At 39.1% G+C, this 115,343-nt stretch carries 103 protein-coding genes, 6 tRNA genes, 1 pseudogene and 1 riboswitch (1 of these 111 cut by a window edge); of the genes and pseudogenes, 48 read left to right on the top strand and 62 right to left on the bottom strand.

Annotated features, from left to right (window positions below):
• Positions 1-45: 45 nt before the first annotated feature.
• A complete protein-coding gene (locus MJX77_RS09200) occupies positions 46-1,431 on the top strand; it encodes a WS/DGAT/MGAT family O-acyltransferase (protein ID WP_252061253.1) in 1,386 nt (461 codons plus the stop codon).
• Positions 1,432-1,458: 27 nt separating this feature from the next.
• Here the strand turns inward: MJX77_RS09200 and MJX77_RS09195 are convergent, their stop codons facing one another.
• The 6 genes from MJX77_RS09195 to MJX77_RS09170 form a co-directional block, all read right to left on the bottom strand.
• A complete protein-coding gene (locus MJX77_RS09195) occupies positions 1,459-1,632 on the bottom strand; it encodes a PA1571 family protein (protein ID WP_002116397.1) in 174 nt (57 codons plus the stop codon).
• Between the two features lie 139 nt (positions 1,633-1,771).
• On the bottom strand, positions 1,772-3,226 hold the full coding sequence (gene rng, locus MJX77_RS09190; RefSeq protein WP_004789319.1) for a ribonuclease G: 1,455 nt from the start codon (positions 3,224-3,226) through the stop codon (positions 1,772-1,774).
• Between the two features lie 107 nt (positions 3,227-3,333).
• Entirely contained in the window at positions 3,334-3,894 is a 561-nt protein-coding gene (locus MJX77_RS09185; RefSeq protein ID WP_252061252.1) for a Maf-like protein, read from the bottom strand.
• The gene (gene mreD / locus MJX77_RS09180) at positions 3,882-4,373 is read right to left on the bottom strand and encodes a rod shape-determining protein MreD (protein WP_004789317.1); all 492 of its coding nucleotides are present in this window, start codon (positions 4,371-4,373) and stop codon (positions 3,882-3,884) included. Before mreD ends, MJX77_RS09185 begins: the two co-directional genes overlap by 13 nt.
• Positions 4,360-5,217 carry a rod shape-determining protein MreC gene (gene mreC, locus MJX77_RS09175; protein WP_252061251.1) on the bottom strand — a complete coding sequence of 286 codons (858 nt, stop codon included), beginning with the start codon at positions 5,215-5,217 and terminating at the stop codon, positions 4,360-4,362. The genes mreD and mreC overlap by 14 nt, the downstream gene beginning before the upstream one ends.
• Positions 5,218-5,233: 16 nt before the next feature.
• A complete protein-coding gene (locus MJX77_RS09170; RefSeq protein WP_004789315.1) occupies positions 5,234-6,274 on the bottom strand; it encodes a rod shape-determining protein in 1,041 nt (346 codons plus the stop codon).
• 133 nt (positions 6,275-6,407) lie between these two features.
• On the opposite strand from MJX77_RS09170, the gene gatC reads away from it, so the two are divergent.
• The 4 genes from gatC (at position 6,408) to MJX77_RS09150 (ending at position 10,470) form a co-directional block, all read left to right on the top strand.
• On the top strand, positions 6,408-6,722 hold the full coding sequence (gene gatC / locus MJX77_RS09165; protein ID WP_000107699.1) for an Asp-tRNA(Asn)/Glu-tRNA(Gln) amidotransferase subunit GatC: 315 nt from the start codon (positions 6,408-6,410) through the stop codon (positions 6,720-6,722).
• 53 nt (positions 6,723-6,775) lie between these two features.
• Positions 6,776-8,254: an Asp-tRNA(Asn)/Glu-tRNA(Gln) amidotransferase subunit GatA gene (gene gatA / locus MJX77_RS09160; RefSeq protein WP_252061250.1), complete on the top strand. Its 1,479-nt coding sequence runs from the start codon at positions 6,776-6,778 to the stop codon at positions 8,252-8,254.
• On the top strand, positions 8,254-9,723 hold the full coding sequence (gatB, locus tag MJX77_RS09155) for an Asp-tRNA(Asn)/Glu-tRNA(Gln) amidotransferase subunit GatB (protein WP_252061249.1): 1,470 nt from the start codon (positions 8,254-8,256) through the stop codon (positions 9,721-9,723). Before gatA ends, gatB begins: the two co-directional genes overlap by 1 nt.
• Before the next feature lie 168 nt (positions 9,724-9,891).
• Positions 9,892-10,470 (top strand): DJ-1/PfpI family protein, encoded by a 579-nt coding sequence (locus MJX77_RS09150; RefSeq protein WP_252061248.1) that lies wholly within the window; start codon positions 9,892-9,894, stop codon positions 10,468-10,470.
• 80 nt (positions 10,471-10,550) lie between these two features.
• Here MJX77_RS09150 and MJX77_RS09145 read toward each other — a convergent pair whose 3' ends face one another.
• From MJX77_RS09145 to MJX77_RS09135, 3 genes are all read right to left on the bottom strand, one after another.
• Complete coding sequence (locus MJX77_RS09145) at positions 10,551-11,069, bottom strand: hypothetical protein (RefSeq protein WP_004789310.1); 519 nt, start codon at positions 11,067-11,069, stop codon at positions 10,551-10,553.
• 110 nt (positions 11,070-11,179) lie between these two features.
• Entirely contained in the window at positions 11,180-11,923 is a 744-nt protein-coding gene (locus tag MJX77_RS09140; RefSeq protein WP_252061321.1) for a hypothetical protein, read from the bottom strand.
• A 63-nt stretch (positions 11,924-11,986) separates the two neighbouring features.
• Positions 11,987-13,051, bottom strand: coding sequence for a DUF1176 domain-containing protein (locus MJX77_RS09135; protein WP_252061247.1), 1,065 nt, complete (start codon positions 13,049-13,051; stop codon positions 11,987-11,989).
• A gap of 123 nt (positions 13,052-13,174) precedes the next feature.
• On the opposite strand from MJX77_RS09135, the pseudogene MJX77_RS09130 reads away from it, so the two are divergent.
• Positions 13,175-13,923: pseudogene (locus MJX77_RS09130) on the top strand (DUF4850 domain-containing protein).
• 40 nt (positions 13,924-13,963) lie between these two features.
• On the opposite strand, the gene sbmA reads toward MJX77_RS09130, so the two are convergent.
• The 6 genes from sbmA to MJX77_RS09100 form a co-directional block, all read right to left on the bottom strand.
• Positions 13,964-15,160 (bottom strand): peptide antibiotic transporter SbmA, encoded by a 1,197-nt coding sequence (sbmA, locus tag MJX77_RS09125; protein ID WP_151767612.1) that lies wholly within the window; start codon positions 15,158-15,160, stop codon positions 13,964-13,966.
• A 237-nt stretch (positions 15,161-15,397) separates the two neighbouring features.
• Positions 15,398-16,633 carry a threonine ammonia-lyase gene (locus MJX77_RS09120; RefSeq protein ID WP_013196924.1) on the bottom strand — a complete coding sequence of 412 codons (1,236 nt, stop codon included), beginning with the start codon at positions 16,631-16,633 and terminating at the stop codon, positions 15,398-15,400.
• A gap of 204 nt (positions 16,634-16,837) precedes the next feature.
• Entirely contained in the window at positions 16,838-17,812 is a 975-nt protein-coding gene (locus MJX77_RS09115) for a patatin-like phospholipase family protein (RefSeq protein ID WP_216070996.1), read from the bottom strand.
• A 170-nt stretch (positions 17,813-17,982) separates the two neighbouring features.
• Positions 17,983-19,458, bottom strand: coding sequence for an alanine/glycine:cation symporter family protein (locus tag MJX77_RS09110; protein ID WP_005309848.1), 1,476 nt, complete (start codon positions 19,456-19,458; stop codon positions 17,983-17,985).
• A 99-nt stretch (positions 19,459-19,557) separates the two neighbouring features.
• Entirely contained in the window at positions 19,558-19,725 is a 168-nt protein-coding gene (locus tag MJX77_RS09105; RefSeq protein WP_116772752.1) for a hypothetical protein, read from the bottom strand.
• A gap of 157 nt (positions 19,726-19,882) precedes the next feature.
• On the bottom strand, positions 19,883-20,086 hold the full coding sequence (locus MJX77_RS09100) for a hypothetical protein (protein ID WP_111856210.1): 204 nt from the start codon (positions 20,084-20,086) through the stop codon (positions 19,883-19,885).
• A 507-nt stretch (positions 20,087-20,593) separates the two neighbouring features.
• Between MJX77_RS09100 and MJX77_RS09095 the strand changes: the two genes are divergently transcribed.
• Positions 20,594-21,301: a nitroreductase gene (locus MJX77_RS09095; protein WP_111856209.1), complete on the top strand. Its 708-nt coding sequence runs from the start codon at positions 20,594-20,596 to the stop codon at positions 21,299-21,301.
• Positions 21,302-21,326: 25 nt separating this feature from the next.
• Here MJX77_RS09095 and MJX77_RS09090 read toward each other — a convergent pair whose 3' ends face one another.
• Positions 21,327-22,541 carry a multidrug effflux MFS transporter gene (locus MJX77_RS09090; RefSeq protein WP_252061246.1) on the bottom strand — a complete coding sequence of 405 codons (1,215 nt, stop codon included), beginning with the start codon at positions 22,539-22,541 and terminating at the stop codon, positions 21,327-21,329.
• A gap of 127 nt (positions 22,542-22,668) precedes the next feature.
• Between MJX77_RS09090 and yccS the strand changes: the two genes are divergently transcribed.
• The 4 genes from yccS to MJX77_RS09070 all read left to right on the top strand — a co-directional run bounded on the left by yccS (position 22,669) and on the right by MJX77_RS09070 (position 29,157).
• Positions 22,669-24,843 (top strand): YccS family putative transporter, encoded by a 2,175-nt coding sequence (gene yccS / locus MJX77_RS09085; protein ID WP_034596023.1) that lies wholly within the window; start codon positions 22,669-22,671, stop codon positions 24,841-24,843.
• Positions 24,844-24,943: 100 nt separating this feature from the next.
• On the top strand, positions 24,944-25,519 hold the full coding sequence (locus tag MJX77_RS09080; protein ID WP_004789292.1) for an SdpI family protein: 576 nt from the start codon (positions 24,944-24,946) through the stop codon (positions 25,517-25,519).
• Positions 25,520-25,674: 155 nt separating this feature from the next.
• Positions 25,675-28,257, top strand: coding sequence for a PepSY domain-containing protein (locus MJX77_RS09075; RefSeq protein ID WP_252061245.1), 2,583 nt, complete (start codon positions 25,675-25,677; stop codon positions 28,255-28,257).
• Between the two features lie 114 nt (positions 28,258-28,371).
• Complete coding sequence (locus MJX77_RS09070; protein ID WP_252061244.1) at positions 28,372-29,157, top strand: YdcF family protein; 786 nt, start codon at positions 28,372-28,374, stop codon at positions 29,155-29,157.
• 366 nt (positions 29,158-29,523) lie between these two features.
• Here the strand turns inward: MJX77_RS09070 and MJX77_RS09065 are convergent.
• The 8 genes from MJX77_RS09065 to MJX77_RS09030 all read right to left on the bottom strand — a co-directional run bounded on the left by MJX77_RS09065 (position 29,524) and on the right by MJX77_RS09030 (position 31,471).
• Positions 29,524-29,599: transfer RNA gene (locus tag MJX77_RS09065), tRNA-Val, on the bottom strand.
• 66 nt (positions 29,600-29,665) lie between these two features.
• Positions 29,666-29,742, bottom strand: a tRNA-Asp gene (locus MJX77_RS09060).
• A gap of 36 nt (positions 29,743-29,778) precedes the next feature.
• Positions 29,779-29,854, bottom strand: a tRNA-Val gene (locus tag MJX77_RS09055).
• 86 nt (positions 29,855-29,940) lie between these two features.
• Positions 29,941-30,017, bottom strand: a tRNA-Asp gene (locus tag MJX77_RS09050).
• A gap of 47 nt (positions 30,018-30,064) precedes the next feature.
• Positions 30,065-30,141 (bottom strand) — tRNA-Asp (locus tag MJX77_RS09045).
• Between the two features lie 24 nt (positions 30,142-30,165).
• Positions 30,166-30,241, bottom strand: a tRNA-Val gene (locus MJX77_RS09040).
• A gap of 206 nt (positions 30,242-30,447) precedes the next feature.
• Positions 30,448-30,951 carry a cell wall-recycling L,D-carboxypeptidase ElsL gene (gene elsL / locus MJX77_RS09035; RefSeq protein ID WP_111856204.1) on the bottom strand — a complete coding sequence of 168 codons (504 nt, stop codon included), beginning with the start codon at positions 30,949-30,951 and terminating at the stop codon, positions 30,448-30,450.
• 151 nt (positions 30,952-31,102) lie between these two features.
• A complete protein-coding gene (locus tag MJX77_RS09030) occupies positions 31,103-31,471 on the bottom strand; it encodes a YbaN family protein (protein WP_013196914.1) in 369 nt (122 codons plus the stop codon).
• Between the two features lie 103 nt (positions 31,472-31,574).
• On the opposite strand from MJX77_RS09030, the gene MJX77_RS09025 reads away from it, so the two are divergent.
• The 3 genes from MJX77_RS09025 (at position 31,575) to dapE (ending at position 33,981) form a co-directional block, all read left to right on the top strand.
• A complete protein-coding gene (locus tag MJX77_RS09025) occupies positions 31,575-32,456 on the top strand; it encodes a DUF1853 family protein (protein ID WP_013196913.1) in 882 nt (293 codons plus the stop codon).
• A gap of 122 nt (positions 32,457-32,578) precedes the next feature.
• Positions 32,579-32,722 (top strand): entericidin A/B family lipoprotein, encoded by a 144-nt coding sequence (locus tag MJX77_RS09020; protein WP_003655297.1) that lies wholly within the window; start codon positions 32,579-32,581, stop codon positions 32,720-32,722.
• A 125-nt stretch (positions 32,723-32,847) separates the two neighbouring features.
• Positions 32,848-33,981 (top strand): succinyl-diaminopimelate desuccinylase, encoded by a 1,134-nt coding sequence (dapE, locus tag MJX77_RS09015; RefSeq protein ID WP_252061243.1) that lies wholly within the window; start codon positions 32,848-32,850, stop codon positions 33,979-33,981.
• A 107-nt stretch (positions 33,982-34,088) separates the two neighbouring features.
• On the opposite strand, the gene MJX77_RS09010 is transcribed toward dapE, so the two are convergent.
• The 7 genes from MJX77_RS09010 to pilG all read right to left on the bottom strand — a co-directional run bounded on the left by MJX77_RS09010 (position 34,089) and on the right by pilG (position 43,899).
• Positions 34,089-34,970, bottom strand: a complete 882-nt coding sequence (locus tag MJX77_RS09010; protein WP_252061242.1) for an alpha/beta fold hydrolase — start codon at positions 34,968-34,970, stop codon at positions 34,089-34,091.
• Between the two features lie 319 nt (positions 34,971-35,289).
• Positions 35,290-35,757, bottom strand: a complete 468-nt coding sequence (locus MJX77_RS09005) for a hypothetical protein (RefSeq protein ID WP_174743683.1) — start codon at positions 35,755-35,757, stop codon at positions 35,290-35,292.
• Positions 35,757-40,259: a hybrid sensor histidine kinase/response regulator gene (locus tag MJX77_RS09000; protein WP_252061241.1), complete on the bottom strand. Its 4,503-nt coding sequence runs from the start codon at positions 40,257-40,259 to the stop codon at positions 35,757-35,759. The genes MJX77_RS09005 and MJX77_RS09000 overlap by 1 nt, the downstream gene beginning before the upstream one ends.
• A 148-nt stretch (positions 40,260-40,407) precedes the next feature.
• The gene (locus tag MJX77_RS08995; RefSeq protein ID WP_252061240.1) at positions 40,408-42,489 is read right to left on the bottom strand and encodes a methyl-accepting chemotaxis protein; all 2,082 of its coding nucleotides are present in this window, start codon (positions 42,487-42,489) and stop codon (positions 40,408-40,410) included.
• A 44-nt stretch (positions 42,490-42,533) separates the two neighbouring features.
• Positions 42,534-43,070 carry a chemotaxis protein CheW gene (locus MJX77_RS08990; protein ID WP_005309806.1) on the bottom strand — a complete coding sequence of 179 codons (537 nt, stop codon included), beginning with the start codon at positions 43,068-43,070 and terminating at the stop codon, positions 42,534-42,536.
• Between the two features lie 59 nt (positions 43,071-43,129).
• Complete coding sequence (locus MJX77_RS08985; RefSeq protein ID WP_004789266.1) at positions 43,130-43,492, bottom strand: response regulator; 363 nt, start codon at positions 43,490-43,492, stop codon at positions 43,130-43,132.
• Positions 43,493-43,515: 23 nt separating this feature from the next.
• Positions 43,516-43,899, bottom strand: coding sequence for a twitching motility response regulator PilG (gene pilG, locus MJX77_RS08980; RefSeq protein WP_000389061.1), 384 nt, complete (start codon positions 43,897-43,899; stop codon positions 43,516-43,518).
• Positions 43,900-44,184: 285 nt separating this feature from the next.
• On the opposite strand from pilG, the gene MJX77_RS08975 reads away from it, so the two are divergent.
• The 4 genes from MJX77_RS08975 to MJX77_RS08960 all read left to right on the top strand — a co-directional run bounded on the left by MJX77_RS08975 (position 44,185) and on the right by MJX77_RS08960 (position 50,886).
• Positions 44,185-44,820, top strand: a complete 636-nt coding sequence (locus MJX77_RS08975) for a hypothetical protein (RefSeq protein ID WP_252061239.1) — start codon at positions 44,185-44,187, stop codon at positions 44,818-44,820.
• A gap of 68 nt (positions 44,821-44,888) precedes the next feature.
• A complete protein-coding gene (locus tag MJX77_RS08970) occupies positions 44,889-45,998 on the top strand; it encodes an efflux RND transporter periplasmic adaptor subunit (protein ID WP_252061320.1) in 1,110 nt (369 codons plus the stop codon).
• Between the two features lie 15 nt (positions 45,999-46,013).
• Positions 46,014-49,112, top strand: coding sequence for an efflux RND transporter permease subunit (locus tag MJX77_RS08965; protein WP_252061238.1), 3,099 nt, complete (start codon positions 46,014-46,016; stop codon positions 49,110-49,112).
• Positions 49,113-49,170: 58 nt separating this feature from the next.
• Positions 49,171-50,886, top strand: a complete 1,716-nt coding sequence (locus tag MJX77_RS08960; RefSeq protein ID WP_252061237.1) for a proline--tRNA ligase — start codon at positions 49,171-49,173, stop codon at positions 50,884-50,886.
• A 54-nt stretch (positions 50,887-50,940) separates the two neighbouring features.
• Here MJX77_RS08960 and MJX77_RS08955 read toward each other — a convergent pair whose 3' ends face one another.
• The 4 genes from MJX77_RS08955 to MJX77_RS08940 all read right to left on the bottom strand — a co-directional run bounded on the left by MJX77_RS08955 (position 50,941) and on the right by MJX77_RS08940 (position 52,846).
• Positions 50,941-51,282: a YegP family protein gene (locus tag MJX77_RS08955; protein ID WP_005309794.1), complete on the bottom strand. Its 342-nt coding sequence runs from the start codon at positions 51,280-51,282 to the stop codon at positions 50,941-50,943.
• 211 nt (positions 51,283-51,493) lie between these two features.
• Positions 51,494-51,838 (bottom strand): zinc ribbon domain-containing protein YjdM, encoded by a 345-nt coding sequence (locus MJX77_RS08950; protein ID WP_016137144.1) that lies wholly within the window; start codon positions 51,836-51,838, stop codon positions 51,494-51,496.
• 91 nt (positions 51,839-51,929) lie between these two features.
• Positions 51,930-52,286 (bottom strand): DUF488 domain-containing protein, encoded by a 357-nt coding sequence (locus tag MJX77_RS08945; RefSeq protein WP_031949228.1) that lies wholly within the window; start codon positions 52,284-52,286, stop codon positions 51,930-51,932.
• Between the two features lie 107 nt (positions 52,287-52,393).
• Positions 52,394-52,846 (bottom strand): SRPBCC family protein, encoded by a 453-nt coding sequence (locus MJX77_RS08940; RefSeq protein WP_192834420.1) that lies wholly within the window; start codon positions 52,844-52,846, stop codon positions 52,394-52,396.
• Between the two features lie 212 nt (positions 52,847-53,058).
• Between MJX77_RS08940 and ygfZ the strand changes: the two genes are divergently transcribed.
• The 3 genes from ygfZ to MJX77_RS08925 all read left to right on the top strand — a co-directional run bounded on the left by ygfZ (position 53,059) and on the right by MJX77_RS08925 (position 55,647).
• Complete coding sequence (gene ygfZ / locus MJX77_RS08935) at positions 53,059-53,781, top strand: CAF17-like 4Fe-4S cluster assembly/insertion protein YgfZ (RefSeq protein ID WP_252061236.1); 723 nt, start codon at positions 53,059-53,061, stop codon at positions 53,779-53,781.
• A gap of 146 nt (positions 53,782-53,927) precedes the next feature.
• Positions 53,928-54,638: a DsbC family protein gene (locus MJX77_RS08930; protein ID WP_252061235.1), complete on the top strand. Its 711-nt coding sequence runs from the start codon at positions 53,928-53,930 to the stop codon at positions 54,636-54,638.
• A 184-nt stretch (positions 54,639-54,822) separates the two neighbouring features.
• Entirely contained in the window at positions 54,823-55,647 is an 825-nt protein-coding gene (locus MJX77_RS08925) for a tetratricopeptide repeat protein (protein WP_252061234.1), read from the top strand.
• Positions 55,648-55,678: 31 nt separating this feature from the next.
• Here MJX77_RS08925 and MJX77_RS08920 read toward each other — a convergent pair whose 3' ends face one another.
• The 4 genes from MJX77_RS08920 to MJX77_RS08905 all read right to left on the bottom strand — a co-directional run bounded on the left by MJX77_RS08920 (position 55,679) and on the right by MJX77_RS08905 (position 60,653).
• Positions 55,679-56,602 carry an AEC family transporter gene (locus MJX77_RS08920; RefSeq protein WP_252061233.1) on the bottom strand — a complete coding sequence of 308 codons (924 nt, stop codon included), beginning with the start codon at positions 56,600-56,602 and terminating at the stop codon, positions 55,679-55,681.
• Between the two features lie 56 nt (positions 56,603-56,658).
• The gene (locus MJX77_RS08915; protein WP_252061232.1) at positions 56,659-57,768 is read right to left on the bottom strand and encodes an NADH:flavin oxidoreductase/NADH oxidase; all 1,110 of its coding nucleotides are present in this window, start codon (positions 57,766-57,768) and stop codon (positions 56,659-56,661) included.
• Between the two features lie 9 nt (positions 57,769-57,777).
• Entirely contained in the window at positions 57,778-59,952 is a 2,175-nt protein-coding gene (locus MJX77_RS08910) for a TonB-dependent receptor family protein (RefSeq protein WP_252061231.1), read from the bottom strand.
• A gap of 134 nt (positions 59,953-60,086) precedes the next feature.
• On the bottom strand, positions 60,087-60,653 hold the full coding sequence (locus MJX77_RS08905; RefSeq protein ID WP_252061230.1) for a DNA-3-methyladenine glycosylase: 567 nt from the start codon (positions 60,651-60,653) through the stop codon (positions 60,087-60,089).
• Positions 60,654-60,728: 75 nt separating this feature from the next.
• Between MJX77_RS08905 and mutM the strand changes: the two genes are divergently transcribed.
• Both mutM and MJX77_RS08895 read left to right on the top strand, forming a co-directional pair.
• Entirely contained in the window at positions 60,729-61,553 is an 825-nt protein-coding gene (gene mutM / locus MJX77_RS08900) for a bifunctional DNA-formamidopyrimidine glycosylase/DNA-(apurinic or apyrimidinic site) lyase (RefSeq protein WP_252061229.1), read from the top strand.
• A 19-nt stretch (positions 61,554-61,572) separates the two neighbouring features.
• On the top strand, positions 61,573-61,863 hold the full coding sequence (locus tag MJX77_RS08895) for a peptidylprolyl isomerase (protein ID WP_005309756.1): 291 nt from the start codon (positions 61,573-61,575) through the stop codon (positions 61,861-61,863).
• 10 nt (positions 61,864-61,873) lie between these two features.
• On the opposite strand, the gene MJX77_RS08890 is transcribed toward MJX77_RS08895, so the two are convergent.
• The 3 genes from MJX77_RS08890 to typA all read right to left on the bottom strand — a co-directional run bounded on the left by MJX77_RS08890 (position 61,874) and on the right by typA (position 64,888).
• A complete protein-coding gene (locus tag MJX77_RS08890; protein WP_252061228.1) occupies positions 61,874-62,227 on the bottom strand; it encodes a gamma-glutamylcyclotransferase family protein in 354 nt (117 codons plus the stop codon).
• Between the two features lie 141 nt (positions 62,228-62,368).
• Positions 62,369-62,800 (bottom strand): large conductance mechanosensitive channel protein MscL, encoded by a 432-nt coding sequence (gene mscL, locus MJX77_RS08885; RefSeq protein WP_107881246.1) that lies wholly within the window; start codon positions 62,798-62,800, stop codon positions 62,369-62,371.
• A 258-nt stretch (positions 62,801-63,058) separates the two neighbouring features.
• Positions 63,059-64,888, bottom strand: coding sequence for a translational GTPase TypA (typA, locus tag MJX77_RS08880; RefSeq protein WP_004789229.1), 1,830 nt, complete (start codon positions 64,886-64,888; stop codon positions 63,059-63,061).
• 177 nt (positions 64,889-65,065) lie between these two features.
• On the opposite strand from typA, the gene MJX77_RS08875 reads away from it, so the two are divergent.
• The 5 genes from MJX77_RS08875 (at position 65,066) to MJX77_RS08855 (ending at position 70,617) form a co-directional block, all read left to right on the top strand.
• Positions 65,066-66,424, top strand: a complete 1,359-nt coding sequence (locus MJX77_RS08875; protein WP_049838089.1) for a uracil-xanthine permease family protein — start codon at positions 65,066-65,068, stop codon at positions 66,422-66,424.
• Between the two features lie 63 nt (positions 66,425-66,487).
• Positions 66,488-67,501: a methyltransferase gene (locus tag MJX77_RS08870; protein ID WP_252061227.1), complete on the top strand. Its 1,014-nt coding sequence runs from the start codon at positions 66,488-66,490 to the stop codon at positions 67,499-67,501.
• 21 nt (positions 67,502-67,522) lie between these two features.
• Positions 67,523-68,983 carry an amino acid permease gene (locus MJX77_RS08865; RefSeq protein WP_151988990.1) on the top strand — a complete coding sequence of 487 codons (1,461 nt, stop codon included), beginning with the start codon at positions 67,523-67,525 and terminating at the stop codon, positions 68,981-68,983.
• 266 nt (positions 68,984-69,249) lie between these two features.
• Positions 69,250-70,455 carry an RtcB family protein gene (locus tag MJX77_RS08860; RefSeq protein ID WP_199943755.1) on the top strand — a complete coding sequence of 402 codons (1,206 nt, stop codon included), beginning with the start codon at positions 69,250-69,252 and terminating at the stop codon, positions 70,453-70,455.
• Positions 70,456-70,458: 3 nt separating this feature from the next.
• A complete protein-coding gene (locus MJX77_RS08855; protein WP_013196889.1) occupies positions 70,459-70,617 on the top strand; it encodes a hypothetical protein in 159 nt (52 codons plus the stop codon).
• A gap of 124 nt (positions 70,618-70,741) precedes the next feature.
• Here MJX77_RS08855 and omp38 read toward each other — a convergent pair whose 3' ends face one another.
• Positions 70,742-71,812 (bottom strand): outer membrane protein Omp38, encoded by a 1,071-nt coding sequence (gene omp38, locus MJX77_RS08850; protein ID WP_031949255.1) that lies wholly within the window; start codon positions 71,810-71,812, stop codon positions 70,742-70,744.
• 379 nt (positions 71,813-72,191) lie between these two features.
• Between omp38 and MJX77_RS08845 the strand changes: the two genes are divergently transcribed.
• The 3 genes from MJX77_RS08845 (at position 72,192) to MJX77_RS08835 (ending at position 74,565) form a co-directional block, all read left to right on the top strand.
• On the top strand, positions 72,192-72,707 hold the full coding sequence (locus MJX77_RS08845; RefSeq protein WP_252061226.1) for a GspH/FimT family pseudopilin: 516 nt from the start codon (positions 72,192-72,194) through the stop codon (positions 72,705-72,707).
• Between the two features lie 108 nt (positions 72,708-72,815).
• Positions 72,816-73,991 (top strand): thiolase family protein, encoded by a 1,176-nt coding sequence (locus MJX77_RS08840; protein WP_252061225.1) that lies wholly within the window; start codon positions 72,816-72,818, stop codon positions 73,989-73,991.
• 130 nt (positions 73,992-74,121) lie between these two features.
• Positions 74,122-74,565 (top strand): VOC family protein, encoded by a 444-nt coding sequence (locus tag MJX77_RS08835; protein WP_009389331.1) that lies wholly within the window; start codon positions 74,122-74,124, stop codon positions 74,563-74,565.
• A 50-nt stretch (positions 74,566-74,615) separates the two neighbouring features.
• Here MJX77_RS08835 and MJX77_RS08830 read toward each other — a convergent pair whose 3' ends face one another.
• The 5 genes from MJX77_RS08830 to MJX77_RS08810 all read right to left on the bottom strand — a co-directional run bounded on the left by MJX77_RS08830 (position 74,616) and on the right by MJX77_RS08810 (position 81,991).
• Positions 74,616-75,104 carry a DUF934 domain-containing protein gene (locus MJX77_RS08830; protein ID WP_107881250.1) on the bottom strand — a complete coding sequence of 163 codons (489 nt, stop codon included), beginning with the start codon at positions 75,102-75,104 and terminating at the stop codon, positions 74,616-74,618.
• Positions 75,097-76,740, bottom strand: coding sequence for a nitrite/sulfite reductase (locus MJX77_RS08825; protein WP_004705730.1), 1,644 nt, complete (start codon positions 76,738-76,740; stop codon positions 75,097-75,099). The genes MJX77_RS08830 and MJX77_RS08825 overlap by 8 nt, the downstream gene beginning before the upstream one ends.
• 165 nt (positions 76,741-76,905) lie before the next feature.
• Complete coding sequence (locus MJX77_RS08820; RefSeq protein ID WP_252061224.1) at positions 76,906-79,311, bottom strand: glucose/quinate/shikimate family membrane-bound PQQ-dependent dehydrogenase; 2,406 nt, start codon at positions 79,309-79,311, stop codon at positions 76,906-76,908.
• A 173-nt stretch (positions 79,312-79,484) separates the two neighbouring features.
• Positions 79,485-80,717 (bottom strand): carbohydrate porin, encoded by a 1,233-nt coding sequence (locus MJX77_RS08815; protein ID WP_252061319.1) that lies wholly within the window; start codon positions 80,715-80,717, stop codon positions 79,485-79,487.
• Positions 80,718-80,872: 155 nt separating this feature from the next.
• Entirely contained in the window at positions 80,873-81,991 is a 1,119-nt protein-coding gene (locus MJX77_RS08810; RefSeq protein WP_252061223.1) for a CaiB/BaiF CoA transferase family protein, read from the bottom strand.
• 210 nt (positions 81,992-82,201) lie between these two features.
• Between MJX77_RS08810 and MJX77_RS08805 the strand changes: the two genes are divergently transcribed.
• The 5 genes from MJX77_RS08805 to MJX77_RS08785 all read left to right on the top strand — a co-directional run bounded on the left by MJX77_RS08805 (position 82,202) and on the right by MJX77_RS08785 (position 88,038).
• Positions 82,202-83,212 (top strand): AraC family transcriptional regulator, encoded by a 1,011-nt coding sequence (locus tag MJX77_RS08805; RefSeq protein ID WP_004789200.1) that lies wholly within the window; start codon positions 82,202-82,204, stop codon positions 83,210-83,212.
• 171 nt (positions 83,213-83,383) lie between these two features.
• On the top strand, positions 83,384-84,589 hold the full coding sequence (locus MJX77_RS08800; RefSeq protein ID WP_252061222.1) for an acetyl-CoA C-acetyltransferase: 1,206 nt from the start codon (positions 83,384-83,386) through the stop codon (positions 84,587-84,589).
• A gap of 18 nt (positions 84,590-84,607) precedes the next feature.
• Positions 84,608-86,743, top strand: a complete 2,136-nt coding sequence (locus MJX77_RS08795; RefSeq protein ID WP_252061221.1) for a 3-hydroxyacyl-CoA dehydrogenase NAD-binding domain-containing protein — start codon at positions 84,608-84,610, stop codon at positions 86,741-86,743.
• Positions 86,744-86,907: 164 nt separating this feature from the next.
• Positions 86,908-87,162, top strand: coding sequence for a hypothetical protein (locus tag MJX77_RS08790; RefSeq protein WP_004789195.1), 255 nt, complete (start codon positions 86,908-86,910; stop codon positions 87,160-87,162).
• 15 nt (positions 87,163-87,177) lie between these two features.
• A complete protein-coding gene (locus MJX77_RS08785) occupies positions 87,178-88,038 on the top strand; it encodes a patatin-like phospholipase family protein (RefSeq protein WP_252061220.1) in 861 nt (286 codons plus the stop codon).
• A gap of 29 nt (positions 88,039-88,067) precedes the next feature.
• Here the strand turns inward: MJX77_RS08785 and MJX77_RS08780 are convergent, their stop codons facing one another.
• Together MJX77_RS08780 and MJX77_RS08775 are read right to left on the bottom strand one after the other, a co-directional pair.
• Entirely contained in the window at positions 88,068-88,487 is a 420-nt protein-coding gene (locus tag MJX77_RS08780; protein ID WP_252061219.1) for a GNAT family N-acetyltransferase, read from the bottom strand.
• A gap of 12 nt (positions 88,488-88,499) precedes the next feature.
• Positions 88,500-89,711 (bottom strand): class I SAM-dependent methyltransferase, encoded by a 1,212-nt coding sequence (locus tag MJX77_RS08775; RefSeq protein WP_252061218.1) that lies wholly within the window; start codon positions 89,709-89,711, stop codon positions 88,500-88,502.
• A 127-nt stretch (positions 89,712-89,838) separates the two neighbouring features.
• Between MJX77_RS08775 and trhA the strand changes: the two genes are divergently transcribed.
• Together trhA and MJX77_RS08765 are read left to right on the top strand one after the other, a co-directional pair.
• Complete coding sequence (gene trhA, locus MJX77_RS08770; protein ID WP_013196874.1) at positions 89,839-90,480, top strand: PAQR family membrane homeostasis protein TrhA; 642 nt, start codon at positions 89,839-89,841, stop codon at positions 90,478-90,480.
• 134 nt (positions 90,481-90,614) lie between these two features.
• Positions 90,615-91,925 carry an MFS transporter gene (locus tag MJX77_RS08765; RefSeq protein ID WP_013196873.1) on the top strand — a complete coding sequence of 437 codons (1,311 nt, stop codon included), beginning with the start codon at positions 90,615-90,617 and terminating at the stop codon, positions 91,923-91,925.
• Positions 91,926-91,992: 67 nt separating this feature from the next.
• Here MJX77_RS08765 and MJX77_RS08760 read toward each other — a convergent pair whose 3' ends face one another.
• Positions 91,993-92,436, bottom strand: a complete 444-nt coding sequence (locus MJX77_RS08760; RefSeq protein WP_004789183.1) for a hypothetical protein — start codon at positions 92,434-92,436, stop codon at positions 91,993-91,995.
• A 132-nt stretch (positions 92,437-92,568) separates the two neighbouring features.
• Positions 92,569-95,289, bottom strand: a complete 2,721-nt coding sequence (secA, locus tag MJX77_RS08755; protein ID WP_252061217.1) for a preprotein translocase subunit SecA — start codon at positions 95,287-95,289, stop codon at positions 92,569-92,571.
• Positions 95,290-95,694: 405 nt separating this feature from the next.
• Between secA and MJX77_RS08750 the strand changes: the two genes are divergently transcribed.
• From MJX77_RS08750 to MJX77_RS08740, 3 genes are all read left to right on the top strand, one after another.
• Positions 95,695-96,345 (top strand): peroxiredoxin, encoded by a 651-nt coding sequence (locus tag MJX77_RS08750; protein WP_005309671.1) that lies wholly within the window; start codon positions 95,695-95,697, stop codon positions 96,343-96,345.
• A gap of 263 nt (positions 96,346-96,608) precedes the next feature.
• Positions 96,609-97,421, top strand: a complete 813-nt coding sequence (locus MJX77_RS08745) for an MBL fold metallo-hydrolase (RefSeq protein WP_212771777.1) — start codon at positions 96,609-96,611, stop codon at positions 97,419-97,421.
• Complete coding sequence (locus tag MJX77_RS08740; protein ID WP_252061216.1) at positions 97,418-97,996, top strand: dual specificity protein phosphatase family protein; 579 nt, start codon at positions 97,418-97,420, stop codon at positions 97,994-97,996. The genes MJX77_RS08745 and MJX77_RS08740 overlap by 4 nt, the downstream gene beginning before the upstream one ends.
• A 28-nt stretch (positions 97,997-98,024) precedes the next feature.
• Here MJX77_RS08740 and MJX77_RS08735 read toward each other — a convergent pair whose 3' ends face one another.
• The 5 genes from MJX77_RS08735 to MJX77_RS08715 form a co-directional block, all read right to left on the bottom strand.
• The gene (locus MJX77_RS08735; protein WP_049838102.1) at positions 98,025-99,083 is read right to left on the bottom strand and encodes an SPOR domain-containing protein; all 1,059 of its coding nucleotides are present in this window, start codon (positions 99,081-99,083) and stop codon (positions 98,025-98,027) included.
• Entirely contained in the window at positions 99,074-100,360 is a 1,287-nt protein-coding gene (folC, locus tag MJX77_RS08730; protein WP_252061215.1) for a bifunctional tetrahydrofolate synthase/dihydrofolate synthase, read from the bottom strand. The genes MJX77_RS08735 and folC overlap by 10 nt, the downstream gene beginning before the upstream one ends.
• A complete protein-coding gene (accD, locus tag MJX77_RS08725; protein WP_005309656.1) occupies positions 100,357-101,253 on the bottom strand; it encodes an acetyl-CoA carboxylase, carboxyltransferase subunit beta in 897 nt (298 codons plus the stop codon). The genes folC and accD overlap by 4 nt, the downstream gene beginning before the upstream one ends.
• Complete coding sequence (trpA, locus tag MJX77_RS08720) at positions 101,250-102,053, bottom strand: tryptophan synthase subunit alpha (protein ID WP_049838105.1); 804 nt, start codon at positions 102,051-102,053, stop codon at positions 101,250-101,252. Before trpA ends, accD begins: the two co-directional genes overlap by 4 nt.
• A gap of 246 nt (positions 102,054-102,299) precedes the next feature.
• Positions 102,300-103,349: an AraC family transcriptional regulator gene (locus MJX77_RS08715; protein WP_252061214.1), complete on the bottom strand. Its 1,050-nt coding sequence runs from the start codon at positions 103,347-103,349 to the stop codon at positions 102,300-102,302.
• Positions 103,350-103,470: 121 nt separating this feature from the next.
• Here MJX77_RS08715 and MJX77_RS08710 point away from each other — a divergent pair, with 121 nt between their 5' ends.
• Positions 103,471-104,346 carry a metal-dependent hydrolase gene (locus MJX77_RS08710; RefSeq protein WP_199943770.1) on the top strand — a complete coding sequence of 292 codons (876 nt, stop codon included), beginning with the start codon at positions 103,471-103,473 and terminating at the stop codon, positions 104,344-104,346.
• Between the two features lie 8 nt (positions 104,347-104,354).
• On the opposite strand, the gene MJX77_RS08705 is transcribed toward MJX77_RS08710, so the two are convergent.
• The 4 genes from MJX77_RS08705 to MJX77_RS08690 are packed head-to-tail and all read right to left on the bottom strand — an operon-like array spanning position 104,355 to position 107,783.
• On the bottom strand, positions 104,355-105,350 hold the full coding sequence (locus MJX77_RS08705; RefSeq protein WP_075383744.1) for a DUF2804 domain-containing protein: 996 nt from the start codon (positions 105,348-105,350) through the stop codon (positions 104,355-104,357).
• Positions 105,351-105,387: 37 nt separating this feature from the next.
• The gene (locus MJX77_RS08700; protein ID WP_252061213.1) at positions 105,388-105,900 is read right to left on the bottom strand and encodes a DUF1543 domain-containing protein; all 513 of its coding nucleotides are present in this window, start codon (positions 105,898-105,900) and stop codon (positions 105,388-105,390) included.
• Between the two features lie 10 nt (positions 105,901-105,910).
• A complete protein-coding gene (gene trpB / locus MJX77_RS08695; RefSeq protein WP_002116129.1) occupies positions 105,911-107,140 on the bottom strand; it encodes a tryptophan synthase subunit beta in 1,230 nt (409 codons plus the stop codon).
• Positions 107,115-107,783 (bottom strand): phosphoribosylanthranilate isomerase, encoded by a 669-nt coding sequence (locus tag MJX77_RS08690; protein ID WP_252061212.1) that lies wholly within the window; start codon positions 107,781-107,783, stop codon positions 107,115-107,117. Before MJX77_RS08690 ends, trpB begins: the two co-directional genes overlap by 26 nt.
• A 126-nt stretch (positions 107,784-107,909) precedes the next feature.
• Positions 107,910-108,116: riboswitch (cobalamin riboswitch) on the top strand.
• 36 nt (positions 108,117-108,152) lie between these two features.
• Between MJX77_RS08690 and MJX77_RS08685 the strand changes: the two genes are divergently transcribed.
• From MJX77_RS08685 to MJX77_RS08675, 3 genes are all read left to right on the top strand, one after another.
• A complete protein-coding gene (locus tag MJX77_RS08685; RefSeq protein ID WP_252061211.1) occupies positions 108,153-110,042 on the top strand; it encodes a TonB-dependent receptor plug domain-containing protein in 1,890 nt (629 codons plus the stop codon).
• 96 nt (positions 110,043-110,138) lie between these two features.
• Entirely contained in the window at positions 110,139-110,717 is a 579-nt protein-coding gene (locus MJX77_RS08680) for a cob(I)yrinic acid a,c-diamide adenosyltransferase (RefSeq protein ID WP_049838110.1), read from the top strand.
• 74 nt (positions 110,718-110,791) lie between these two features.
• On the top strand, positions 110,792-111,505 hold the full coding sequence (locus tag MJX77_RS08675; protein WP_252061210.1) for a glycerophosphodiester phosphodiesterase: 714 nt from the start codon (positions 110,792-110,794) through the stop codon (positions 111,503-111,505).
• Between the two features lie 27 nt (positions 111,506-111,532).
• Here the strand turns inward: MJX77_RS08675 and MJX77_RS08670 are convergent, their stop codons facing one another.
• Positions 111,533-112,066, bottom strand: a complete 534-nt coding sequence (locus MJX77_RS08670) for an META domain-containing protein (RefSeq protein WP_004789146.1) — start codon at positions 112,064-112,066, stop codon at positions 111,533-111,535.
• Between the two features lie 208 nt (positions 112,067-112,274).
• Between MJX77_RS08670 and MJX77_RS08665 the strand changes: the two genes are divergently transcribed.
• From MJX77_RS08665 to MJX77_RS08655, 3 genes are all read left to right on the top strand, one after another.
• The gene (locus tag MJX77_RS08665; RefSeq protein WP_004789144.1) at positions 112,275-113,447 is read left to right on the top strand and encodes an acyl-CoA desaturase; all 1,173 of its coding nucleotides are present in this window, start codon (positions 112,275-112,277) and stop codon (positions 113,445-113,447) included.
• 99 nt (positions 113,448-113,546) lie between these two features.
• The gene (locus tag MJX77_RS08660; protein WP_252061209.1) at positions 113,547-114,989 is read left to right on the top strand and encodes a protein adenylyltransferase SelO; all 1,443 of its coding nucleotides are present in this window, start codon (positions 113,547-113,549) and stop codon (positions 114,987-114,989) included.
• Positions 114,990-115,065: 76 nt separating this feature from the next.
• Positions 115,066-115,343, top strand: partial view of a L,D-transpeptidase family protein gene (locus MJX77_RS08655; RefSeq protein ID WP_252061208.1) — the start only. Its footprint extends 304 nt past the window's final position; the window shows 278 of its 582 coding nt (coding positions 1-278); the start codon lies at positions 115,066-115,068; its stop codon lies off the right edge, out of view.

The following is a 115,343-nucleotide window of genomic DNA, read 5'->3' as shown; positions in this document are numbered from 1 at the left end:
CTCAGATAAGGGCTTCTTAGAAAAATGCATGAGGCACAATGATTTATGCGTCCATTACACCCAATTGATTTCATTTTTCTGTCACTTGAAAAAAGACAGCAACCCATGCATGTCGGTGGATTATTTTTATTTGAAATTCCTGAAAATGCACCTGAAACTTTTGTACATGATTTAGTTGAAGATATTAAACGCTCAAAAAGCATTCCTATCCCACCCTTCAATAACCGTTTAAATGGCTTATTTTGGGATGAAGATGAAGAGTTCGATATCGATCATCACTTTCGCCATATTGCTCTGCCTCATCCTGGCCGTATTCGTGAACTTCTGGTTTATATTTCACAGCAACATAGTTCGTTAATTGATCGTGCTAAGCCTCTTTGGACTTGTGACATTATTGAAGGAATCGAAGGCAATCGTTTTGCCATGTATTTTAAAATCCATCATGCAATGGTCGACGGCGTTGCAGGGATGCGTTTGATTGAAAAATCTCTATCAAAGACACCAGAAGAAAAACATGTAGTTCCTTTATGGTGTGTTGAGAGCAAAAGAACTAAACGACTAAAAGTACCGACACCAAGTACCAGTAAAATTAAGAGTATTTTAGAAGGCATTAAGTCTCAACTCGATATCGCTCCTAAAGTCATGCAAGAGCTATCTCAGACTATATTTAAAGAAATGGGCAAAAATCCTGATTATGTTTCTACTTTTCAGGCGCCAGTGTCGATTTTGAACCAAAGAGTAAGTGCTTCACGTCGCTTTGCGGCCCAATCCTTTGAATTGAGCCGCCTTAGAAAGATTTCAAAAGTATTAGGCGTGACAATTAACGATGTTGTACTCGCAGTATGCTCTGGTGCTTTACGTGAATATTTGATTAGTCAAAATAGCTTACCTAAGAAACCACTTATTGCCATGGTACCAGCTTCATTACGCACCGATGATTCTGACATGAGTAACCGAATTACCATGATTCTGGCAAATTTAGGAACTCATAAAGACCAACCGTTAGAACGCCTAGAAATCATTCGTCGCAGCATGCAGAATTCAAAGCAACGCTTTAGCCGTATGACTGCGAATGAAATTTTAAACTATAGTGCGGTTGTTTATGGTCCAGCAGGATTAAACATCATGTCAGGAATGCTTCCTAAGCGCCAGGCGTTCAATTTAGTCATTTCCAATGTACCAGGACCACGTGAGCCTCTTTATTGGAATGGCGCGAAATTAGATGCTCTCTACCCTGCTTCAATTGTTATGGATGGACAAGCACTAAACATTACCATGACAAGTTATTTAGATAAGCTTGAAGTTGGATTAACAGCGTGTCGAAATGCTTTGCCAAAAATGCAAAACCTTTTGACTCACTTAGAAGATGAGATTCAACGGTTTGAAGAAATTATTGCAGAGAAGCAGCTGAAACATCATTCAGCAAGTTAGAAAACTAAGGGGCTTTAAATTGGCCCCTTATTTTTTGATTGTGCGGCACTGGTTAAGCAACTGATGACATACTGAACGAATCATTGCAGTTGTGATCGGTACTTCTTTACCTTGGTCATTCAACATATAGCAGCTATTTACTGGCGTGCTTTCTAAAACATGTTTAAGACCGTTGCTAATTAAGTTTTCACTTACATTCATGGGTTATACCTCTTATTGTTTGCTAAGACGTTTAATAGGGAGAACGTCTAGGGCTACTGTATGTAAGTAGTATTTAAAATTCATGAATGAAAGTAAAATTTCAGTTGTAACAAGGATTAAGCGATATCTTGTTACAACTTTAACTTAAAATGATATCGTATTGCTCTTGCGTATATAAATTTTCGACCTGAAATTTAATAACACGGTTGATGAAATGCTCTAAATCAGCCACTGCTGGTGCTTCTGCTGTTAATAATCGGTCAATCACAGAAGGATGGGCAACAACAGTAAAGCCACTCGTTGACTCAAATGCACGGGTATATCGTAATATCTCACGAAATATTTCGTAACACACTGTCTCTGCTGTTTTGACAAAACCACGTCCTTGACAGGTTGGACATGACTCACACAGCAAATGTTCTAACGATTCACGTGTTCGTTTACGCGTCATTTCAACCAAACCAAGTTCTGACACTTGAGTAATTTTGGTCTTAGCGTGATCACGCTCAAGCATTTTTTCAAACTGACGCATCACCTCTTCACGGTGAATTGCCTCTTGCATGTCAATAAAATCAATAATGAGAATACCCCCCAAATTACGCAGTCTAAGTTGACGCGCGATAACTTGAGTCGCTTCCATATTGGTTTTAAAAACGGTGTCCTCAAGACTACGACCACCGACATATGAACCCGTATTAACATCAATCGTTGTCATGGCTTCAGTCTGATCGATCATCAGATAGCCGCCTGACTTCAAAGCTACGCGGGTTTGTAAGGCTTTTTGAATATCTTCTTCGACATTATAAAGATCAAATAGTGGTCGCTCGCCTGGATAATGAATGAGTCGACTCTGCATATTCGGGACAAATTCTTCAACAAACTCAAGAAGCTTGGCGTGAATCTCTCTCGAATCGACATAAATCTTTGCAGTTTCGTCGCTAGCCAAATCTCGAATAATACGTTGAGGTAATGGAAGCTCTTCAAAAATTAAGGAAGGGACAGCAACATCAATTTGTTTTCGTTGAATGTATTCCCATAATTTACTCAGATAGCACATATCCTGTGCAATTTCTGCCTCATCTACACCTTCAGCAGCTGTACGTACAATCACGCTACCCGGCAAATTATGTTCAGATTGAATACCTTCGATAATATTACGTAGTCGCTCTCGCTCTTCCTCAGACTCAATACGCTGAGACACACCAATATGATTTCCATATGGCATGAGAACCAGATAACGAGAAGGAATTGAAAGGTCAGTACTCAGACGCGCGCCTTTTGTTCCCAACATATCTTTCATTACTTGGACAGTAAGCGTTTGCCCAGGATGTAAGAGTTCAAAAACATTTGGGGTAGGCTGTGAACGAGGCCAAACCATATCATTGATATGTAAAAAGGCTGTTCGAGACAAACCAATATCAACGAAGGCAGCTTGCATGCCCGGAAGCACCCGCACGACTTTACCTTTGTAAATATTGCCGACTAGACCACGTTTGACTGTACGTTCGACATACAGCTCATTAACAGTTCCATTTTCGATTAATGCCACCCGACACTCCATAGGCGTGACATTAATAAGTAATTCTTCTGACATACATAAACTCAAAGCATTATAAAATTTTTATTAAAGAGTCAGAGAAGCTGTTAACTTTGCCTAGTGTTTATCGACAATGCTATTCAATTAAGAATGATAACAACCTCTTATGTCTTTACTCTTTTTAATAACTGTGCAAATTCGTATAAAGGAAGTCCTACCACATTACTATAACTTCCTTGAATTTGGGGAATATATTGAGAAGCAATCCCTTGAATTGCATATCCACCGGCCTTCCCCACAGGCTCACCTGTAGTCCAATAATCTTCCATATCTTGCGTAGTCAGAGGCTGAAACTCAACTTGAGTTTGCACCACCTGACTTAACATTTTTTGTTGCGTAGCAATACATAATCCAGAAAACACATCATGCCAACGTCCAGATAACTGTTTCCAAATTTCAAAGGCATGATTTTTAGATTCTGGCTTACCAATAATTTGGCCATCAAGCCCAAGACTTGTATCGGCAGCAATAACGATTGCGTTTGGAAAAAGCTTCAATACAGTTTGTGCTTTTTCTCTAGCTAACCGTTCAACATAATGGTGAACCAGCTCATTTTCATGAACGGACTCATCAATATCCGGACTATAGATTTCAAAATCCAAACCCAGTTGTTGCAATAGCTCCTTCCGACGAGGAGAGCTAGATGCTAAAACTATATGCGCCATTTTGCCAAACAATAATAGACGATTGGCCAAGTGATGATACTTGTCATCAATGGTTGCCAATGTCTAGCAATCGAAAAATGAATTCCACCCATGGTCTGTGTTACCCACATAAACGCTAAATGAGCAATAATGACCAGAGTTGCAATTGTCCATAAATTACCAAAGGTTAAAATACGGCGCTCGCGAATTAAAAAGCGGGTAAGAAAAGTCACAATTACAAAACTTAAAGCATTGAGGCCTAAAGGTGCATCAAGCAATAAATCCGTAAAAATTCCCATTCCAAATGCAAACCAGACCCCACACCATGTTGGCTGACATACCACCCAAAATAGCATAATCATTAACATGAATAATGGGCGCCAACCTGAAATATCATAGGATAGCGGGTAAACCATGAGCACGGAGCCGACAATTACAGAGAGGATAATTCCCCATAATGGATCGTTTCGTTTTTCTCGTTTCAATTTAGCGATCGGCATATGGTTGCTCCTTCGCTAAAGAATCAGAGAAAAGTACGACTACATGATGACCTGTTGCTAATTGTGCGGCTGGTGTAACATCAATTTCTGCAAACTCGCCCGAATTATGACGTCTTATTTTGGCAACTGTACCCACTGCGTACCCTGCTGGGAAATGTTCACCCAAACCTGAGCTAAACACTTTATCACCAACTTGAATATTCGCACTCGTTGGGACATATTCCATTTTCAAACGACCCAAATCACCAGTACCAGAAACAATCGCCCGCATTCCAGTGCGTTCAAGACGTACTGAAAGTGAATGTTCTTTATCTGATAACAACATTACACGTGAGCTATGAGGATATACATTAATGATCTGTCCCATAATTCCTTTATCATCCAGAACCGTTTGACCGACCTTAAGATGGTCCATAGAGCCACGGTTAACAATGATGATATGACGCAATGGGTCTGCATCTGTCCCAATTACTTCGGCGATCTCCATACGTCCATCAATAATTAATGGAGTATCGAGAAGACCTCGCAAACGGGTGTTTTCAGCTGACAGTTCAGAAAGCTTCTGTAAACGAACCTGAGCTTGTAAAAGCTCAGCCTGCATCGCAGTATTTTCACGACGCAGTTGTGCTTCAGATTTTGTTTGTTGATTCAGCCATTCTCTCGACAGTACTGGATAACTAGCCAATGCATAAATTGGGTTATATGCAGCGTACAAGACATCCCTTGCTGGCTGAATTACATACGGCATGCGCCAATCAAAAAACAGCACAACCAAGCATGTAATGACCGCAATAACGAACGAGCGGAAAGATGGCGGCTGTCTTGAAAAAATATTCGGTTGCACCGCCTAATCCTTAAACTTAACCAACAAAAAGCATGTCATGGTTCGGGTTGTCGAAGAATTCCAATACTTTACCACCACCACGGGTCACGCAAGTAAGAGGATCTTCAGCAACCACAACTGGTAAACCAGTTTCTTGAGCTAATAATTTATCGAGGTTACGAAGTAATGCACCACCACCTGTCAACACAATACCGCGCTCGGCAATATCAGAAGAAAGTTCTGGAGGAGTTTGCTCAAGTGCAGATTTTACTGCGCTTACAATATTTTGTAATGGATCAGAGATTGCTTGAGTAATTTCGTCAGAAGTTACAGTAATTGCGCGAGGCACACCTTCTGCAAGGTTACGACCACGTACTTCAATTTCTAATGTTGTGCCATCAGAAACAGCCATACCTACTTCTTTTTTAATAATTTCAGCAGTAGTTTCACCAATTACACAACCGTGAGCTTTACGAACATAATTGATGATTTGCTCATCAAAAACATCGCCACCGATGCGTAAAGAGTCAGCATAGACACAACCTTGCAATGAAATAATTGCAATTTCAGTTGTACCACCACCAACATCCACAACCATAGAACCACATGCTTGTTCAACTGGCATACCTGCGCCAATTGCAGCAGCCATAGGTTCTTCAATCAAACGAACATCACGGGCACCAGCATTAAATACTGCTTCACGAATCGCACGACGCTCGACCAAAGTTGATTTACATGGTACACATACAACTACACGAGGTGCAGGTGGGAACAAACGTTTTTCGTGAACTTTACCAATAAACTGATTCAACATGGTTTCAGTCACTTCAAAATCCGCAATTACACCGTCTTTCATTGGACGAATTGCAGAAATATTCGCAGGCGTACGGCCCAGCATTTGCTTAGCATCTAGACCTACAGCAGCAACAATTTTTTGTGAACCACTGTGACGAATTGCCACAACTGTTGGTTCATTTAATATAATGCCGCGGCCTGGTGCATAAATAAGTGTATTTGCTGTACCTAAATCAATGGCTAGATCCGGCGAAAACAAGCCAATTAGTCGTTTTAGAATCACGGTTCGTTCTCAGTTAAACTTTCATGTGGATGCAAGGTGGCAACTTTAAACTAAATGTGATGATTTGAACAAGTCAATCGCTTATTATAACGCACGATATTTTGAAAATTTTTAATACTGATTAGGTGATGTTATGTCTACATCGGATGCACAGCATTCAGCAGATTTAAATGCACAAACAGTTTCAGCAATCGCCAATCTTGCTCGATTGTCGCTCAATGATACGCAATCTGCTGAATATGCTCAAAGTCTAAATAAAATTTTAGGCATGATGGAAACCTTAAAAGGCATTGATACGGAAGGCGTAGAACCTTTAAAAAGTCCTTTTGACAATCCTCAACCTTTACGTGCTGATGTGGTAACGGAAAGCAATCATCGAGATGAATACCAAGCGGTTGCACCTGCAACTCAAGATGGTTTGTATCTTGTTCCTCGCGTGATTGAATAACTTTTACTCAATTAACCCATCTTCCCTATTTTGAATGTAAAGAAATTTTACTCATGACTGATTTACATCGCTTATCAATTCGTGAACTTGCTGAGGGCTTAAGCCAAGCGAAGTTTTCATCTCGCGAACTGACTGAACATTATTTGCAACGTATTGCTAAAATTGACCCACTGGTAAAAAGCTATGTGACGGTTACACCTGAGCAAGCGCTTGCCGAAGCTGACGCTGCCGATGCTGCTTTTAAAGCAGGTAATGCAACTGCTCTAACGGGTATTCCTCTGGCACACAAAGATATCTTTTGTACCAAAGGCATTAAAACAACTGCTGGTTCAAAAATTCTAGACAACTTCATCTCTCCTTACGATGCAACTGTTGTTGAAAAAACAAAAGCTGCTGGTCTTGTCACTTTAGGTAAAGTGAACATGGACGAGTTTGCGATGGGCTCAACTTCAGAAAGCTCATATGTTGGGGCAACTAGCAACCCATGGGCGCTTGACCACGTTCCTGGTGGTTCATCAGGTGGTTCTGCTGCTGCTGTAGCGGCTGATTTAGCGCCATTTGCAACAGGTACTGATACAGGTGGTTCAATTCGCCAACCTGCTTCTTTCTGTGGCTTAACAGGCTTAAAACCAACCTATGGTCGTGTATCTCGCTTCGGTATCATTGCTTACGCGTCATCTTTAGACCAAGCAGGTCCAATGGCACGCTCTGCTGAAGACTGTGCTTACCTGATGAATGTAATTGCAGGTCACGATGTAAAAGACTCGACTTCGGTTAAAAAAGAAGTTGATGACTACGTTGCGAACTTAAATGGCACATCTGTAAAAGGCTTACGTATTGGTATTCCTAAACAGTACTTTAACGTTTCAGGATTAGATGCAGACGTAAAAGCGCGTGTCGAAGAATCATTGAAAAAGCTTGAAGAAATGGGCGCAACGCTTGTTGAGATTGACCTCAACATGACTGAAGCCTATGTACCAACGTATTACCTGATTGCGCCAGCAGAAGCATCTTCTAACTTGTCTCGTTATGACGGTGTTCGCTATGGCTACCGCTGTGAAAACCCAGCTGACTTGATGGATCTCTACAAACGTTCTCGTTCAGAAGGCTTTGGTCCAGAAGTTCAACGTCGTATCTTAATTGGTACCTATGCACTCTCTGCGGGTTATTACGATGCTTACTATGTGAAAGCTCAAAAAGTACGTCGTTTAATTCAACAAGACTTCTTAAAAGCATTTGAAAATGTAGATGTGATTGCGGCTCCTTCTGCACCAACAACTGCTTATAAAATTGGTGCGAACTTAAGTCCAACTGAAATGTATTTAGGCGATATCTATACACTTGCAGTGAACTTAGCAGGCTTACCAGCGATTAATGCTCCTGTTGGTTTTGATAAAGACAGCTTACCTATAGGCTTACAATTAATTGGTAACTACTGGTCAGAATCACAATTGTTGTCGATTGTTCATCAATACCAACAAAACACCGATTTCCATACTCAACGTGCGGCAATTGCTGAGGAGAATGCATAATGGCTGAAGCTCAAAAGTTGAAATTGATTGACGGTTGGGAAGTCGTTATTGGTATCGAAATTCACACTCAGCTTGCAACCAATTCTAAAATTTTCTCAGGTTCATCGACTGAATTTGGTCAAGACCCAAATACACAAGCGAGCCTTGTAGACTTGGCAATGCCAGGTGTACTCCCTGTTTTGAATGAAAAAGTGGTTGATCTTGCCATCCGCTTTGGTTTGGGTATCGATGCATACATCGACCAAGCATCTGTGTTTGCACGTAAAAACTACTTCTACCCAGACTCTCCAAAAGGCTACCAAATTAGCCAAATGGATAACCCGATTGTGGGCTTGGGTCATATCGACATTCAACTTGAAGATGGCACAACAAAACGCATTGGTGTAACTCGTGCTCACCTTGAAGAAGATGCTGGTAAATCAATTCATGACCAATTTGAAGGCATGTCTGGCATTGACTTAAACCGTGCTGGCACACCTTTACTTGAAATCGTTTCTGAGCCAGACATGCGTTCAGTTGAAGAAGCTGTGGCCTATATCAAATCAATTCACACACTTGTGCGTTGGTTAGGTATTTCCGACGGTAACATGGCTGAAGGTTCATTCCGTGCAGACTGTAACGTGTCTTTACGTCGTCCGGGACAACCATTTGGTACGCGCTGTGAGCTGAAAAACCTCAACTCATTCCGTTTCATTGAACAAGCGATCAATGTTGAAATTGAACGCCAAATGGAAATTTTGGAATACGGTGGAAGCATCGACCAAGAAACTCGTTTGTTCGATCCAAACAAAATGGAAACGCGTTCAATGCGCTCTAAAGAAGAAGCGAACGATTATCGCTACTTCCCAGATCCAGACTTGTTACCAGTGATTATTGCAGATGAGCAAATTGAAGCTGCTCGCGCTGCACTTCCAGAGCTACCTGCTGCACGTCGTGCACGCTTTATCGCAGACTTTGCTGTAACTGAGTACGATGCTCACGTACTTACGCTTTCACGCGAAATGGCAGACTTCTTTGAAGCTGTTGTGTCTGCTGCTGGCGGTGCGAAGCAAGGTAAAGTATCTGCAAACTGGGTAATGGGCGAATTCTCAGGTGCGTTAAACAAAGCAGGCCTAGATTTGGCTGACTCACCTGTTTCTGCTGAACAGCTTGGCGGCATGATTGCACGTATTGTTGACAACACCATTAGCGGTAAGATTGCAAAACAAGTCTTTGGCTTTATGTGGGAATCGGAAGGTAAATCTGCCGATGACATTATTGCGGAAAAAGGCTTAAAGCAAGAAACTGACACTGGTGCAATTGAAGCAATCATTAAAGAAGTACTTGCAGCCAATGAGAAAATGGTTGAAGAATACAAGTCTGGTAAAGAAAAAGCCTTTAACGGTCTTGTTGGTCAAGTCATGAAGGCTTCTAAAGGTAAAGCTAACCCTGCTCAAGTTAATGAATTAATGAAGAAATTGATTGGTTAATTTGACTAGCCAACTCAAGAAAAAGCCTCGATTTATCGGGGCTTTTTTATATCCGTCTAAAGCATCCTTCGACTAAAGAATGCACTTTTTCCTAAAAAATTACTTAGTGACTGTGCTAATTTAAATTAAGAATTTAGATAACTTATATTTTAAAAAGAGAGATAAATCATGTCTAAAAAGATTTTAATGTTGGTCGGTGACTATGCAGAAGACTATGAAACCATGGTTCCTTTTCAGTTCTTAACTGGTTTAGGTTATATAGTGCATGCTGTTTGCCCAAATAAAAAGAACGGCGACCATATTGCGACGGCTATTCATGATTTTGAAGGTGAACAAACTTATAGCGAAAAACGTGGCCACAACTTTGCGATTAACTATGATTTTAATGCCATTAATACTGAAGATTATGTAGGTCTAGTTATTCCGGGTGGTCGTGCACCAGAATATTTACGCATGAATGACCGTGTTGTCGAAATTGTACGTGAGTTTGATCGAGTGAAAAAACCGATAGCAGCCGTATGCCATGGCGCTCAGTTACTCGCAGCGGCAGATGTATTACAAGGTCGCCTCTGCTCAGCTTATCCAGCATGTGCTGCCGAAGTAAAATTGGCAGGTGGACAATACGCAGATATTGCTGTGACTGAAGCAGTTACAGATGGTCATTTGGTGACTGCCCCAGCTTGGCCTGCACATCCAGCTTGGTTAGCACAATTTGTAAAAGTTTTAGGCGCTAAGATTACGATCTAAATAGACCTCTTCATCCTAATTAAAATAAAGCCTGCTGATTAAATAGCAGGCTTTATTACTAAAATAGAAAACTAGATTTTTTATCTTGTGATTCCCAACTTATTCCAAATCTCTGGTGTTAAAAACGTTGTCACCAATTTATTTAAATCGATATAGCGTAATGTGCCCTGCAGCTGCTGTTTAACTGCAGGATCTTTAACAATATCTTCGCCAGCACTTTGGCCTAACTGCTGGAAAGCTTCCCCAACTGCCTTCACACCTTCAGCCTGAATCACAGCTTTAGTTTGGGTAGAACATTGCTCCACAATCACACGTTGTAAAACCTGCGCCAGTTTCTGATCTAACTGATCCTTTTGCTCAGGTGTTACATTACTAAATGCTTTTAAATCAGGATGGGCAGCTAAAGCCGTAAATGTCCATTGAAGCACAGTGGTCTTGTCTGAAGCCGTTGTGGCCTTAACTAAACAGTCACTTAACTGATCAACCGTGGGACCCGCCATCGCAATTTGTGTTGTACCCAGTACAGCAACTGCCATACAGACTGAACGGCTCAAATGTGAAAACTTACGGCGGGCAATCGCATAAACTTGACGTGACATAGGTCTAGCTCCAATAAACAATCTGTTCTTTGTATCACAGAGCTAGTGGTGTTACCTGTTATGACTCTGTAAATCGTCTATTTCTTCAAATTTAACAATTACTTTAATAATTAGCCCATTCCCGCATAATTCCATGCTTCTGGAATATTTGGCTGTTCTGGTGCTTTATTTAAATCAATATTTAAATTTCTACTGCCCTGATAAGATTTCTCACCTGAATCTGAGGCAGGTGATACGCTTAGACTATAACGATAGCGAAATTGCCACAACATAGGTTTAATCGGACGAATATCTAGACTGAGACTATCTTCATCATGACAATTTCCTTTAGAACTTTCATAATCCTGCTCAGAAAAACATGCTCTAATCATCCGACTAAAACTAAATGGATAGTTCGCAATAAATTGATGTGCCGTTCCAGAATCTGTTAACTCATAAAAGCTAGCCCGTTCAATTCCAGCCCCACCACCCGAATACATTTCAGAAAGCTGATCAATTATTGCAATTGCATAACGCTGTTGAGTGAGTGGAAAAAGCTTAGGAAATATATATTGTTTATAAAAGCCATCTTCGCTTCCTGTTGTCACAATATTCCATTTGCTGACTAATTTAAAACCTGTAGATGTAGCTTTAAACTGTGCGATATCATTACGGCTCGATAATATCCATAAATTTTGGTCTGGAGTTTTTAGACTACGCCATTGCGCGCCTTGGTGGCATAAATCTTTTATTTGTTCACACAATTGACTTTGCTCTGTTGAACTCAGTTGCCCTTTCTTAAATTCCAAAATTTGTAATGGCGCAGCAAAAACGGATATGGCCGAACAACTTAATACAGCTGCTAAAGCAACCATTTTTAAATTAATTTTATAATTCAAAATCTTATTTCCTTAGACTATTCTTATATATTCAATGCATTATTTTACAATAGCTTCAATTCGATCAAGCTCCCACACCCCACCTGCTGCCAAGCCTTTGCACATCCCTGTCCACATATCTTTTGTGTGTACAAAACTCTTGCCATCCCATACCCATTCTTCACTTGCCCAGCAATCGCCTATGCCTCTTCCTTTTTGAGCACTACTAATAATACCACTATCGAAATCAGAAGCTGTTTCTGTCACAAACAGTGCCTTACCAGCCAAAGACTCATCGAGTACCCACGCCCCATACCCTTCATTATAAGCCCCTCTCCAACACAACGTAGTCACCAAAACTTTCTTATTGGTTAGTTTATATAGCTCAATTTTTTGTGGTTCAGCTCCATCACTATTACCACCATAAATTCCTTCACAAAAGTCTTCTTTAGGATTCGGATTAGCTGCCATCAAGCTACGGTGTATTGCTTGATACTGCTTGCTTTTCGGTTGTAGCGTTAAATAAGGTTTGGCTGTAGTTTTAATGCGTTTAACAAGTAGTTTTGGCTCAAGCATAAGTACTTTAGCTTCATTGGCACTTCCCTTTTTAACTAAAGCACCAACAGTCCCAATACGCTTCTGAAAGTCATCCATTTTTAATAGCACAGCGGTCATTCCTGCATCGGAAATTTTCCATTCATGCTGCGCATTTTTAAATACAATTTCAGTTTTCTGTTTAGACTGCTGTAGTACAACGTTGACTTGTGAATTATTCAATTTCCCCATCAATGGCAAATCGGTACCATCTATAGTTACAGTGCCTAAATCTTTGCCATTTACATAAAAATGAATATTTTTAAGCTGATTGGCTGGCAAGCTTTGCTCATAGTCTGATAAAGCAAATTCGGCTTGTACAGGTTGTTTTGGCCCTGCTTTACGTGTTAATAAAATTGAAGCTGGATTATCACCATTGTCTTCATTTTGATAGCCTGCGGCTTTACATGTACCCGTATTGCTACAAGAGATTTCCCATTCTTGGTGTGAAAATGAAATACCTTTTATGTCTTGAGCAAAACCATAAGAACTGATGACTGATAAACAGCACATTGAAAGGATTTTTTTCATTTTTTCATGTCTCTGCTGGTCTGTTTTATTATGAAGTTAAAACAGTTTTCAATTTTGAATTACCTTACAGTTTAAAAGAATATGTTAGATTTATATAAGATTTAAATTGATTACTTTCTAAAAATGAAAAAATTAAATTTTTTATTATGCACAGCATTGGTCAGTCTAACTTCAACTGCTTATGCAGAAGTAAAAAGCTTTATGCCTCATTTCCCAAAGTTTTATAGCTCTGCTGCAACCCGCAAAGCAGATAATAGTTCTACGCTCTAGGAGAGGCAAAGTTTTTAAACGGCGTTACAGTGCCGTTTTATGGTGTTACAGCACAAAGTCCAACAGAGAATGGTTTACTTAAAGATTTTGAAACGTGTACACCTAAAAGTTGCCTTTTTAATTTTAAACTCGATACTCAACATGCAAAACAACTCAAGCTTCTTGCATTACCTGAAACAGGCTTAGTGCTCGTTCCAAGAAATTGGCAAGATGTGCAAGCAAATGCAGGCGCTAATGGGACTGGTTTTGCTCTAATAATGAGTACAGATCAAAAACAAGCAATAGAACTCTATGATTCTTCATTTTGTGTTGGCTGTGGACTACCAAATGCAACGCTTTATTTTCCTGAGCTGTTAAAAGAAAGTCTTGAAAATGAGTTTGGCGGATTCAAAGACTCTAAAAAACTCATTAACATTGTTCACCCCTCTAAAAAAGTCGCTTTTTTTAGTTATCAAATTCCACAAGTGAACAATAAAACGCATGGTATTGCCAAATATCATGATGAGGACACTTTTAACTATAAAGAGATTCAAGTCACCTTAGATAAATCTCAGCAGTCTTTGGTTGGCCCTATCCTTAATTTTTATAATGCAACTCACTAATCCAATACTTATGAAAAAACCCGCTTTTGCGGGTTTTCATTTATTTATGTAGTATCGACTCAAAAGCTTTTAAACGCTTATAAATCGAAAGTAATTCAATAATTGTTTTCCATGAACTAATTAAGTATTGGAAGGATTCGCGTACACGCCCAAATACATTTGCAATTTGTTGAATCAAACCTAATGTGAGCTTACCAGCAGCAATCGATGGGAAAAGGACAACCAAGTTATATAAAACATCAAGTTGACCATACCAAATAGCTGTCATATTAAAATAGGCATAATGGAAGTAAAGTCTGAAATAATTTTTACGTACATTACTAAATAACTCACGCAAGGTAGCAGGTTGTGCGCGATCAGCATGGTCTTCACCATAGACAAGTTCTTTACGATAAGCCGCCTCTACTTTCTGATTGTTAAATTGCAAACCTGGCAACTTAATCCCTACTACCATTAATAGAACAGTACCGAAAATTGACCACACTATTGCGGCCCATACTAAAGAGTGATTTAACTCACCAACAATAGGTAAAACAGTAACGTGTTTAGACAGCTGAAATAAAATAGGTAAAAACGCAATCAATGTAATAACTGCTTTTACTAACTCTACCCCTAAATCTTCCAAAATTGTTGCAAAGCGCATGGTATCTTCTTGCACACGCTGCGAAGCACCTTCAACATGACGCAGTTGTTCCCAATGTTCTGTGTAGTATTCATTCATTGCTGTACGCCAACGGAATACATAGTGGCTTGTGAAAAAAGCATTAATTACAGCAAGAGTCACAGCAACCATAGCAATATAAAGAAAGACCATAGTCTCACTATAGAGTGCCGAAACATTTCCCCCGCCACTCGAAAGCATTTTTTGAATTAAATCCCAAAATGGTACATACCATGCATTAATCGCAACACTGACCTGAACACTAAACCAGATATTAAATAAGATAAATGCAGAGCCCCATATAGACCAACGCTGCCATGGATTATTAGAAAGAACTTTCCAAAAGCCAGCAAAAAGAGCAGTAGAGACTAAAAACCAGAGATAGAACCATAAAAATGCAGGTGACCAAAAACGGCTTACCCCAATAGGCAACTCAGCATCTGCATAACCATGAGGAAAGCCTAAATACTCTCCCCAGTGATCTCCCCCCGTATACCAGAGCACCATATTTAGCGCGAGCCAAATAACTACAGATATAAAAAAATACCGTGGTGATGGAAAGAATGATTTGAACATTGAGCGTGGATATCCTTATATTTCTTCAAATTTACAATGGAAGGAATACTAAAACCTAAACCTTAAAATTGTGAAGGGCAAAGTTTAGAGAATTGTCAATTTTTCCCGTTTCATTGAAGGATTTGATCGTTTTTTTGTAAATTCATCCCTTTTTGGCAATTTAATCCATTTAAATTACCTTGTATATGACTCTCGATAGAGCCATATACGGCTTTTATAACACAGCAATATCAGAGATTAAATCTCTTCTTTACGAACAATATAACCTTCCAACTGCATTGCCTGAATCAGCAAATCAAGGTCTGATGCGCTTTTAAGCTCAACATCAACACTCACAGCGCTTTCTTTGGCACGGCTTGTTGCTGCAAAGCGTTCATGACGTAATTCATAAATATTACCGCCTTGCTCAGCAATGATTGCAGTTAAACGAGCTAAAGCACCCGGATTATCTGGTAATTCAACACGAATACGGACCATACGCCCTGTACGCGTTAAATGACGTTGCAATACAGAGACCATAACGCGTGTATCAATATTGCCACCAGACAGCACCACACCCAACTTATGACCTAAAAATAGATCAGGACGAGACATGATTGCAGCAATACCTGTCGCACCAGCCCCTTCACACACTGTTTTCTCAATATTAAGTAACAGTGCAATTGCCTCTTCAATCATGTCTTCAGTAACAACAACAATGTCATCAACATATTGTTTAGCAACTTGAGTTGTAAGCTCGCCCGGAGTTTTTACCGCAATACCTTCTGCAACTGTAGAGCCCATTGAAACAGCATGCTGATAATTGCATAGAAGTTTCGCCATACTCGGATATACAACCGATTGCACCCCAATCACTTTAATTTTGGGATTTATGGCTTTGGCAGCAATCGCAATACCAGAAATAAGACCACCACCACCAATTGGCACAACTAAAATGTCTAGTTCAGGAACAGCTGCAAGCATTTCGAGCGCAATAGTTCCCTGACCTGCAATAATTTCTGCATCGTCAAATGGATGGATAATTGTTAAAGATTCTTCTTGTGCAACACGGTGCATTTCAGCAGCAGCTTCTGAAAAGTCTTGTCCATGTAAAATGACACGTGCCCCATATTCACGCACTCGTTGTACTTTTACATTAGGTGTAGATTTCGGCATTACAATAGTTGCTGTCACGCCTGTGCGCTGAGCATGATACGCTACGCCTTGCGCATGATTTCCTGCCGAAGCTGCAATAACACCGTGTTGTTTTTCTTGGTCAGATAAACACAACAGTTTATTCAGTGCACCCCGTTCTTTAAAAGAAGCGGTAAATTGTAAGTTTTCAAATTTCAGCCACATCTCAGCCCCTAAGGTTTTAGAAATGGTTTCTGAGAAAACAAAAGGAGTTTTTACGACTAAACCTTCTAAACGCTCTGCGGCAGCATGAACATCATCTAATGTTGGAAACCCATTTTTAACCTGTTGCTGTATCATTTATCTAGTCAGCCTCAATACATTACAAATCAATTATTTTTTAAAAATGACATCAATATTTTATATTGGTCATCAGAGTTTTCAGCATATCCAACATATACCTAATATACAAAAATTTTTATTCCAAAAATTAAGGATTTAAATTCACATAAAAAAAAGCCCTATTCAGGCTTTTTAATTAATTTTCAAACAATTAACATCAAATTATTGAGTTTGTGCACTTAACCCTTCAGTAGACATATTCTGTTCAGCTATTTTTTCATCAATAGCAAACTGAATATCAGAAAGTTTGGCATTGGCTGCATCGATGCCAGATTTCATGGTAGCTTCACGGCCTTTCACATCAAAAATATGGGCTTTTTCTCTTAAATCTGGCTGAATAACAACATCCGCATATTGTAATTCTTCTGCCGCCAAACGACCTTGCATAATATTAATATTCTGGTTAAACAGTCCCCAAACATTCGATGTTTCCGTGTAAATAGGCTGAGCTAAAATATCAACTGCAATAATCACATCAGCACCTAAGTCACGTGCAACCTCAACTGGTACAGGACTGACCAAGCCGCCATCTACATATTCAGATTTACCAATTTTAGTGGGTACAAACATACTTGGAATCGAAGCAGATGCTCTTACGGCTTGCCCAGTATTACCATAGTTAAATACGGTTTTAGTGCCATGCTTTAATTCAGTTGCAACCACATACATTGGGATTTTCATTTTTTCGAGTGGGATGTTGTTTACTTGCTGGTTAACGTAGTTTTCTACTTTTTTACCATCAAAAAAACCTTTTAGTCCGATACTAATATCACGCACATCGCCAGCTTTCATTTTTAAAGCAGTATTCCGTAATTCAGCAGGACTTTTACCACTGGCATAAAGTGCTCCAACAATACTACCCGCACTGGTACCTACAATAAAATCTGGTCGGATACCATGTTGCTCCAAAACCTCAATGACACCGATATGAGCATAACCTCGTGCTCCACCACTACCCAATACGAGTGCAACCACAGGACGTTTTTGCTGTTTTTTAATTCGTGCAAATGGCTGATCAACAGAGCGAGCATAAGCCTCTGCTGTTGGTGATTTGAGCGCAGCAGATAAGTGTGTAGTGGTCTGGCATCCTGCCAACACCATAGAGAGTCCGAGAACCCACAATTTAAGCTGTTTCATGGCCTATCTTCGCACTATGAGGTTTAAGTTCGGATTGCAATTTTAGTTGTTAGTCTCGTTAAAAGCTGTATTGAATTTATTTAATTTGTCATGTTTAAAATTTAGACTCAAGTATTTTATCTATCCCCCTTATGAAAAAGGCCCCTTATTTATAAGAGGCCTTTTGTAACTTACCAGATATCTGAATCAACTTTTTTCTTCAATTCCGGATATTTATCAATTTTAAACTCAGGCTCTTTAATGCCTTTTTTCAATTGTTCACGGTAATCTTTCAACAATGTGCGTGCCATCGGTGTTAACAGTAAAATTGCAATCAAGTTAATGGTTGCCATGATACCCATAAACAAGTCAGCCATAGACCAAACGAGTGGAACACTACCAATTGCACCGAAGTACACCATCACCAATACAAAAATACGGAAGATGAACATGACTTTCGGGTTGTTATTAATAAACTGTACATTACCTTCTGCATAGGCATAGTTACCTAGTACAGCTGAATAACAGAACAAGAATAATAGAACAGCAAGGAAGTCCGATCCCCAATGCCCAACTTGAGTTTCTAAAGCACGTTGAGTTAATTCAACACCAACAAAACCTGCATCTTGGTAAACACCAGAAACCAAAATAATGATTGCAGTACTTGTACATACAATGAACGTATCTACAAATACACCGAGCATTTGTACCAAACCTTGGTTTACAGGATGTTTTACATCAGACGCAGCTGCTGCGTTTGGTGCAGAACCCATACCAGCTTCGTTAGAGAACAAGCCACGCTTAATCCCTTGCATCATTGCCATTGAAACTGCCGCACCAAAGAAACCACCTGCTGCAGAATTAAAGTTGAAAGCTTCAGTCACAATCAGCTTTAAAATATCAGGCAAAATCGCATAGTTACTGATAGCAATATAGAGAGCAACAGATAGGTAAAGACCTGCTTTTAAAGGTACAAACATCTCAGCAAATTTAGCGATACGCTTAATACCACCAAAAATTGCCAATGCAACCATAACGACAAGTGCAATACCAACCCATGAAATTTCTAGATCAACACCACCTAGATGAGCAATAACATTTGCTTTATCCCAACCCCAAGCATGTGAAGATGCATTAGCAATCGCGTTGATTTGAACTGAGTTAAATACGAAACCGTAGGTAAAGATCAATGCAAGTGCGAAGACCACACCAAAGGTTTTACTGCGCAAACCTTGAGTAATATAGTAGGCTGGTCCACCACGGAACTGTTTACTCTTACTATCTCTAACTTTAAATAGCTGAGCAAGCGTAGATTCAATAAAAGCAGAGCTCATACCAAGAACAGCAGTTACCCACATCCAGAAAACTGCACCAGGACCGCCAATTGCGATAGCAATTGCTACACCAGCAATATTACCTACCCCAACACGGCTCGCAAGGCCAGTTACAAACGCTTGGAAAGGTGTAAGACCATGCTCATCTTCCCCTTCTGTACGACTACTTTTCATCACTCGGATACTTTGCAAGAACATGCGAATTTGCACAGCTCCTGTTAAGACCGTATAAAAAATACCTACAGCTAGCAAGAAAATAACCAAAAAGTCCCATAAAGGGTCATTAAAAAATTTTACCCACGACATCAGTGTGGCATTGAGTTGTTCATTCATACTCGGTCCGCTTACGTTCCTTGCTAATGTGCTAAAAGCACATGCCAAAATACTGCAATAAACAAAAAAGCCCCTAAAAACCGGGACTTTTCAGTAAATTCAAGAAAAAACTTTTAATGTCAATTGAATAGCAATTACCGTCACAAGTTTAAGCAACATCATGCCCAACACTAAGCCTTTGAAGGTTGCATGAGAGAAAGCGACCTTCAGATAAAATAATATCATTGCACTACTGAACTTTTCCGCTTTCGGAAAAACAGTATGCATCGACTCAGCTACAAACTTGGAAACTAACAAATGACCACCGCTAAATAAACTCGTCTAATGATTCCCATCAGTTAAGCGAGTTTTACAAAATCTGGATTTAAGCCAATAAGCATATTTACATATACTTTTGAACAAATGTCTAAACTGGATATAAATTTCAAAGACTGTAACGAGCCATCGCCATAACGCGACTATCTGCGCCCTTTTCTTCACGATCAAAGAAGAGTGCGTTTAGACCTGTACTAAGCTGTTGTATTTTTTGTGGCTCAGTAGCTGCTTGAGTTACGTTCATTTTCATGGTTGCAATGGTAATCGCCAATCCTTGTTTCATGAACTGCTTGTTGATGAGTGGTAAACTCATGTAAAGCTCCTATACCTCGTGTATTTCTCCATTTCTGCATCTAAATCCTTTTTGTAAAAGAATTTTGTTTGCAGCCAGCATTTCCTAACGTGAGTATGGAGAAATCATACCTGCGTAAAAAAGTCGGTATTATGCAGAAATTTAAAGTTTTGTGTATATTTTTCATTAAAATTTTATATAAAAAATGGTCATATTTTATATAAAACTATCCGTTTTGTACTGTTTTTAAACATATTATACCTTTATTTCAATTGAATATTTTTCACCCACTCACTGTTATGCTTTTATTTTTATAACCGACAAAATCACACTATTTTGTCTATTTAAATCTAAAGTGGCATATTCGAATTATGATTAATCAGACAATATGTCTAGACTAATTAAATTATCATACCTGTAAGCATATCTCTTTTCTAATATTTTTTGCTTATAAATGAAGTACTTTCACAGTATGAAAGTAAGCTTCAAAAAGTATGAAATATTTACGAAAAAGATGTAGGAGTACTCATGAATCTGGAACAAGTTCGTCTCGTTGATGAAGCTATCACTTCTCGACATTCTGTCCGCGCTTTTTTAAATACTCCAATTGAGTCAGAAGTCATTAAAGATATATTACAAGTCGCAAGTCGAGCACCTTCTGGAACAAATACTCAACCATGGAAAGTTTATGTGGTAACAGGAAACAAGCGTGATGAAATGGTAGAGCGTGTTTGTGCAGCACAAATTGAAGTTTCAAAAAACCCAGAGCTTGCAGAAAAATATAAAGAAACCTTTGCCTATTATCCTGAAAAATGGATATCGCCATTTATTGATCGCCGCCGTGAAAATGGTTGGGGACTCTATGGTCTACTCGAAATCAAAAAAGGCGAAAAAGAAAAAATGGCGGAACAGCAGTTACGTAATTTCAAACTGTTCGATGCTCCAGTCGGCCTTTTCTTTACTGTAAATAAAACAATGGGAATCGGGTCTAAAATGGATATCGCAATGATGATCCAGAACGTGATGGTCGCTGCTAAGGCACGTGGTTTAGATACATGCCCACAAGCAGCTTGGAACCATTTTCACCCTGTGGTTTTAGATATCTTGGGTGCATCAGATGAAGAAGAACTCGTATGTGCAATTGCGTTAGGTCATGCTGATCCCAACCACATTGTAAATACCTTTATTACCCCTAGAGAACCAGTTGAAAATTTCGCAGTTTTTCTAGACGAATAATATATAAGTGGCCATTCTCTTAAAACTATGAGAATGGCTTTATTGCTACCTGTTTCGTCGCTTTTAATACGACAATAAAACCACTCAGTGTAAATAACACCATCATCACGCCCATATTGAGCGACGCAGACCAAATAAGGAAATTAAGTAATACACCACCTAAAAGGCCACAAGCGAATTGCATACTTCCCATGATTGCACTTGCTGTTCCTGCTCGTGCGCCTTGCTTAGACATTGCCAACGCCATTGCATTTGGTCCTGTTAAACCAATCCCTGAAATCGCTAAAAATAGCCCTAACATTACAAACCATAAAGGTGCTGCTGGAATTAAGCCAGCAATTAATACAATGCTTGCCCCTGTCACTTGTACCATTGAACCAGCTCTTAAACGTTTAGTGATTTCAACACGTGTTGTTAAGTGCTTATTTAAAGATGACATCAACATAATGCCAAAAGCATTTAGTCCAAATACATAAGCAAACTCTTGTTGATTTAGTCCGTACTGATCCATGAAAACTGCTGGTGCCGAGCTGATATAACAAAATAGCGCTGCTCCTGTTAAACACCCTGCAAACATAGGTAAACGGAAGCTCGTATCTTTGAAAATAGCCCCATAGAGGGTCACTACTTGATATGGTGAAAGCTTAAGCCTTTTATCAGTGGCTAAGGTCTCTTTAAAGAAGAAATGTACACACAGCCAACATATAACGCCAACAATTGAAAGGGCAATAAAAATAGCTTGCCAAGGAAACCAGATTAAAATCCATGCTCCAATCATAGGTGCCAAAATTGGTGCAAGTCCCATTACAATCATCATGCTTGAAAAAGCTTGTGCCGAGCCTTGAACATCGAGTTTATCGCGTATTGCTGCACGAGCCATGACCACGCCAACACAACCACCTAAAGCCTGCAAAATACGAGCAGCAATCAAGCCCCATTCATTTGTTGCCAATACGCAAAATAAGCTTGCGACTGCGTAAAGTGCGAGGCCAAAGTAAAGTGGTTTTTTTCTACCAATACGGTCGCTTAGAGGACCATAAACCAACTGCCCAACAGCTAAACCAAAAAAGTACGCTGGTAATGTATTTGCCACCATTTGCGTACTTACCCCAAAATCATGAGCCATTTGTGGCAAAGCAGGTAAGTACATATCGATGGATAATGGCCCTAAAGCCGTAAGCAAAGCGAGCAGCATAATCCAGCCAATAGAGTATTGACGCTGGGCTGTTTGTTCAGACATAACGATATTTCATTTTTCAATCATTTGCATACAGACAAGCTTACACTGTCTATCGTATGATTTGTGCAACATTGGTGTAGAAATACACAAATCCTTTATCACTCAGGTTGATCAGCAAGGACTTCCTTTGAAATCTTGGTTTAAACGCCTAAAAAGAGCGACTTATAACACAACATTTATGTATAACGTACGAATGCTGATAGCCTTTTCAGGAACTGCTTTCGTGCCTTATTTTTTAGGCTATCAATTAGCAACTATTCCACTCACTTTAGGTGTAGTCGCAGCAGGTTTAAGTGATATTGATGATCGCTTTTCCGTGCGAATCATGAACCTGATTTATACTTATATTGGGTTCTTCGTTACCGCTGCTTCCGTACAACTACTTTTCCCCTACCCAATGGCTTTTGCTTTAGGGTTAATTGCATCATGTATTGGCTGGATTTTACTCGGTTCATTAGGACGTCGTTACGCAACCATCTCTTATGGCTGTTTAGTTGTTTCAGTATATACCATGCTAGGTGTTCACCTTTTTGATCATTGGTACATCCAACCTGCCCTTTTAGTTGCAGGTGCTGCGTGGTACGGCCTCATTGCTACTATTAGCTTTTTATTATTTCCGGTTCGACAACTACAAGACAAACTGGCTGCGTCTTATGCATCTTTAGGTGATTTTCTTTTTGCAAAATCAAATTTGTTTGATGTAGATATGACTCCTGCCAGCTATCAGCAAAGCATGATCGAGCTGTCGTTAGAAAACGGTAAGTTGATTACGATTTTTAATGACTTAAAAACAGCTTTACTGACTCGCTTAAAAGGCGACCGTGGACAAAAAGATACCCGCCGAAGCTTACATTATTATTTTGTTGCTCAAGATATTCATGAACGTGCTGACTCAGCCCATATTGACTATCAAAAATTAGCCAAAATTTTTCAGCACAGTGATATTTTATTTAGATTTCAACGAATTTTGGCGGTTCAAGGTAAAGCTTGCCAAGAGTTAAATGAATGTATTTTGCAACGCAAACCTTATAACCATAATAAAAGGTTTAAACAAAGCTTTGAAAATCTACGCCTCTCTTTAGAGAAGTTACGTCGTGATCAGCATTATGACCTTTTATGGGTAAATGCTCTTTTCGCTTTATACCAAAATTTAAAGTCTATCGATTCCCAGTTACTCAACTTGGAAACTGAACAACACATTCAATCTGATAAAGTAAAACAAGCCGAGAACCAGCTGAAAGATGATGATTTACAAGGATGGAATGATATTGTCATCCGAATAAAACAGAACCTAACTCCTGAATCTGTGCTGTTCCGCCACGCAATTCGTGTCTCGATTGTTTTGTTTATTGGATATGTCTTTATTCAAATGACCCATATTGAATATGGGTACTGGATTATGCTTACAGCTCTATTTGTAAGCCAACCCAACTTTAACGCGACCAAGCGCCGCTTACGTTTACGAATTGTTGGGACATTAGTTGGTATTGTTGTTGGACTTGCAATTATCTTCTTAATTCCTTCGACAGAAGGACAACTATTCATGTTGATATTAAGTGGAGTCCTGTTTTTTGAATTACGCAGTAAACAATATGCGCAGGCAACTGCCTTTATCACCATTTTGGCATTAATTAACTTTAATCTAGACGGTTCAGCAATGGCTGCTGCCATTCCTCGATTTGTAGATACTTTAATGGGATGTGCTTTAGCTTGGTTTGGGGTGACCTTCATTTGGCCTGACTGGAAGTTTCGACGTTTGCCTCGCAACATCAGACGCTCACTACAAGCTCAATGTAATTATTTAGCTGAAGTCGTTAAACAATATCATGAAGGCCGTAATCATGCGCTAAATTACCGAATTGTACGTCGAGCTGCACATAATACTGATGCTGAAGTTGCTTCACTTATTTCAACTTTAGCAACTGAACCAGACTTTGACCCGACTCGTAAATCCGATATTTTTGAATTTTTATGTTTAAACCATACATTTTTAAGTTATATCGCGGCACTTGGGGCACATAGAGAAAACATTCAGGATCAAGCTGTCCTTAAACTATTAGACCAAGCTCTTGATGATATTCAAGGTGCACTATTAAGAGACGAAATGCCTGATCTTACAGCACAAAATATGCTCCAAACGATACGTCAACGTCTAAGCCAAAATGATGAGGATGACCAAAAATCACTCATTATTTTACAGCAGCTCTCGCTCATGCTTGGTGTATTGAACCGATTTAGTATGTTAAAACAACGGCTAAGTCATGATCTTGATAATGATGCTAGTGAGCTTGCATCATTATAAATTTGCCTCGGAATTTAGTATTAAATTGGCATAATATCCTTTCCTGACTTATGCCAATTAGTGCTAAACTTAAAACAGTTTACAATTTGTTATTTGCACTATGACCGCGAAAACTTTATACGCTTATACGCTTCAGCCTGTTCCATATGACGTGTCAGAAGCTGAGCAACGTAATGCACAGCTTCTTATCTGGCGCAGCACTAATAAAATCAGCACAAAAATTTGGGCTATTATGGGTGTCGTTTTAGCCCTAGCTATATTAGGTCTTATTTTTATTAAGAACTACTCTACTGTTTTTTGCTGGGTTGCTATTGTCGCTGTAGTACTTTACTACCTAGGTCGTAAATACGGATTAGAATGGTACGTTAAACGCAAAATGAATGAATTTCCGGTACAGGAAATCAAAGGTATTCGTTTAGGTGTACAGCCTCATGGCATCGTGATGCGTCAGCAAATGGGCCATCAAGAAGGCGTTGGTACAATTGGATGGAAAAATATCTACGAATGGTACAACGCACCTGATTTCATTTTGGTCAATTTCAAAGTAAAAGATCCAAAAGGTCAAGAGCAGCAAGGTGCTTATATTCTACCTAAGCGCATGGATTCTAAGAACTTCTCGTTCAATACGATTCGCACTCACTTAAAAGAATCTGTAGGTGAACCAAAAACCTTGTAATTCTCGATTCTATAAAAAGCCTCCTGATGGAGGTTTTTTATTAAAGTAAAAATAAATGATAATGAAAATTAATATTATCTCCAAAATCCATATTATCTACTCAATCTTCGGCTATACTTCGTTACAAGATCTCCATCATATTTACATTTTCGACCATGTTTAAAAAAATTTTATTTCAAATTCATTGGTTTCTGGGTATTACTGCTGGCCTCATCTTATCTATTATGGGTGTAACAGGCGCAATTTATTCTTATGATCAACAAATTTTAAAATGGGTGAATTCTGATAGTTATGTTGTTCAAGCTGAAAACACTCCAAAATTAACCCCGGCTCAGCTATATCAACATTTCAATACAACTCAGCCTGAAATTAAAATTAATAGCATTACGATTGCCAAGGACCCCACCTCTTCTTCTGTTGTGAATATTGAAAAAGAAGGTGAGCGTCGTGGCTACAATATGATGGTTAATCCATATAACGCTCAAGTTCTGCCCGATGTAAAAGGCCGAAAATTGTTGTTACTCATACAACAAATTCATCGTAATTTAACAGCTGGTGAAGTTGGTAAACAAATTACTGGTGCATGCGCACTGATGTTAATTTACTTTGTACTCAGTGGGTTATATTTACGCTGGCCTAAAAAACATTCTGCTCGTCAATGGCTCGCTGTTAAGCCGAAGTTGAAAGGCCGAAATTTTATTTGGGATCTACATGCTGTTGTAGGTACGTGGGTCATTGTTTTTTATCTTCTTTTCGCGTGTACAGGTCTATATTGGTCTTATGACTGGTGGCGTAGTGGCATGTTCAAAGTGATGGGAGTTGAACAACCTAAACCACAAGGTCATGGTGCCACTCCTCAAAATCGCGGAATGCAACAAGGTAAACAATCTGACCGTAATAAGGATAAAAAATCAGAGCCTCAATTAGATAATACTCAGCTCATTACAGCACTTAATCAAACATGGAGTGGCTTCAATAGTCAGGTCGGGCGTGATTATTCGACACTAACATTAAACTTACCGAAAAAAGATGATGGAAAAGTTGAGTTAAGCTTTGTCGATGCTACGCCACAACATGAGCGTGCACGTAACCAAGCCATCTATAATTATCAAACTGGTAATATCGAAAAGATGGAGCTTTACGAAGATAAAAAGCTTAATCAAAAAATCATGAGCAGCATGTTACCGGTGCATCGTGGTAGTTTCTTTGGGCCAATTTATCAATTTGTTGCAATGCTTGCTTCATTGGCAATGCCTTTGTTCTTGGTTACAGGATGGATGCTTTATCTTAAACGCCGTAAACAGAAAAAATTAACACAGGCGGCTCGTCAGTCTTTAGCTGGACAATACATTGATCCAAATGCGAAACCTTGGCTTATTACCTATGCAACTCAAACAGGTGTAGCCGAACAACTCGCTTGGAGTACAGCAACAAGTTTACAAGAAGCTCATCAACCTGTTCAGGTTAAACCTGTACAGCAGCTAACGCAGTCTGATTTAGAGCAGCATGAGCAGGTTTTATTTGTAATCAGTACTTATGGTACTGGTGATGCACCAGATCTCGCCACAAGCTTTGCTAAAAAGCTTTTAAAAGCAACTCTAGATCTTAAACACATCAACTATGCTGTTTTGGCGTTAGGTTCTAAAGAATATCCTGATACTTATTGTAGCTTTGGACATGCGGTAGACCTCTGGCTTAAAACTAATGGTGCTCATGCCCTCTTTAGTACAATTGAAGTTGATAATGCAAACTTAGCGGATATTCAAAACTGGAATCAGGCACTCGCGAAAGCAACTAAATTAGATTTGCATGCGGTAAATTTAGAAAAAGTATTTGATACATGGATATTGCAAAAACGCGACCTACTCAATCCAAATAGCTTAGGTCAACCTGCTTATAATATTGAGCTTAATGCAAAGCACGAAGCACTATGGCAAGCGGGTGATATTGCTGAAATTCAATCAGGTAATAGCCCTGAACGTATTCACGACTTTTTGCAGAAGCATCATATTCTTAAAAATACAAAAGTTGATTCTTTACAGATTTCAATCGAAAAAGCTCTTTGGAATAAAGATTTAACGGGCGAAATTGAACCATTTGCGAATCTGGACCATTTATTAGAGCAGCTCCCTACTCTACCAACGCGAGAGTATTCGATTGCGAGTATTCCTTCTCAGCAAGTCCTTCGTTTGGTTGTACGCCAACAATATGATGCGTCTGGTAACTTAGGTTTAGGTTCGGGTTGGCTTACTCAACATACGCAAGTTAATAATGAAATTGCTTTGCGCATTCGTACGAATGAATCATTCCATCTTATTGATGACAACCGCCCTATTATTTGTATTGGCAATGGAACTGGTATTGCTGGCTTAATGAGCCTACTACACACACGTACTCGTCATGATTACACTGAAAACTGGTTAATCTTTGGTGAGCGTCAAAGAGCATGTGATTTCTTCTATTCATCAACTATTGAGGCATGGCAAACCACCGGAATGTTAAAACGCCTCGATTTAGCATTTTCGAGAGATCAAGAACAACGTATGTATGTTCAAGATGTAATCCGTCAGAATGCAGCAGAATTAGTAAGCTGGATAGAACGCGGTGCGGTTCTTTATGTATGCGGTAGTATTGATGGTATGGCAAGCGGAGTTGATCAAGCACTTATCGAAATTCTGGGTGAAGAACAAGTAGATGAGCTAAGACAACAAGGCCGTTACCGCCGTGATGTCTATTAAAGATCAATAAAAACAAAAACCGAGTAACAGCTTAAATGCTTTACTCGGTTTTTTATTGCATTCAGAATGATTTTGCATACACTGTCTGCAATTTAAATTGCAACTCTAAGCACAATGCAAGTCAGTAAGTGGATCCGTATTTTCCTAGCAATCATTGGTTCGATTTTATTTCTAGATGGATTAGTTTTAATTTGTCTCAATAAAATTAATGTAGGCACCGTTATTCCTTTCATTTTAGGTACTTTCTTCTGCCTATATTCTTTATTTTATTATCATTTAGAACGCTTTTTCTTCTACCACTATCGCTTACACACGCTTTGGCGTTTTGGGTGGCTATGCTTCTGGATATGGCTAATTGGCTTAGGCTATTTTTTTAGCTTTATTAAAGAAAATAAAGATACTTCAGATAATATTCCTCCAGTAAAAGCAATTATCGTCTTAGGAAGCGGTGTCGAAAATGGTCAACCATCTACAATTCTTGCAAAACGTTTAGATACAGCCGCCCCTTTAGCGCTTAAACAACAGCAAGCAAAAGTTGTTTTAACAGGTGGTTTAGATTTTTCAGAAAAAGAAAGCGAAGCATTAGTTATGTCTCGTTATCTTCAGCAAAAGTATCATATTACAAAAGAACGAATGATTCTTGAAGATAAAAGTACCAGCACTGAGCTTAATTTGAAAAATAGTAAACCACTATTAGCACAGCGGCACATTAACTTAAACCAACCAATTGCTATTGTTACAAGTGATTTTCATATTCCTAGAGCAGAAGCAATTGCACAAAAACAGGGCTATACTCAAGTTTATGGGGTAGCGGCCGAAACACCATTAGCTACTCGCTACAATGCCTGGTTACGTGAATATTTCGCATATGCGAGTGGATGGCTTCTAAACGAATATTAAAAGTAATTTAGTCGAAAAACTGCTATTCAAAAAATAGCAGTTTTTTATTTGCCAAAATATTAGCAATCAGTACAAATATAAAGTCGATCTAAGCTGAAGATAATAAATTGCAGTTTAAATTCTTATATTTAGTCTCGAATGAAACAAATTTAATGAGGATCAGGAACCCATCGAAGGCATAAGTATAGAAGTACTAAAGTTAAAAAATTGAAATCAATAGAAAATAACTTAAAGGAGTAAAACTTTATTTTTTTAGAATAGAAAATTGAAAAATATATCTAGTCACATAGTAAATATGTTTACATGTAAGCAAAAGATATTTATGGAAGAATTAATTTAGGAAATTAAATTTTCTGAAAGAAATAATGGTGGGCGCTGACGGGATCGAACCGCCGACATTCTGCTTGTAAGGCAGACGCTCTACCAACTGAGCTAAGCGCCCTTAATGAGAAAAGATAGCAAATGTATCTTCATACTCTACATTCTCTAGACAAGGGAATCAAGAGAATGGCGCAGCGGACGGGGCTCGAACCCGCGACCCCCGGCGTGACAGGCCGGTATTCTAACCAACTGAACTACCGCTGCACTACAATACTTTAAAATAAAGTATGGTCACATATATGGTGGGCGCTGACGGGATCGAACCGCCGACATTCTGCTTGTAAGGCAGACGCTCTACCAACTGAGCTAAGCGCCCTAGAAGAAAACTAATTATTCATTAATTTTTTGATTTAAAATTTTTACATTTCAAACCTTCTTCCAAACACAACCCGAACTGAAAAGTGGCGCAGCGGACGGGGCTCGAACCCGCGACCCCCGGCGTGACAGGCCGGTATTCTAACCAACTGAACTACCGCTGCACTTTCACAATATCGAAATTGTGGGGTAAACGATGTTAAGTCTTAAGTGGCGCAGCGGACGGGGCTCGAACCCGCGACCCCCGGCGTGACAGGCCGGTATTCTAACCAACTGAACTACCGCTGCACTTGAGAGCTTAACGTAAAGGCTTGGTGGGCGCTGACGGGATCGAACCGCCGACATTCTGCTTGTAAGGCAGACGCTCTACCAACTGAGCTAAGCGCCCTTAACGTCTTCATCGTTTGTGAGGTGCATTATAGAGAATCTTTAACAGGTGTCAAACGCTTTTCGACTTCTTTTTAAAAAAATGCGAATGAATGATTAAAAATAAGTCATTATTAAGTAAAAAACAATTTTTTGTATTTTATTTAAACACTTATTTCAATATTTACCACATTTACACAGCTCATCAAGAATAGATAAAACTCGCTCTCAGGTTAAAGATTGTTCAGACAGGTAAACTAACGCATCTTCAGCAACTAAATCAAATAGCTCAATGATTTCTTCATTACGCATTCGAACGCAGCCATGTGACATTGGCACCCCCATTGGTTGCGTGTCTGGAGTCCCATGAATGTAAATGTAACGCTGCATGGTGTCGTGGCCTTCGCCTTTATTAAAACCTTCTTCTAGGCCATCTAACCAAAGAATACGAGAAAGTATCCAGTCTCGTTCAGGATATTGGGTAGCTAACTCAGTGCTATAAACCTCCCCTGTTGGCTTCCTTGCAATAAAAACTGCATTTTGTGGGGACTCGGCACCAATTTTCTTTGCTACTCTATGCCATCCGCGCGGTGTTCTACCCGTGTTTTCCTGCTCACCAATTCCATTCTTTCCTGTAGAAATGACATAGAATTTATTATGTTTAGGCAAAGTTAATGTTTGGTTCGCTAAATCGATAAGAACATCCGCATCTTCGAGCTTAAATTGAGACATTGAACTTATTCTCTTATATCAACTCAAATAGATTGAGTTTAATTAAAAAATTGTTGTAAGGGCTTGTCTTGCACTGGAAATAAAAGATTATCAATCTTCTTTTATCTACGCGCAGTTTCACCGCTTGTCTTGAGCCAAAAATAAAAGATTATCAATCTTTTATTTTTGGCTCAGGCCGTAGCCATAACCAAACTGCAACGATGAACATAGTAAGATCAGTAAAAACCTTGACTAAAAGTGGTGCTGAAGTGAATAGCATGATCATTCCGCTAATCGCCATCATTATGCTTGCAATCCACTTTGCTTTACGAGGCACTGTGCCATTGGCTCGCCAATCACGTAGCGTTGGACCATATTTAGGATGATTTAACAACCAATTATCCATTTGTGGCCAGCCTTTTGACGCAGCCCAAGCAGCCAGAATCAAAAACACTGTTGTTGGCATACCTGGTAAAATTGCTCCAATAATGCCTAGCGTGATAAAAATCACAACTAAAGAGCGCCAGAACAATGTTCGCATATATAAACCTTAACCTGCTGTTAGCGTTAGTATAAAGTGTTTTTCTAATATTTTTTGTTGATCCATTATGAAATTAGGATGAATTACTTCGAGTATTAAATGTATGAATATTGCCTCAGTTAAAACGTCCTATTTCGAGCCATGGCTTCAATTTCAACACCCTATAGTTAGACAACTCGCTTTTTGTATTGCTAGTCCAAATTTACTTTGTCAAATACCAAAAAGCTTAGATATACAACATCATTTCAAGTTACATACAAGTGAGTTTTGGGAGGTTCATTTTCAAAACTATTTGCCGCGTTTGAAAGAGCTTGATCAAACTCCAGAGCCTTTAATTCGGTTTTTATCTCAGCTTAAAAGTACACGCTTAGGTTTACGCTTTGAGCATCTACTCTGGTTTTGGTTGCAAGAGGATCAGTATCATCCCTATCAACTATTAGGACATAGTATTCAAAAAATTGAGGGAGCAAAAACTTTAGGAGAACTAGATTTTTTAATTTTAAATAAAGAAACTCAAGAAATTGAACATTGGGAGGTAGCCTTAAAATATTATCTAGGTGAGGCAGATTTACATTTAGAACAATGGATTGGCTTAAACCGTCAGGATACTTTAAGCAAAAAGCTTTATCATTTTACGAACAAACAATTTCAGTTTTCTGAAGCCTTAAACTTTGAAATTCAACAACGTTTTTCGGTTTTAAAGGGTCAGCTTTATCTTCCTCTAGATTTAAATTTACAACAGCTGCTACCTGACTGGATAAATTTACAGCGTCGTTTAGGGTATTGGGGCACCACAATTCCTCATTCTTCTTTTTATCGATTAGAAAGACAGGAATGGCTGTGTCCAAATAATCAACCTAGTTCCGCCCCAGCACATTGGTGGACAGACGGTTTATATTGTAAAAATGGTCAGGAAGTTCTGTTTTATATGTTTAGACATCCTTCATATTTAAAATTTAAGTGCAACTTCCAGAAATTTAAATAATTAACAATAAATTTAAGATTCTAGAAACATTTTATAACGTTTTTACTATTAAACAGTCATGTTTCTTTTTCCGTTTGTTTTTTAATCTAAATTTACTTCATTATTAAATTTAAACGGAGAAAATGATGAAAAAAGTTTTAGCTGCTTCTGTCATGATTGCTGTTGTTTTAACAGGCTGTAATACGTTTAAGGGTTTTGGTAAAGATGTTTCTAAAGCAGGTGATGCTGTAACGAATACTGCTGAAAAAACACAAGATAAAATGTAAGTTAGAGTTATCACTAAAAAACCTTATCGTTCCGATAAGGTTTTTTTATTTTTACGTACCCATCACGTAGAGATTCGCCTATTATATCGGACTATATTTCACCTGATCAGCACGCAATTTCCGGTATGAACCATTCAGATACTCTCTCGCTTAGCCTAGAACTTTTACAACAACCTTCTGTTACTCCAGTTGATCATACTTGTCAGACCATCATGGCAGACCGCTTACGCCAAGTTGGTTTTCATATTGAACCAATGCGTTTTGGTGATGTAGATAATCTCTGGGCACGCCGCGGAACTGAAGAGCCTGTATTTTGTTTTGCAGGTCATACTGATGTCGTTCCGACAGGTAAATTAGAAGCATGGAATTCAGACCCATTTGCACCTGAAATCCGCGATGGAAAATTATATGGTCGCGGTTCGGCAGATATGAAAACAGCTTTGGCAGCTATGGTTGTCGCATCTGAGCGTTTTGTAGCAAAACATCCAAACCATAAAGGTTCTATCGCATTTCTGATTACTTCAGATGAGGAAGGCCCTGCTGTTAACGGTACGGTCAAAGTTATTGAGACTCTTGAAGAACGTAACGAAAAAATTAAATGGTGTTTGGTAGGTGAACCCTCAAGTACTCATAAACTAGGTGATATTGTTAAAAATGGGCGTCGTGGTTCGCTTAATGCAGTATTGAAAGTCCAAGGTAAACAAGGCCATGTTGCTTATCCACATTTAGCACTTAACCCAATTCATGAGGCATCACCTGCTTTAACAGAGCTATGCCAAACCGTTTGGGATAATGGAAATGAATATTTCCCAGCAACATCATTTCAGATTTCAAATATTCATGCTGGAACTGGTGCAACCAACGTAATTCCGGGTACTTTAGAAGTTACTTTTAACTTCCGTTATTCAACAGAAGTGACAGCTGAACAGCTTAAACAACGTGTTCATGAGATTTTAGATAAACACGGTTTAAAATATGAAATCGTTTGGAATTTGTCTGGTTTACCTTTCCTGACTCCAATCGGTGAACTCGTTAATGCCGCTCAAACTGCTATTTTAAATGTAACTGGTACTGAAACTGAGCTTTCAACAACTGGTGGTACTTCGGATGGACGTTTTATTGCTCCGACAGGTGCACAGGTATTGGAATTAGGGGTTCTTAACGCAACAATTCATCAAATTAATGAACATGTTGACGTCCATGACCTCGATCCCCTGACTGATATTTATGAGCAAATTTTAGAAAATTTATTAGCTTAAAATATTAAAACTCAATGAATTAAAAGCATCCTTTTTAGGATGCTTTTTATTGTCTTAAAATGTGATTCATATTCTCGATTTTAGATAGCTAGTTATATACAAAATATTTAAAGTGCTTGTTGTGAATGCTTATCTATCCATTGCAATATAGTTGGCCAGACTTCCTTAGCAGCATTTCTACTCAAAACAATTCGGCTATGGGAATAATTTTCCAAATTATTATTAGAGTAACCAAATTCACGAAATACATTATCTTGATTTTCAAAAGCTTTTAAATATTTATAACATCCTTTAACAGGTGCAATAAATTTATCGCCAGTTCCGCTAATAGAATATATTGGGACTCTAATAGAACTCATATGTTTTTTATAATCAATATTTTTAAATTCACTAATAAAATTTTGCTTTAAATTCCAGTTAAACCATGGCCGCATAGTGTAGTAGCTTTCATTTATTCGTCCTAATTTAAATTTATTAGCTGGTATCTGGCCTAGACCTTTAACAACAAGTTTTGCAGAAAAGAGTTTAATAAAGTCAAAAGAGTTATTTACTGCTCCAAATGCTTGGCAAGCTATAAAAGTAATACTTTGGATATTCTTTAAATATTCTGGATAATTAATCAAGAACATAGTTAAGCATAAACCTCCGCCACTATGAGTCACGCAGTGTAAAGAAGCTATATTAAAATGATGATAAATATAATGAAATGCAGCCTTATATTCATATAATGCAACAGTTTCAAAATTAAATGGAATATCTGTTTCGGGGCTAGTGCCGTGCCCTCGCCATTCTAGAATAAAACAGATATACCCGTGATTTACCAAATAATCTGCAATACCCATACAAACAGTTTTGTCTGAAAATGCACCATGAGATAAGAAAATTGCTTCTTTTTTTATCAGAGCATTTTTTCTTTTAGAGATTTCCCATAAGGCAAATTCACTACCATCACCTGCATCTAAAATATGTAATTTTTTATGATTTGACATTTATTTTATCTACTTTTACAAATATTTTGTTTTGGATTAAATTTCTATATTTTATTCATAAAAATATAAAGCTCCTTTTTAAATATAATTTTAATCTATATTATTTTAAACATTCAACGTAAATATACTTAAAGTTAGCAGTTATTAAAACCCAATAATATTATTAAATTCCACTACTGATATTCAATCTAAAAAACATATAAAATATAAATAAAGCAATTACTTCTTAATTCGTTTTGTATAACTCCGAACCATGCTAACTCTTATAAAAGAACCTCATCTACAACTGAAAAAAAGGAACTCAAATGAGTTCCTTTTTTTATAGATGAAGCGAGTTTTGGATATATTGCAAATTAGGAACGTGGTAGCGTTGATTCTCCATACGCACATATTTAAATACACTTGGATTCTGCAAAGTATCTTGTATATCTTCATTTTCATCTACGACTTCAGAAATACGTAAACGAACTGAAGCTGGCATCGATTTGCAGATGAGTGCAAAACGTTGGCTGATATCTTCACTTTCAATAACCAATGCCACCGCTCGCGAATCAACTTCATTATGCAATGAATAGACCGGAAGCTTTACGTCATGCCATTCAATATGCTTAATGCCATTTTTGACATCCATCGCTGATAACACGATGTTTTGTGGCAATAGCATCGGCACTTGCTGATCACATTCAATAATATATGCATCAATAAAACCAGTTGAAACAGTAATTAAATGCTGAAGTTCTTGCTGATCCATTTCATTAATTAATGATGTACTTATCTGACTTTTCATTAGGCAAGTTCCTCTTCACGTGTCGTGAAAAAAGCATCAATATTGTGAAGTAAGTCTTCTTCTTGGAAAGGTTTACCCATGTATTGGCTAACCCCTAAAGCAAATGCTCGTTCACGGTGTTTTTCGCCAGTTCTTGATGTAATCATAATGACTGGCATATGTTGATGTAGATCATGATGTCGTACGAGGTTAAGTACCTCAAAACCATCCATTCGTGGCATTTCAATATCAAGCAACATCAGATCTGGTTTAATATTTTCCAACTGCTCAATTGCATCAATACCATCTTTAGCTGTGACTACGTCATAGCCTTGGCGTTCGAGTAAACGAGTCGTTACCTTACGAACTGTAACAGAGTCATCTACAATCATAATGAGACGGCGTTCGTCAGACTCGCGTTGTCTATAGACAGTCTCATTGAGCGACTTATGTCGACGAGTAGACTGAATTTGGCGAGCAATATTTTGTCCATCTAAAATTAGACAAACTTGACCATCACCTAAAATAGTTGCACCTGCAATCGCACCAATACTAGAGAACTGCTGCCCGATTGGCTTAACTACAATCTGCGCTCGTGAACCAATAAGCTGATCAACCAATAATGCAATGGTTTGTCCATTATTGGCCTTAATCATTAATACTGGTAGCGAATACATCATCCCACTTAAACGTGGAATCGGTTGATTACCAACAAACTCAGATAAATAGCGTAATGGATAGCGTTTATTTTCAAATTCAAAGAATTCTTGTGCACTTCCAAAATACTGTTCTAATGAAGTTGGTGAAACTCGAACAATTCGATCGATTTGAGCCAACGGAATTGCAAATTGTTGATCAGCAACTTTAACCATCAATGCATCACTAACAGCTACTGTGGTTGGAACACGTATGGTAAAGATTGTTCCTTGCCCATAAACAGAGTCAACACTCACATGTCCGCCCAAAGCTTTAATATCACTTTGTACAACATCAAGTCCTACACCACGACCTGAAATCTGAGTGACTTGATCGGCCGTACTTAACCCTGGATGGAAAATCAACTGCAAAATATCTTGATGTTCTAAGACTTGTTCAGAATTAATCAAACCAGATAAGAGGGCCTTTTGACGAACCTTCTCAATATCAATACCTCGACCATCATCTTTAAACGTAACAACAACATCCGTACCTTGACGGTGAATATTTAGTTCAATACGTCCAGTTTCTGGTTTTTGTGCTTGTTCACGTTGCACACGATCTTCTAGACCATGGTCAATTGCATTTCGAAGCATGTGCTCAAGCGGTGTAACCAAACGCTCTAGCATTGTCCGGTCTAGCTCACCTTCAGTATTATTAACAAAAAGCTCTGCTGGTCGATCCAATGCAGTAGAGGTCTGTCTCACAATTCGTTGTAAACGAGGTAGCAATCGAGAGAATGGTACTAGACGAGTTCGCATTAGACCTTCTTGAATTTCGGCCTGAATACGCGATTGCTGTACCAATAAACTTTCGGTATCTCTGATTTTTTCGGATAATGTATTTTTGAAATCCACTAAGTCCGATGCAGATTCGGCAAGTGATTTCGATAATTGATTCAATGAAGAGTATTGATCCATCTCTAGAGGATCAAATTCTGTATAACGAGAATGCTCAATACCGTGTTTTGCAATAATCTGAGTTTCTAATTCGCCTTCCATTCGACGCAACTGGTCTGCAAGTCGTTGAATGGCTAATTCCATTTCCACGAGCGTATGACCAAATTGACTTAGATCCATTTCAATTCGTGAACGGTTAATTGAATTTTCACCAGATAAATCAATCATTTTCTCGATTAAATCTGCTGAAACACGAATCATCTCATTGTTTTGTTCAAGATGCTGCGTTTGTTCCCATGCACCCATCATTGGCGGTGGTTCTGTACCATCACCTTGCACAAAACTCATTACAGGTTCCGTGCCAAATAGATCAGTTCTAGTCAATTTACTCGGAATTTGAATTGCCGTTTCAATAAACTGAATATTTTCTAGACTATGCTGTAATCCATCGAAATGTTGATAATTTTGCTTAAAAATTGCCTCTTTTAGCCAGACAATCGCACTCTCTAATAAGTTATCATAAATATTTGAGCTAAAATGATAAAGCGCAAATTTTTCAAAAGCATTCTCAAGTTGATAAGCAATTGCTTGCACAGTTTCTAGTCCCAACATACGGGAACCACCCTTCAAACTGTGCACTGCTCTTTGTAGCTGAAGCAAGATACTACGATTGGTACGCTGTTCAAACCATTGCTTTAACAGATGATCGGCCATCTCTAACAGTTCGGCCGCTTCCTCCATAAATGTCTGCTCGACAACAGAATCAATATCCTGATCTTGGATACTGTCTGTATAGCCTTCTGCATCAAAAATTTGTAATTCTGTGTGCTCAACAAGTCGAGTATTAGACTCAACAATCTGCTCAAAATTAGAAGTTAACTCATCGAGATTTAACGCAGTATCGTTTATAGCTTCTTGCTGTAATACTTCAACATTTAATTCTGGTATAACATCTGTTTCAGACTCTGCTTGCATCTCTTTAACAACAGAGCCAAGTGACTCATATACCTTACCGGCACTCTTAAGCGCTTGAATAGTATGAGAAGCCGCATAATCTAGGTGCTGCTCACGTACTATTTGTAGACGGTCAGCTAAATCATCTTGAACCAGACGGATAAAATCAATAAGAGCAGATGAAGCAACCAACTGTCTTTGAATGATGCGCTCATAAATACTTTCTAATTCATGTGCAATTAAACCAATATAATTTGCCTGAATCATATTTGCCCCACCTTTTAAGGTATGCAAATAACGCATCAGGTTATTAAGAGCAGCAAAGTTCTCTTGATCATTAACCCAAATATTAAGATCTGTATCCATTCCTTCAAGCAACTCATCGGCTTCTTCAAGAAAAATATCTAACAGTTCTGGATCAAAATAACGATTTACGTGCTCAGTAGTCATGAATTGGCGATCTAAATGCATACTCTGACTCATTGCTACATGATCAGTTAATACACTTTCGATAGATGCCGGAGATTCATCTGATGTTTGTTCTACATCAACACTAAATAATGACTCAACAACATCCTGATTATCTAATGGTTCAGAATTAAGGCTTGGAATATGTTGGGTATATAGTTTTAGCTCTTCCAAAACACTTTGGTGTTGCTCAATAATACTAACTCGTTGACCCGCAGCTAATGCGTCAAATAACTGAATTAATTGTTGATGTGCTTTCTGATAAATTTCAAAAACATAATCTGATTGCAATAAATCAGGTCGATCAAGCAATACGTCATAGCTATCTTTTAGTTGGTTCGTATATTCATATAAACCAACCATGGCCTGAGACTGAGTATGTTGCAGTAACAAGTCAGCTTGTTCACTTAATCGTTCAAGATAATGAGGAAACTCAGAACGAATTCCTTTCTCAAAATCTAACTCTGCATCAAGTAATTCTGAAACATTGAGCTGTAACAGCTGAGATACCAGACCATGTGGAGGCATGAGTGGGCTTGAATGCTCCTCATGCTGCTCCATATAAGCATCCCAAACTTGGTTAAACTGTTTCAGATTTGAATCTAATTGGTCATTAGAGCAATGCGCAGCTAATAGATCTAAACAATTTCGAATAAACTGACGATAATCACGGAGTAGTAATATCTCTTCTGAATGAGAAGAAAGTTCTTCTTGTAATAAGATTTTGAATAAATGCTCAACCTTCGTACTAGCATCAAAAATTGCTTCTACCTGAGCCATTGCCGAGCTACCGCGCAATGTATGTAATGCACGAATGAGCGCATTATAACTTTCGTGCTGATGTATTTCTTGTTCTAAAAATTGATCAATGGTCGCTAAGTGCTCTTCCGCTTCTTCCATAAATAAAACTAAGGTTTCAGCAAGATTATGTTCACTTTCTATCGTGGTTTCTAGGGTTAAATTATCTGACACCGGCTCTAAATCATTCACCTCTAAACCAGTCTTAGTTTCCGCAGTGAGAGTATCAGACAATAATAAAAGTTCTTCTAAAGCAGGCTCTAAACTTTGCTGTTGTTGTAATTGTTGTCCCAATAAAATAAGAGGTCTAAAATCTACTGCATGTTCCTTTTTAGATTTAAAGTCATCTACTAATTTAACGAAATAGAACTTAAATACCAACTGAACATATTGTTGGATGTTAGGAGTTAATGTGAGACTCTCATTGATGATCCGATTAAGCGTATCTTCTACAGTCCAAGCAAGCTCAGCAGAGGATTTCGCTGCAATCATTCGCCCTGAACCTTTCAAGGTATGAAAATGGCGACGGATCTCAGTCAGCGTAGCAACATTTTTAGATTGCATCCATTCATGAATCAGAGATTGCAATTCAACAAAAATTTCTTCAATTTCTTCAACGAAGATATCAATAAATTCAGCATCTTGTTGAGAATAGCTATCTTCCGGTAGCATCATTGCTTCAGTTAAAGTTTTTAATATTTCTTTCATAGCAAAGGCTTCTTTTGCTTGTCTCCTAAATGGAGAAAAACGACAGAGTCAACGCCAGATAAATAGCTGTGTCCCCAATATTTACCTAGCGTTGTTAATACTTTTTAAAAGGATAGCTATTATAGAAACAGCTATCCTCGTCCCCAATTTAATCAGGTAATTTAAAGTCCGTTACCGATTCACGTAATGACTCTGCCATATTTGCTAATTCAGAAACCGAACGTGCTGTATCGAATGTTGCAGTTGTGGTTTGCGAAGTAATTTCTTGTACGACGGTCATCGTTGTCGCAATATGACTCGCAGATGCAGACTGAAGTTTTGCTGCATCAGAAATGCTGGCCATTAAGTTTGCCAAGTCACCCGATACTTTTTGAATCTCGTCCAAGGCAATACCCGCATCTTTTGCCAAGTTCGCTCCGCGTACAACCTCAGTTGTTGTTTGTTCCATTGAAATAACAGCTTCGTTAGTATCAGTCTGAATTGTTTTAACCAGAGTTTCGATCTGTTTAGTTGCCGATGCTGAACGTTCTGCAAGACGCTGTACTTCATCTGCAACCACGGCAAAACCACGTCCTGCCTCACCTGCCATAGATGCTTGAATTGCCGCATTTAATGCAAGAATGTTTGTTTGGTCCGCAATGTCGTTAATTAACGATACGATGTTACCAATTTCTTGTGAAGACTCACCCAAACGCTTAATACGTTTAGAAGTTTCCTGAATCTGCTCACGAATCGTGTCCATACCTTCAATTGAACGGTTTACCACTTGTGCGCCATTAGAAGCAATTTGTACCGAACGTTCTGCTACTTCCGTAGATTCCGATGCATTTGAAGATACTTGGTCAATTGATTGCGCCATTTCATTCATTGCGGTTGATGCGCCGGCAATCTCTTGTGCCTGATGCTCTGATGCTTCTGCCAACTGGTTAGTAATATTCTGTGTATCATGCGTATAACGAGCAACTTCCTGAGAAGTTTCATGAATTCGGGATACAAGATCACGTAATTGGTCAATCGCAAAGTTAATCGAGTCGGCAATCGCTCCCGTAAAGTCTTCAGATACCGTTGCATATGAACGCAAGTCACCGTCTGCCAAGTCGGCGATTTCATCTAGTAAACGTAAAATCGCGTTTTGGTTACGGTCATATTCTTCTTGTAAGGTAGCTACACGTTGTTTATCTGCTTTACTACGAAGTGATAAAAGCTTTAAGACTGAACTAATTAAACCAAGAAGTGACAATGTAAGAAGTGCAACTAAAGCAAAAGCTTTCCAACCATATTGTGTTTGTTTAGAAAGATCACCCAATACAGATAACATTTCATCAGATTCCGATAAAATCTCGCCTGATGACTGACGTACGTTTACAATCTGATCTGTATGTTTAAGAACTGATGCCGCTGCAGATTTTAAAACTTTATCATATTCAGATTTAATGCCTTCCAAAGACTCACGTACTTCTGGAGACTCAACTCTAGCAACACCCAATTCAGGATTCCCGTTTAGCTGTGCATTTAAATACACACCAAACGTCTCAATATCCACACCAAAGTCATGTGCTGAGGTCTGAGAGTTTTCAGTACCAACCAAAACAGTGTTAATAGAGCGTAAAATACGTTCTGCAATAAATACTTGGTTCTTAGCAATAATCACCTGACTACTTGGTGCTTTTTCGCGAACCATCTTATCAACCATCAAGTTATATTCAGCCTGAATCTCTGGAATAGAATCACTAATCGAGATATTCATGTTATATAACTGATTAATTACGCCCTGATGTGACGAGATCAAGTTAATGTCATAAGACAAAGCTTTCCACAGAACCGCAACCTTTTTGTATTCTTTTGAAGATTTACCATGAATATTTTCAACATCTTTGATATTTTCTGCAAAAAGTTTATTTGATTCAGCTAAGTCTTTCATAGCTTTAGGTGAACCAGAAGCCGTTGCTTCAGTAGCTTGTCTTGAAATCGTTTGCGACAATAAACGCAACTCACCCAAACTACGTGTTAATTCGTTATGTCGAGGTACGCTATAAAATAAATAAACGAGCGAAGTTAAAGCAAATACCAAACATAACAACGCTACATAAAGGATAGGCTTGGACTTTTCACTTTCCCCAAATAAACTGGCGTATTGCTCAATTCCTGACTGGATTTTTGCAATAAAATTGAGACCCGATTTTTCGGACGCAACACGATTGCCGCCTTTCTTTTTAAGCTTAAAGCCCATAGCTTCTCCCCAGAAAATACTCTGTTTTTCACAGCGTAAAAAAATTAGTTTATAAATTTTGTCGATGCATTCATGTAATGTGGGTTTTGCAATAAACGACTAAATAAAAAGACATGCCAATGCTGGTTATGTTGGTGAAAATAACCTTGGCAATAATCTTTTAGGTTTTCCTCTAAGTCTAAGCTTTGAGAAAAAAAACTTTTTTTATTAAAGTGCTGAATCCCCAAGACCTGATCCACAACCAACCCCACATACTGGTCGTGATGGCTAATACATAACACTTTTTGGGCAGACGAAAATGTACTTCGTTGCCCTGAAATAAAATGAGCCAAATCAGAAACTGAAAGCAACCTTCCCCGAATGTTCGCTAAACCTTTTACCCAACTTTGAGCATTTGGAACTGGCGTATATTTCGGTGGATAGATAACTTCTGACACTTCCCCAAGTGGTGCGACGAAGTATTGCCCTCTCATTTCAAAAGCAATTCCTGACCATCGCTGTGCTTCATTTTGAACTGAAGCGTAATTCTTATTACCCCGTTTAGACAAACGAAGTAACTCGATAAATCCATTCGCTGCCATACTCGATCCTATAAAACGGGCCGATAATCCCGTTATTTATGTTTTTATGGATGGATGAGTTAATTTAGAAATTGTTTAATTACATCAATCAATTGCTTTTCTTCGATAGGTTTAATCAAATAATCAATTGCACCTTGACGCTTGCCCCATACTCGGTCAGTTGCCTGATCTTTAGTACTCACAATAACAACAGGAATATGCTTAGTGTCTTCATCGCGGGTAATCTGACGTGTTGCCTGAAAACCATTTACACCAGGCATAACAACATCCATTAACACTAAGTCAGGCTGTTCGGCTTTTGCTAAAGTTACACCATCTGCACCATTAGATGCTTCAAGTACGTCATAGCCGTGCTTGGTTAGAATTTCTCTAAAACGATAAGTTTCTGTTGGTGAATCATCAACAATAAGAATACGTGCCATTTCTTTGCCCTTAAATTACTTAATTATGAACTTACATGATTACGAATCGCGTTTAACAATTCGTCTTTGCTAAAAGGTTTCGTCAAGTATTCATCTGAACCTACCACACGCCCTTTTGCCTGATCAAATAAACCATCTTTGCTAGAGAGCATGATAACGGGAATGTTCTGATAATTTTGAGAGTTTTTAATCAAAGCGCAAGTTTGATAACCGTCTAAACGAGGCATCATGATATCGACAAAAACAATATCTGGATTTGCCTCTGCAATTTTGGACAAAGCTTCAAATCCATCCACCGCAGTAATTACTTCACAGCCTTCTCGCTGTAATAAAGTTTCGGCTGTTCGGCGAATGGTTTTTGAGTCATCAATTACCATTACTTTCAGATTTTGGAATGCATCTTCCATTTAATCTTCCATCCCCATAAATATAAAATATAAATGCAATTTAACTTAAATTTGTTTTTGCGCATTTATACGCATTTTTAACATATCTCACAGTCTATTTTCAATGAGGCATTTTTGTCTACTTTCTCATTTATAAACAATAACTTTTAACCTCATCACACTTTAATTAAAATTATCATTTTTTTTATAATGACTATATTTTTATTCAGCTAAATAATAACTAATATATTAAAGATTAATTATTTAAAAATAAGCAATTTAGCTTTCTTTTTTTGGGGATATTCAATGAATAATCGGATGAAATATGCCTTTTATAGGAACTGCTTGTCTGTATCTATAGGCATTATTTCCTTCGGTTCGCTCTGTTTTTCAACAACCTTGGCTCTAGCGGATACTTCTAAAGTGGTCTGGTATCGTTATTATGATCAACACGGTACGGCCAATATCAGTACATCAGTCACTCCTGCTCACATTCGTTACGGTTATGAAGTTCTAGATCAAAATATGCAAGTGATTAAAAGAAATCACTCTTATAGTGCCGAGGCTGATTTAAATCAATCAGGACAACGAGCACTATCGGCACGGCATAGAGAACTAGATATGAAATTAAAAAATGCCTATAGCAATAGTAAGACAGCCATGCTTAAAAGAGATCAAGCATTACTTGCTATAAAGAAGCAAATTAACTATCAAGAGGAACAACTCGACCAGTTACAACAAGACAAAATTTTATTTAAGCGTCAAGAAATGGAATATTTCAGAAAGCGAGAAGTCATTCCTGAGCGACATAAGACTTTGATTGAAAACAATCTAAATAATATTTACAGAGTCAAACAGACACTTGAAACACTTTCCAAGACTTACAAACGTACCAATAGCGAGTATGAAAACATTATCGAACGTTTAAAAAAGCTTGAATAACTGTAAAGGTTTATCAAGAATAGGGGCAAAATAAAATTTGAATTATAGGATGATGCTGTATGCACAAGATGCATCTCACCCCTTCCACTATTTTTAAACTGAGTATTATTAGTTTATGTTTGATTTTAGCTGCATGTAATCAGCAAGAAACGACTAAAACAACGGCATCAGCTCCAGCAAAAATTGAACTCATTCCTCAAGACCTGATTGCAGTTAAAGAAGGAGCACTTGACTCCCAAACTGCATTTACAGGAACCATTCGTGCGGTTCAGCAAAGTTCAATTCAGGCTCAAGTGAGTGCTACGGCGACTACTGTAACTACAAATGTTGGTCAACAGGTGCAAAAAGGCCAAGTTTTAGTAAGATTGAATAATCAAGATAATGTTGCACGATTAGCACAAGCGCGCGCCAACCTCGCATCAGCTCAGTCACAAGCTGAACTTGCACGCAATTTAATGAACCGAAAGCAACGACTTTTTAATCAGGGGTTTATTGCTCGTGTCGAGTTTGAACAGAGTCAGGTTGACTATAAAGGACAACTTGAAAGTGTAAAGGCCCAACAAGCGAATGTTGATATTGCTCGTAAGGCTGATCAAGACGGCATTATTACCAGCCCAATTTCAGGCGTCATTACTAAACGACAAGTCGAACCTGGTCAGACCGTATCAGTTGGTCAAACCTTATTTGAAATCGTAAATCCAGACCAACTTGAAATACAAGCCAAGTTACCAATTGAACAGCAGTCTGCTCTTAAAGTCGGTAGCAGCATTCAATATCAGATTCAGGGAAATTATAAACAGTTAAATGCGACACTTACGCGTATTTCACCTGTTGCAGATCAAGACAGCCGACAAATCGAATTTTTTGCCGTTCCTAAAGAAAAAATTGATTCGCTAAGCATTGGGGCTTTCATTAATGGAAATATTCTACGTAATGACACTCAGCAAGGCCAAACGATTCCTTTAGATAGCATTCAAAATATGCAACATGATCCTTTTGTATGGGTGGTACGTAATCAAACCATTCAAAAAGTTAAAATTCGTGTGATTGAACAGCGCTATAACGACAATATTGCTTTAGTTGATGGCCTACAACGCACAGATCTAGTGAGCCGTATTCAATTTGAAGATTCCGACATTAATAAAAAAGTGACGGTTACAACTGAAAAAAATAAATAAGGTAGCAAATAGCATATGTGGTTTACTCGAATCAGTGTGAAATACCCCGTTTTTACTATTATGATGATGATCAGCTTAATGGTACTCGGGTTAGCTTCTTGGAAACGGATGACAGTGGAAGAGTTTCCGAACGTCGATTTCCCATTCGTAGTAGTGACTACGCAATATGCTGGTGCTTCACCTGAAGCTGTCGAATCAGATATTACAAAAAAACTCGAAGATCAGATCAATACAATTTCAGGGATTAAACAAATCACTTCACGCTCAAGTGAAGGCTTTTCGATGATTGTGGCTGAGTTCAATCTTGATACTTCATCAGCCCTTGCAGCACAAGATGTTCGTGACAAAATTGCTCCTGTTACAGCCCAATTTCGTGATGAAATTGATACACCGATTGTACAACGCTACGACCCCTCTTCTAGCCCGATCATGTCAGTTGTATTTGAATCAAATAGCATGAGTTTGGCTCAATTAAGTTCATATGTAGATAAACGTATCGTGCCTCAGCTTAAAACCGTGTCTGGTGTCGGTAATGTGAATTTATTGGGGGATGCCAAACGGCAAATACGAATAAAAATTCTTCCTGAGCAACTGCAAAGTTACGGGATTGGTATTGATCAGGTCATTAATACGCTAAAAAATGAAAATATTGAAGTTCCCGCAGGAACCTTACAACAAAAGAATTCTGAACTGGTTGTACAGATTCAATCAAAGGTCATTCATCCACTTGCTTTTGGTGATTTGGTGATTGCCAATAAAAATGGTTCACCAATTTTTCTAAAGCAAGTTGCAACGATTGAAGATACTCAAGCCGAACTACAATCAAGTGCATTTTATAATGGAAGAACAGCGGTCTCTGTCGATATTTTAAAGAGTTCTGATGCCAATGTGATTCAGGTTGTTGATAAAACCTACCAAACTTTAGAGAAATTAAAAACACAAATGCCTGCGGGTTTAAACTATAAAGTTGTGGCCGATAGCTCCAAAGGAATCCGCGCTTCAATTAAAGATGTGACCCGTACTATTATTGAAGGTGCTGCCTTAGCAGTTTTAATTGTTCTATTATTTTTAGGCTCTTTCCGCTCTACCGTTATTACAGGCTTAACCTTACCGATTACTTTGCTAGGAACCTTAACGTTCATTTGGGCTTTTGGTTTCAGTATTAATATGATGACATTATTAGCCCTATCGCTCAGTATTGGCCTACTAATTGATGATGCGATTGTGGTTCGGGAAAATATTGTAAGACATACTGAACTTGGCAAAGATCATGTGACTGCTGCCTTAGAAGGCACGAAAGAAATTGGTTTAGCTGTACTCGCAACAACGCTTACCATTGTGGCCGTATTTTTACCTGTTGCCTTCATGGGCGGGTTGATTGGACGTTTCTTTTATCAGTTTGGCGTAACGGTGAGTACAGCCGTTTTAATTTCAATGTTTATTAGTTTTACGCTCGATCCAATGCTTTCTGCTCACTGGAAAGATCCGGTTAAGAAAAAAGATAATTGGCTACAACGCTTTTTTAACCATATTTCTAATGTGTTAGATCGACTGACTCATATTTATGAAAAGCTCTTAAAGCTGGCTTTACGTTTCCGTTTTATCACAGTCATTATTGCAATTGTTTCACTATTTGCTGCACTAGGACTGTCTAAACTAATTGGAACTGAATTTGTACCGACCCCAGATAAAGGTGAAGTTCGTATTCAGTTTGAAACTCCTGTAGATGCTTCTTTGGAATATACCCAAGCGAAATTACATCAAGTCGATAAAATTATTAGGCAGTTCCCCGATGTGGTTTCTACTTATGGCGTGGTCAACAGTGAAGTAGACTCAGGTAAAAACCATGCAGGTTTAGGGGTGACCTTAAAGCCAAAACAAGAACGTAGCTCAGATCTAAATACACTCAACAATCAGTTCCGTGATCGTTTGCAAAGTGTAGCGGGTATTCGAGTGACTTCTGTTGCCGCAGCACAAGATTCTGTCTCTGGCGGGCAAAAGCCAATCATGATCTCTATTAAAGGATCTGATCTAAATGAGCTACAGAAAATTTCAGATCGTTTTATTGCTGAAATGGAAAAAATTAAAGGTGTAGTTGATTTAGAAAGCTCATTGAAAGAACCAAAGCCGACTCTGGGTGTCCATATTAATCGTGTACTGGCAAGTGACTTAGGTTTATCAGTTTCTCAGATTGCCAATGCGATTCGCCCATTAATTGCGGGTGATAATGTCACAACTTGGGAAGATCGCGATGGCGAAAATTATGATGTGAATGTACGTTTAAATGAAAATAAACGTATGCTTCCACAAGATGTGCAGAACCTATATCTCAACTCCAATAAGACCGATGCGACTGGGCAAAATATATTAGTTCCACTTAGCGCAGTTGCAACAACTGAAGAAAAACTCGGTGCTTCACAAATTAACCGACGTGATCTTGAGCGTGAAGTATTGATTGAGGCAAATACCTCAGGACGACCTAGCGGCGACATTGGTCAAGACATCGATAAAATGCAAAAGGCATTTAAACTACCTGCTGGATATACATTTGATACTCAAGGGGCAAATGCTGACATGGCTGAATCTGCTGGATATGCATTAACAGCCATTACCCTCTCAATTGTGTTTATCTATATTGTTTTAGGTTCTCAGTTTAATAGCTTTATTCATCCTGCTGCAATTATGACCTCTTTACCATTGTCACTCATTGGTGTTTTTCTTGCCCTATTCTTGTTCAAAAGTACCCTAAATCTATTTTCGATTATCGGTATTATCATGTTGATGGGGCTCGTCACTAAAAATGCGATTTTGCTTATCGACTTTATTAAGAAAGCAATGGATCAGGGGACAAGCCGTTATGATGCTATTTTACAAGCGGGCAAAACACGTTTACGTCCAATTTTAATGACAACAAGTGCCATGGTGATGGGGATGGTTCCTTTAGCTTTAGGTCTTGGCGAAGGCGGTGAGCAAAGCGCACCAATGGCTCACGCTGTGATTGGGGGAGTAATTACCTCTACCCTATTGACTCTTGTAGTTGTACCCGTCATTTTCACTTATCTAGATGACTTGAAAAACTTTATGCTGCGTCAAACTCGACGATTCATGTCATAATGCAGCGATTATCGTATAATCTGCGTTTTTATAACGCTTAACTTTTAGGACTTTTTCCATGCGCGCAAGCCGCTTTTTATTTGCAACGTTGAGAGAAACCCCAAATGATGCTGAAGTGATTTCACACCAGCTCATGTTACGTGCGGGGATGATTCGTAAATTGGCATCTGGTTTATATACATGGCTGCCGATGGGAACACGTGTGCTTAAAAAAGTAGATGCGATTGTTCGTGAAGAAATGAACCGCTCAGGCGCAATGGAAGTATTCATGCCCGTGACTCAACCCGCAAGTCTTTGGGAAGAATCGGGTCGATATGAACAATATGGTCCTGAATTATTACGCTTTAAAGATCGTCATACGAACCCATTCGTACTTGGGCCAACGCATGAAGAAGTTATTACAGACATGGCGCGTAACGAACTTAAAAGTTATAAGCAGCTTCCTGTAAATTTCTATCAAATTCAAACCAAATTCCGTGATGAAATTCGTCCACGTTTTGGTGTAATGCGTTCACGTGAGTTCATCATGAAAGATGCTTATTCTTTCCATGCAACTCAAGAGTCGTTACAAGAAACTTATGACGTAATGTACGACACATATAGTCGTATTTTCACTCGTTTAGGTTTAGATTTCCGCCCAGTACAAGCCGACACAGGTTCTATTGGTGGTTCAGCTTCACACGAATTCCACGTATTGGCTGCTAGTGGTGAAGATGACATCGCATTCTCAACTGAATCTGATTATGCAGCAAACGTTGAAATGGCTGAGGCTGTTTTAGTGGGTGAACGTGCAGCACCGACACAAGAATTTAAATTGGTTGAAACACCAAACCAGAAAACAATTGATGATGTATGTCAGTTCTTAAATGCTGATCCAAAGCAATCGGTTAAAACTTTATTGGTTCAAGGTGTTGCTGACGAAAAAGGTAATGTTCCTGTTGTTGCTCTATTTGTACGTGGTGACCACGAACTTAATGAAATTAAAGCTGAGAAGCATCCTTTAGTGGCTGCCCCTCTTACTTTTGCAACTGAAGCACAACTTCAAGCATTTGGTTTAACTGCTGGCTTTACAGGTCCACAAGGTTTAGTTGAGAAAGGCTTAACTGTAATTGTTGACCGCGCTGCATCTGTGCTTTCTGACTTCGTTGCTGGTGCAAATGAAGCTGATAAACATGCTGTGGGCGTAAACTGGGAACGTGATGCGCAAATTACAGAAGTTTTTGATTTGCGTAATGTCGTTGAGGGTGACCCATCTCCAGACGGTAAAGGCACACTACAAATTAAACGTGGTATTGAAGTAGGTCATATTTTCCAACTTGGTACTAAATATTCTGAAGCTTTAGGCTGTAAAGTTCTAGGTGAAGATGGCAAACCATTTACCGTAACCATGGGATGCTACGGTATTGGTGTAACACGTGTTGTTGCAGCTGCAATTGAACAAAACTACGATGACAAAGGTATTATGTGGCCACAAGCCATTGCACCTTTTGAAATTGCAATTGTTCCAATGAATGCGCACAAATCACCACGTACACTTGAAGCAGCAGAAGCACTTTATGCAGAACTTCAAGCTCAAGGTTTTGATGTGTTGCTTGATGATCGTAACGAACGTCCGGGTGTTAAGTTCTCTGACCTTGAATTGATGGGTATTCCACACCGTATTGTGATTGGTGAAAAAGGTCTTGATGCTGGTACTTTTGAATATAAAGGCCGTCGCGATGCTGAAGCGAGCAATTTAACAAAAGAAGAACTTTTAGCTAAGTTAGCGCGTTAATAAATAGACAAATAAAAAAGCAGCTTTTAGAAGCTGCTTTTTTTAACTCAATTTTTATGCCTGAACCGTTAAATCTTTAATAGTTGTCGATGAACCATTGGTTTTAACAGATTCAATTCCTTTATCTCGTGAAGCTTCGCTCGCATAGAATTGACTTGTGCCAATAATTTGATGATTTGCAGCTTTTAAATTGAAATAAGGTTTCCCATTTTTTGCAGTTAAACGCTCATATCGTGCGTCATCACCACTATTTTTCTGAATTGATTCAATACCATTTACCGCAGAAGCTTTAGCCTTATATAGCTCACTATTTAGAATAGGTTCACCATTTCCTGCTTTTAAAATAAAGCGGTATTGTCCATCACTCGCTAGTGAAATTTCGTACCATCCTGCCATAAAAACCTCATTTTTTTGTTGGTGTGGGTATGACTTTCGTTATTATTCTGGACGAAAGTTATTTGTTATTTATGACAATATAAATGGGCTATCATTCTTTGAATAGCCCATTTTTTATACTTTTTCGTAATAAAATTATAATGATGTTAGAAATTTAAAAAGTAGAGATATAAGTGCATATCTCTACTGAAATGTAATTAAAATTAACAATTTAAGCTTTTTTTACAAATTCAGATTTTAACTTCATCTGACCAATACCATCAATTTTGCAATCGATATTGTGGCCATCACTTGCATCTGGAACTAAACGAATCGTTTTTACTTTCGTGCCTACTTTTACGACTGAAGATGAACCTTTAATTTTTAAGTCTTTAATGACAGTTACGCTGTCGCCATCAGCTAATACGTTTCCATTAGCATCTTTAATAATTTCTTGTTCTTCAGTAAGCGATGCATCCCCTTCTTTCCACTCATTTGAGCATTCAGGACAAATCAATAAGTCGCCATCTTGGTAAGTATATTCTGATTGGCATTTTGGGCAGTTTGGCAAAGACATGAAAAAAATCTCAAAAAGTATATTATGCGAGATATGACTCATTTTTTAAAGTTTTAAATAAAAGACTTTTACCAAAAAAAAATTTATACATTTATTTTGAGTTTTTACTTAATAAATATTCTTTCAAAATAATTGCATGGTTATTTTCAACATCTTTTGCTGAATATAAAAGCGTAACTGTATGTTCTACTGCGATGTGTTGTAGCTCTTCAACTGCGGAGTTAGTTTCAAGCTCTTTTAAATAACGCTGCTTAAATTCTTCCCAATGATCTGGCGTTGCTGCATGGAACCACTTGCGCAGTTCTGTTGAAGGCGCCACTTCTTTTAACCACAAATCTAAATGAGCATTTTCCTTACTAATTCCCCTACTCCATAAACGGTCAACCAAAATTCGCTTTCCATCACTAGGTTCAGCATTTTCATAAATTCTTTTAATGTGTATATCCATAATCTTTCTCTGTGTAAGTTTTACATTTTAGATAGATCTTATAAAAGAAAAGTGAGCAGATTTAGCTCCACTCACTTTTTAAATATTTCATCAAAATTTTAGAAGCTTTATTGATCTGGAATTTCAGCTTCAATCAATAAAGTAAGCAAAGATAAGGATTCTTGCCATCCCAAATAACAAGCTTCCTCAGGAATAACTTCAGGTATGCCTTCTTGCGTAATATGTACTTCCGTGCCTACCAATACGCTTTTTAATGTAATGGTAACTTGCATAGTACCTGGTAAATTTGGGTCATCGAATTGGTCGTTATATCGAATTAATTCATTTGGAATGAGTTCAACATATGTTCCACCAAAAGCGTGTGTTGAACCTGTCGAAAAATTGGTAAAACTCATTTTGTATGAGCCACCAACATTTGCATCAAAACTATGAACTTTTGCAGTAAAGCCGTGCGGTGGTAACCACTTGACTAAAGCATCTGGATCTAAAAATGCACGGTAAACTCGCTCGGCTGGAGCCTTAAATACGCGATGAAATTTTACTGTTCCTGTTGCCATTATATTCTCCTTATTTTAATTTCTTTTAAATTATCGAAATTATGCTTATTAGCTTAAACCTTCCGATTTATCCGAACGTATATTTTTGGTGTTTTTTCAAACAAAATACTTTTTTCAGGCGAAATCAAATTACGAAAACTAGGGCTGATTTTTTAGTAAAAATGGAGCAAAATAGTCAGCAATCATAAAGAAACATATTGAATTTGAGATTAATCATGAGTCTGCTCGCTTTCTCCTCATATGCTTTAAACGGTGTAGATGCACAGAAGTTTTTACAAGGCCAAGTTACTGTAGATACTGAACGTTTAGCTGAAAATGAAACTCGCTATACAGCCATTTGTGATCTTAAAGGTCGTATTCACTTTGGCTTGTGGCTAAAAAAGATTAATCCTGAAAGTTTTGAAATTGTAGTTGCTCAAGATCAAGCTGAAGAGTTTGCCAAACATGTTAAAAAATTTGGTGCTTTTTCGAAAATGACCTTGAGTGAACAAGGTGCTGTGTTCCCAAAAGTTGTGAATCATCAAACTGAGTTCAATACGACTGAAACTGATATTTCTGAATGGCAAAAACAAGCCATTATGACGGGTCAAGCTTGGATTACACAGGCAACTGAACATGAGTTCCAACCACAAGAATTGCGTTTACATCAACGTGAAGGTGTCAATTACGATAAGGGCTGTTACTTAGGTCAGGAAATTGTGGCGCGTCTTTGGTTTAAAGCAAAACCAAAACACTGGTTACATCTGGTTCAGGGTACAGGTGAAGCGCCTGCTTCAGCAACTCAATTAAATAACGATATTGAAGTCGTTAATAGTGTTGCAAATGATCAAGGTTATCTTGCTTTAGTTGTTGCTAAACCTGCTGCTCTACAAGAGTTGGGACTTCAAGTTCTTGAGTTACCTGAAGCTTTAAGTGGCGATGTTGCAAGACCACAATAATAATTTTTATTAGCTCGAACTGCCCACTTCTAAGTTAGTGGGCTTTTTTATAGATACAAAACACTAATGATTTCATTAGATTAGAACGTCAATTTTTTAAGTTTTATATGCCATCATTAGCCCTGTTGAAATTAAAGAGAAAAAAGATGAAAACTAAACTTGCTACACTCATGTTGAGTCTGGCTATTTTCGGTTCTGCTCATGCTGACGTTAAAGCCCTTGAACAAAATCTTAAGACGAATTATCCAGATTTGCCTGTAAAAGGTGTTTATCAATCTCCTGTGCAAGGCATCTATGAAGTGTATACAAGCGGCCGCATTGTCTATACAAACCAAGATGCCAAGTACTTTTTTGTTGGTAACTTAGTCGACATCAAACAACAAAAAAATATGACTGAAGAACGTATTGCCGAACTGGGTAAAATTGACGTTAAAAGTTTGCCATTAAATCAGGCCATTAAATATGTAAAAGGTAAAGGCGAACGTACGCTCTATGTCTTTAGTGACCCAGATTGCCCATATTGCCAGCGCCTAGAACAAAATATGGTTGGAGTTGATAACGTAACGGTATATGTGTTCCTTTATCCTCTCACTAGTTTGCATCCAAATGCTGAAAAAGTTTCAAATCAAATCTGGTGTTCAAAAAAACCAGCAGAAGCTTGGACAGACTACATGCTTAACCGCAAATTGCCGACTAATAGCAAGAGTTGCTCAAGTCCAATTCAGAAAAATATCGCTTTAGGTCAAAAATTAAATATTGATGGAACACCTACCCTGTTCTTGCAAGATGGCCAAAGACTCTCTGGTGTACCAAATGATGCCAAGCAAATTGAAGCATTACTTCAGTCAGCAAAATAATAATATTACCCACTCCGTTGTATGAATGTGAGTGGGTCTTTTTTTCTCCACAATTTGCCCAAAGTACAGCGCTTTATATACAAATCGGCTGTTTACTTTCAGCAATCAATATTTATGATGAGAAATGAAACTATTTAATGCATCAATGGAATGATGTAGCTACGAAGTAAAAGGTTAAAAAGAAATGAAGAAATTACTAATCGCAAGCCTAATCACCCTTTCAAGTGCATCAATTTTTGCAGCTGATAATACGGCGACTGCTGCTAAAACCGATGTTTTCAAACAAGCGGAACAACTCTACGCAGCAAAAAATTACTCTGCCGCGTTTCAAGAAATGCAACGCATAGCCCAAACAGGGAATGCCCAAGCAATCTATAACTTAGGCTATATGACTCAAATGGGCCAAGGTACAGCAAAAGACTCTTCTAAAGCCCTCAAATATTATGAAGATGCTTCAAATAAAGGTTACGCCCAAGCGAGTTACACGCTGGCACAAATTTATGAGACTGGTGAATTAGGGATTGCCAAAGACAGCAACAAATTCAGTCAATATATTCAAAAAGCATCGGCTCAAGGTTCTGATGATGCAACTGTGAAAATTGCGACGATTTTATTTGCTCAGAAGAAACCGCAGTCACATCAAATTGCCCTTCAAAAGTTAGCGCCTTTAATTAGAAAGGGTAACTATCCAGCCACTCAGGTGAAAGCACTTTATGATATTAGCCAAGGTGTGGAAAATAAAAATCCGTTAATGAAACGCCAAGGTATCGAAGCTTTACAATCGATTGCTCAAAAAGGTTACGCTCCTGCGTCTATGGCTTTAGCGACCATGATGGCGAATGGCAATATCATTCCGCAAAATTTACCTGAGGCCAAAAAGATCTTTACTGAACTTGCCAATCAAAATGTTCCTAACGCTAAAGAGTCTTTAGCCTCGGTTGATAAGATTATTGCAGAAAAAAGTAAACAGGCTGCAAATGCTCCCGCACAGCCAGTACCAAAGAAATAGTCAATGAAAAGCCCCGCAAGGGGCTTTTCTTTTACCACCACAAAGCAATAAGCCCGCTAACCCCAATGAAACCAACAACTGTACTAATCATAAGCGGTGTTAATGCTTTTTCATTTAATCCATAAGCTTGTCCAAAAATTCCGAAAGCAATCGGCATTGGTAAAGCAGCAATTAATGTTCCTGCGTAAAGCATCTCACGACTTACATTTGGAGTGATCAAAAAGAGAGAAAAAATAACAGATGGCATGAGGATAACTTTAAATATCGCCAACAAAATACTTTCTGTATTTACTGTTGTGATTCCAATACCCACTAAACTCCCACCAATTGCAAACAAAGCCAAAGGCGAAGCTGTACGTCCAAGTAGCTCTAGAGACTGATCAAGCGTTGTAGGAAGATTAACATCGAAAAGAATACATCCCATTCCAACCAAAATCGCGATAATGACAGGATTCTTGAGTAAGTTTAAAAAAGTCTGTTTTAAAAGCGGTAAAAGATTTTGTTGTTGATGTAAACCAGCTTCGGCCAGAATGAGCATCAGTGCCACAATCAATAAATTTTCAATGATGAGTGTTAAAGAAATATAAATCGCAGCATGATTACCTATCAACATGGTTAAAATAGCTGTTCCCATAAATCCAGTATTGGACATAGATGCGCCCATCGAAATAACGGCGCTATGAGTTAAACTATTTTTAAAATATTTTCGATAGAGAATAAAAGCTAAGAAAAATAAAATTAAAGACCCACCACCATAAGCAAGAAAATAAGCTGGGTGCCAAATGTCTTGTAAGCTTTTATTTGCTAATGAATGGATTAGAAAAGCCGGTAAGGAAATTTTAATTACAAATGCGCTAAGAGCCCTGATCTGTTCAGGTGTTACCAATTTGATGAGAACACAAACATAGCCCATCAATAGCAATATCAAGATAGGTAAAATAACCTGAAAAACCACTGACCATCCTCACTTAGCGAAAGAAAAATGGGCAAAGATAACTTTGCCCAATACAATTAAAAAGAGTTAAAAAGCTGCTTTAATCCATGAGGTTGGCAACGTAAATACTGAGGCGCAATTTTAACTTCTGCACCTAAAGCCGCTGCTGCATGCCAAGGCCATCTTGGGTCGTACAACATTGCACGAGCAAGACCAATAGCATCAGCTTGCTGGTTTTCCAAAATTTGTTCGGCATGTTCTGGTTCAGTAATTAACCCTACAGCAATGACTGGAATAGACACATGCTTTTTGACTTGTTCAGCAAATGGAACTTGGTAACCTGCCCCAATCGTAATAGATTGATGCTCGTGCAAACCACCACTAGACACATGCACATAGGCTGCACCCAATTGCTCTAAAGCTTTTGATAAACCCACTGTAGATTCAACATCCCAGTGCTCGATGCTCTCTAACCAATCAGTCGCAGAGAGTCTAACGCCAACTGGATAACCTTCAGGTACAGCCAATTTAATTGCCTGAAGTACCTCAAGAGTCATACGCATACGGTTTTCTAAAGAACCACCATATTCATCAGTACGCTGATTGGCAATTGGCGATAAGAATTGATGTAGTAAATAACCATGCGCAGCATGAACTTCAATCAGCTCAAACCCAGCTTCTACAGCACGTTTTGCAGCCGCTGCAAAGTTTTGTTGAACCTGTTTAATCTCAGCAATAGTCAAAGCATGGGGCGCTGCATCATGAACAGAAAAAGTACTTTCACTTGGTGCAACCGTTTGCCAACCATGAGGCTGATCTTTTGCAATCTGACCTTTACCTAACCATGGCTTTTCAGTAGATGCTTTACGCCCTGCATGTGCTAACTGAATTCCAAATGGCATTGGTGAAAGTGTATGAACCTTAGCTAACAACGCTTTGATTTGGTCACGTTGCCGATCATTCCAGAGCCCAAGGTCAGCATAGCTAATCCGACCTTCAGGTTGTACGGCAGTCGCCTCTACAATACAAAGCCCAGCGCCAGATAATGCATAATTCGCCCATTGCTGTTCATGCCAATAGGTAATTTCACCATCATCTGTTGCCGAATATTGGCACATCGGAGCAATTACAATTCTATTGACCAGTTGTAATGAACCAAAGTTAACCGTTTCAAATAATTTTGCCATTTTTAATTCCTAGAATTGCTTAATTACACGTAAACCTGCACTCCAGTTACGTCCATCCGCTGGTTCAAAGTAGCGCTTAGCAGGTATCATCTGACCGTTTACTCTAATTTGTGTGCTGTCATTTACGATGACTGAACCTGCATAGTTTTTATCAAAAAGATTATCTACACGAGCAAAACTAATTATTTTCCAATCATTCACCACCCATGCATAACCCACATTAGCTGAGGTTACACTGTAGCTTGGTGCTGCGTCACTGTTGGTATCATTCGCGTATACTTTATCCATATACTGTACATCTACCCCGCCATATAGACCATGCGATGGCTGCCAAGCCAAAGAAGCATAAGCTTGGTTTTTAGCAATTCCAGGAATGGCATTGCCTGAAGGAATTGCTGAAGCGAGAACTTTACCGTCTTTATCAAGCTTTTCAGGCACATTTGCATCAAAAGTAGCATCTAAATATGTATAGCTAGCAGTCGCTGTTAAGTCTCGCCACAACTTTTTATTCCATGCGAGCTCTACACCTTCACGTAAGGTTTTATCTGCATTACGGAATGTTGATCGGCCATTTGAGTTCCCTGCCGAAACGATGTCATCTTTGGTTTTAGTCTGGAACACAGCTAAAGTAAAATCACCTAAACGGTTTTGTGATTTTAAGCCTGTTTCATAGGTATCGCTTGTAGATGGTTTTAAATCAAAGTTAAAACCTGACTTTGAGTTATCAGCCTGATAAGCCATTTCAGTAAAAGTTGGCGTTTCAAATCCTTTGGCATAACTCACATAGGCCATCAGTTCAGGTAAAATTTGCCAGCTTAAAGCAGCCGAAGGTAAAACTTTATCGTAATCAGTCTTACCACTATCGTCGCCATTACTTAAATAGTTATCTTTAGATTTGTAATGGACATTGCTATAGCGAACACCCGTATCTAAACGCCAAGTTGGTAAGAACTTCCATGACGCTTGTAAATAGGGGTCGATATTCCACAAAGTATTGTCTTCATCACGGCGTAACTTACCTTTTACACCATAAATACCATCTGAACTAAAATTTTCAAAACCTTTACGATCTTCATCCATTGCATCAAGTGCAACACCAATACTTAGAGTAGTATTTGGAAGTAACTCTTTGCCCGTCCAGCGGAAATCAGCACCATAATAATTACGTTCAAAATCAATGACTCCTCCAGCCTGATTATCATTAGACTCTTGTGTTGATTTAGGAATAGATTGATATTGAGTGACTTGGCGATTACCTAAGTATGCCATGGCATAGAGTTCATTTTTATCATTAATCGGTTTAGACCACGTCACACCCGTTTGAGTTTGCTCAATGTCTTTACGAACTTTATAAGTATTATCCGCATCGTTAACTTGTTTAGGATTAGTTTTCCACTGTGCATATGATAAACCCTGTGGGTCGTCTGCATGGATTTTCACATAGTTAGTTATCCAGTTGATTTTGCTACCATCATTAAGATTCCAACTGAGCTTTGCATTATTTAATACTTTTTCTGCACCGCTATGTTCTCGGTAACCATCTGTGTCGAAATATGATGAACTAATAACATAGCTTGGTTCATTCGCACCCTTTGCCCCACCTTGTAGCACGAGTCCCGCTCGGCTTTTATCGTGGCTGCCTCCCGAATAACTCAGCTCAATTGAATCTTTTCCTTGCCCTTCTTTAGTAGAAGTTAAAATTGTCCCGCCAGATGAGTTTCCATATAGCGATGAAAAAGGTCCCGTTAGAACTTCAACATGATCCAAACTACTTAAATCGATATTAGACGTTTGACCCTGCCCATCAGGCATTGTTGCAGGAATACCGTCCACATACAGGCGAATGCCTCGAACCCCAAAAGTTGAACGTGCACCAAAACCACGCATAGATAACTGTAAATCTTGTGCATAATTTTCACGATTGCGAAGCTGTAAACTCGGTATACCCTTTACAACTTCGGTTAAATTTACTTGTGAAGAAGTATCGACTTGAGGTGCATCTATTCGAAAAACCGAAGCCGGCGTCTGCAAATAGGTGGTATCGGTACGGGTTGCTTCCACATGTAACGTTGGCAATACAGTCACGTCTTGGGTTAAGTCTTCTGCCCAAACAAGTGGGCTAGAAATGCAGCCCATACTCATTAAAATACAGTAGTGAAGTCGGTCTAAGCGTAATAAGGACATGCTTATTTCCTTTATTTATATTGTAGTTATCATAACAAAAAGCGGTGTCTTGTCTGGATATTGAATTCGATCTGCATTGTTGTAAATCTAGAACACTCTTCATCGATATCTAAAAATTGATTTCCAGATTAGAATTATCGACTCAAAGATGGATGGTCTTTCCAGCAATATCGTTCAGGCCAATCTTTTGCTTCTTCGGCATAATCAATTCCAATCCGTGGCGTCAATACCACTTCTGGCTGTATTGAAGCTGCTTCAATCCATAGCCCAGATTTTTCACCTAAGGTTTGACCTTTTAAAGTCCGATCAATACCCAAATAGCGTGTCAATTTTCCGGGTCCAGCTAGAAGCTTATATTCTTTTTTGGTTGAAGCACCATTTAAAAATGCAGAACGAATCATGACCCCTTCAGGGATGCCTTCTGTCTGAGTAATGAGATTGAGCATTTCATACATGCCATAAATTAAGTAGACATAAATCGTACCGCCAGAGCGATACATTACATCTGTTCGTGCTGTGCGCTTGTCATTGTAGCTATGGCAAGCTTTATCACGAACACCCAAATAAGCTTCTGTTTCACTAATTTTGCAACGGATAACTTGACCATCAGGTTGTCGTTTACATAATACGCAGCCAATTAAGTCATAAGCCACTTCTGAGGTTTCACGTTGAAACCAGCTTAATGGTAAAATATCTGACATAGTAATCTCTGAAATATTACATACCACACGTTATACTTGATTAATCCAGTATATCTGTTAATTCTGCGAGTTGGCATGCCTGAGTTACCCGAAGTCGAAACAACCAAAACCAGTTTATTTCCTCTATTGAATCAAAAAGTTCTAAGTGTTGAAGTACGTAATCCTAGCTTACGTTGGCCTATCCCCGATAATGTTCAAAAACTCGTTGGGCAACGTCTCATTGGATTAAATCGACGTTCAAAATATATTTTGGCAGAGTTTGAACAAGATCAAATGCTCTGGCATTTAGGCATGTCAGGTAGCTTTCGCCTATGCCAACCAAATGATGAGCTGAGAAAACATGATCATTTAATTATTCAATTTGAAGATCAGCAATTACGCTACCATGACCCGCGTCGTTTCGGTTGTATTCTTTGGCTTAATACGGAAACTCAAGGCAAACTCATTGACACTTTAGGACCTGAGCCTTTAAGTGCTGACTTTCATGCAGAATATTTAGCTTCCAAACTCAAGAATAAGGCTGTCGGCATAAAAATTGCACTCATGGATAATCATGTAGTCGTCGGTGTAGGCAATATCTATGCAACTGAAAGCTTATTTAATGTTGGCATTCACCCAGCACAACCTGCTGGTGATTTAAGCATGCAACAGATTGAAAAGTTGGTGGTTGAGATTAAACGAATTCTAAAGTCAGCAATTGATTTAGGTGGTTCGACTTTACGCGACTACAGCAATGCCATGGGTGAAAATGGTTATTTCCAGCAAACTCTACTTGCTTATGGTCGTGCTGGAGAAATGTGCATTAACTGTGAAACCACATTAGAAAACTTAAAACTTGGTCAACGTGCCAGCGTATTTTGCCCACAGTGCCAACCGCTTAAAAAGCTGAGAAAGCCTTAATTTTTTGGAGAAAGACAACATGCAAACAGCAATTGTCCGTCATATTTTAGTCAAAGATAAAGACTTAGCTGAGCAGCTAAAAAAGAAGTTACAAAATGGTGCCGACTTCGCAAAAATTGCCAAGCAATATTCCACCTGTAATTCGGCAAAACGTGGCGGTGAACTTGGCGAAGTCAAAAAAGGACAACTTGTGCCAGTCATCGACAAAGTTGTTTTTACAGCTGCTGAACGTGTGTTACAAGGTCCAATCAAAAGCCAGTTTGGCTATCATCTTTTAGAAGTTAAATTCCGAATGGGCAGCTTACGTTGATTCCATTATTTTAATTATTTTTTTCAGAAGTTTGAGCCTGTGCATTCAGTTGATATGTCCAGGCTTTAACACACTCACCCGACTCTAATTTCACATCAGCAATGACACGCTGGTATTGAAAACCTTCAAAGTCATCAAGCATTTGCCAGTTTTCAGCAAGTTTTTCTGTACTAAACAAATAGCCCTCGACCCAATCCGCTTGCGAATCTAACTCAAGCGCTTTTAAGCCTTTGTCAGGACCCCAATCTAAAATATGAATCACACCCTGCACACTAGCTTTTGTCCAGCTTCCACCAATCTGCTCTAAAATATGAACATTTGCTTTATTCGGACATAAAGTGCCATACACAAAAAGCTGATTCATTTATTTATATCCTTTTTACAATGTACGTAGTTGAGCCTATCGGTAGCCTGTCTATTTTATCAATATCTTTAGCCCAGTATAAAATACTAAGTAATAAAAAACGGCACTCTCGGTACCGTTTCCTATTAATTCAGAATATTGTTAAGCTTGCTTTTTCAACTCATCGCGAATTTCACGCAATAACTGAATATCTTCAGGAGTTGCAGCTGGAGCTTCTGGCTCATTCTTATCACGACGAAGTCTATTTAATAATTTCACCATTAAGAACACTACCCAAGCCAAAATTAGGAAGTTAATTAAAATGGTGAGGAAATTACCATAAGTTAAAACATTGATACCTGCTTTTTGCAAAGCATCTAAAGATTGCAGATTGGTAGGGTTGGATCCTAGCACAATAAATTTCTGCGAAAAATCAACACCACCACCAGTAATCACACTGATAATTGGCATGATAATATCTTTTACTAAAGAGTCCACGATTTTGCCAAAAGCACCACCAATAATCACACCAATGGCTAAATCCATCATATTGCCTTTAATGGCAAATTCTTTAAATTCTTGAATAATACTCATCTAAACATCTCCAGATGTCGGGGGCCGAAACACGTCATATTTTTCTTTTTCAATGGCATCTTATCGATTTAGATAGTACTCGCCATGATATTGATAATTTAATATTTTTATCAAAAAAAAGAAAACTATCTCACACTTTAACAACATATTCTCTGATAAGAAAAATATGATTTTAAGCTTAGTTTAATTTTAAATAGAACGATTAAAAAAACCGCTGATCGAAATCAGCGGTTTTTATCATCCGAAGATAAGAATAACTTATTTGTTACGCTTACGTTCGTTTTCAGTCAACCAGCGCTTACGGATACGGATTGACTTAGGTGTTACTTCAACTAATTCATCATCTTCAATGAACTCAAGCGCTTGTTCAAGCGTATATTCAATTGCAGGTACTAAAGTTAAAGCATCATCTGTACCAGAAGCACGTACGTTAGTTAACTGTTTAGCTTTAGTTGGGTTAACCACCATATCGTCTGAACGTGAGTTAATCCCTACGATCATACCTTCGTAAACTTCTAACTGTGGTTTAGCGAATAGACGACCACGGTCTTGCAAGCTGAACAATGCATAGCCAAGGCAAGTACCTTGAACCATAGAAATCAACACACCGTTTTGACGCTTCGCAACAGTACCTTGTTTCATCGGACCGTAGTGAGAGAAGCTTGAAGTCATGATTCCTGTACCAGAAGTCATGGTCAAGAATTCAGAACGGAAACCGATCAAACCACGTGAAGGTACAGTTGCTTCAATACGGATACGGCCTTTACCGTCAACTTCCATATTTGTCATTTCACCTTTACGGTTACCCATTTGTTCCATTACAGAACCTTGGTGCTGTTCTTCAACGTCAAATGTAACGTTTTCGTAAGGTTCTTGTTTTTCACCGTCAACTTCTTTCAAGATTACTTGTGGACGAGATACGCCCATTTCGAAACCTTCGCGACGCATGTTTTCAATTAAAACTGAAAGGTGAAGTTCACCACGACCAGATACTTTAAAACGGTCTGGACTGTCAGTGTCTTCTACACGTAATGCTACGTTGTGAATTAATTCGCGGTCTAAACGTTCACGGATGTTACGTGAAGTAACGAATTTACCTTCTTTACCTGCAAACGGCGAGTTGTTTACTTGGAAAGTCATTGTTACTGTAGGTTCATCTACAGACAATGGTGGTAAAGCTTCAACATTTTTCGGATCACAAATCGTGTCAGAAATATGAAGTTCATCAATACCTGTAATACATACGATATCGCCTGCTTGAGCAGAATCAACATCAACACGCTCTAGACCGTGGTAACCCATAATTTTTAAGATACGGCCGTTACGTGTCTTACCGTCTTTATCAATGACAGTTACAGGTGTATTTAAACCAATTGAACCACGTTGAATACGACCAACACCGATAACACCTACGAAGCTGTTATAGTCAAGTGAAGAGATCTGCATTTGGAATGGACCATCAGCATCAACTGCTGGTGGTTCAACAATGTCAACGATTGTTTGGAATAATGGCGTCATGTCGTCAGCCAATTCTTCTGGAGAAGGACCAGCAACACCACGTAAGCCAGATGCATAAACAACTGGGAAGTCTAGCTGTTCGTCAGAACCGCCAAGGTTGTCGAACAAGTCAAATACTTGGTCAATCACCCAGTCTGGACGCGCGCTTGGCTTGTCAACTTTGTTGATAATTACGATTGGTTTTAAACCACGAGCAAACGCTTTTTGAGTTACAAAGCGAGTTTGTGGCATTGGACCTTCTTGAGAGTCAACCAATAACAATACACAGTCAACCATCGACATTACACGTTCAACTTCACCACCGAAGTCGGCGTGTCCCGGGGTGTCGACGATATTAATACGGTATTCTGTATTCGTACGAGCATCGGTCCATTTAATTGCAGTGTTCTTTGCAAGAATGGTAATACCACGTTCACTTTCAATAGCGCCCGAATCCATGACACGCTCAATCTCACCAGCGCGATCACCAAGAGCACCTGATTGTTGAAGTAATTTATCGACAAGTGTGGTTTTCCCGTGGTCGACGTGGGCAATAATTGCAATATTGCGGAGATTTTTGATATCTGACATAGAATTCGATAAGCCTGAAACTTGAGGGCAAATTATACAGAAAAATTATAGATTTTAGTAGTGACAGTTTATTGACATTGACAAAAAAAATTTCCAATAGCCTGTATTTCGTTTTGTAAAGATAGTTATCTCGATTAGAATAGCGCCAATTTGCAAAATTGCGGCAGACCTACACCCATGTCCAATCAACACTCTCAAGACCATTTAGACCTTGTTTATGGTTTAAATGATCGACCAAAACCTTTGATCGCTTTTTTAGCAGCTTTCCAGCATTTGCTTGCGATTATTGTACCAATTGTTACACCTGGCCTTTTAATTTGCTTAGCTTTAGGCGTTTCACGCACTGAAACCAACATGATTTTATCGATGTCTTTGGTGATTTCGGGTATTGCTACATTTCTACAATGTAAAAAAGTTGGTCCGTTTGGTGCAGGTCTTCTTATTGTTCAAGGCACAAGTTTTAACTTTATTGGTCCTATTATTGGTATTGGTAGTGCAATGGTTGCCGCAGGAACACCAGTCAACCAAGTCATGGCTGCAATTTTCGGTGTAGTAATTGCTGGCTCCTTTATTGAAATGGGTGTTTCGCAAATTCTTCCATGGGTAAAAAGACTAATTACCCCTTTGGTGACAGGTATTGTTGTTTTATTAATTGGCTTAACGCTTATTAAAGAAGGCTTGATTAGTATGGGTGGTGGTTACCAGGCCATGCAAGATCATACTTTTGCAAGTGCAGACAACCTTATTATGTCATGTACCGTACTTGCGATTATTATTGTACTCAATCGTATTCGAGTGGTTTGGATTAAAAGCTCAGCTATTTTAATCGCGCTAGTGATTGGCTACATTCTTGCTGGATTTATGGGACATCTAGATTTCTCTAGTATTAAAGATGCACCCCTCGTACAAATTCCAACACCAATGCATTTTGGTTTGAGCTTCTCATGGGGCTTATTTATTCCAATGGCATTCATTTATTTGGTGACCTCTTTAGAAGCCATTGGTGATGTGACAGCAACCAGTAAACTTTCTAACCAACCCGTTAATGGTCCTGAATGGATGAAACGCATTAAAGGTGGTGTATTAGTGAATGGTGCAAACTCTTTACTCGCTGGATTATTTAACACTTTCCCAAGTTCTGTTTTCGCTCAAAATAATGGTGTAATTCAACTCACTGGCGTGGCTAGCCGCTATGTAGGTATCTGGATTGCTGGATTACTTATTTTATTAGGTCTATTTCCTGCGGTAGCTGGTGTTATACAAGCAGTTCCTCAAGCAGTTTTAGGCGGCGCTGTTATGGTGATGTTCGGTGCCGTGGCTGCATCAGGCATTAATATTCTTTCATCTATTCACCTGGACCGCCGAGCGCTATTAATTATTGCCATCTCACTTGCATTAGGTTTGGGTGTTGCTCAAGTTCCCCAAATTTTAGAGCATCTTCCAGAATTATTTAAAAATATTTTTAGCTCTGGCGTGGCAACTGGTGGTATAGCAGCATTAATTTTAAATGTTGTGCTTCCTGAAACGCATAAATAACTAACTTTTAATTTTGATTATTGCCCAGCTCCCACTGGGCATTCTTCTTCATGAGAGATGTACATGGATCCTAGAAGTGAAGTGGTATTAAGACAGCAAGACTATTTGAAAGGTAGTATCTTGTTAATTAATGCACCGAATGATGCCTTAGTCAGTCAATTACCAGCTGGAACTGATGCGTCAGTCTGGACGTGGAATTATGCAGATTACCAAGGCTTTGTTAATGCAGCCACGACAGCACATTTCTCAGTTGAGTTTCCATCACAAGAATTTAATCAGGCTATAATTTTTGTTCCAAAATCAAAAGAGCTTTTAAACTATATATTGCATGTGGTGATGAGCCATCTAAAAACTGACCAATCAGTTTTTTTAGTAGGTGAAAAAAAAGGTGGTGTTGAAAGAGCTGCCAAACAACTACAAAGCTTTGGCAAAATACTTAAACTTGATAGCGCTCGACATTGTCAGTTATGGCATTTAAAAATTGAGAAAACTGAAAAGCTCAAACCTCTTGAAAGCTGGTTAAAAACCTATACTGTTCAAGCAAATGGACATGAACTTAACATTTGTGCTCTACCAGGGGTTTTTAGTCAAAATCATCTAGATGTGGGAACTGCTGTTTTACTCCCTTATCTTAATCATGTGAAATCAGGTAGAATTGCCGACTTCGGGTGTGGTGCAGGAATTATCAGTTGCTATTTGGCAAAAATAAATTCAAGTAATATTATTCACGCCTTAGATATTGATGCTTTCGCTTTACGGTCAACGGAAATGACTTTTAGTCGAAATGGAATAGGTTCAGACCAGTTGAGATTGCAACCTGTTACAGGAATTGCAGACGCCCCAACAGAACTTGATGCCATTGTCAGTAATCCTCCCTTCCATCAAGGTATTCATACCAACTATGATGCAAGTGAAGGACTCTGCCAAAACGCTAAAAAACATTTAAAGGCATCAGGTGAGCTATGGATTGTAGCAAACCGTTTTTTAAACTATCCGATCTTAATTGAGAAGCACTTTGGTCAGTGCCAGATTAAAACTGATCTTCAAGGCTTTAAGGTGTTATATGCCTGTGCATAACAAACTATGTAAGGAATCTCCATGAGCGAAACACATGCTCCTGAAAAACTCCAGCGTAAGCTCGGGGCTCGTCATCTGAATATGATCGCCATTGGTGGTTCCATTGGTACAGGCCTCTTCCTTGCTTCTGGATCGACTATTGCAAATGCTGGCCCAGGTGGAGCGCTACTCGCCTATTCGCTTATTGGTATTATGATTTATTTCTTAATGACCAGTTTAGGTGAACTTGCAACCCATAATCCAACTTCTGGGGCTTTTTTTACATATGGTAGTCGTTATGTCGAAGAAGGCTTTGGCTTCGCTTTAGGTTGGAACTATTGGTATAACTGGGCAATTACAGTTGCATTCGAACTTGTTGCAGTTCAGTTTATTATGAAGTTCTGGTTCCCTGATATTCCAGGGTTCTATTGGAGTGCCCTGTTCCTTATTGTAATTTTTGCAATCAATGCCATGACGGTAAAAGGATTCGGCGAAAGCGAATTCTGGTTCTCAATGGTAAAAGTGATCGCAATCGTTGCCTTTATTATCATTGGCTTAGCCATGATCATTAAGATTATGCTAACGCCAGGTGTCGCAGCTTTTGGAAACTGGACCTATAAAGAAGCACCTTTTGTTGGTGGTTTACAGGCCATGATCGGTGTAGCAATGATTGCCGGATTCTCTTTCCAAGGGACTGAAATGGTGGGGGTTGCTGCTGGTGAATCTAAAGATCCAAAGAAAACGATTCCACTTGCAATCAAACAGATTTTCTGGCGAATCTTATTATTTTATATCTTATGTATCTTCATTATCGGCACGCTAATTGCCTATGATGACCCAAATTTATTACAAGCTGCTACCACTGAAAATATTGCACTTTCTCCGTTTACATTGCTCTATGAAAGAGTTGGCTTTGCTTTTGCAGCTGGTTTAATGAATGCTGTCATTCTTACTGCTATTTTGTCAGCAGGTAACTCAGGCATGTATTCATCAACTCGTATGTTATTTAAAATGGCTCAGGAAGGTCGTGCACCAAAGTGGTTTGCAAAACTTGATGGTCGTGGCGTTCCAATGAATGCACTATATGCCACCACATTTATCGCCGCTTTTTGTTTCTTGACAACGTTTATTGGGGAAAAACAAGTCTTTAACTGGCTACTTAATATGTCAGGGATGTGTGGTTTTATTGTCTGGCTGGGTATTGCCATTTCACACTATCGTTTCCGTAAAGGCTATATTGCCCAAGGGTATAAATTAGAAGATTTAGCTTACCGTGCCAAATTTTTCCCATTTGCCCCTTGGTTTGCCTTTATTCTCTGTTCAATCATCATTTTAGGGCAGAACTATCAAGCCATTTTAGGTGGAAAAATTGACTGGTTAGGCCTACTTTCAACTTATATTAGTTTGCCATTATTCTTAATTATTTGGTTAGGCTATAAGTGGAAAAATAAAACTAAACTGATCGCTTACGATCAAATGAATGTGAAGCCAGAGCAAGACTAAGAATCGGTAATTAAAAGTAAATCAAAGATCAAAAGCTTGATCTTTGATTAAAAAAGCGTAAAATGCCGTTCAGATTTTCAACGGCGCTTTTAAATAAGGAGGACATCATGCCAACACTACAAGGTAAAACAGATTAAATAATTTGGCACGATGTCAGCTCACGGACAAGTGTACAAATTCACTTCACTTGTCCGAATGCTCAAATTTGAAACCTAGCATTCGCTAGGTTTTTTTATGCCTGCTCGGACAAAAACAAGAGAAAAATTATGGGCATACAAAAAATATTAAATGAGGAAGCACTTTACGGTGTTCCCGTTAAAATTTTCACTCAAGATATAGATAGTGAAAGTATCGAACAACTCAAGAAAATGGCTCAACTGCAATTTATCTATTCACATATTGCTGTTATGCCAGATGTTCACGTAGGAAAAGGTGCGACTGTAGGCAGTGTTATTCCAACTAAACATGCCATTATTCCAGCTGCTGTAGGTGTAGATATTGGCTGTGGAATGAATGCAATTCGCTTAAGTCTAAAGGCCTCGCAATTGCCTGATAACTTAAGTCGTTTACGCGATGCAATCGAACGTAAAGTACCAGTCGGATTTGCTTTGCATAAACAAGTTAAAGCAAAAGCTTCAAGCATTATTCCGCTTGAAAAACGCTTAGAGCCTATTATCAAAAAGCATCCTGGACTTGTTCGAATGCTTCGACAATTTGATGCAACATGGCAAAAGCAACTTGGTACTTTAGGTGGTGGCAATCACTTTATCGAATTATGTATTGATGAAAATCAAGACGTATGGGTGATGCTACATTCAGGTAGCAGAGGGCTGGGTAACGTTATTGGTACTTATTTTATTGAATTAGCCAAGAAAGAAGCTCAGCATCGTTTTGGTCACGTACCTGATAAAGACTTAAGCTATTTTGCCGAAGGCTCAAACAGCTTTGATGATTATGTAGAAGCTGTAGAGTGGGCTCAAGAATATGCTTTTGAAAATCGCAAGGAAATGATGCGTTTAATTTTAGAAGCGATTCGCCCTCTTCTACCCTCTTTTCAAATGACCAAAGAAGCTATTAATTGTCATCATAATTATGTAAGCCGTGAAACACATTTCGGTGAAAGTTTACTAATTACCCGAAAAGGTGCAATTCGAGTAGGCTTAGATGAATTAGGCATTATTCCAGGCTCAATGGGAGCACGCTCTTATATCGTCAGAGGTAAAGCAAACCCTGAGTCATTTTGTTCTTGTTCTCATGGAGCAGGTCGCAAGATGAGTCGAAGCAAGGCAAAAACTCTTTTTAACCAGCAAGATCTTATTGAACAAACCCAAGGTATTGAATGCCGCAAAGACAGTGGTGTTGTTGATGAAATCCCAAGTGCTTATAAAGATATTGATGAAGTCATGGCAAATCAGGCTGACCTCATTGAAATTGTTCACACACTTAAACAAGTTTTATGTATTAAAGGTTAAAATATGAAAATTAAAGAAATGTCAAAAATCAAAGTCCGTAATCAAGTGGCGCTTTCCCCTTTACTTCATAAAGGTGGAATGCATGAAACGGAGAAACCTCGTGCTCAACATCGTAGAGATAGACAAGATGCTAAACAGCAATTGAGAAAAGGTGATTGGTAAATAATTTAGACCAAGATCGAAAGTAATTATTATTAAGGAGACATAGAAATGACTAAATATTTTAAAAATCGCAATAAAAAAAGCGACTCTAACGAGTCGCTTTTTTACTGTTCAAGAACTCAAATTATTGAGCTGCTGCAGGAGCTGCCGCTTCTTGACCAGGTTGAACAACTACAGTACGGCTACCAGTGATTGTCGCGAATACACGACGATTCATAGCACGACCTTCTTTAGTTTTGTTGTCAGCAATCGGTTGATCCCAAGCGAAACCTTGAGTAGACAAACGAGATGCATCAACGTTGTATTCGTTTACAAGAGCTGATTTAACAGAGTTAGCACGAGCTAAAGATAAACGTTCGTTTAACTTACGTGGACCAGTGTTATCTGTGTGACCTTCGATACGTGCAGTAGCGTTAGGGTATTCAGTTAACTTCTCAGCAACTTTAGCGATTTCTGGCTTGTATTGGTCTTTGATGTTTGATTTGTTAGTATCAAAGAACACACGAAGTTCCATGTTAAGGTCTTCAGTTAACTCTTGTGGTTGTGGAGCAACTGGAGTTGGTTCAACTGGAGCAACTTCTACTACAGGAGCAGCAGGCTTCAAGTGACCACCAAGAACTACGTTTAAACCAGCAAGAGCTGTATAGTTCCAGAACTCTTCATCAGCATTATAAGTAGCACGAGCTTCTGTACGAAGAGATAATGCATCGTTTAAGCGCCAGAAAGCACCTACACCAGCGTTACCTAAAGTACCTTCTTCTGAATTACCACGTGTACCACGGTTTACGCCATCAAAGTCGTATTTGTAGTGACCAGCACCTAACAATACATACGGCTTAATTTTGCTGTCGTAGTTTTTAGTGATTAAATCAGAAGTAACATAGAAGTTACCGTTGATTTGTTTTTGTTTGTATTCAGCACCAGCAGCAGCGCCGTCTACATCACCTTTAACTTGGTTATATTCAGCTTCGAAACCTAACCATGGTGTTAACTCGATACCAAGAGCTGCACCAACGAATAAATCGTCTTGTAACTCAGGACCGTTAGTTAAGTTACCATCTTTACCGCCATTATTGTGTTGGCTGTCTTGGAAAGTGTAACCAAGCAATAATGGAGTAACTGTTACGCCAGCATTAGCAGCAGCTAATGGAGCAGCAACAAGCATAGTAGCAAGTGCAATACGACTCAATTTCATGGATATCCTCCAGAGATAACAATTGTTGTTCAAGCTCAGCCTAAATTTATTGGCCCCTGAGATATTTTCACCCCAGTATTATTTTTAAGCTATTCACATTTGAATCATACAAACACTTGATAGACTTTCCAAGTGCTTGATAATTTTAATCAAGTAAATTATTGACAAAATTACTTACAATTTCCGTTGTAATTCGGTAATTTTTTACTCAACTAGCAAATATGAACAACTTCTTTCTTTCGCTTAGGGTGATTTTACCAGTATTCTAGCGTCCTGATAACCTTTATTTAATTTTGTGTTTCCTCATTATAAAAAGTCATATAAATCATTGATAGAACGCATAAAATCAAAATATTTCTTTATATATTAAGGAATTTTAATGTTTAAATCTCCCGGTTTCACATTGATGGAACTCATTATAACGCTCGCAATTCTTATGATTATGTTCACCCTAGCCCTTCCTTTATACCACCAGTTTATGGCTTCAATGGAATTAAAAAACACGCCCCAACTACTCACAATTCATATACAAAAAGCCAAATACGACGCAATTCTACGACATAAGAGTGTCGTACTTTGCCCAAGTGTTGATTTGTCTATATGTAATAGTAATTGGGATACAAGGCTTATAAGCTTTGTAGACACAAATCATAATCTACAAAGAGAAAGCGACGAAGAAATATTAATCAACATTGAACTTAATCATCGTTATGGCTCTTTGAAATTTCAAAAATTTGGCAAAAAATTAAATAGTATCGTATTTCAGGGAGATACCGGACTTCCACGTGAGTCTAATGGCAGTTTTACTTATTGTTCTTATAACCAGCTTAAAAACTTTAAATTAGTCCTCAGCAAAATGGGGCATGTACGCTTAGAAGAACTTCAAAATTGTTAGAACTCTACAGTCTAATACAGAATCCAAGCCATCCCCCATTTTGCAATATACTGCTTAAGTTTTAATGTTTTCTTAATTTGAGATAAAGAATAATCGGAGATTACAACAATGACTGATATCGTAATTGTTAATGGTGCTCGTACTGCCATGGGTGGTTTTCAAGGATCACTATCAGGACTTACAGCGCCTGAACTAGGTGCTGTAACGATTAAAGAAGCAATCGCACGAGCAGGTTTACAACCTACTGATGTCGAAGAAGTCATTATGGGTTGTGTTCTTCCTGCTGGCTTAAAACAAGGTCCTGCTCGTCAAGCAATGCGCAAAGCTGGCTTACCTGATTCTACAGGTGCTGTGACGATTAATAAGCTTTGTGGCTCTGGCATGAAAGCCGTGATGCAAGCAACCGACATGATTAAAGCAGGCAGTGCTGAAATTGTTGTTGCCGGCGGCATGGAGTCTATGACAAATGCACCTTATGTTTTACCAAAAGCACGTGCCGGCTATCGTATGGGCCATGGTGAAATTAAGGATCATATGTTTCTTGATGGACTTGAAGATGCTGAAACTGGCCGTTTAATGGGTTCTTTTGCTCAAGATATGGCAAATACTCGTGGCTATACACGCGAGCAAATGGATGACTTTGCGATTCGCTCTTTAAAACGTGCTCAAACAGCAATTACCGAAGGTTATTTCAAAGATGAAATCGTTTCGGTTACCGTGCCTAGTCGCAAAGGCGATGTCGTTGTTGATCAAGATGAACAACCTTTAAATGCAAAGATCGACAAAATTCCTTCACTTAAACCAGCTTTTGCAAAAGACGGTACAATTACCGCAGCAAACGCAAGCTCTATTTCAGATGGTGCATCTGCATTAGTATTAACTTCAAGTGAGGTTGCTACTCAACGTGGTTTACAGCCACTGGCAAAAATTATTGCAACAGCTTCAAACTCTCAACATCCTTCAGAATTTACAATTGCTCCTGTTGGTGCTATTGAAAAAGTTCTTAAAAAAGCGGATTGGAATGCTCAAGATGTTGACCTGTGGGAAATTAACGAAGCTTTTGCCATGGTTACCATGTGCCCAATTGATGATTTCAAACTTGATGCTGAAAAAGTCAATATTAATGGTGGTGCTTGTGCCCTAGGTCATCCAGTAGGTTCTACAGGTTCTCGTATTATTCTTACGCTGATTCATGCACTAAAACGTACTGGCGGTAAAAAAGGTGTTGCAGCTCTTTGTATTGGCGGTGGTGAAGCAACAGCCGTTGCGATTGAACTTATTTAATTAAAATTAGCTATTTTAAAATCCCACTTCGGTGGGATTTTTTTATGAAAAAACTACAAAAAATGACCCACAAAATCACTTTTAAGTTTTAACTTATTCTTTTAAACGAAAACAACAATGGACAATAACAATGCAACTCAATCACTACCTCAATTTCCAAGGTCAGGCAGAGCAAGCCTTTAATTTTTATAAATCAGTTTTTGGTGGCGAGTTCGCCATGTTGAGTCGCTATGGTGATATGCCACCGTCAGAAGGTGTGACATTATCTGAAGCGAACAAAAATCTGGTTCTTCACGTTTCTCTACCTATCAATGAATACACTGTACTCATGGCATCAGATACAAATGATCAGTTCTGTGCGCCTAACAGTGTTTTTACCCAAGGCAATAATCACTACATCGCAATTAATCTTGAAAAGGATGAGCAAGAAAAAGCTAAACAACTTTTTGATGCTTTATCTGTAAATGGTCAAATTGAAATGCCTCTAGAAAAAACGTTCTGGGGTGCATTATACGGAGCGTTTACCGATCAATTTGGTATAAAGTGGATGGTTAACTGCCAACTTGATACATAATTTTCAATATAAAAAAATCCCGCAAATTGCGGGATTTTTTATTTCAGGATTTATTGAGCACCTGTTTGATAACTCGCTTCTGGCACACCAGTTGAAGCTTGATACGGATTGGTAAAGTCTTGCAAACCTGCCGCAGCTTCTTGTACGTCTTTGCCTTCTTTTACGACAAAACTATCAAAACCAGAACGCTTTAAGTAGTTTAAAACATCCTTAAACACATCACCTGTTGCACGTAACTCACCTTGGAAACCTTGGCGGCGTAATAGTGCTGCAAATGAGTAGCCTCGCCCATCACCAAAACCCGCAAACTCAATGAAAATTGCATCTAGTTCATTTAATGGGAAAGTATGATTTTCAGGCGAATCATTTACCGTCACATACAAAGCTTTTTTGCCTTGAATGTTAGCTAATTGGTCAAGTTGAGCCGTTGTTACGACAACGTCACCTTGAGGAATCACACCATCTTCAGCAATGATTTGATAAGTATTATCTGCAATCGTGCCATCTTTATAAAGCACTGGTAGAGCTGTATTAAGCATATGCACGCTCCTTAAATGGTTGAATTCCTACACGGCGATATGTATCAACAAAACGCTCACCTTCTGTACGCAAATCAAGGTAAGTATTTAATACTTCCTCAATGACATCTGGCACAGCATCTGCTGCAAATGATGGCCCTAAGATGTCACCGATTGATGCATCATGGTCAGAATTACCACCTAATGTAATTTGGTAGAATTCAGCGCCTTTCTTATCTACACCTAAAATACCGATGTTACCTACGTGGTGATGACCACAAGCATTCATACAACCAGAAATATTTAGATCTAAATGACCAAGATCATAAACTTTATCTAAGTCATCAAAACGACGTGTAATTGCTTCAGCAATTGGAATTGATTTCGCATTTGCAAGTGAACAGAAATCACCGCCCGGGCAACTAATAATATCGGTAATAAAACCAATATGTGCACGTGCCATATTTTGCTGTTCAAGCGCTTGCCATACATCGAACAAATCTTTTTGAGGCACATCTGCCAAAGCAATGTTTTGTTCGTGAGTCGTGCGAAGTTCACCGAAAGTATATTTATCAGCAAGATCTGCAATAAAGTTCATTTCTTCAGTGGTCATATCGCCCGGTGCGATACCTGCACGTTTTAGAGAAATCGTAACAATACGATAGCCCTTCACTTTATGCGCATGCGTGTTGATGTTGAACCACTGTTTGAATTTTGGATGCTCAGCAAATAAAGCGGTAAAGTCTTCATCTGCCAAATCTTGATAATCAAAAGGAGTGAATTCTTCATCCAGTTTTTTCAAGATTTCTGGCTGAATTTTCAATGCTTCACGTGTATGTTCAAATTCAGCTTCAACTTTCTGAGCAAATACTTCAGGAGTTAATGCTTTAACTAGAATTTTAATACGTGCTTTGTATTTATTATCACGACGGCCATGCAAGTTATAAACACGTAGAACCGCTTCTAAATAAGCAATTAAATCTTCACGCGGTAAAAACTCACGAATAACGCTACCAATGATTGGAGTACGGCCTAAACCACCACCAGCCATAATTTTATAGCCGATTTCGCCGACTTCATTACGCACGATGTAAACACCAATATCGTGAAATGCAGTTGCCGCACGATCTTTTTCTTCAAGTGCAGAAACAGCAATTTTGAACTTACGTGGTAAGAATGCAAATTCAGGGTGGAACGTACTCCACTGACGAATCAACTCACATGTTGGACGTGGGTCTGCAATTTCACCAGCAACCACACCTGCGTATTGGTCAGTTGTTGTGTTACGAATACAGTTACCACTGGTTTGAATGGCATGCATTTGTACAGTTGCAAGTTCTGCCAAAATATCTGGCACATCTTCAAGTGCAGGCCAGTTCAACTGGATGTTTTGACGGGTAGATACGTGAGCATAACCACGGTCATAAGCAGTTGAAACTTCAGCAACTTTACGTAATTGCTTAGAATTCATTAAGCCATACGGCACAGCAATACGCAGCATAGGCGCATAGCGTTGCACATATAAACCATTTTGCAAACGTAACGGACGATATTCATCTTCAGAAAGTTTGCCAGCTAAATAGCGTTCAGTCTGATCACGGAACTGAGCAACTCGTTCATTAACCAGCTGCTGGTCGAAATCGGTATATAAATACATGGCGTATGGCTAGTAGATTCATTATTAAGGCGGATAGCATAGCGAGCTTTCATTCATCAATAAAATGCTTTTTTTGCATATTTAATAACGGTTTTATTGATAAGCTTTAATATAAATCGACATAAAAAAGCCCGGATAAATCCAGGCCCTTTCTATAAAAGCTTTTTATTTGTTATCTGGTAAGGCATAGGCCACTAAATAGTCGCCCATTTTTGTACCAAATGAACCATGACCACCAGCCATGATCACAACATATTGCTTACCATTGATTTCATAAGTCATTGGTGTTGCTTGTCCACCCGCTGGTAAACGCGCTTCCCAAAGTTTCTTACCATTAGTAACGTTAAACGCACGTAAGTAATTATCTTGAGTTGCACCAACAAACATGACATTACCGGCAGTAGAAATTGAACCACCTAAACCAGGTACACCAATTTTCACAGCTGGTAACTGGAACAAGTTCGGTAAGCTGTCACGAATTGTACCAATACGTTTTTTCCATACCACTTCATGAGTTTTCAAATCAACGCCAGCTACATATCCCCAAGCTGGTTGTTTACAAGGTAAACCAAGCGGAGATAAGAATGCGCTAATTTCAACACCATAAGGTACGCCGTACATCGGTTGTACACCCTGCTCAGTTCCCGCACCTTTTGCAGTTTGTGCACGGTTTGGATCAGCAGGAATTAAACGACTTACGAACGGCAAACCAATCGGGTTCATTACAGCAACCTGACGGTCAGGGTTAACTGACATACCGCCCCATTCAAATACACCTAAGTTACCAGGGAAAACTAAAGTACCGTTTTCAGATGGTGGAGTATAAATACCATCGTAATTTAGACGTTTGAAAGATACACGACACATGAGCTGATCAAGCATAGTGGCACCCCACATATCTTTATCAGTCAATTTATCTTGTGGAGCCAAGTTCAAGTCAGAGAATGGCTGAGTTTTTGAATAATGCTCGCCTTTAGTTTGTGGTCCACGTTTAACTGTTTGTGGAACTGGTTTTTCAGTTACAGGAACAATTGGTTGACCATTACGACGATCAAGAACAAAGGCATTACCTGTTTTCGTCAATACATAGATTGCAGGAACAGTTTGGCCAGCTTTGTTTTTGATATCAGCTAAAGATGGTTGTGATGGTACGTCCATATCCCATAAGTCATGATGGGTTGTCTGGAAGTTCCACACTAATTTACCAGTTGAAGCATTAATCGCTAACATCGAGTTCGCATAACGCTCTTTCAACTCGGTACGGTCGCCACCCCAGATATCTGGAGTACCTACACCTGTTGGAACATAAACGATATCAAGTTTGGCATCGTATGCTAAAGGAGCCCACGCATTTGGTGAGTTATGAACGAAATTCGTACCTTCGCCCGGCATTGCATTTGGATCTGCTGCGCCAGTATCAAATACCCAAAGGAGTTTACCAGTGTTAACGTCGTATCCACGAATTACACCAGACGGCTCTTTATTTGAGTAGTTATCGGTTACCGAACCGGCAATAACAACTGTTGAACCAGTCACGATACCAGGAGATGTTGGGTTGTAACCACCTGGGTAAGCATATGGCATAAACTCTTGCAAGTTCACTTCACCATTTTTACCAAAGTCAGTACATGCTTTACCAGTGTCAGCATTCACCGCAACTAAACGGCCGTCATTCACAGGAACAAAGACTTTACGCGGACATTGTGTAGAGTCGGATTTCTTGCTTTGAAGACTCGTTGCAAACTCAGTTGTGTTATTTGCATCGTAGTACATCACACCACGGCAAGTTAAATGTTGGAACGATTTATCCGTTTTAAGCTTCGGATCAAAACGCCATTTTTCTTTACCTGTCGCAGGATCAATTGAAATTAATTGCTGGTGAGCTGTACAGATAAACATGTTATTACCGATTTTAATCGGTGTAACCTGATTAGTCGTTTCGCCAGAATCATTACCCGTTTTAAGATCGCCAGTACGTAAAGTCCAAGCAACTTTCAAATCTTTTACGTTTTGATCATTAATCTGTTTTAACGGAGAATAACGTACGCCTGCCTGAGTACGACCATACGCTGGCCAATCACCCTCTGCTACACCTGGAACTGCTTGAGCAGTTTCTGGTTGAGGTGTCTTGATTTCACCATTAATTTCTTGCGGATCGTTGAAAATCGAATAGACCATCAACAAAATTGCAATTGCTAGAGTTGAAGATAAGGCAACTTTACTTGATCCAAGGTTGCTGATTCCACGAGTTACGGCTGGAACCAATAACCATAAACCAAGAATACCTAAAATATCTAAACGAGGTGCAAGCGCCCAGAAGTCTGTTCCAACTTCCCAGACACCCCAAATAATGGTACCTAGCATTAAAGCAGCGTACACCCACAATGCTGTAGATGCGCGCTTATAGAGTTGCCATGCAACAATCAGGAGTAATACACCAGTAATAATATAGTAAATTGAACCGCCTAATGTAGCGAGCCAAATACCTCCAATTAACAGGAATAACGCTAATAACCCAATAATAATTACGGTAAAAGTCGTTAAACCTGATCTTGAAGTAGGTTGAGTCATAAACCACCTCTTATCAATCATCATTTTTATCGGAAAGATAGGCCAAGCTTTTCATCAAAAATCGGCCTATCGATACATCTAAAACAAAACTCAGGCATAAAGAAAAAACGGAAGGTCAGGATTATTCAATCAATGATTTAGCCCTCGACAATCCGTTTTCAGAGTAATTACGCTTAGAATGCAGTTGAGAATTTAATACCGCCTACCCAAGTGTTATCACCATTTTTTAATGCACCAACATGACGGACATATTGCACATTTGGACGGATAGTTAGCCAGTTTGTCGCATGAATACCGTAGTAAAGCTCGGTATTGTATTCAGTGTCGTATTGTTTATTTTGGACATCGTTCCAATCATCGTTGATATGGATACGCGCAACACCTAATGCCAATTCATCTTGAGGGCGTTGATTGAGCAAACCTTTATAGACTAAGCCTACATTTTGCATGTTATCAATTTTGTTGGTATCAGAGTCGTGGAACGTCAGGTTCACAAATCCAGTCAAACCACGGTCTGTTTGATCAGCAGGCTGGAATAATTTTTGTTTTGCAGTTACCCATACACCTTGCTTATGAGATGTTTGAGCCTTATTTGTAATTTCTTCGGCATCAGCAGTGCTGTAGTAATACCCTAAACGGTATTCACCAGCCATACTTTGAGCGCCTAATTTAGGTGACCAAACCACTTCGGCAGGAATAATTGCCCCATGTGAACCATCAGTACTTAGGTTAAAACCTTTTCCTCGGTCCAGATTTTCTGGGTTATATTCATATACACCCACTTGGGTATATAAATCGGGTTGCAAGTTATATTTAACGCGCATTGCCCATTGGCTGACAGGCCAGTTATACCACTGTTCACCAACCCAGTTACCCACTTGCGAACCACAAAGCGCCAAGTTCTGGAAATCACAGTCAAAACTATTAAAGTCCTCACCTTCACCAAAACGACCCACTTTAACGTCTAACTTCTGGTCAAGAAATTTTTTCTTGATCCACAAATCGGTTAAACGCCAAGTTTGCTCACGCCCCCACACTTCTTGTACCGAGCTTAAGTGCCCAGCTAAAGCTGGTGAATGTTCAGAAAGCGATTGCCCATCACGATAAGTTAATGTGATTTGAGCTTCAGTATCTTGCCACCCTAAAATTTTGTTTAAATCAAAATGAGTTCCTAAAGCAAGTTGCCCCGTATAAGCACTACCATGCGTTGATGTATTTTTTGAATCTAAAATACCGGCGTATTCGCCGGTATATCCGAAAGAAAAATCATAACCTTGTGCTTGTAACGCGGTGCGTTGACCGTTCCAATCACCCAACATCCACGGACTATTTGGGTCGAATGCAGCAGCAGCTTGTGCGTGCTGTATGAAAAGAGTAATTGATAAAACGGATAAACAGGAAGCCATCAAGGATTTATGTGTTTTCATGTTTACATACCTTTTATGTCTTTGTTTATAAAGGGTACGCTAATTTTATGTAAAGAAATTATTCAAAATGTTAATCAATTGATTAATCTAATAATAATCTTAATACACAGTGTCTAAGAAATGGCCTCACCTCTTTACCATTGTCCTTCACCAAGTTTTTGACCTATAAAGGAATATCTCATTTTTGATCTTGAAAACTTAATTGGACAAGCCAACTGTGGTTCTGTATCTGCCGTATTATTCTGCAAAGGAACATCCACAATCCATCCACGTTGTTGTGCTAAGGGCGAGTTTAATGACTCAGTGAGACTTAAAACAGGTTCTACACATACATCAAGGTTTGCAAAAATTTCATGCCACTCTTTAAATGTTTTGCTTTTAATTTTTTCTTGAATGGCTTGTTTAACTTCTTTCCGATCTTCGGCATCTAATGAAGCGCCCTTTTGTAATAATAGGGGCAGATCAAGCGCTATGGATAAACCTGACATAAATTGTGGTTCAAGACTACCAATTGAAAGATAACGACCATCTTGGGTCATATAATAGTCATAGAAAATCCCACCATTGAGCATGCCATGCTCTGGAGCCTGCTCGACTTGTGCAGCGAGTGTGGCTGATGCAGCCATACTATTTAAGCTAGCAACACAATCAGTCATGGAAATATCAATATATTGCCCCATACCACTACGCCCGCGTTCAACCACCGCCGCTAAAATAGCAATAACTGCATGAAGTGAACCACCTGCAATATCTGCAACTTGAATACCGAGTGGTGGCGGACCACTGTCTTGTCGGCCGCTATAACCAGCAATACCGGCTAAAGCTAAATAGTTAATGTCATGCCCAGCTCTATCTTTATAGCTTCCTGTTTGTCCATAACCTGTAATTGAGCAATAAATTAAGCGCGGATTAATTTCGGCAAGTGTTGAGTAGTCTAATCCTAGACGGCGCATGACATCAGGTCGAAACTGCTCTATGACAATATCAAAATCGGAAATTTTGGCTTTAATTAATTCGATACTTGCAGGATCTTTTAAATCGAGAACAATCGACTGTTTATTTCGGTTTAAATAACTATGTGCCGTTGCTTGACCATTTGCATAGGGTGGCATGATCCGAATTAAATCTGGACGCGATGGAGATTCGATATGGATGACTTCTGCTCCCATATCGGCTAAATACATTGTGGCAAAAGGTCCGGGTAAGAGTGTCGAGAAATCGAGAACTTTAAGTCCATTTAATGCTGTCGTCATCGTTTTTTTAACCACTATTATTCATATTTTCTTTTATATTAGTTAAGCAAATATTCTAAAACAATGTCATGTTCAGCCATTTACCTTGATCATTTCGGCAATTTAACATGTAAAAAGTGCTTTTACTCTGTTGTAAATCGCCAATTTATTTTTTTAGACGGTCATTTAGGTCAATTTAAAGTGAACATCAAAGAGACTGAAGGATTCAATATGAGTCGCGATACGATTAGCATCCACTTCGTGAATGCGGCTTTGACAGGCGTAAAGCGCCTTGGCATGGATGTTGAAATGCTCCTTTCACATGTGGGCATTGAAGCGGAATTATTACGTCAACCTAAAGCTCGAATCTCACCAGAACAATACACTCGTTTTATAAAAATGTTGTGGATGGTCACACAGGATGAACACGTTGGATTTGACGTACAACCACGTCGTCTGGGCACTTTTGCCATTATGTGTCAGTTGATTATTCACGCAAAAACATTGGGCCAAGCCCTTGAACTTTCATCTCAATTTTACAAATTATTTGGTGATGAATGGTCTGTCAGCCTAGAGCGTGACAAGCATGAAGCACGTCTAGTTCCACTCATTCCAAAAACTTTAGATCCAGATCATTTCATTACTGAAAGTATGCTTATGATTTGGCACGGTCTAGCATCATGGCTCATTGAACGCCGTTTGCCATTAGAGCGCGTCCATTTTAGCTACCCACGTCCTGCACATGCAGATGAATATGATGCATTATTTTTTGCACCAGTCATGCAGTTTGATGCACCGCGTACTGAAATAACTTTTGCGGCTGATTATCTTGATTTGCCAATCCGTCAAGATGAAAAAACGCTAGAAGAATTCTTAAAAGCAGCACCTGCTCAACTTTTAGTAAAATTCAAAAATACCAACTCGCTAACTTCTCGTATTCGTGAAGTACTCAAAAGCCAGATTGGTGAAGAAATGCCAACGCTTAATGACGTTGCATCAATGTTATATTTATCTCCTCAAACCTTACGCCGCCGCTTGGCTGCCGAAGGTAAAAGCTATCAAGGCGTAAAAGATGCCTTACGTCGAGATGCTGCAATTCACTTATTACTCAACCCAGAGTTAACACTTGAAGACGTTGCTCAACAAGTTGGTTTTAGTGAAACGAGTACGTTCCACCGCGCATTTAAAAAGTGGACGGGTGTAACCCCTGGCCTATATCGCCAGCTACACGGTTATCACTAACTCTTCAATCTATTTAAGTTTCACATTTAGCCCAAGTTCAACTTGGGCTTTTTTGTATTTCTATTGGCAAAAATCATCACCTGACTGATGCGCTTATCGTCATTGCACTCGCTACTAAAACCAGTACACTCAAAATACAAATAAATTTTAAGCAATAAAAAAGGAACTGTTATGAGCGAGGCTTATATTATTGATGCCATTCGCACCCCACGCGGAAAAGGAAAAAAAGACGGCTCTCTTTATGAAGTAAAACCAATAACATTACTCACCACTTTATTAAATGAATTACAGCAGCGCCATCAACTCGATACATCTAAAGTTGACGACATTGTTTTGGGCTGCGTAACGCCAATTGGTGACCAAGGCGGTGATATTGCCAAAACGGCAGCGATTGCAGCAGGTTGGAATGATGATGTTGCTGGGGTTCAAATCAATCGTTTTTGTGCTTCAGGCTTAGAAGCAGTCAACATGGCAGCCATGAAAGTCCGTTCTGGTTGGGAGGATTTAGTGGTTGCTGGTGGCGTTGAATCAATGTCGCGCATTCCAATGGGTTCCGATGGTGGACCATGGGCGCTAGACCCTGAAACAAATCTTAAGTCATCATTTGTTCCACAAGGCATCGGCGCCGACCTCATTGCAACCCTAGATGGCTATAGCCGAGAAGATGTAGATAATTTCGCTGTAAAGTCACAACAAAAAGCGGCAGCGGCTCAATCAAATGGTTATTTCAATCACTCAGTCGTACCAGTAAAAGATCACGCAGGCGTGGTGATTTTAGATAAAGATGAGTTTATTAAAGGCAATACCACACTCGAAGGACTAACGAAGCTCAACCCAAGTTTTGAAATGATGGGGCAAATGGGTTTTGATGCAGTTGCTTTACAAAAATATCCAGAAGCACAAAAAATAAATCATGTTCATCACGCAGGTAATTCATCAGGTATTGTCGATGGAGCAGCTGTAGTTTTATTAGCTTCTGAAAAGGCCGTCAAAGAACAAAATTTACAACCACGCGCTAAAGTTTTGGCGACTGCATTAGTCGGTACTGACCCAACCATCATGCTGACTGGCCCTGCTCCTGCTGCACGTAAAGCTTTAGAAAAAGCTGGTCTTACTATTGATGATATTGACCTCTTTGAAGTCAATGAAGCATTCGCGGCAGTTGTAATGCGTTTTATTAATGAACTCAACGTCCCTGCTGAAAAAGTCAACGTAAACGGCGGTGCGATTGCTTTAGGCCATCCGTTAGGAGCAACAGGTGCCATGATTTTAGGCACGCTACTTGATGAGCTTGAACGACAAGATAAAAAGCGCGGTTTAGCGACGCTCTGTGTTGGCGGTGGAATGGGTATTGCCACCATTATTGAACGCGTATAAAAATTAGGGATATAAAAGATGAGTGCAATTCAATACGAAAAAAATGCCGACAATATTGTCATTTTAACGCTTGATTCAACAGGTCAATCTGCGAACACGATGAATGCTGAGTTTCGTGACTCGCTTGATGAGGCGACTCAGAAACTTAAATCAGAAACAGAACTTTCAGGTGTTATTTTTCGCTCAGCTAAGAAAACTTTCTTTGCAGGCGGTGACCTAGATGAGCTAATTCAAGTTCAACCTGAACATGCGGCTGACTTTTTCAATATGGTTGAAAAGCTAAAAGGTCATTTACGCACAATTGAAACGCTAGGCATTCCAGTCGTTGCAGCATTAAATGGCACTGCACTTGGCGGTGGTTGGGAAATCGCTTTAAGTTGCCATCACCGTATTGCAATCAATGACCCGAAAAGCAAATTTGGCTTACCAGAAGTCACTTTAGGTTTGTTACCAGGCGGCGGCGGTATTGTACGTATGGTACGTCTGCTTGGGCTTCAAAATGCATTTCCATTTTTAATGGAAGGCAAACAGTTCGGTGTTGATAAAGCAAAATCTTTAGGTTTAATTCACGATACTGCTGAAAATGAACAAGAGCTTTTAGATAAAGCAATCGCATGGGTAAAAGCGAATCCAAAATCTCAGCAGCCTTTTGATGTGAAGGGTTATAAAATTCCGGGTGGTGATCCCAAAACTCCAGCAGTTGCACAAGTTCTTGCAATTGCACCAGCCATGTTAAGAGACAAAACTAAAGGTTGTTACCCTGCCCCTGAAGCGATTATGGCTGCCGCAGTTGAAGGTGCTCAAGTCGATGTCGATACTGCACTGCGTATTGAGTCTCGCTACTTTACTCAGCTTACAACAGGTCAAATTTCTAAAAATATGATCGGCACTTTCTGGCATGGTCTAAATGCAATTAAGTCTGGTGCGAGCCGCCCTGCCGACGTTGCAAAATGGCAAGCCACTAAAGTTGGTGTGTTGGGTGCGGGCATGATGGGTGCAGGCATTGCTTATTCAACAGCCATTAAAGGTATTCCAGTTGTACTTAAAGATGTATCAGTTGAAAATGCTGAGAAAGGTAAAGCTTATTCACAAAAGCTCCTTCATAAACGTGTTTCACAAGGCCGCATGACTACAGAAAAACGTGATCAGGTTTTATCGCTCATTACGGCTACAGCGTCAGCTCAAGACCTTCAAGGCTGTGACTTAATTATTGAAGCGGTATTTGAAAATCAAGAACTCAAAGCCAAAGTCACTCAAGAAGCTGAACAGTTCTTAGCGCCTAATGGCGTAATGGCATCAAATACATCAACCCTGCCAATTACAGGTTTAGCTCAAGCAAGTAAGGATGATCAAGCTTTTATCGGTCTTCATTTCTTTAGCCCTGTCGACAAAATGCAGTTGGTTGAAATTATTAAAGGTAAAAATACCTCCGCAGAGACACTTGCTAAAGCCTACGATTTTGTACAACAAATTGGAAAAACGCCGATTGTTGTCAATGATAGCCGTGGTTTCTTTACGAGTCGTGTATTTGGTACGTTCATTCAAGAAGGTATGCGTTTGCTTGCAGAGGGCGTTCACCCAGCACGTATTGAAATGGCAGCACTGAAAGCTGGTATGCCAGTTGGCCCACTCGCTATTCAAGATGAAGTGTCTTTAACATTAACTGAACATGTTGCTAGTGAAGCACGTAAAGCTCTACAAGCTGAAGGAAAAGATTTACCTAAAACTTCTGTAGATGAAGTGGTTCACACCATGATTCATGAGTTAAACCGTAAAGGTAAAGCTGCTGGTGCAGGTTTCTATGACTATCCAGAAAATGGCAAAAAGCACCTTTGGGAAGGCTTGAACCGTTGGCAAAAAGATCATGATATTTCTGAACAAGATATGATTGATCGCATTCTGTTTGTACAGGCCTTAGATACCTTACGTTGTTATGAAGAAGGCGTATTGGAGTCTGTGATTGATGCCAACGTCGGTTCTATTTTTGGAATTGGTTATGCCCCTTGGACTGGAGGAGCGATCCAGTTCCTGAATCAATACGGTACTGATAAAGCACAAAAACGAGCTGAGGAGTTGGCTGCCAAATATGGTGAACGTTTTACACCGCCCGCATTACTAAAGACCAAAGCAGAGCAGAAACAAAATATTCAATAACTTAGACTTATTAAATATTTAAAAACTGCATAAACCTTGCCCATATAAATATATTTTATTTATATGGGTTTTTCTTTATGACCTTTAAGATTTCAGCCCACTACCTAAATATGCTATAAATAGACTTCATTTTTGTGCTTCTACAGCACATTCGAGAAATCCTTATGTCCGATAAAAATTCTTCCGAGTCAGCAGTTCTAGGCTGGAAATTTGTTCTGATCGTTGGTGTTTTAAGTGCGATTTTCCTTGGCTTTTTCTATTTAGCAATGAGTAATGAACCTGACTACATGCCAGGAGCACAGCGCAAAGCACAACAAGAGCAAATGCAGCAAAAAGCTGAACACTCTACAGAGCAACACGCTCAACATGACGATATGCCTGAAATGGATATGCAAGAACATAAGCACTCAACTCAGTAATTAGATATTTTTCAAATGACAGATTTTTCCCGCAACGCACTGGTTGTAGAGGGTGGAGGCATGCGTGGTGCCTTTACCAGTGGTGTACTTGACTCATTTTTACAACAACAGTTCAATCCTTTTGACTTATACGTTGGTGTATCGTCTGGTTCAACCAATGTGGCTAACTACTTGGCAGGCCAGCAAGGCCGCACTCTAACGTTTTATATTGATCATTCACTTCGTCCTGAATTCATCGATTACAAACGCTTTTTTAAAGGCGGTGATTTACTTGATTTAAAATGGATGTGGGAAATTGGTGAGCAAGAGCACCCTCTTGACCAACAACGTCTTTTTGCTAAAAATCCAGATTTTTATATGGTGTTGACGCATGCCAAAACAGGTCATGCAGAATATCTTCGTGCTGGTAAAGATAATTTACTAAATGCACTTCGTGCTTCTAGTTCAATTCCAGTTTTAACGCGCCATCCCGTCGATATTATGGGTGAACCTTATTTTGATGGTGGCGTTGCAGATGCCCTACCCGTTCGCTGGACGGCTCAGCAAAGTGATGTAAAAAAACTATTGGTTTTACGCACACGTCCGAAAAATTACTTTAAGGCGAGTAGTCGAGGCGATCAATTCCTCGCGAAATATGCGTTTAAACATCATTATGGTTTTGCAAATAGCTTACGTAGCCGTTGTGCTCGCTATAATGCTTCGGTCGATTTTGTTCGGGGTGAAAATCCAGAACAGCAAATTTTAGAAGTTTGTCCACCACCTCTTAAAAATATGGCTGGCCGTTTAACTACTAACCCGAAAAAGCTTCGCTACAGTTATGAAGTCGGCTTAGAAACAGGGCTACAGGCAATTGAAAGCTGGAATGCAATGAAATAAATCCAACTTGAGATTTCTAAAAAGAAGTCTCAAGTTAATTCTAAAATCATATCAATATGTGGAATACCACAATCTTGGTAAACCTCACCTTGCGCCTGAAAACCTAAAGCTTCGTAAAAAGCTGTCACATAAGTTTGCGCAGAAAGCTTTAAATAAGGCAGTTTATGACGACGTGCATAGTCAATAATATGCTGCATTAAAATTTTACCAATACCCTGCTTTCGATAAGGCACTAAAACAGCAACACGCCCTACGCTATGCTGTGGCAACAGACGTGCTGTAGCGATAGGCTGTTCTTTGTCATAAACAATAAAATGCAAAACTGTGGCATCCAAGTCGTCCCATTCATCTTCAGGTGCAATTCCCTGTTCTTGAATAAAAACTTGTTCACGGATGTATTTCGCATCTTGCTCAAGTTGTTCCCAACCACCCGCTATAATTTTATACATCCACTCACCGTCCTAGCACTTACAGCCAATATTTTCGATCGGCAACTGATCTTGCAATAGTAATTCCAACGTTTGTTTTTTAATACCGTACATTTCTTTCAATACTTGAATTTGAGCCATAATCTTGGCATCAGGTTCAGAAACGTTTTTGCGTTTCGTCGCCAAAATCATTTTATTTTTACTGGTATGTTCAAGCGATACAAACTCAAAAACTTTAGTTTCATAGCCATACGCTTTTAAAAGTAATGCACGTAAAGTGTCAGTCAGCATCTCGGCTTGTTGCCCCGCATGAATACCAAACTGTAGCATTGGTTGTAATACTTCAGGACTATGTAATTGTGGGCGTAACTCTTTGTGACAACACGGCGCGCACATAATCATCGAAGCATTTAAACGAATTCCAGTATGAATGGCAAAGTCTGTTGCAATATCACACGCGTGTAAGGCAATCATAACGTCTAGTTTTTCTGGCTGATAACTACGGACGTCACCTTCAAAAAAGTCTAAGTGGTTAAAATGCACTTTGTCTGCAACATTCTGGCAAAACTCAACCAGATTCGGGCGCAATTCAACACCAGTGATCAATGGTGTTTTCTGCTGCTCTTGCAAATAATCATATAACGCAAAAGTTAAATAACCTTTGCCCGAACCAAAATCTACAATGCGTAACTCTTGTTGAGATGCATCAATTTGCTCATAAGCACTCGCAAAGATTTCAATAAATTTATTAATCTGTTTCCATTTACGCGCCATGCTTGGAATGATTTGGCCTTTTTCATCGGTAATACCAAGCTCTTTTAAAAACGCATTACCCTGCTGTACATAACGTTGCTTTTCACGATCATGTGCCTGAATCGTTTGTGTCGCATTTACTGCCTGCTTTTTACCCATATTTAATAGGGCTTTTTTCTTATTTTTCTTGAGTTGAATTTCTTGATTAGTTGAGAATAAATTCGCTTGTTTACATTGAATGATTAATTGCTCAATCTGTTGCAAGCCTTCTTCAAATGAATAATTTTTAGTCACATCTTGGGTAGTATGGTGATATAGAGCTGAAAGCTGTTTTTGACCATGTAGCTCTACAACGCGGAAAGTAATTTTTTCCAGTTGCGCCCACTCTCCTTTATATTGGCTCAAGATCAAACGCTCAAAAGCTTGTTGGTCAAGCATTTGCTTGATTTCATGAAAGAATTGCTGTTCTTGCTCAAAGGAGAAAACCGACACGGATATACCTAAAAATGAAGACTCATATAAAATAGAAGTTTAAAGGGTCTAGGATTAAAAATAAAATAACTTTACGACTGTTTTGTATTTCTATACATTCGTATTTTTAATCAAAAAAATTAAACTTATGAGTAAATCTGTGTTGGAAACTTACGATCCAAAAGAAGAACTATTTAATGCCTACAGCCATGGGGCTGGTATCATTATGGCAGTTATAGCTTCTATCTTTTTAATTATAAAGGGATCTTATCTTTCAACTGCTCAATGGGTAGGTTTGTGGGTATATTCATTTAGTCTCATTCTAGTTTTCACCAGTTCTACACTCTATCACTTTGCTCAAACACAAAATCTACGCTACTGGTATAAGAAACTTGACCATACAGCTATTTATTATTTAATTGCTGGAACGTATACCCCATTCTTAAGCATCGCAATTCCTACTACAAAAGCTCACTATCTGTTGATTGCACTCTGGAGCATTGCTGCGATTGGTACACTTTTCAAGTTAGTTTTTATTCATCGTTTTCAAAAAATTTCTTTGCTCGCTTATATTTTAATGGGATGGCTTGCTGTATTTGTAATGGATGACATGCGCACTTATTTAAGTAAAGACGCATTGATTTTCTTGATCATTGGCGGGTTAGCTTATACGGTTGGAGCATTGTTTTACGCGTTAAAAAAGGTAAGATATACCCATGCGATCTGGCACATTTTTGTGCTTTTAGGTGCAGGAGCACATTTTCTTGCTATCTATTGGTACATAGTTTAGTTCATTTTTCACTCTTATTCAGTGATCCTGAAAGAGTCATGGATGATGTTCTTTCACGCTATTCTTTTAGAAAAAATACGTCTTTAAAAGGAATAGTAAATTAAAAATAAATTTTAACTGATATAAGGTTTTATATGGATTCAACCTCTGCGACTGCTGCTCCGGCAGTAGCCACTAATTCAAAAACACGGGTTTTGTTTGCAAGCTTAGTCGGTACAACCATTGAGTTCTTCGACTTTTATATCTATGCAACTGCTGCCGTTATTATTTTTCCTCACTTGTTTTTCCCTGCTAGTAGTGGCAGCGCCGCAGTCTTACAATCTTTAGCAACCTTCGCAATTGCCTTTATTGCCCGCCCCATCGGTGCAGCAATATTTGGTCATTTAGGAGACCGTATTGGTCGGAAAGCCACATTGGTTGCAGCTTTACTGACCATGGGTATTTCAACAGTATGTATTGGTTTACTTCCTACCTATGCACACATCGGAATCTTCGCACCCCTACTATTGGCTGTATGTCGTTTAGGACAAGGCTTGGGTTTAGGTGGTGAATGGAGCGGTGCAGTATTACTCGCGACTGAAAATGCCCCTGAAGGTAAAAGAGCATGGTATGGCATGTTCCCACAACTCGGCGCTCCAATTGGTTTTATTTTGGCAACCGGTTCATTTTTATTATTAAGTGCCACCATTCCTGAGCAAGCATTCATGCAATGGGGTTGGCGTATTCCATTTATTGCAAGTGCTGTATTAGTGATTGTAGGCTTATATATCCGTTTAAAACTACATGAAACTCCAGCATTCCAAAAAGTTTTAGATAAGCAAAAAGAAGTTAATATTCCATTTAAAGAAGTTATTACTAAACATACGGGTAAGCTGATTCTTGGTACGATTGCAGCCATCTGTACGTTTGTCGTGTTCTATCTTACAACCGTATTTGCCTTAAACTGGGGAACCACAAAGCTTGGCTATGCACGTGGTGAGTTCTTAGAACTTCAACTCTTTGCTACCCTTTGCTTTGCTGCATTCATTCCTTTATCAGCTATTTTTGCAGAAAAATTTGGTCGTAAAACAACCTCTATTGGCGTCTGTATTGCTGCTGCGATTTTCGGCTTGTTCTTCTCTAGCATGTTAGAGTCTGGAAATACCTTAATCGTCTTCCTTTTCTTATGTACTGGCTTGGCGATTATGGGATTGACCTATGGTCCGATTGGTACAGTTCTTTCTGAACTTTTCCCAACATCAGTTCGTTATACAGGTTCGGCATTAACATTTAACTTAGCAGGCATTTTTGGTGCATCATTTGCGCCACTTATTGCAACTAAACTTGCTGAAACTTATGGTTTATATGCAGTTGGTTATTATCTTACTGCGGCATCCCTTTTATCACTCATCGCATTCTTACTTATTCGTGAAACAAAAAATGATGATGTGAATAATCAGATCTAAAAATTAGAAATTCTTATATAAAAAAGCCGGTTCAAAATTGAACCGGCTTTTTTATAAATATATGATCTTAATTTATTGATGCTGGATTCGAAGGTGCAATGCTATTTGATACAGCAGGAGCTGTTACATTACTTGCTGCAACAGCAGCTGGTCCAGCAACAGCAGCTTCACCAATGAGTGCAACTTTTGCTTTTTCTTGGCTCTTCACAGATAAAGCAGGGTTAGTTGCTACAATACGATTAATGTTTGCTGAGTTTGCTGGAGCAATCGCAGTCGTTTGTAAAATAATTGGGCGATTACCTGTGTTACCCAACGTATAGCGAATGCCTGTACGCGGGCTAATCACTGTAGTATTTTCTTGCTTCACTACAGCTTGAGCCGAAGTTGGGCCTTTTGCTGCAAGTACTTTATCAACCGTTGTCGTTTGAGGGGCTGAAGCTGCTTCTGCTGCGAAAACAAAACTAGGCACAGCAAGAACAGTTAAAAATAAAGGTTGTAATACTTTTTTCATTGTCTTTCCAACATACACTCTGGATGAGAAGTAAATAGCATTTAATGCTTAAAACTGCAAACATTATTCACAGGCTTACTACAAACATAAAAAAAGCAGAACAATTGTTCTGCTTTTTTTCGTTAAGGCAGATTAAATCTTACCGTGACATTGTTTATATTTTAGTCCAGACCCACATGGGCATGGTGCATTACGGCTTTCTGGAACAGGGAAAGCTTGCTGATCGTTAGACTCGTTCACGCTTTCTTGAGAAAGTGTAACTTCACCAGTTAACCCATCTACATCATCATGTTCAAAAGAAAGCTTCATTGATTCAGCTTGCTGCTGCTGTTGAGCTTCCATTTCTGCAAGTTCTTCTGGTGTTGGGATATGTACACGAGACAAATCAGTTACAACATCAGTTTTAATAATACCCAGCATATTTACAAACAGGTTGAAAGCTTCTTTCTTGTATTCCTGTTCAGGATTTTTTTGCGCATAGCCACGTAAGTGAATACCTTGACGCAAATAATCCATTGCAGCCAAATGATCTTTCCAATGACGATCAAGAGAGTTTAAAACGAAGTGACGTTCAAGCATTGCTGCTGATTCATCACCCATTTGAGCGCGGCGTTGACGATAACGTTCAATTACTTCATCGCTAATACGCTCAACTAAACCTTCTTCATCTAGACGGCGATCTTGATCTAACCATTCTTGAATTGGTAGCTCAATACCCAAATCAATACGTAGAGCGTTTTCTAAACCTTCAACATCCCACTGGTCATGAATTGACTCAGGTGGAATAAAGTTAGCAATCACGCCTTTCATCACTTCGTGATGCATTTCTTCAACGTATTCTTTTAAAGTATTTTCAGCTAACACTTCATCACGTTGTGAATAAATGATCTTACGTTGTTCATTATTCACATCATCGTATTTCAATAAGTTTTTACGAATATCAAAGTTACGCGCTTCAACTTTACGCTGAGCGTTCTCGATTGAACGACTCACCATTTTGTGCTCAATCGCTTCATTTTCTTGGAGACCCATCGCACGCATCATTCCGACTACGCGATCACCTGCGAAAATACGCATAAGGTCGTCTTCAAGAGACAAATAGAAACGAGAAACACCAGGGTCACCCTGACGGCCCGCACGACCACGTAACTGGTTATCAATACGGCGTGATTCATGGCGTTCAGAACCAATGATGTGCAAACCACCTGATTTCAATACATCTTCGTGGTCTTGTTCCCATTGTGCTTTCAGACGTGCTTCATCTTCAGTAGTAGGGTTTTCAAGTTTGGCAAGTTTTGCTTTCCAGTTACCACCCAAGATAATGTCCGTACCACGACCAGCCATGTTAGTTGCAATCGTTACTGCATTCGGGCTACCCGCCTGAGCAATAATGTCAGCTTCACGCTCATGTTGTTTTGCATTCAACACTTCGTGGTGAATACCAGCTTGCATTAACTTAGAAGATAAAATTTCACTGGCTTCAATGGTCGCTGTACCAATCAGAATCGGTGCAACACCTTGCTCACGAATATTCGTAATTTCCTGAATAATCGCGTCATATTTACCGTTACGGTTTAAATAAATTAAATCGTTTTGGTCATTACGTACCATTGGGCGGTGAGTTGGAATAATCACAACATCAAGGCCATAAATTTCTTTCATTTCCGCAGCTTCAGTATCAGCAGTACCTGTCATACCTGAAAGCTTTTTATATAGGCGGAAATAGTTCTGGAATGTTGTGGTCGCTAGTGTTTGGTTTTCAGGCTGAATTTCCAAACCTTCTTTCGCTTCAACTGCTTGATGCAAACCTTCTGACCAACGACGACCCGGCATTGTACGGCCAGTGTGTTCATCAACAATCACGACTTCGCCATCGTGAATAATATAGTGAACATCACGTTGGAATAAGAAATGTGCACGAATGGCAGCAGACACATGATGAACAAGGCTCAGATTCGTTGCTGAATATAGGCTTTCACCTTCAGCTAACAGACCCATTTGAATAAGTTCTTGTTCAACAGTTTCATAACCAATTTCGGTCATTTCAACTGAACGCTGCTTTTCATCAATCCAGAAATGCCCACCATCTGCAACTTTTTCTTCTTTTTGCGGATGTAATTTAGGAGGAATCGTATTGATTGCAGAATACAGATGCGAAGAGTCTTCACTTTGACCAGAAATAATTAATGGTGTACGTGCTTCATCAATCAAGATTGAGTCAACTTCATCGATAATGGCATAGTGCAAACCACGTTGTTTCTTTTCTGCTAAAGAAAACACCATGTTGTCACGTAAGTAGTCAAAACCGAATTCGTTATTAGTACCATAGGTAATATCAGCAAGATAAGCTTCCGCTTTTTCAGACGGACCTTGCATTGAATAGATCGTACCAATGCTTAAACCTAAAAACTCAAATAATGGACGGTTCAACTCAGCATCACGCTGTGCCAAATAATCGTTCACAGTAATGACATGAACACCTTCACCACTTAATGCGTTTAAATAACACGCCAAAGTACCCATCAGGGTTTTACCTTCACCGGTACGCATTTCGGCAATTTTACCTTCATGTAATGTAATACCACCAATAAGCTGAACGTCATAGTGACGCATGCCCATTACACGCTTCGCTGCTTCACGACAAACTGCAAATGCTTCTGGAAGTAATTTATCTAAACTTTCGCCATTATTATAACGTTGTTTGAATTCTGGAGTTTTTGCAGATAAGTCTGCATCGCTTAAAGCTGATATCGTCGGCTCGAGCGCATTGATTTGCTCAACAATTTTGCGCATTCGTTTGAGTTCGCGCTCATTTTTTGTACCGAAGATACCTCCGATCAGACTTGCCAACATGGATAAACTCTCTAAATCTTGCTTGGTCAAATGAATAAACTTTTTCTCAGTCGTTTATTATGGTGCCAGAAATTTGAAGTACAAGGGGTTTGCACAAAACCCCTAAAAAAAATCTGATAGTTAGATGAATGGTATTTCATTCATCTAGTCTCCCTTAATGTATTTGGCGCCTAAAACGCACCATTAACGCTCATCTATTAAGCATAACTTCCGAGAAATCTAATTTAGCAAATTTACCTTAAAGTTACATTGATTAAGCACTTAAAATAATGAGTTTTAGTCATATATATTTACACTTATATAAAAATTTCATAATAAAATATAAAAACAATAATTTTAATCATAAAGTAAATGCTGCATATTCATTCAATCGAATAACAAATTATGAGCAATTGAGGAAATATCATGACACTACGATTAGGAGACACTGCCCCCGATTTTCAACAAGAATCGAGCGAAGGCCCAATTAATTTTTATGATTTTTTAGGGGATAGTTGGGGAATCTTATTTTCACATCCAGCCGACTATACGCCAGTATGTACAACAGAATTAGGTTACACAGCAAAATTAAAAGATGAATTTACGAAGCGTAATGTTAAAGCGATTGCTTTGTCAGTAGACGATGTAGAGTCTCATAAGGGCTGGATCAACGATATTAATGAAACACAAAACACAACGGTAAACTTTCCAATCATTGCGGATAAAGATCGTAAAGTATCTGAGCTTTATGGTTTCATCCATCCTAACGCCAGTGAAACACTCACAGTGCGTTCTTTAGTGATTATTGATCCGAATAAAAAAGTTCGCTTAATTATTACCTACCCTGCTTCCACAGGTCGAAATTTTAATGAAGTCTTACGTGTGGTTGACTCATTACAATTAACTGACAAGCATAAAGTCGCTACACCAGCGAACTGGCAGCAAGGCGAAGATGTAGTGATTGTGCCATCACTTAAAGATGAAGAAGAGATTAAACAACGCTTCCCTAAAGGTTATACAGCGGTTAAGCCTTATTTACGCCTAACACCACAGCCTGAAAGCAATAAAACCGACTAAAGGTTTTATTGCTTGCAAGACAAACGAAGTGCGTAGGCAAACACTTGAAAAGTTGGCTACAAGACAAGCGAAGCGCGTAGGCAAGCATCAAAAGATTTCAAATAAGCCAACCGCATAGTAAATCTTAAGCAAAATAAGTAAATTTTCCAGCCTTAAAAAGCCATCCAACGCGATGGCTTTTTTATTTATGTATTGAATACACATGGTTTTTACTGCTCAGATCAGTTATAACTCGAAGCGATTCGGTATAAAAAATAAAAATCATGATCTATAAAATTCATCATTTAAAGTGTGGCAGCATGTGCCCAGTTTGTGCCCCACTCTTTGGACAAAAAGGCTTTCGGGCTGAAGTCGTCTGCCATTGCCTTCTGGTTGAAACTGATCGAGGCTTAGTGCTTATTGATACAGGCTTTGGCTTGCAAGATTATTTACATATGAAACAACGCCTAGGCTCATTAGTTAAACGTTTAGGTAAAATTGAGCCTAACCTTGAGTTTAGTGCTATTCAGCAAATTCAAAAGCTCGGGTTTAATCCAAAGGATGTACAACACATCTTTGTCACTCACCTTGATTTTGATCATGCAGGTGGAATTTCAGATTTTCCACATGCCACTGTGCATGTTTTAGCTGCAGAATATAACGCAGCCCAACTTCCAAATTTTAAGGGCAAACTTCGCTATAGAACCAATCAATATAAAGACCATCGCTACTGGAACTTTGTTGAATACCAACAAGGTGAAGCATGGTTCAACCTCGAAAAGGTAAAAGGCTTTCCTCTGTTTCAAGATGAAATTTTAATGGTACCTCTATTGGGGCATTCAGCTGGTCATTGTGGTATTGCCATAAAGCAACAAAATCAATGGTTATTATTTTGTGGGGATGCATACTATTCACATCTAGAGTTAAACCCTAAAAATAAATTAAGATCACTCAGTGTGCTGGAAAAAACATTTGCAGAAGATAATGAGCAACGCCTTGTTAATCTCAAACGCTTACAGCATTTAGCTCAACATGAGCCAACGATTGAAATTATTTGTGCTCATGATCCTTATGAGCTTAATCGGTATCAAACATGAAAAAATTATCGCTCATCACACTTCTCATCTGTATCAATTTACAAGGATGTATGCAGCATGAAAGTATTGCTCATGAGCAACGGCCAAAAGACTGGGGCACTTTAGTTTCTCAGAACTATAACTTTTATCAAATTAGTAATGATGTTTTTCGCAGTGAACAACCTAGTACTGCAATGATTTCAGAATTAAAGAATCATCAAATTGGAACAATTATTAATTTAAGGGCCAAAGACGCAGATACTTTAGTTTTTAAAAATGAAAATTTTAATCTTGTGCATATTCCTATCAATACATGGGCAATTAACCGACAAGATCTATTAGAGGTTATGCAGCAAATCAAAATTGCTAAACAGAGTAATCAACGTGTTTTATTGCACTGCTACCATGGTTCAGACCGTACAGGCGCCAGCGTTGCCATGTACCGCATTATTTTTGAAAATTGGGCAATTGATGATGCGGTTAAAGAAATGAAGCAAGGTGGTTATGGCTACCATATTATCTGGAAGAACATTGACCGTTTATTCACCCCTGAAAATGTAAAATGGATTCAACAACAATTGTCGAATCCATCTTAACTATATCTTGAGTAAACCTTAGATCAAATTAACGCTGATCTAATGGCACCCAATCAATGACCCAAGCCGATTTCATATTTAAACTTGAATCAGAAGTAATTTTCTTACGGGCCGCATCTGCTGTATCACGGTCTTTCGCAGGTCCGACCATAATACGGATCCCCTTGCTAGTTTGGCTCGTAGTTACCTTGTAGCCTTTAGCTCGTAATTTAGAAACAACTGCATCTGCATTTGCTTGGTTAGCAGCCAATGCAACTTGCACCATCCACTTTTTATCACCATTTTCCAGCAATTCACGCGCTTTTTCAGCCTCAGCTTTTTTATCAGCTTCTGCTTTACGTTTAGCTTCTGATGTTTTCTTATCAGCTTCTGCTTTGTGTTTCGCTTCAGTTGCTTTCTTATCAGCTTCTGCCTGACGTTTTGCTTCAGCTGCTTTCTTATCAGCTTCCGCTTGGCGTTTTGCTTCAGCTGCTTTTTTATCGGCTTCTGCTTGGCGCTTTGCTTCAGTTGCTTTCTTGTCAGCTTCTGCCTGACGTTTTGCTTCAGCTGCTTTCTTATCAGCTTCCGCTTGGCGTTTTGCTTCAGCTGCTTTTTTGTCTGCATCTATTTTTGAAGTATCAGTTGTTTTATTTGCCACATTAGTTTGCTGGTTTTTAGCTTTCGCCTCACCCACTAACTCTGGTGGAATATTATCTGAACTTTCTTGAGCAGCTGTACGACGTGCATTAATCGCAGCGTACTCTGCTGCGGCTTTACGAGCAGCATCAGCTTCAGCTTGCTGTTGCATCGCTAAAAACTCAGCCGCACGTGCTTCTTGCTCAGCAACCGCTTTTTCACGTGAACGGCGCTGTTCTTCTAGCAAACGTTTTTCTGTTTCAACATCAACCGCTAGAGGCTGTAGTTGTACCATTTGTCCTTCGGTTGCTTGCTTTGGCTTAGTTTGAGTTTTTGGTGATGTGGATGCCGGTGGCTGAACTTCAACCTGTTTTATTTCCTCATTTCCTTTTAGAAGTAATGCTGCCAATAAAACACCACCTCCCAGTAAAACAACACCACCCATCCAGCGTTGTTTGTTATTCATTGACATTCTTCCAAATACTCCCAAATCGCTTCTAAAGTATGAAACGAACCACAGGCCAAAATCAGCTGATTGTTATTTGTTTGCTCAAGCGCTGATTTAAAAGCCTCTTTGATATTGCCATATTGTTGTACTGTCTGGCCTTGCAAGGCATCATTGAGTTGCTGAATCGGTGCAGCACGCGGCACATTCAACTCAGCAATTTTCCAATGTAAAACAGTAGGTTTCAATAAATCGACTACTGATTTTATATCTTTATCTGCCAGCATTGAAAATACTGCGACAACTTCTGTGTACTGTTTATTGTATTCTAAGAAATTTCGCAATTGCTTTAACAAAAATTCAACACCATGTGGATTGTGTCCGGCATCAAAAATTACCGTTTTCCCCTCCACTTGACGCTGCTCAAAACGTCCTGCTAAACGTGCAGATTGAATACCTTTTTCTAATGCTGACTGAGAAACTTCAAGTCCACTGTTTAAAATAGCGGCAACTGCTCCCGCAATATTTTCAATGGCTAAATGACCTAAGGGAAGCTTTAAAGTAGTTCCTTCTGAGGCAAAGTACCAGTTTTGTCCATCATCGGCGAGTTTATAAAAATAATCACGATTAACGGCATATAAGTCTGCTTGCGTACTTTCTGCTTTATCTTGGATTGCTTGAGGTAGAATTTGTTCACCGGCAAAGACAACCGGAATTTGTGGACGAATAATGCCTGCTTTTTCAAAAGCAATTTTTTCGATAGTATCGCCCAACCAGTCAGTATGATCTAGGCCAATATTAGTAATAACTGCAATGTCGGGATCAATTACATTGACGACATCTAAGCGTCCGCCCAAACCAACTTCGAGCACCCATACATCACATTGCTGTTGTTTAAAAATGACAAAAGCAGCCAAAGTGGTTGCTTCAAAAAAAGATAAGCTTAGATCACAATCGCGACGAGCCTGATCGACTTGAACAAAAGCATCAATCAGACTTTGATCATCGACTTCAATTCCACCCAATTTGACTCGCTCATTAAAGCGATAGATATGCGGTGACTGATATAACCCAACTTTATAACCCTGTGCGTTTAATATCGCGGCCAGTGTGGTTGTAGTTGAGCCTTTACCATTCGTTCCGGCTACTGTAAAAACTTTAGCAGTAGGCTGAGTTACACCCAGCTTTTCTGCAACAGGAATTACACGTTCCAGACCAAGATCTATCCCTGTAACGTGAACATGGCTCCAATAATTGAGCCATGTATCTAAAGAGTCTATTGAAAGTGGAGCTTGTTGGTTCAAGGTAAGTTCATCAATTTCGATACAAGTCGAGATACAGTATCACGTAAAGCATGACGATGAACAATCTGATCGATTACACCATGATCAAGCAAATATTCAGCACGTTGGAACGGTTCTTCTAGCGTTTCACGTACAGTCTGCTCAATTACACGTTTACCAGCAAAGCCAATCATCGCTTTAGGTTCAGCAATATGAATATCACCCAACATTGCTAAAGAAGCTGTTACACCGCCATATACAGGATGTGTTAACACCACGATATAAGGTAAACCTGCATCTTTTAATTTTTGGATCGCCGCTGAAGTACGTGCCATTTGCATAAGAGACAGCATACCTTCTTGCATACGTGCACCACCAGAAGCTGCGAAACAGATCAATGGTTGACGTTTTTCAATAGCAAGTTCAGCAGCCTGAACAAAACGGTCGCCTACAACTGTACCCATAGAGCCGCCCATAAAGTCGAACTCAAAAGCACATGCAATCATATCTACGCCATTTAAATTACCTTGCATGGCAATTAAGGCTTCCGTTTCACCAGTTTTAGTTTGCGCTTCACGCATACGATCTGGATATGGCTTAGTGTCGACAAACTTTAACGGATCTTTCGCGCTGAATTCTTGCCCTAATTCTGCTACTACATTGTCGAAGAACCAGTTCAAACGATCACGAGCTTTCATACGTAAGTGTTCATCACACTGCGGACAAACATACGCATTGAAAGAGATTGCTGTACGTGTCACTAGAGCATGACATTCAGGGCATTCAATCGTTGGCTCAGTAAATGTTGCTTTGAGAATTTGTTGCTCATTTGCGACTTCAATACCTGGAACCGGACGTTTTGTCCATGGTGTCGAAGGGCTAAGAACTTTCCCTGATTTCACTTCTTGATTCATACTAACTCATCGAGCGCTGCTCGAAGCTCCTTGACTTTATTCACCGTCTGTTCAACAGCGTCATCCGCTGCCAACGTTGCAAAATTTTTAACGAAAGCACTACCTACAATCACAGCATCAGCAACGCTACCCATTGCTTTTGCTGAAGCAGCATCACTAATACCAAAACCAACACCTACTGGAATATCAGTGGCATTTTTGATTTTTTGAATACGTGCAGCAGCTTCTGCCGTATCTAGTGTTGCGGCTCCCGTTACACCCTTAAGTGAAACATAGTAGATAAATCCACTTGCCTGATTTGCCACATGCTGAATGCGTTGGTCTGTAGAAGTTGGTGCGAGCAAGAAGATTTGATCCATGTCATGTTGCTTCAACACAGCACCAAACTCTTTTGACTCTTCTGGCGGTAAATCCACCAGTAATAAGCCATCTACACCACACTCTTTCGCATGAGAAACAAACTTCTCGTAACCAATCACTTCAACCGGATTTAGGTAACCCATTAAAACAACAGGCGTATCCTGATCCTGTTCACGGAACTCCTTTACCATATTAAGAGCATCTAATGTGTTAGTCCCTGCTGCAAGCGCACGTTCAGCTGCAAGCGCAATTACTGGACCATCGGCCATTGGATCTGAAAATGGTAAACCAAGCTCAATGACATCTACTCCTGCCGCAACCATTTTATGCAGTAACGGAACTGTTACTTGCGGTTGTGGATCACCCGCCATGACATAAGATACAAGCGCTTTACGTTGTTGGGACTTAAGCTTTTCAAAACGGGTGGCAAGACGTGACATAGGGTTGTGCTTTCCTTGAATTATTTAAAATTGAGGAGTTGTTTGTAGAAATACAAGAACATCGCATTTTAACGCTATTTTTTGTCCATTGAACAGGTCTAACGTTATGGCGATATTCGATTGTATGATTCATACAACCCATGGCGTACATTTATCAATATTTTGAAACTTTTCTCAATGATCAAAGCTTCCTATTTTCGAGCCATTATTAGATCGTCATCTGAATAGAAAATCGCCACAGAAAGGCTATTTTATTGCATTTTTATTTATTAGCTGTAATTGTCTTTTTCTTGCTAATAGGGTTTGTCCTGTCAAATTTTTATGGGCACGTGCAAGTGCTGACTGGTCCGAATATCCCAATTGTTCAGCAATTAAAGTGAGGCTGGCATTTTGGTTAAGTAATATCTCACAGCGCTTCATACGCTCTGCATCTAAAATTAATTTAAATGAAGTGTTTAATGACTGTAGTTGGCGCTGCAAGCTTCGTACCGAAATATTCAACTCGATGGCAATATCTTCTATTTTAGGGGCCTGCTGCCTTTGCTTAAAATATTCATGGACGATCCAATGTATTTGCTGAGCTAAATCTGTATGTATTTTACGCTGAGCTAATGCTTCTTCTGCCTGTTTCACTAAAAGTTGCATTAAGGTTGGGTCTGCATGCTGAGGACGAATACTTAGTCCCTCACTTGCAAAAGTTAATGCATAGTAAGGTTTTTCAAATGATAATTTGCATTGAAAGAAACGCTGATAGTGCACTAACGGGCCACGTGCACGGTGCACGAACTCAACTTGTTGCAAGAGAAAATCATGTAGTGGGGCTATCTGTTTAGCAAGCTGTACCATCGCGGCCAAAGTCAATTCACAAAGTATGATATTGCTGTCATCAACCAACGGCCAATACAAACGAATTTTTGAAGCATCTTGCTCAATTTGCATAGGCACCACTTGTTCACCGTCAATCACCAGACGATGAAACTTCATAATATATTCAAGAACCTCGGCAAAACTGCCACTTCGGGATGCCATGTAGCCCAATACACCAAAATTAGCAGGTGTAATGCAAGTGGCCATTTCCAAAGCTAAATTGGAAACTTGTAGCTGAGATTCGGTTAGCTCTAAAAGCTCAAGAAAAAAATTTAACGATGATTGAGCATCAATAGACGAAGCTAAAATATTTTGAACTTGTCGGGCCTGAACATCCGTCAGATTTAATGCCTGCCAGTCCATTTCCCTTTCTTTTAAGTAAGTATTCCAAAGGTAAAAATACCCATTTGAAATCGTAAAATCCTGCATGGCGCATCCTTTTTTTTACTGCCATCTTGTCGCAAACTGTATAAAAATTGGCAATAACTGTCAAAACAAAGCCGACCAGCCGCGACATACTAGTGAACAAGTTAGATGCGAGAAATAAAATATGAACGCACATGTTTCTTATCAAGTCGAGCCAGTGGTTCGTAAAGATCTAGATTTTCATTTAAACGAAGCGCCTCGCTTTTGGTTTAATAATGATCCTTTTTTGACTCGTATGTTTGATGCACTCAGCTTAACCTTTCCTGATGGAGAGCGTTATTTTATCGAATGCGTTCGTATGTTCCGTGACAAAATTGAAGATCCAGAACTACAAAAACGAGTTGTGGACTTTATTAAACAAGAAGCTCAACACGGTATTGCTCATGACAAAATGAATCAGCTCATGAAAGAACAAGGTATGCCTGTTGACCAATTCACAGCTACATTAAAAAGAATTTTTCGTTTTGAACTCACCAAACGCTCACCGCAATACAATATTGCAATGACGGCAGCAGCTGAACATTTAACTGCATTAATGGCAGAAACGTTTTATAGCAATAGAAAAACTTTGGAAAATGCTCACCCGTATGTCCGAGCGCTGTTTGCTTGGCATGCCATTGAAGAGATGGAGCATCGTGATGTTGCTTTTGATGTCATGAAACAAGTAGGCGAAGTTCCTGAGTCGACTCGTCGATTTGTATTGGTTCTTACAACAGTACTCATGTTTGGCTTTACACTCTACCGCACCAACATCATGTTGAAATGTGATGGCTTTAGTCCAAGAGAAAGACTCTTAATGAGCCTTAAAGGCTTACCTTGGTTCTTCGGCAAAAATGGCACATTAACTGCTATGAAAAGCCAATATTTAGATTGGTTTAAAAAAGATTTTCATCCAAGTCAGCATCCGGTCATTCGTCAATATCCAGTCTGGATTGAAACACTTGAAAAGACCAATGATCCTATTGCAGCTGGTGAAGCATTTTGGCAAGCAGGTTTATAACCTGCTTGTTACCATTTTGCATAATGTTGTTCTAGTAAACCGTATTGCTCATTGCAATTGATTATATCAGTTGCCTCATGCTCAATCGTGCCGCTAATTTTAGCTTGCCACTGATTGAACTGGCTGCCGATCATTCTTAAATTAATATTTTCGTATCGGCACCAACCAATATGGACCTGTAGATTAAGTTTTTGATCTAGAGAGCTAATTTTCCAAAGTTCATCATTTACTTTTTCAAATAAAACATCAGTCAGTGGAAATAAAACTCCGTTAATCCATAAGCAATTTTCATTACCAAAGCTTTCATTCACACCAGAAGCTAAATTTAAACCGATACGCCGCCCTTGCTCATCCCAGAAATTACATGAAAGCCAGAACCAAGCTGTTTCAGGTCGCAAAAAACCACATGTATCATCTAGAGATGCAAATGTCTTTTCATCAAATTGGACGACTTGATTTTGTTTATTAATAAACATCCCTTCTACAGCAAGCGTGGTCTGCTTTTGGGTATAGGTCCACCCATTAATTCCCGTTGGAGTACATAAACTTAATATATCGGTTCCAGCACAAAAAATACGAGCGCTGAGTTGAATCTCACCATATTTGGTCACTCGAATGTACCGCACCCCATTGGCATGCTGGATATCAAACTGATAAGGCGATTTAGAAAAATAGCTTTGATTAAACAATGGCTGTTCATCAAGATAGGTTTTATGCCCCAAAGGCTGAATTGCATTCCACTCTATGACCTGCTGAGTTTCATGATCATAAATATAGAAAAAACCGTGCCCGACCCAACCGATATCTGCAATCGCTAAACCAATACTATAATGTTTGTGTTGAATACCGCAGAATTTAAATTTTTTATATTTTAATTGCTTACGCCAGCCCTTTAAGACCTTACCATAAGGGGTTTTATAAATATAATGTTGTACGTGAATGGTTGACGGTACAGATTCAAAACGCCCATAACGAGGCTGTCCATTTTCTTGAATTAAATCCATTTACCCACTTCCATATGAATATTAGATTTCAAATGACCTATACCACGGTCAAATACGTATTTTCCCAAATTGTTGCAGCAAAATCACCTTTTATTAAATGAATATAGCGCCCTGCTACACAATCTATCGCTAAGCAGTCATCAATATCAATGACTCGATCTGTGTGTGCTTTTTGCCACTGTTGATCTATAAATTGTTTACCTAATTGTTTTGCAACGACAGCGTTTGGTGCAACTACAAACTCATAACGGTGAAGTTCACCGAATTCACGAGCATTATATCCACCCAGATTAATTAAATATAATTTTAAATCATCTGGTTTGGGTGCTGCATCTGTAAAATGAATTTGATAATTTTGCACTTGAGAGCTAACACCAGAAAGCTTGGCCCAAGCATCAATATGCAATCCTTGAGCCTCACCAAACCAAGCCTGTTTAAGTTGAGGATAAACTTCTTCCAAAGTATCTCCTACAGCCATGACTACATCATGAACTTCTGTATTAGCACGTGCATGACGCCCGCCTAACATCACCATAAACAAACTTGGCATTATAGTTCTCTTACATCTCAACCATTTCTACGCCATCAATGCGTGCAACTGTCATTAAATCTTTATCACCACGACCTGAAACAGTCGCAATAATAATCTGATCTTTAGACATGGTTGGTGCAAGCTTAGAAACGTATGCCATTGCATGTGAGCTTTCAAGTGCAGGAATAATCCCTTCGATTTTGGTTAAATCACGGAAACCTTGCAAAGCTTCTGTATCATTAATCGGCACGTATTCTACGCGCTTCATATCTTTCAAGAAGCTATGTTCAGGACCGACACCCGGATAGTCAAGACCAGCTGAGATACTATGTGTCTCAATAATCTGACCTTGTTCATCACTCATCAAGTAAGTACGGTTACCGTGCAATACGCCCACATGGCCTGCATTTAACGGCGCAGAGTGTTTACCAGTTTCAATACCAAAACCAGCCGCTTCAACACCATACATTTTCACATTCGCATCGTTTAAGAATGGATAGAACAAGCCCATTGCATTTGAACCGCCACCCACGCATGCAACCAATGCATCTGGTAAGCGACCGGCTTGCTCCAAGATCTGTTTACGTGCTTCACGGCCAATAATCGACTGGAAGTCACGAACGAGTTGAGGATATGGATGTGGGCCTGCAACTGTACCAATTACATAGTACGTCGTATCAACGTTAGTTACCCAGTCACGCATTGCTTCGTTCATGGCATCTTTCAGCGTTTTAGAACCACTTTGTACAGGAACAACAGTCGCTCCCAATAAGCGCATACGATAAACGTTCATGGCTTGGCGCTTAACGTCTTCAGCACCCATATAAACAACACATTCAAGACCTAAACGTGCTGCAATCGTTGCAGTTGCAACACCATGTTGCCCAGCACCAGTCTCGGCAATAATACGTTTTTTACCAGAAAGCTTTGCCAATAACGCCTGACCAATCGTGTTATTTACCTTATGTGAGCCTGTATGGTTCAAGTCTTCACGTTTAAGATAAATTTGCGCACCACCTAACTCTTTTGACCATCGCTCAGCATAATAAAGTGGACTAGGACGACCTACATAGTAGGCGAGATCGCGGTCGAATTCTGCCAGAAACTGTTCATCATTTTTCATGCGGGAATAGAGGTTTTCTAAATCTTCTAATGCCGCCATTAAAGTTTCTGACACAAAACGTCCGCCATGGATACCAAAATGCCCTGCAGCATCTGGGTACTGTGTATAGTCAATCACATTGTTTTGCTGATCCACGTTGGACTCCTTGCATAAATCGTTCAATGAGTTGTTGGTCTTTTATACCTTTTGCGGATTCTACGCCTCCGCTCACATCTACTGCAAAAGCACCGGTAGTATGAATAGCGTCTATGACATTGTCAGGGGTTAAACCACCTGCCAAGATTAAAGGAATATCAAGTTTTGGGAATTTAGACCAGTCAAACTGATGCCCTGTGCCCCCTTTAAGCTCAGGATGCCACGCATCGAGCAATACAGCACTGGCACCAGCCGCCTGATATTTTTGAATTTCAGCAATTACATCTAAATCAGGTTTAACCTGAATCGCTTTATACCAGCGACGCTTACAATGGCGAGCTATTTCCTGACATTGTTCTGGAGTTTCATCGCCATGTAGTTGTAATACATCTAGGGGAACACAATCAAGTACATCCTGAATTTCAGTGGCACTTGCATTCACAAACAAACCAACCATTTGTACATAAGGTGGAATTACTTTTGTAAACTCTTGAACCGCTGCAACTGTCACATGTCTTGGACTTGGCGGGAAAAAAACAAAACCTATCGCATCTGCTCCAGCAGCAACAACTGCCTGAACATCTTGAAAGCGAGTAATTCCACAGATTTTTGCGCGTGTACGTTTTTGGTTTGATGGGCTCATGATCTGCCTAAACTACAACCATTTCTTAAAATAAACGCCATTGTAATGCAATTTTTGTCCCTTGCGTAAAAGTTCTCTGGGAATTGCTTCAAATGACATTGTATGAAATAAATCGCCACTTTATACTGCGTAAAATTGGAAGCAAGTGTAAGCAATTAATGCTTTAGGGAAGCTGGTGAAAGTCCGGCACTGCCCCCGCAACGGTAACAATGTAAAGCATATTTTTTAAGTCGATATCGACTTACACCACTGCAGTCATGTGGGAAGGTGAATATGTCCATAACATGAATATGGCGCTGAAGTCCGGAGACCTACTTGTTTCATCTATCTACCCGATCATTCACGTGGGGTGAATGTATGGAGCATGTTATGTCTAAGACTTTTCAACCTACTCGTCTGGTAGGGGCTATCGCTATTGCGATGGGGTTTTCACCTGTTATTTTTGCTGAAGATACAACCAACGCAACTCAGCTTGATCCAATTGTAGTGACTGCTTCAAAAAGTGCTGAAAAAGCGAGTGAAGTTCCGGCGCGTATTTCAGTGATTTCTAAAGAAGAAATTGAAAAAAATCCTGCTTTAAATCTATCTGACATCTTGCAAAAAGATGCATCTATTTACGTAAAACAATCAGGTGGAGTTGGCCAACTTGCGGATCTATCTTTACGAGGTGGTCGAACTGGACATACTTTATTGCTTAAAGATGGTGCGCGCATTAATAGTCAGAATGGATTAGGTCCTCTTACTCCAGAATTCATGGATCTGACAGATGTAGACCAAATTGAGATTTTGAAAGGACCTGCTTCTGTACAATATGGTAGTGATGCGATTAGTGGTGCTATTCAACTGATCAGTAATACTCCTAAAAAAAATAATGCCTTTGTCACGGGTATATATGGAGAAGATAATACTTATAAAGCTATTGTAGGTGCTGATATTGTTTCGCCACAAGGTTTCTATGCTCAAATACGTGGACAGAGACTAGAAACTGATGGAACCTCTATTTTAGATATTCAGGATGATAAGGAAAAAGCACCTTATGATCAAAAAGGATATAGTACAAAAATTGGATATGATAATGAGGTATTCAAAACAAGTTTAGCCCTCAGTCAAAATAAAGGAACAAATAACTATACTAGTGATTACTACCACAACACTTCACAAAAAGAATTTGAAAATCAGCTCATCAATTGGTTAGCAAGTTACAATATTAATCCAAACCTTGCTTTAAATGCTCGATATTCAAACACTAAAAATAACCAGACTTATTTAGGAGATCCTGATTCCCATTACAATGCTAAGGCGAATGAAGGGGATATCAATGCTAAGTGGAATTTTACTACTACTCAAAATTTACTTGCTGGTGTAGATACTAATCGTAGTGAATACAGCTCAGCTTCATTCATTGGCAACAAAGAAAAGTTAGATACCACCGGATATTACATCCAACATCAATACAATAGTGATGGTATTCATACTCAAGCTGGGGTTCGAGTAGAAGATAACGATTGGTTTGGCACTCATACAGTTGGCCAGGTTGCAGCACGTTATCAAATAGCACCTCTTACAAGTATTTATGCAAATATGGGAACAGCATTTAAAGCCCCAACCCTTGAACAGTTATATGGCTATTATTATCAACTCAATTTTCAAGGCAATCCTAATTTAAAACCTGAAGAAAGTACGGCATATGAACTTGGTGTTGACCAAAAATTAGCTTATGGACTTTCTGTTTATATGTCTGCATATTACACAGATATCAAAAATCTTATTAGCTTTGGCAAGATAGATAATAAGAGTACTTACGTAAATTTAAATAAAGCACGTATAACAGGTGGCGAAGCAGGAGTTATATGGAAGCTGAATGAATATTTTTCAAATATTGAATATTCATATATTAAAAGCCGCGCTACTGATAACTTAACAGGTCAAAGTTATGATGTTGCTTACCGCCCTCACCAAACTATAACATTCTCAGCTGGCTATGATGATGGAGTCTATGGTGTAAATGCATCATTAATCGCACGTTCAAAAGCTAATGCTGACAATACAATAAACTCAGTTAAAGTTCCGGGTTACGCAACTGTTGATTTAAACGCTTTTTGGAATCTCAACCCAAACGTAAAGCTATTTACGAACATCCAGAATATTGGTGATGTGCGTAATAAGACAGTATACAATCCCCAATCTTCATTCTCTCCAGAATACTGGTATATCAACGGTGGCCGCCAAGCTTCTGTTGGGGTCACTTTCCGTTATTAATTTTTCACTCTGATTATAAAAATATTTTCTTAACTCCAGTTTCGGGGTAATGTTCTGACCGACATTATCCCCTTTTTTATGTTCAGGATATCCATCATGGGACACCGTTTAAGCAAAATCTATACACGCACAGGCGACTCAGGCACAACAGGTTTAGGCGATGGCTCTCGTGTTGCTAAAGATGATTTACGAATTGCAGCACTTGGTGATGTCGATGAACTCAATGCCATTATTGGGGTACTTCGTGCTCAAATCACAGCCAGTCAAGTGACCAACAAAGCGGATTGGGATAAAAGTCTCAGCCTTGTTCAGCATTGGCTTTTTGATTTAGGTGGAGAGGTTTGTATTCCAAACTACAATTTACTTGAGCCCGTTTGTATTGAATTTCTTGAAAAAGAAATTGACCGTATGAATGAAGACTTACCAATGCTTAAAGAGTTTATTCTGCCATCAGGCTCTTTAACTTGCAGTTATGCCCATCAAGCCCGTGCCGTTTGTCGCCGGGCAGAACGATCTCTACTGTCAGTACAAACACGTGATCAAAACATTCAAACCACGGCGCTCCAGCTTTTAAACCGCCTGTCTGACTGGTTGTTTGTTGCATCTCGTGCTTTACAACGTGCCGAGGGCGGCCAAGAAGTACTTTGGCAAAAAAATATTAATGAGATTATTTAAAAATAGATTAGATTAAACATGGTCTCTGCTCTTTTTAAAGAGACCATAGTCAAAATATTTCATAGAAGAAAATTATGCGCATTATTGGTCATCGTGGTGCACGTCGAGAAGCTCCTGAAAATACACTAGGTGGGTTTCAGCACATAAAAAATTTAGGTATTCGTGGTGTCGAATTTGATATTCGTCAGCTTCAAGACGAAGAGTTGGTCGTGATCCATGATGATAATTTTTTACGTACAGCTGGAGTCGATCAAATTGTTGAGCAATCTACTTTGGCTCAAGCACTCTCATTTGATCATCGTCAAAATTGGCCTGACTGGCCAAATTCAGAGCCAACACCAACACTCACAGGCGTTTTAAAATTACTTGATAACTTCGATCATATTGAAGTCGAAGTGAAAGCTGTAAGAGACATGGTTTTAGCAGAAAAAATTGCTCAAAAGCTTGAGGCCGAATTACAAGGTTTTGAGAAAGTCATCACCATCACAAGCTTTGATCTTCAAATTTTAACTGCCTTACGCGATATAAACTCTCAATTCAAACGTGGATTGTTAGTGGAGCTTCCAGTTGGAGCAACAGCAATTGAACTCGCTCATCAATATGGTTGCTGTCATATTGGCTGGCACGATCAACTCGCAACAGATGAAATGATTCAGCTTTCACAGCAGGCCAACTTAAATATTAGTGTCTGGACAGTGAATGATGTAGAAAGAGCAAAAAGGCTTAGGGATTTAGATGTACAAGGGCTAATTACAGATATTCCAACCACGATGTTACAAGCTCTATAAATATAAAAAAGGTGGTAAAACCACCTTTTATTTCTTTTGTGCCTGAATAAGGCGTTGTCCACTCTGATCAAGCAGATATAACGTATTACCTACGAGCTGGAAACGTTGAATACGTTGCAAAGCATCCACCAGCTCTGCTTCTTGAGCCAAAGCACCATCACAGCTTAAATGCCCTGCATTAACCTGCATATCAAGTTTTTGCTGGCTAAAATCAAATGTATAACGACCAAAAACTGCGTTACATCCAGTATGGCCTGATACTGTTTTGATAGCAGAATTTAAAGAGAGAGTCGGCCACTGTGTAAAGAATTTTGCCTTATGGCCACTGATCTGAGTAATCTGCCAATCAATATCTTGAATGCCATCAGCACTCACTCTCTTTTTTACAACAGGCGATTGAACATGATGAACTGTTTTTTTTGTTTGAACTTTTTTTGTATTTTGATCGGGTGCACTTTGACATGCGGCTAATACAAGACTGATTGTGACCAAGATACACTTCAATGATAATTTCCTTGCAATATCAATGCTGTTCTTTTTTTTCAATCGTTGTACGTTCATTAAACAACTTCTCCTACTTGAAAAACTCTGTGACATAGTTTAATTCTGTTACCGTTCTTTCAATACATCTGTACAATAATGCTAGTGATTCTCACTAAGCACGTGCTAATATGAAGGATAGAATAGCAATATATCTTGATGATCGGTTTTGCTATGTCGTTTTGTCTTTGTACCTTGTCTGACAAGGATTCTAGGAGCGCTGCCGGATATGACTTCCGCCCCACTCAAAGCCCCAATTAACTGGACCGCTAGCATTACCTTAATTGGTTTACCAATTCTTGCCGCAATCATAATCCCGATTTACGCGTATTATTATGATTTTAGTGTAAGCGCATGGGTAAGCTTATTTTTTCTTTTAGCTCTAAGTAGTATGGGGATTACTGCTGGTTATCACCGCCTGTGGGCTCACCGAGCTTACGAAGCGTCGTTACCGCTTAAAATTCTTTTAATGATCGGTGGAACTTTTGCCGTACAAAATAGTATTTTGTTCTGGGCATCTGGTCACCGTACTCACCACAGACATGTTGATCATGTCGATGAAGATCCATATTCAATTGAGCGTGGTTTTTGGTATGCCCATATGGGTTGGATGATCCGCGATCATTCTCCATCTGAGCCTGACTTTAAAAATGCACCTGACTTGCTCAATGATAAATTGGTTATGTTCCAGCATAAATACTATGGTTTACTCGTAGTTGCGGTTCATGTTGGAATTTTAGGTTTAATTGGTTGGGCAACTGGCGATTTATGGGGTGTGGTCCTCATAGGTGGTCTCTTACGCTTAATCATTAGCCATCAAGTGACTTTCTTTATTAACTCACTTTGTCATATGTTCGGTAAACGTCCTTATACAGACGAAAACTCGGCACGTGATAATTTCTGGTTAGCTATCGCTACTTGGGGCGAGGGTTACCACAACTATCACCATATCTTCCAATACGATTATCGTAACGGTGTGAAATGGTGGCAATATGACCCAACAAAATGGTTGATTTGGTCTTGTTCTAAACTTGGTTTAGCTAAAAATTTACGTCGTATTCCAAGCTTTAATATTAAAAAAGCAGAACTGGCGATGAAGTTTAAATATGCCGAGCAAGATCTTGCTATCTATGGTCATGATGTAAATGCTGACATTAGTCAAATGAAACAACGTATTGCACAAGAATACGAAGCATTTACCCATACTTTAAATGATTGGGCAAAGCTTAAAGAACAAGAGTTACAAGCGAAAAAAGCAGCAATGGCTGAAAAGATTCATAGAATGGATCACAAGCTTAAAGTTGATTTTCAATTGCTTGAACACCGTTTAAGTCATCACCGTGAATGCTTAGAAACACTTATGCGTAGTGTTAAAAAGAATACCAACGTGGTGTCAGACTAAAATAAATTCTGATCAAAAATAGCTCTTTCGGGAGCTATTTTTATGCCTGCTTTTTAACTATGGTATAGTGAAATCCGCTCTCTCTATTTTGCCAAGACCATGCAATTTCATCCGCTCTACCCTTCACTTCCTTCTAAATTATTCCATATTCAGCAGCCATCTCCTTTGCGTGGTGCAAAAGCAGGCCATTTCAATGCCGCTTTGGCAGATGAACTGCAATGGTCAGAAGACGAAAAAAATGCATGGGTTGAAATCTGTAGCGGACAGCGTACTTTCTCTGAATTCCCTTCTCTGGCGATGGTCTATGCTGGCCACCAATTTGGACAATGGGCAGGACAACTCGGTGATGGTCGTGGCTTACTGATTGCACAAATACTCAATACAAAGGGTCAAACCATCGACCTACATCTAAAAGGTGCAGGCCCTACCCCTTATTCAAGAATGGGAGATGGACGTGCAGTGCTGCGTTCCGTTGTCCGCGAATATTTAGCTGGGCATGCTTTAAATGCTTTAGGCGTCGCTTCTAGTCACGCGGTAGGTTTTACGACCTCTACTCAAGGGGTACAGCGCGAAAAATTAGAGTTAGGCGCAATGCTGCTCAGAACATCTGAATGTCATATCCGTTTAGGACATTTCGAATGGATTAATCAATACGCTCCAGAGTTACTGTCAGAATTTACTCAAAAATGTATTGAATGGCATTATCCTGAGTGTCTAGAAACTGAGAATCCTATTTTATCCTTTGCCAAAAAGGTAATTGAGCGGACTGCAATCATGATTGCGAAATGGCAATTGGTTGGGTTTGCTCATGGCGTGATGAATACCGACAACTTAAATATTACTGGTTCAACACTCGATTTTGGTCCATATGGTTTTATGGAACGCTTCCGCCCGAACTGGATTAATAACCACTCAGATTACCAAGGCCGTTATACTTATCAAAATCAGCCAAGCATAGGCCATTGGAATTTATGGACGTGGTTAAACAACTTGATTCCACTTGCTGAACCTGAACAAAAGGATCAGTTCAAAGAAGAGTTAGCGCGTTGCTTAGAACAATTTGAACCGACTTTTATTGAACATTATACAACTGGTTTATGTCAAAAAATGGGACTTCCCCATTTTCATAAAGACAGTCTTGATTGTAGTTTTAGTTTTTTAAAAATCTTACAAACTGAACAACTTGATTACACTCAGAGCTTTATCCGACTTCAAAATAAAGAATATAAGACTCTACGAGATGATTGCCTTGATATTCGACAGTTTGATGAGTTTCTTAGCCAATATCAAAGTATTCGTGAACATCAAGATACTGCTGAACTTGATGCAAACATGCAGCAAGCAAATCCGATTTATATTTTACGTAATCACATGGCTCAGCGTGCTATCGAAGCAGCAGAACGAGATGATTTTAGCGAAGTAGACCGTTTGTTTAAGCTGCTTGATCAGCCATATACAAGACAACCAGAGCTCGAACAGCCACAAGATTTAGGCCCGTTACCAAGTGACGTACCAGACGTAGCTGTCAGCTGTTCTTCTTAATACTTTAAAAACTAAAACTCTCTTAAACCACTTTGGTAGTGGATTAAGAGAGTTTTTAAGCATCAAAGAATAATATATGAAAATTAGACCTATCATTATTTGTACACTTCTTATAGTTCCACTCGGAATCGCTTTTTATAAATATGAAAAATATTTACCAACTTTTACGCCAAGTCATCAAGCGCTTTCAAATGAAGAGGTCCTTGAAATAATCAAAACAAAACCCATCACCTCAATTGAAGTGTTTAAAAATCAACGGATACTTCTACTCAAAAGTAATCAGGAAGTAATTCGTCGTTATCCTATTCGTTTAGGCTTTAACCCTGAAGGACATAAACATTTTGAAAATGACGG

The organism is Acinetobacter sp. AHP123 (assembly GCF_023757925.1).
In the GTDB taxonomy this organism is placed as follows: domain Bacteria; phylum Pseudomonadota; class Gammaproteobacteria; order Pseudomonadales; family Moraxellaceae; genus Acinetobacter; species Acinetobacter oleivorans.
This window is presented reverse-complemented; position numbering and strand designations above follow the sequence as displayed.

Bases quoted from the DNA above. Each gene is read 5' to 3' on its own strand.
- MJX77_RS08790 (WP_004789195.1), top strand. From the start codon at position 86,908: ATGTCCGATAAAAATTCTTCCGAGTCAGCAGTTCTAGGCTGGAAATTT.
- dapE (WP_252061243.1), top strand. From the start codon at position 32,848: ATGAACCATTCAGATACTCTCTCGCTTAGCCTAGAACTTTTACAACAA.
- MJX77_RS09115 (WP_216070996.1), bottom strand. From the start codon at position 17,812: ATGAAACAGCTTAAATTGTGGGTTCTCGGACTCTCTATGGTGTTGGCA.
- MJX77_RS09075 (WP_252061245.1), top strand. From the start codon at position 25,675: ATGTTTAAAAAAATTTTATTTCAAATTCATTGGTTTCTGGGTATTACT.
- MJX77_RS08700 (WP_252061213.1), bottom strand. From the start codon at position 105,900: ATGCCAAGTTTGTTTATGGTGATGTTAGGCGGGCGTCATGCACGTGCT.
- MJX77_RS08765 (WP_013196873.1), top strand. From the start codon at position 90,615: ATGGATTCAACCTCTGCGACTGCTGCTCCGGCAGTAGCCACTAATTCA.
- MJX77_RS08685 (WP_252061211.1), top strand. From the start codon at position 108,153: ATGTCTAAGACTTTTCAACCTACTCGTCTGGTAGGGGCTATCGCTATT.
- MJX77_RS09110 (WP_005309848.1), bottom strand. From the start codon at position 19,458: ATGAATGAACAACTCAATGCCACACTGATGTCGTGGGTAAAATTTTTT.
- MJX77_RS08995 (WP_252061240.1), bottom strand. From the start codon at position 42,489: ATGGGCTTTAAGCTTAAAAAGAAAGGCGGCAATCGTGTTGCGTCCGAA.
- MJX77_RS08950 (WP_016137144.1), bottom strand. From the start codon at position 51,838: ATGTCTTTGCCAAACTGCCCAAAATGCCAATCAGAATATACTTACCAA.
- MJX77_RS08835 (WP_009389331.1), top strand. From the start codon at position 74,122: ATGCAACTCAATCACTACCTCAATTTCCAAGGTCAGGCAGAGCAAGCC.
- MJX77_RS09080 (WP_004789292.1), top strand. From the start codon at position 24,944: ATGACCGCGAAAACTTTATACGCTTATACGCTTCAGCCTGTTCCATAT.
- MJX77_RS08930 (WP_252061235.1), top strand. From the start codon at position 53,928: ATGAAAACTAAACTTGCTACACTCATGTTGAGTCTGGCTATTTTCGGT.
- typA (WP_004789229.1), bottom strand. From the start codon at position 64,888: ATGTCAGATATCAAAAATCTCCGCAATATTGCAATTATTGCCCACGTC.
- MJX77_RS09105 (WP_116772752.1), bottom strand. From the start codon at position 19,725: ATGCATACTGTTTTTCCGAAAGCGGAAAAGTTCAGTAGTGCAATGATA.
- mscL (WP_107881246.1), bottom strand. From the start codon at position 62,800: ATGAGTATTATTCAAGAATTTAAAGAATTTGCCATTAAAGGCAATATG.
- MJX77_RS08680 (WP_049838110.1), top strand. From the start codon at position 110,139: ATGGGACACCGTTTAAGCAAAATCTATACACGCACAGGCGACTCAGGC.
- ygfZ (WP_252061236.1), top strand. From the start codon at position 53,059: ATGAGTCTGCTCGCTTTCTCCTCATATGCTTTAAACGGTGTAGATGCA.
- MJX77_RS08965 (WP_252061238.1), top strand. From the start codon at position 46,014: ATGTGGTTTACTCGAATCAGTGTGAAATACCCCGTTTTTACTATTATG.
- MJX77_RS08800 (WP_252061222.1), top strand. From the start codon at position 83,384: ATGAGCGAGGCTTATATTATTGATGCCATTCGCACCCCACGCGGAAAA.
- MJX77_RS08780 (WP_252061219.1), bottom strand. From the start codon at position 88,487: ATGTATAAAATTATAGCGGGTGGTTGGGAACAACTTGAGCAAGATGCG.
- gatB (WP_252061249.1), top strand. From the start codon at position 8,254: ATGGCTGAAGCTCAAAAGTTGAAATTGATTGACGGTTGGGAAGTCGTT.
- MJX77_RS08795 (WP_252061221.1), top strand. From the start codon at position 84,608: ATGAGTGCAATTCAATACGAAAAAAATGCCGACAATATTGTCATTTTA.
- trpA (WP_049838105.1), bottom strand. From the start codon at position 102,053: ATGTCACGTCTTGCCACCCGTTTTGAAAAGCTTAAGTCCCAACAACGT.
- MJX77_RS08855 (WP_013196889.1), top strand. From the start codon at position 70,459: ATGAAAATTAAAGAAATGTCAAAAATCAAAGTCCGTAATCAAGTGGCG.
- MJX77_RS08665 (WP_004789144.1), top strand. From the start codon at position 112,275: ATGACTTCCGCCCCACTCAAAGCCCCAATTAACTGGACCGCTAGCATT.
- MJX77_RS08975 (WP_252061239.1), top strand. From the start codon at position 44,185: ATGAATAATCGGATGAAATATGCCTTTTATAGGAACTGCTTGTCTGTA.
- MJX77_RS09070 (WP_252061244.1), top strand. From the start codon at position 28,372: ATGCAAGTCAGTAAGTGGATCCGTATTTTCCTAGCAATCATTGGTTCG.
- rng (WP_004789319.1), bottom strand. From the start codon at position 3,226: ATGTCAGAAGAATTACTTATTAATGTCACGCCTATGGAGTGTCGGGTG.
- MJX77_RS08870 (WP_252061227.1), top strand. From the start codon at position 66,488: ATGGATCCTAGAAGTGAAGTGGTATTAAGACAGCAAGACTATTTGAAA.
- MJX77_RS09090 (WP_252061246.1), bottom strand. From the start codon at position 22,541: ATGTCTGAACAAACAGCCCAGCGTCAATACTCTATTGGCTGGATTATG.
- MJX77_RS08890 (WP_252061228.1), bottom strand. From the start codon at position 62,227: ATGAATCAGCTTTTTGTGTATGGCACTTTATGTCCGAATAAAGCAAAT.
- MJX77_RS08760 (WP_004789183.1), bottom strand. From the start codon at position 92,436: ATGAAAAAAGTATTACAACCTTTATTTTTAACTGTTCTTGCTGTGCCT.
- MJX77_RS08915 (WP_252061232.1), bottom strand. From the start codon at position 57,768: ATGGCAAAATTATTTGAAACGGTTAACTTTGGTTCATTACAACTGGTC.
- MJX77_RS08710 (WP_199943770.1), top strand. From the start codon at position 103,471: ATGAACGCACATGTTTCTTATCAAGTCGAGCCAGTGGTTCGTAAAGAT.
- MJX77_RS08960 (WP_252061237.1), top strand. From the start codon at position 49,171: ATGCGCGCAAGCCGCTTTTTATTTGCAACGTTGAGAGAAACCCCAAAT.
- MJX77_RS08845 (WP_252061226.1), top strand. From the start codon at position 72,192: ATGTTTAAATCTCCCGGTTTCACATTGATGGAACTCATTATAACGCTC.
- MJX77_RS09140 (WP_252061321.1), bottom strand. From the start codon at position 11,923: ATGGTTGCTTTAGCAGCTGTATTAAGTTGTTCGGCCATATCCGTTTTT.
- MJX77_RS09030 (WP_013196914.1), bottom strand. From the start codon at position 31,471: ATGCGAACATTGTTCTGGCGCTCTTTAGTTGTGATTTTTATCACGCTA.
- gatA (WP_252061250.1), top strand. From the start codon at position 6,776: ATGACTGATTTACATCGCTTATCAATTCGTGAACTTGCTGAGGGCTTA.
- MJX77_RS09010 (WP_252061242.1), bottom strand. From the start codon at position 34,970: ATGTCAAATCATAAAAAATTACATATTTTAGATGCAGGTGATGGTAGT.
- MJX77_RS09185 (WP_252061252.1), bottom strand. From the start codon at position 3,894: ATGGCGCATATAGTTTTAGCATCTAGCTCTCCTCGTCGGAAGGAGCTA.
- MJX77_RS08990 (WP_005309806.1), bottom strand. From the start codon at position 43,070: ATGGCAGCGAATGGATTTATCGAGTTACTTCGTTTGTCTAAACGGGGT.
- MJX77_RS08825 (WP_004705730.1), bottom strand. From the start codon at position 76,740: ATGTATTTATATACCGATTTCGACCAGCAGCTGGTTAATGAACGAGTT.
- pilG (WP_000389061.1), bottom strand. From the start codon at position 43,899: ATGGAAGATGCATTCCAAAATCTGAAAGTAATGGTAATTGATGACTCA.
- MJX77_RS09145 (WP_004789310.1), bottom strand. From the start codon at position 11,069: ATGTCACGTCAAGTTTATGCGATTGCCCGCCGTAAGTTTTCACATTTG.
- MJX77_RS08895 (WP_005309756.1), top strand. From the start codon at position 61,573: ATGCAAACAGCAATTGTCCGTCATATTTTAGTCAAAGATAAAGACTTA.
- MJX77_RS09025 (WP_013196913.1), top strand. From the start codon at position 31,575: ATGAATATTGCCTCAGTTAAAACGTCCTATTTCGAGCCATGGCTTCAA.
- MJX77_RS08735 (WP_049838102.1), bottom strand. From the start codon at position 99,083: ATGTCAATGAATAACAAACAACGCTGGATGGGTGGTGTTGTTTTACTG.
- MJX77_RS09200 (WP_252061253.1), top strand. From the start codon at position 46: ATGCGTCCATTACACCCAATTGATTTCATTTTTCTGTCACTTGAAAAA.
- MJX77_RS08905 (WP_252061230.1), bottom strand. From the start codon at position 60,653: ATGTCAGATATTTTACCATTAAGCTGGTTTCAACGTGAAACCTCAGAA.
- MJX77_RS08815 (WP_252061319.1), bottom strand. From the start codon at position 80,717: ATGGCTTCCTGTTTATCCGTTTTATCAATTACTCTTTTCATACAGCAC.
- MJX77_RS08875 (WP_049838089.1), top strand. From the start codon at position 65,066: ATGTCCAATCAACACTCTCAAGACCATTTAGACCTTGTTTATGGTTTA.
- elsL (WP_111856204.1), bottom strand. From the start codon at position 30,951: ATGTCTCAATTTAAGCTCGAAGATGCGGATGTTCTTATCGATTTAGCG.
- gatC (WP_000107699.1), top strand. From the start codon at position 6,408: ATGTCTACATCGGATGCACAGCATTCAGCAGATTTAAATGCACAAACA.
- MJX77_RS09135 (WP_252061247.1), bottom strand. From the start codon at position 13,051: ATGAAAAAAATCCTTTCAATGTGCTGTTTATCAGTCATCAGTTCTTAT.
- MJX77_RS08945 (WP_031949228.1), bottom strand. From the start codon at position 52,286: ATGGATATACACATTAAAAGAATTTATGAAAATGCTGAACCTAGTGAT.
- MJX77_RS08785 (WP_252061220.1), top strand. From the start codon at position 87,178: ATGACAGATTTTTCCCGCAACGCACTGGTTGTAGAGGGTGGAGGCATG.
- MJX77_RS09005 (WP_174743683.1), bottom strand. From the start codon at position 35,757: ATGAAAAGTCAGATAAGTACATCATTAATTAATGAAATGGATCAGCAA.
- MJX77_RS08810 (WP_252061223.1), bottom strand. From the start codon at position 81,991: ATGACGACAGCATTAAATGGACTTAAAGTTCTCGATTTCTCGACACTC.
- omp38 (WP_031949255.1), bottom strand. From the start codon at position 71,812: ATGAAATTGAGTCGTATTGCACTTGCTACTATGCTTGTTGCTGCTCCA.
- mutM (WP_252061229.1), top strand. From the start codon at position 60,729: ATGCCTGAGTTACCCGAAGTCGAAACAACCAAAACCAGTTTATTTCCT.
- MJX77_RS08830 (WP_107881250.1), bottom strand. From the start codon at position 75,104: ATGCTTAATACAGCTCTACCAGTGCTTTATAAAGATGGCACGATTGCA.
- MJX77_RS08675 (WP_252061210.1), top strand. From the start codon at position 110,792: ATGCGCATTATTGGTCATCGTGGTGCACGTCGAGAAGCTCCTGAAAAT.
- MJX77_RS08925 (WP_252061234.1), top strand. From the start codon at position 54,823: ATGAAGAAATTACTAATCGCAAGCCTAATCACCCTTTCAAGTGCATCA.
- MJX77_RS09100 (WP_111856210.1), bottom strand. From the start codon at position 20,086: ATGAGTTTACCACTCATCAACAAGCAGTTCATGAAACAAGGATTGGCG.
- MJX77_RS08745 (WP_212771777.1), top strand. From the start codon at position 96,609: ATGATCTATAAAATTCATCATTTAAAGTGTGGCAGCATGTGCCCAGTT.
- MJX77_RS08840 (WP_252061225.1), top strand. From the start codon at position 72,816: ATGACTGATATCGTAATTGTTAATGGTGCTCGTACTGCCATGGGTGGT.
- MJX77_RS09150 (WP_252061248.1), top strand. From the start codon at position 9,892: ATGTCTAAAAAGATTTTAATGTTGGTCGGTGACTATGCAGAAGACTAT.
- trhA (WP_013196874.1), top strand. From the start codon at position 89,839: ATGAGTAAATCTGTGTTGGAAACTTACGATCCAAAAGAAGAACTATTT.
- sbmA (WP_151767612.1), bottom strand. From the start codon at position 15,160: ATGTTCAAATCATTCTTTCCATCACCACGGTATTTTTTTATATCTGTA.
- MJX77_RS09120 (WP_013196924.1), bottom strand. From the start codon at position 16,633: ATGATACAGCAACAGGTTAAAAATGGGTTTCCAACATTAGATGATGTT.
- MJX77_RS08805 (WP_004789200.1), top strand. From the start codon at position 82,202: ATGAGTCGCGATACGATTAGCATCCACTTCGTGAATGCGGCTTTGACA.
- MJX77_RS09020 (WP_003655297.1), top strand. From the start codon at position 32,579: ATGATGAAAAAAGTTTTAGCTGCTTCTGTCATGATTGCTGTTGTTTTA.
- MJX77_RS08690 (WP_252061212.1), bottom strand. From the start codon at position 107,783: ATGAGCCCATCAAACCAAAAACGTACACGCGCAAAAATCTGTGGAATT.
- MJX77_RS08970 (WP_252061320.1), top strand. From the start codon at position 44,889: ATGCATCTCACCCCTTCCACTATTTTTAAACTGAGTATTATTAGTTTA.
- MJX77_RS08820 (WP_252061224.1), bottom strand. From the start codon at position 79,311: ATGACTCAACCTACTTCAAGATCAGGTTTAACGACTTTTACCGTAATT.
- MJX77_RS08740 (WP_252061216.1), top strand. From the start codon at position 97,418: ATGAAAAAATTATCGCTCATCACACTTCTCATCTGTATCAATTTACAA.
- MJX77_RS08860 (WP_199943755.1), top strand. From the start codon at position 69,250: ATGGGCATACAAAAAATATTAAATGAGGAAGCACTTTACGGTGTTCCC.
- mreD (WP_004789317.1), bottom strand. From the start codon at position 4,373: ATGCCGATCGCTAAATTGAAACGAGAAAAACGAAACGATCCATTATGG.
- MJX77_RS08750 (WP_005309671.1), top strand. From the start codon at position 95,695: ATGACACTACGATTAGGAGACACTGCCCCCGATTTTCAACAAGAATCG.
- MJX77_RS08660 (WP_252061209.1), top strand. From the start codon at position 113,547: ATGCAATTTCATCCGCTCTACCCTTCACTTCCTTCTAAATTATTCCAT.
- MJX77_RS08955 (WP_005309794.1), bottom strand. From the start codon at position 51,282: ATGGCAGGATGGTACGAAATTTCACTAGCGAGTGATGGACAATACCGC.
- MJX77_RS09000 (WP_252061241.1), bottom strand. From the start codon at position 40,259: ATGAAAGAAATATTAAAAACTTTAACTGAAGCAATGATGCTACCGGAA.
- MJX77_RS08715 (WP_252061214.1), bottom strand. From the start codon at position 103,349: ATGCAGGATTTTACGATTTCAAATGGGTATTTTTACCTTTGGAATACT.
- secA (WP_252061217.1), bottom strand. From the start codon at position 95,289: ATGTTGGCAAGTCTGATCGGAGGTATCTTCGGTACAAAAAATGAGCGC.
- MJX77_RS08705 (WP_075383744.1), bottom strand. From the start codon at position 105,350: ATGGATTTAATTCAAGAAAATGGACAGCCTCGTTATGGGCGTTTTGAA.
- MJX77_RS08865 (WP_151988990.1), top strand. From the start codon at position 67,523: ATGAGCGAAACACATGCTCCTGAAAAACTCCAGCGTAAGCTCGGGGCT.
- MJX77_RS09095 (WP_111856209.1), top strand. From the start codon at position 20,594: ATGAATCTGGAACAAGTTCGTCTCGTTGATGAAGCTATCACTTCTCGA.
- MJX77_RS09195 (WP_002116397.1), bottom strand. From the start codon at position 1,632: ATGAATGTAAGTGAAAACTTAATTAGCAACGGTCTTAAACATGTTTTA.
- accD (WP_005309656.1), bottom strand. From the start codon at position 101,253: ATGAATCAAGAAGTGAAATCAGGGAAAGTTCTTAGCCCTTCGACACCA.
- MJX77_RS08910 (WP_252061231.1), bottom strand. From the start codon at position 59,952: ATGTCCTTATTACGCTTAGACCGACTTCACTACTGTATTTTAATGAGT.
- MJX77_RS08670 (WP_004789146.1), bottom strand. From the start codon at position 112,066: ATGAACGTACAACGATTGAAAAAAAAGAACAGCATTGATATTGCAAGG.
- MJX77_RS08985 (WP_004789266.1), bottom strand. From the start codon at position 43,492: ATGGCACGTATTCTTATTGTTGATGATTCACCAACAGAAACTTATCGT.